At 59.4% G+C, this 114207-nt stretch carries 107 protein-coding genes (2 of these 107 cut by a window edge); 60 read left to right on the top strand and 47 right to left on the bottom strand.

Annotated features, from left to right (window positions below; all coding sequences use genetic code 11):
• Nucleotides 1–785, top strand: partial view of an ABC transporter permease gene (locus AC2FD8_RS09745; protein WP_496855709.1) — the 3' portion only. It extends 679 nt beyond the left edge of the window; only the last 785 of its 1464 coding nucleotides appear in the window; its start codon lies beyond the left edge, outside the window; the stop codon is at nucleotides 783–785.
• Nucleotides 786–876: 91 nt separating this feature from the next.
• Nucleotides 877–2964, top strand: a complete 2088-nt coding sequence (locus AC2FD8_RS09740; RefSeq protein WP_496855708.1) for a dipeptide ABC transporter ATP-binding protein — start codon at nucleotides 877–879, stop codon at nucleotides 2962–2964.
• A gap of 82 nt (nucleotides 2965–3046) precedes the next feature.
• Here AC2FD8_RS09740 and AC2FD8_RS09735 read toward each other — a convergent pair whose 3' ends face one another.
• Nucleotides 3047–3625, bottom strand: coding sequence for a lytic transglycosylase domain-containing protein (locus tag AC2FD8_RS09735; RefSeq protein ID WP_496855707.1), 579 nt, complete (start codon nucleotides 3623–3625; stop codon nucleotides 3047–3049).
• Between the two features lie 204 nt (nucleotides 3626–3829).
• Between AC2FD8_RS09735 and ssb the strand changes: the two genes are divergently transcribed.
• Nucleotides 3830–4336: a single-stranded DNA-binding protein gene (gene ssb / locus AC2FD8_RS09730; RefSeq protein ID WP_496855706.1), complete on the top strand. Its 507-nt coding sequence runs from the start codon at nucleotides 3830–3832 to the stop codon at nucleotides 4334–4336.
• An 18-nt stretch (nucleotides 4337–4354) separates the two neighbouring features.
• On the top strand, nucleotides 4355–5425 hold the full coding sequence (locus tag AC2FD8_RS09725; protein WP_496855705.1) for a site-2 protease family protein: 1071 nt from the start codon (nucleotides 4355–4357) through the stop codon (nucleotides 5423–5425).
• A gap of 9 nt (nucleotides 5426–5434) precedes the next feature.
• Here the strand turns inward: AC2FD8_RS09725 and aroB are convergent, their stop codons facing one another.
• The gene (gene aroB / locus AC2FD8_RS09720) at nucleotides 5435–6547 is read right to left on the bottom strand and encodes a 3-dehydroquinate synthase (protein ID WP_496855704.1); all 1113 of its coding nucleotides are present in this window, start codon (nucleotides 6545–6547) and stop codon (nucleotides 5435–5437) included.
• A complete protein-coding gene (locus AC2FD8_RS09715) occupies nucleotides 6548–7135 on the bottom strand; it encodes a shikimate kinase (protein ID WP_496855703.1) in 588 nt (195 codons plus the stop codon).
• Nucleotides 7136–7214: 79 nt separating this feature from the next.
• Here AC2FD8_RS09715 and AC2FD8_RS09710 point away from each other — a divergent pair, with 79 nt between their 5' ends.
• The 9 genes from AC2FD8_RS09710 (at nucleotide 7215) to AC2FD8_RS09670 (ending at nucleotide 18735) form a co-directional block, all read left to right on the top strand.
• Entirely contained in the window at nucleotides 7215–7364 is a 150-nt protein-coding gene (locus AC2FD8_RS09710; RefSeq protein ID WP_496855702.1) for a hypothetical protein, read from the top strand.
• The gene (locus AC2FD8_RS09705; RefSeq protein WP_496855701.1) at nucleotides 7354–8877 is read left to right on the top strand and encodes a hypothetical protein; all 1524 of its coding nucleotides are present in this window, start codon (nucleotides 7354–7356) and stop codon (nucleotides 8875–8877) included. Before AC2FD8_RS09710 ends, AC2FD8_RS09705 begins: the two co-directional genes overlap by 11 nt.
• Nucleotides 8877–9830, top strand: a complete 954-nt coding sequence (locus tag AC2FD8_RS09700) for a site-specific tyrosine recombinase XerD (RefSeq protein ID WP_496855700.1) — start codon at nucleotides 8877–8879, stop codon at nucleotides 9828–9830. The genes AC2FD8_RS09705 and AC2FD8_RS09700 overlap by 1 nt, the downstream gene beginning before the upstream one ends.
• A 63-nt stretch (nucleotides 9831–9893) precedes the next feature.
• Nucleotides 9894–11201, top strand: a complete 1308-nt coding sequence (locus AC2FD8_RS09695; RefSeq protein WP_496855699.1) for an HlyC/CorC family transporter — start codon at nucleotides 9894–9896, stop codon at nucleotides 11199–11201.
• A 92-nt stretch (nucleotides 11202–11293) separates the two neighbouring features.
• Nucleotides 11294–13711: a GcvT family protein gene (locus AC2FD8_RS09690; RefSeq protein WP_496855698.1), complete on the top strand. Its 2418-nt coding sequence runs from the start codon at nucleotides 11294–11296 to the stop codon at nucleotides 13709–13711.
• Between the two features lie 31 nt (nucleotides 13712–13742).
• Nucleotides 13743–14342: a nucleotidyltransferase family protein gene (locus AC2FD8_RS09685; protein WP_496855697.1), complete on the top strand. Its 600-nt coding sequence runs from the start codon at nucleotides 13743–13745 to the stop codon at nucleotides 14340–14342.
• 738 nt (nucleotides 14343–15080) lie between these two features.
• Nucleotides 15081–16517, top strand: a complete 1437-nt coding sequence (locus tag AC2FD8_RS09680; protein ID WP_496855696.1) for a DegQ family serine endoprotease — start codon at nucleotides 15081–15083, stop codon at nucleotides 16515–16517.
• A 180-nt stretch (nucleotides 16518–16697) separates the two neighbouring features.
• Nucleotides 16698–17378, top strand: coding sequence for a response regulator transcription factor (locus tag AC2FD8_RS09675; RefSeq protein WP_170376721.1), 681 nt, complete (start codon nucleotides 16698–16700; stop codon nucleotides 17376–17378).
• Nucleotides 17379–17427: 49 nt separating this feature from the next.
• Nucleotides 17428–18735, top strand: a complete 1308-nt coding sequence (locus AC2FD8_RS09670; RefSeq protein ID WP_496855695.1) for a sensor histidine kinase — start codon at nucleotides 17428–17430, stop codon at nucleotides 18733–18735.
• Here the strand turns inward: AC2FD8_RS09670 and AC2FD8_RS09665 are convergent.
• The 3 genes from AC2FD8_RS09665 to AC2FD8_RS09655 are packed head-to-tail and all read right to left on the bottom strand — an operon-like array spanning nucleotide 18732 to nucleotide 21466.
• Complete coding sequence (locus tag AC2FD8_RS09665; protein WP_496855694.1) at nucleotides 18732–19199, bottom strand: CYTH domain-containing protein; 468 nt, start codon at nucleotides 19197–19199, stop codon at nucleotides 18732–18734. The two genes, AC2FD8_RS09670 and AC2FD8_RS09665, sit on opposite strands and share 4 nt — an antisense overlap.
• Nucleotides 19196–19951 (bottom strand): ParA family protein, encoded by a 756-nt coding sequence (locus AC2FD8_RS09660; protein WP_496855693.1) that lies wholly within the window; start codon nucleotides 19949–19951, stop codon nucleotides 19196–19198. Before AC2FD8_RS09660 ends, AC2FD8_RS09665 begins: the two co-directional genes overlap by 4 nt.
• Before the next feature lie 3 nt (nucleotides 19952–19954).
• Nucleotides 19955–21466, bottom strand: a complete 1512-nt coding sequence (locus tag AC2FD8_RS09655; RefSeq protein ID WP_496855692.1) for a CHAD domain-containing protein — start codon at nucleotides 21464–21466, stop codon at nucleotides 19955–19957.
• Between the two features lie 131 nt (nucleotides 21467–21597).
• Here AC2FD8_RS09655 and AC2FD8_RS09650 point away from each other — a divergent pair, with 131 nt between their 5' ends.
• A complete protein-coding gene (locus AC2FD8_RS09650; protein WP_496855691.1) occupies nucleotides 21598–21945 on the top strand; it encodes a TfoX/Sxy family protein in 348 nt (115 codons plus the stop codon).
• 56 nt (nucleotides 21946–22001) lie between these two features.
• Here the strand turns inward: AC2FD8_RS09650 and ndk are convergent, their stop codons facing one another.
• Together ndk and AC2FD8_RS09640 are read right to left on the bottom strand one after the other, a co-directional pair.
• The gene (ndk, locus tag AC2FD8_RS09645) at nucleotides 22002–22424 is read right to left on the bottom strand and encodes a nucleoside-diphosphate kinase (protein WP_298386414.1); all 423 of its coding nucleotides are present in this window, start codon (nucleotides 22422–22424) and stop codon (nucleotides 22002–22004) included.
• A gap of 103 nt (nucleotides 22425–22527) precedes the next feature.
• Nucleotides 22528–23730 (bottom strand): multidrug effflux MFS transporter, encoded by a 1203-nt coding sequence (locus AC2FD8_RS09640; protein ID WP_496855690.1) that lies wholly within the window; start codon nucleotides 23728–23730, stop codon nucleotides 22528–22530.
• A gap of 109 nt (nucleotides 23731–23839) precedes the next feature.
• On the opposite strand from AC2FD8_RS09640, the gene AC2FD8_RS09635 reads away from it, so the two are divergent.
• The 6 genes from AC2FD8_RS09635 to AC2FD8_RS09610 all read left to right on the top strand — a co-directional run bounded on the left by AC2FD8_RS09635 (nucleotide 23840) and on the right by AC2FD8_RS09610 (nucleotide 29549).
• Nucleotides 23840–25693, top strand: coding sequence for an ABC-F family ATP-binding cassette domain-containing protein (locus AC2FD8_RS09635; protein WP_496855689.1), 1854 nt, complete (start codon nucleotides 23840–23842; stop codon nucleotides 25691–25693).
• Nucleotides 25690–26310, top strand: coding sequence for a MarC family protein (locus AC2FD8_RS09630; protein ID WP_496855688.1), 621 nt, complete (start codon nucleotides 25690–25692; stop codon nucleotides 26308–26310). The genes AC2FD8_RS09635 and AC2FD8_RS09630 overlap by 4 nt, the downstream gene beginning before the upstream one ends.
• A 39-nt stretch (nucleotides 26311–26349) precedes the next feature.
• Nucleotides 26350–26931, top strand: a complete 582-nt coding sequence (locus AC2FD8_RS09625) for a retropepsin-like aspartic protease family protein (protein ID WP_496855687.1) — start codon at nucleotides 26350–26352, stop codon at nucleotides 26929–26931.
• A 48-nt stretch (nucleotides 26932–26979) separates the two neighbouring features.
• Nucleotides 26980–27591, top strand: a complete 612-nt coding sequence (locus tag AC2FD8_RS09620; protein WP_496855686.1) for an ImuA family protein — start codon at nucleotides 26980–26982, stop codon at nucleotides 27589–27591.
• 60 nt (nucleotides 27592–27651) lie between these two features.
• Nucleotides 27652–28245 (top strand): YceI family protein, encoded by a 594-nt coding sequence (locus AC2FD8_RS09615; protein ID WP_496855685.1) that lies wholly within the window; start codon nucleotides 27652–27654, stop codon nucleotides 28243–28245.
• 83 nt (nucleotides 28246–28328) lie between these two features.
• A complete protein-coding gene (locus AC2FD8_RS09610) occupies nucleotides 28329–29549 on the top strand; it encodes an MFS transporter (RefSeq protein ID WP_496855684.1) in 1221 nt (406 codons plus the stop codon).
• A 25-nt stretch (nucleotides 29550–29574) separates the two neighbouring features.
• On the opposite strand, the gene AC2FD8_RS09605 is transcribed toward AC2FD8_RS09610, so the two are convergent.
• Nucleotides 29575–30309 (bottom strand): OB-fold-containig protein, encoded by a 735-nt coding sequence (locus AC2FD8_RS09605; RefSeq protein ID WP_496855683.1) that lies wholly within the window; start codon nucleotides 30307–30309, stop codon nucleotides 29575–29577.
• Between the two features lie 254 nt (nucleotides 30310–30563).
• Between AC2FD8_RS09605 and metG the strand changes: the two genes are divergently transcribed.
• From metG to AC2FD8_RS09590, 3 genes are all read left to right on the top strand, one after another.
• Entirely contained in the window at nucleotides 30564–32282 is a 1719-nt protein-coding gene (gene metG, locus AC2FD8_RS09600; protein WP_496855682.1) for a methionine--tRNA ligase, read from the top strand.
• Nucleotides 32283–32527: 245 nt separating this feature from the next.
• Entirely contained in the window at nucleotides 32528–33706 is a 1179-nt protein-coding gene (locus AC2FD8_RS09595; RefSeq protein WP_496855681.1) for an efflux RND transporter periplasmic adaptor subunit, read from the top strand.
• Nucleotides 33707–33709: 3 nt separating this feature from the next.
• Entirely contained in the window at nucleotides 33710–36847 is a 3138-nt protein-coding gene (locus AC2FD8_RS09590; protein ID WP_496855680.1) for an efflux RND transporter permease subunit, read from the top strand.
• Nucleotides 36848–36883: 36 nt separating this feature from the next.
• On the opposite strand, the gene glpD is transcribed toward AC2FD8_RS09590, so the two are convergent.
• Complete coding sequence (glpD, locus tag AC2FD8_RS09585; RefSeq protein ID WP_496855679.1) at nucleotides 36884–38473, bottom strand: glycerol-3-phosphate dehydrogenase; 1590 nt, start codon at nucleotides 38471–38473, stop codon at nucleotides 36884–36886.
• 179 nt (nucleotides 38474–38652) lie between these two features.
• On the opposite strand from glpD, the gene AC2FD8_RS09580 reads away from it, so the two are divergent.
• The 4 genes from AC2FD8_RS09580 (at nucleotide 38653) to AC2FD8_RS09565 (ending at nucleotide 42623) form a co-directional block, all read left to right on the top strand.
• Nucleotides 38653–39417, top strand: a complete 765-nt coding sequence (locus tag AC2FD8_RS09580; RefSeq protein WP_496855678.1) for a DeoR/GlpR family DNA-binding transcription regulator — start codon at nucleotides 38653–38655, stop codon at nucleotides 39415–39417.
• A gap of 75 nt (nucleotides 39418–39492) precedes the next feature.
• Complete coding sequence (locus tag AC2FD8_RS09575; protein ID WP_496855677.1) at nucleotides 39493–39882, top strand: DUF3302 domain-containing protein; 390 nt, start codon at nucleotides 39493–39495, stop codon at nucleotides 39880–39882.
• Nucleotides 39883–39903: 21 nt separating this feature from the next.
• The gene (locus AC2FD8_RS09570) at nucleotides 39904–41049 is read left to right on the top strand and encodes an HlyD family secretion protein (protein WP_496855676.1); all 1146 of its coding nucleotides are present in this window, start codon (nucleotides 39904–39906) and stop codon (nucleotides 41047–41049) included.
• Nucleotides 41050–41060: 11 nt separating this feature from the next.
• Nucleotides 41061–42623 carry an efflux transporter outer membrane subunit gene (locus tag AC2FD8_RS09565; protein WP_496855675.1) on the top strand — a complete coding sequence of 521 codons (1563 nt, stop codon included), beginning with the start codon at nucleotides 41061–41063 and terminating at the stop codon, nucleotides 42621–42623.
• A 104-nt stretch (nucleotides 42624–42727) separates the two neighbouring features.
• Here the strand turns inward: AC2FD8_RS09565 and mprF are convergent, their stop codons facing one another.
• Both mprF and AC2FD8_RS09555 read right to left on the bottom strand, forming a co-directional pair.
• The gene (gene mprF, locus AC2FD8_RS09560) at nucleotides 42728–45331 is read right to left on the bottom strand and encodes a bifunctional lysylphosphatidylglycerol flippase/synthetase MprF (RefSeq protein WP_496855674.1); all 2604 of its coding nucleotides are present in this window, start codon (nucleotides 45329–45331) and stop codon (nucleotides 42728–42730) included.
• An 87-nt stretch (nucleotides 45332–45418) separates the two neighbouring features.
• A complete protein-coding gene (locus AC2FD8_RS09555; RefSeq protein WP_496855673.1) occupies nucleotides 45419–45847 on the bottom strand; it encodes an Lrp/AsnC family transcriptional regulator in 429 nt (142 codons plus the stop codon).
• An 87-nt stretch (nucleotides 45848–45934) separates the two neighbouring features.
• Here AC2FD8_RS09555 and rocF point away from each other — a divergent pair, with 87 nt between their 5' ends.
• The gene (gene rocF / locus AC2FD8_RS09550; RefSeq protein WP_496855672.1) at nucleotides 45935–46855 is read left to right on the top strand and encodes an arginase; all 921 of its coding nucleotides are present in this window, start codon (nucleotides 45935–45937) and stop codon (nucleotides 46853–46855) included.
• Complete coding sequence (gene ocd, locus AC2FD8_RS09545) at nucleotides 46855–47898, top strand: ornithine cyclodeaminase (protein WP_496855671.1); 1044 nt, start codon at nucleotides 46855–46857, stop codon at nucleotides 47896–47898. Before rocF ends, ocd begins: the two co-directional genes overlap by 1 nt.
• Before the next feature lie 261 nt (nucleotides 47899–48159).
• On the opposite strand, the gene AC2FD8_RS09540 is transcribed toward ocd, so the two are convergent.
• The 3 genes from AC2FD8_RS09540 to dctP are packed head-to-tail and all read right to left on the bottom strand — an operon-like array spanning nucleotide 48160 to nucleotide 51271.
• A complete protein-coding gene (locus tag AC2FD8_RS09540; RefSeq protein ID WP_496855670.1) occupies nucleotides 48160–49563 on the bottom strand; it encodes a TRAP transporter large permease in 1404 nt (467 codons plus the stop codon).
• A gap of 3 nt (nucleotides 49564–49566) precedes the next feature.
• Entirely contained in the window at nucleotides 49567–50196 is a 630-nt protein-coding gene (locus tag AC2FD8_RS09535) for a TRAP transporter small permease subunit (protein WP_496855669.1), read from the bottom strand.
• Between the two features lie 58 nt (nucleotides 50197–50254).
• Entirely contained in the window at nucleotides 50255–51271 is a 1017-nt protein-coding gene (gene dctP / locus AC2FD8_RS09530; protein WP_496855668.1) for a TRAP transporter substrate-binding protein DctP, read from the bottom strand.
• A gap of 415 nt (nucleotides 51272–51686) precedes the next feature.
• Here dctP and acs point away from each other — a divergent pair, with 415 nt between their 5' ends.
• The 8 genes from acs to AC2FD8_RS09490 all read left to right on the top strand — a co-directional run bounded on the left by acs (nucleotide 51687) and on the right by AC2FD8_RS09490 (nucleotide 61140).
• Nucleotides 51687–53651 (top strand): acetate--CoA ligase, encoded by a 1965-nt coding sequence (gene acs / locus AC2FD8_RS09525; RefSeq protein ID WP_496855667.1) that lies wholly within the window; start codon nucleotides 51687–51689, stop codon nucleotides 53649–53651.
• Between the two features lie 7 nt (nucleotides 53652–53658).
• Nucleotides 53659–54342, top strand: a complete 684-nt coding sequence (locus AC2FD8_RS09520) for an adenylate kinase (RefSeq protein WP_496855666.1) — start codon at nucleotides 53659–53661, stop codon at nucleotides 54340–54342.
• A gap of 182 nt (nucleotides 54343–54524) precedes the next feature.
• Complete coding sequence (locus tag AC2FD8_RS09515; protein WP_496855665.1) at nucleotides 54525–54806, top strand: DUF4212 domain-containing protein; 282 nt, start codon at nucleotides 54525–54527, stop codon at nucleotides 54804–54806.
• 15 nt (nucleotides 54807–54821) lie between these two features.
• Nucleotides 54822–56606 carry a sodium:solute symporter family protein gene (locus AC2FD8_RS09510; protein WP_496855664.1) on the top strand — a complete coding sequence of 595 codons (1785 nt, stop codon included), beginning with the start codon at nucleotides 54822–54824 and terminating at the stop codon, nucleotides 56604–56606.
• A 102-nt stretch (nucleotides 56607–56708) separates the two neighbouring features.
• Complete coding sequence (locus AC2FD8_RS09505) at nucleotides 56709–58532, top strand: DUF294 nucleotidyltransferase-like domain-containing protein (protein ID WP_496855663.1); 1824 nt, start codon at nucleotides 56709–56711, stop codon at nucleotides 58530–58532.
• An 84-nt stretch (nucleotides 58533–58616) separates the two neighbouring features.
• Nucleotides 58617–59135 (top strand): hypothetical protein, encoded by a 519-nt coding sequence (locus AC2FD8_RS09500; protein WP_496855662.1) that lies wholly within the window; start codon nucleotides 58617–58619, stop codon nucleotides 59133–59135.
• A gap of 2 nt (nucleotides 59136–59137) precedes the next feature.
• Nucleotides 59138–60550, top strand: a complete 1413-nt coding sequence (locus tag AC2FD8_RS09495; protein ID WP_496855661.1) for a 3'-5' exonuclease — start codon at nucleotides 59138–59140, stop codon at nucleotides 60548–60550.
• Nucleotides 60551–60639: 89 nt separating this feature from the next.
• Nucleotides 60640–61140, top strand: a complete 501-nt coding sequence (locus AC2FD8_RS09490) for a flavin reductase family protein (RefSeq protein WP_496855660.1) — start codon at nucleotides 60640–60642, stop codon at nucleotides 61138–61140.
• A 6-nt stretch (nucleotides 61141–61146) separates the two neighbouring features.
• Here the strand turns inward: AC2FD8_RS09490 and AC2FD8_RS09485 are convergent, their stop codons facing one another.
• From AC2FD8_RS09485 to AC2FD8_RS09475, 3 genes are read right to left on the bottom strand one after another with little or no spacing between them, the layout of a single operon-like run.
• On the bottom strand, nucleotides 61147–61626 hold the full coding sequence (locus AC2FD8_RS09485; protein ID WP_496855659.1) for a DUF6505 family protein: 480 nt from the start codon (nucleotides 61624–61626) through the stop codon (nucleotides 61147–61149).
• Entirely contained in the window at nucleotides 61626–62321 is a 696-nt protein-coding gene (locus AC2FD8_RS09480) for a biotin/lipoate--protein ligase family protein (protein WP_496855658.1), read from the bottom strand. Before AC2FD8_RS09480 ends, AC2FD8_RS09485 begins: the two co-directional genes overlap by 1 nt.
• Nucleotides 62318–63379 (bottom strand): Mrp/NBP35 family ATP-binding protein, encoded by a 1062-nt coding sequence (locus AC2FD8_RS09475; protein WP_496855657.1) that lies wholly within the window; start codon nucleotides 63377–63379, stop codon nucleotides 62318–62320. The genes AC2FD8_RS09480 and AC2FD8_RS09475 overlap by 4 nt, the downstream gene beginning before the upstream one ends.
• Before the next feature lie 108 nt (nucleotides 63380–63487).
• On the opposite strand from AC2FD8_RS09475, the gene AC2FD8_RS09470 reads away from it, so the two are divergent.
• A complete protein-coding gene (locus AC2FD8_RS09470) occupies nucleotides 63488–64216 on the top strand; it encodes a c-type cytochrome (protein ID WP_496855656.1) in 729 nt (242 codons plus the stop codon).
• Here AC2FD8_RS09470 and AC2FD8_RS09465 read toward each other — a convergent pair.
• Nucleotides 64210–66165: a 4Fe-4S binding protein gene (locus AC2FD8_RS09465; protein WP_496855655.1), complete on the bottom strand. Its 1956-nt coding sequence runs from the start codon at nucleotides 66163–66165 to the stop codon at nucleotides 64210–64212. The genes AC2FD8_RS09470 and AC2FD8_RS09465 overlap by 7 nt on opposite strands.
• 261 nt (nucleotides 66166–66426) lie before the next feature.
• Here AC2FD8_RS09465 and AC2FD8_RS09460 point away from each other — a divergent pair, with 261 nt between their 5' ends.
• From AC2FD8_RS09460 to AC2FD8_RS09415, 10 genes are all read left to right on the top strand, one after another.
• On the top strand, nucleotides 66427–66981 hold the full coding sequence (locus AC2FD8_RS09460; protein WP_496855654.1) for a DUF3305 domain-containing protein: 555 nt from the start codon (nucleotides 66427–66429) through the stop codon (nucleotides 66979–66981).
• On the top strand, nucleotides 66978–67550 hold the full coding sequence (locus AC2FD8_RS09455) for a DUF3306 domain-containing protein (RefSeq protein WP_496855653.1): 573 nt from the start codon (nucleotides 66978–66980) through the stop codon (nucleotides 67548–67550). Before AC2FD8_RS09460 ends, AC2FD8_RS09455 begins: the two co-directional genes overlap by 4 nt.
• Before the next feature lie 3 nt (nucleotides 67551–67553).
• The gene (locus AC2FD8_RS09450; protein ID WP_170376589.1) at nucleotides 67554–68165 is read left to right on the top strand and encodes a TorD/DmsD family molecular chaperone; all 612 of its coding nucleotides are present in this window, start codon (nucleotides 67554–67556) and stop codon (nucleotides 68163–68165) included.
• A 58-nt stretch (nucleotides 68166–68223) separates the two neighbouring features.
• Nucleotides 68224–68412 carry a ubiquinol-cytochrome c reductase iron-sulfur subunit N-terminal domain-containing protein gene (locus AC2FD8_RS09445; protein ID WP_170376587.1) on the top strand — a complete coding sequence of 63 codons (189 nt, stop codon included), beginning with the start codon at nucleotides 68224–68226 and terminating at the stop codon, nucleotides 68410–68412.
• A gap of 155 nt (nucleotides 68413–68567) precedes the next feature.
• Nucleotides 68568–71462 carry a formate dehydrogenase subunit alpha gene (locus AC2FD8_RS09440; protein ID WP_496855652.1) on the top strand — a complete coding sequence of 965 codons (2895 nt, stop codon included), beginning with the start codon at nucleotides 68568–68570 and terminating at the stop codon, nucleotides 71460–71462.
• A gap of 12 nt (nucleotides 71463–71474) precedes the next feature.
• Complete coding sequence (gene fdh3B, locus AC2FD8_RS09435) at nucleotides 71475–72068, top strand: formate dehydrogenase FDH3 subunit beta (RefSeq protein WP_037307340.1); 594 nt, start codon at nucleotides 71475–71477, stop codon at nucleotides 72066–72068.
• Nucleotides 72069–72138: 70 nt separating this feature from the next.
• On the top strand, nucleotides 72139–73344 hold the full coding sequence (locus AC2FD8_RS09430) for a formate dehydrogenase subunit gamma (RefSeq protein ID WP_496855651.1): 1206 nt from the start codon (nucleotides 72139–72141) through the stop codon (nucleotides 73342–73344).
• Nucleotides 73345–74607, top strand: a complete 1263-nt coding sequence (locus AC2FD8_RS09425; protein WP_496855650.1) for a c-type cytochrome — start codon at nucleotides 73345–73347, stop codon at nucleotides 74605–74607. It abuts the gene before it with no gap.
• A 13-nt stretch (nucleotides 74608–74620) separates the two neighbouring features.
• The gene (locus AC2FD8_RS09420) at nucleotides 74621–74746 is read left to right on the top strand and encodes a hypothetical protein (protein ID WP_496855649.1); all 126 of its coding nucleotides are present in this window, start codon (nucleotides 74621–74623) and stop codon (nucleotides 74744–74746) included.
• On the top strand, nucleotides 74747–75619 hold the full coding sequence (locus AC2FD8_RS09415) for a substrate-binding domain-containing protein (RefSeq protein ID WP_496855648.1): 873 nt from the start codon (nucleotides 74747–74749) through the stop codon (nucleotides 75617–75619).
• 52 nt (nucleotides 75620–75671) lie between these two features.
• Here the strand turns inward: AC2FD8_RS09415 and AC2FD8_RS09410 are convergent, their stop codons facing one another.
• The 10 genes from AC2FD8_RS09410 to AC2FD8_RS09365 form a co-directional block, all read right to left on the bottom strand.
• Entirely contained in the window at nucleotides 75672–76487 is an 816-nt protein-coding gene (locus AC2FD8_RS09410; protein ID WP_496855647.1) for an ABC transporter substrate-binding protein, read from the bottom strand.
• Between the two features lie 20 nt (nucleotides 76488–76507).
• Nucleotides 76508–77242, bottom strand: a complete 735-nt coding sequence (locus AC2FD8_RS09405) for an ATP-binding cassette domain-containing protein (RefSeq protein ID WP_496855646.1) — start codon at nucleotides 77240–77242, stop codon at nucleotides 76508–76510.
• On the bottom strand, nucleotides 77235–77948 hold the full coding sequence (locus AC2FD8_RS09400; protein ID WP_496855645.1) for an ABC transporter permease: 714 nt from the start codon (nucleotides 77946–77948) through the stop codon (nucleotides 77235–77237). Before AC2FD8_RS09400 ends, AC2FD8_RS09405 begins: the two co-directional genes overlap by 8 nt.
• 157 nt (nucleotides 77949–78105) lie before the next feature.
• A complete protein-coding gene (locus tag AC2FD8_RS09395; RefSeq protein ID WP_496855644.1) occupies nucleotides 78106–79095 on the bottom strand; it encodes an ABC transporter substrate-binding protein in 990 nt (329 codons plus the stop codon).
• A gap of 56 nt (nucleotides 79096–79151) precedes the next feature.
• Nucleotides 79152–79997 (bottom strand): ABC transporter permease, encoded by an 846-nt coding sequence (locus AC2FD8_RS09390; protein WP_496855643.1) that lies wholly within the window; start codon nucleotides 79995–79997, stop codon nucleotides 79152–79154.
• Complete coding sequence (locus AC2FD8_RS09385; protein ID WP_496855642.1) at nucleotides 79994–80926, bottom strand: ABC transporter permease; 933 nt, start codon at nucleotides 80924–80926, stop codon at nucleotides 79994–79996. Before AC2FD8_RS09385 ends, AC2FD8_RS09390 begins: the two co-directional genes overlap by 4 nt.
• Complete coding sequence (locus tag AC2FD8_RS09380) at nucleotides 80923–81366, bottom strand: GNAT family N-acetyltransferase (protein ID WP_496855641.1); 444 nt, start codon at nucleotides 81364–81366, stop codon at nucleotides 80923–80925. The genes AC2FD8_RS09385 and AC2FD8_RS09380 overlap by 4 nt, the downstream gene beginning before the upstream one ends.
• Nucleotides 81356–82153, bottom strand: coding sequence for an ABC transporter ATP-binding protein (locus tag AC2FD8_RS09375; RefSeq protein WP_496855640.1), 798 nt, complete (start codon nucleotides 82151–82153; stop codon nucleotides 81356–81358). The genes AC2FD8_RS09380 and AC2FD8_RS09375 overlap by 11 nt, the downstream gene beginning before the upstream one ends.
• 54 nt (nucleotides 82154–82207) lie before the next feature.
• Nucleotides 82208–83662 carry a dihydropyrimidinase gene (gene hydA / locus AC2FD8_RS09370; protein WP_496855639.1) on the bottom strand — a complete coding sequence of 485 codons (1455 nt, stop codon included), beginning with the start codon at nucleotides 83660–83662 and terminating at the stop codon, nucleotides 82208–82210.
• A 93-nt stretch (nucleotides 83663–83755) separates the two neighbouring features.
• A complete protein-coding gene (locus AC2FD8_RS09365; RefSeq protein WP_496855638.1) occupies nucleotides 83756–85006 on the bottom strand; it encodes a Zn-dependent hydrolase in 1251 nt (416 codons plus the stop codon).
• Nucleotides 85007–85178: 172 nt separating this feature from the next.
• On the opposite strand from AC2FD8_RS09365, the gene AC2FD8_RS09360 reads away from it, so the two are divergent.
• Nucleotides 85179–85793, top strand: coding sequence for a TetR family transcriptional regulator C-terminal domain-containing protein (locus tag AC2FD8_RS09360; RefSeq protein ID WP_496855637.1), 615 nt, complete (start codon nucleotides 85179–85181; stop codon nucleotides 85791–85793).
• A gap of 3 nt (nucleotides 85794–85796) precedes the next feature.
• Here AC2FD8_RS09360 and AC2FD8_RS09355 read toward each other — a convergent pair whose 3' ends face one another.
• The 5 genes from AC2FD8_RS09355 to AC2FD8_RS09335 form a co-directional block, all read right to left on the bottom strand.
• A complete protein-coding gene (locus AC2FD8_RS09355) occupies nucleotides 85797–86276 on the bottom strand; it encodes a hypothetical protein (RefSeq protein ID WP_496855636.1) in 480 nt (159 codons plus the stop codon).
• A 73-nt stretch (nucleotides 86277–86349) separates the two neighbouring features.
• Nucleotides 86350–87654 (bottom strand): NAD-dependent dihydropyrimidine dehydrogenase subunit PreA, encoded by a 1305-nt coding sequence (gene preA, locus AC2FD8_RS09350; RefSeq protein WP_496855635.1) that lies wholly within the window; start codon nucleotides 87652–87654, stop codon nucleotides 86350–86352.
• Nucleotides 87655–87672: 18 nt separating this feature from the next.
• On the bottom strand, nucleotides 87673–88509 hold the full coding sequence (locus AC2FD8_RS09345) for a class I SAM-dependent methyltransferase (protein WP_496855634.1): 837 nt from the start codon (nucleotides 88507–88509) through the stop codon (nucleotides 87673–87675).
• Between the two features lie 46 nt (nucleotides 88510–88555).
• Nucleotides 88556–89890, bottom strand: a complete 1335-nt coding sequence (locus AC2FD8_RS09340; RefSeq protein ID WP_496855633.1) for an NAD(P)-dependent oxidoreductase — start codon at nucleotides 89888–89890, stop codon at nucleotides 88556–88558.
• A gap of 157 nt (nucleotides 89891–90047) precedes the next feature.
• Nucleotides 90048–90680 carry a cupin domain-containing protein gene (locus AC2FD8_RS09335; protein ID WP_496855632.1) on the bottom strand — a complete coding sequence of 211 codons (633 nt, stop codon included), beginning with the start codon at nucleotides 90678–90680 and terminating at the stop codon, nucleotides 90048–90050.
• Nucleotides 90681–90807: 127 nt separating this feature from the next.
• On the opposite strand from AC2FD8_RS09335, the gene AC2FD8_RS09330 reads away from it, so the two are divergent.
• The 3 genes from AC2FD8_RS09330 (at nucleotide 90808) to AC2FD8_RS09320 (ending at nucleotide 93901) form a co-directional block, all read left to right on the top strand.
• Nucleotides 90808–91797: a GT-B fold glycosyltransferase domain-containing protein gene (locus AC2FD8_RS09330; protein WP_496855631.1), complete on the top strand. Its 990-nt coding sequence runs from the start codon at nucleotides 90808–90810 to the stop codon at nucleotides 91795–91797.
• Between the two features lie 96 nt (nucleotides 91798–91893).
• A complete protein-coding gene (locus AC2FD8_RS09325; RefSeq protein ID WP_496855630.1) occupies nucleotides 91894–93186 on the top strand; it encodes an O-acetylhomoserine aminocarboxypropyltransferase/cysteine synthase family protein in 1293 nt (430 codons plus the stop codon).
• A 4-nt stretch (nucleotides 93187–93190) separates the two neighbouring features.
• A complete protein-coding gene (locus tag AC2FD8_RS09320) occupies nucleotides 93191–93901 on the top strand; it encodes a GNAT family N-acetyltransferase (RefSeq protein ID WP_496855629.1) in 711 nt (236 codons plus the stop codon).
• A gap of 2 nt (nucleotides 93902–93903) precedes the next feature.
• Here AC2FD8_RS09320 and AC2FD8_RS09315 read toward each other — a convergent pair whose 3' ends face one another.
• A complete protein-coding gene (locus AC2FD8_RS09315) occupies nucleotides 93904–94599 on the bottom strand; it encodes an SIMPL domain-containing protein (RefSeq protein WP_496855628.1) in 696 nt (231 codons plus the stop codon).
• Between the two features lie 164 nt (nucleotides 94600–94763).
• Between AC2FD8_RS09315 and AC2FD8_RS09310 the strand changes: the two genes are divergently transcribed.
• Nucleotides 94764–96629 (top strand): hypothetical protein, encoded by a 1866-nt coding sequence (locus AC2FD8_RS09310; RefSeq protein WP_496855627.1) that lies wholly within the window; start codon nucleotides 94764–94766, stop codon nucleotides 96627–96629.
• On the top strand, nucleotides 96622–97245 hold the full coding sequence (locus AC2FD8_RS09305; protein WP_496855626.1) for a class I SAM-dependent methyltransferase: 624 nt from the start codon (nucleotides 96622–96624) through the stop codon (nucleotides 97243–97245). Before AC2FD8_RS09310 ends, AC2FD8_RS09305 begins: the two co-directional genes overlap by 8 nt.
• Here AC2FD8_RS09305 and hppD read toward each other — a convergent pair.
• Complete coding sequence (gene hppD, locus AC2FD8_RS09300) at nucleotides 97242–98339, bottom strand: 4-hydroxyphenylpyruvate dioxygenase (protein WP_496855625.1); 1098 nt, start codon at nucleotides 98337–98339, stop codon at nucleotides 97242–97244. The two genes, AC2FD8_RS09305 and hppD, sit on opposite strands and share 4 nt — an antisense overlap.
• A 147-nt stretch (nucleotides 98340–98486) precedes the next feature.
• On the opposite strand from hppD, the gene AC2FD8_RS09295 reads away from it, so the two are divergent.
• Nucleotides 98487–98942, top strand: a complete 456-nt coding sequence (locus AC2FD8_RS09295; RefSeq protein WP_496855623.1) for an Lrp/AsnC family transcriptional regulator — start codon at nucleotides 98487–98489, stop codon at nucleotides 98940–98942.
• A gap of 19 nt (nucleotides 98943–98961) precedes the next feature.
• On the top strand, nucleotides 98962–100842 hold the full coding sequence (locus tag AC2FD8_RS09290; protein ID WP_496855621.1) for a monovalent cation:proton antiporter-2 (CPA2) family protein: 1881 nt from the start codon (nucleotides 98962–98964) through the stop codon (nucleotides 100840–100842).
• 30 nt (nucleotides 100843–100872) lie between these two features.
• Here the strand turns inward: AC2FD8_RS09290 and cobT are convergent, their stop codons facing one another.
• On the bottom strand, nucleotides 100873–101883 hold the full coding sequence (gene cobT / locus AC2FD8_RS09285; protein WP_496855619.1) for a nicotinate-nucleotide--dimethylbenzimidazole phosphoribosyltransferase: 1011 nt from the start codon (nucleotides 101881–101883) through the stop codon (nucleotides 100873–100875).
• A gap of 78 nt (nucleotides 101884–101961) precedes the next feature.
• Here cobT and cobS point away from each other — a divergent pair, with 78 nt between their 5' ends.
• Nucleotides 101962–102726, top strand: a complete 765-nt coding sequence (gene cobS / locus AC2FD8_RS09280; protein WP_496855617.1) for an adenosylcobinamide-GDP ribazoletransferase — start codon at nucleotides 101962–101964, stop codon at nucleotides 102724–102726.
• Here the strand turns inward: cobS and AC2FD8_RS09275 are convergent.
• From AC2FD8_RS09275 to AC2FD8_RS09250, 6 genes are all read right to left on the bottom strand, one after another.
• Nucleotides 102723–103484: a potassium channel family protein gene (locus AC2FD8_RS09275; protein ID WP_496855615.1), complete on the bottom strand. Its 762-nt coding sequence runs from the start codon at nucleotides 103482–103484 to the stop codon at nucleotides 102723–102725. The genes cobS and AC2FD8_RS09275 overlap by 4 nt on opposite strands.
• Nucleotides 103485–103602: 118 nt before the next feature.
• Complete coding sequence (locus tag AC2FD8_RS09270; protein WP_170376497.1) at nucleotides 103603–104118, bottom strand: CarD family transcriptional regulator; 516 nt, start codon at nucleotides 104116–104118, stop codon at nucleotides 103603–103605.
• A 285-nt stretch (nucleotides 104119–104403) separates the two neighbouring features.
• Entirely contained in the window at nucleotides 104404–104742 is a 339-nt protein-coding gene (gene fdxA / locus AC2FD8_RS09265; RefSeq protein ID WP_496855612.1) for a ferredoxin FdxA, read from the bottom strand.
• A gap of 53 nt (nucleotides 104743–104795) precedes the next feature.
• Nucleotides 104796–105170 carry an RNA-binding S4 domain-containing protein gene (locus AC2FD8_RS09260; protein ID WP_496855610.1) on the bottom strand — a complete coding sequence of 125 codons (375 nt, stop codon included), beginning with the start codon at nucleotides 105168–105170 and terminating at the stop codon, nucleotides 104796–104798.
• Nucleotides 105171–105176: 6 nt separating this feature from the next.
• Nucleotides 105177–107987, bottom strand: coding sequence for a helicase-related protein (locus AC2FD8_RS09255; protein ID WP_496855608.1), 2811 nt, complete (start codon nucleotides 107985–107987; stop codon nucleotides 105177–105179).
• 23 nt (nucleotides 107988–108010) lie between these two features.
• Entirely contained in the window at nucleotides 108011–108619 is a 609-nt protein-coding gene (locus AC2FD8_RS09250) for a tetratricopeptide repeat protein (protein WP_496855606.1), read from the bottom strand.
• 30 nt (nucleotides 108620–108649) lie between these two features.
• Between AC2FD8_RS09250 and AC2FD8_RS09245 the strand changes: the two genes are divergently transcribed.
• The 3 genes from AC2FD8_RS09245 to AC2FD8_RS09235 all read left to right on the top strand — a co-directional run bounded on the left by AC2FD8_RS09245 (nucleotide 108650) and on the right by AC2FD8_RS09235 (nucleotide 111800).
• Nucleotides 108650–108940, top strand: a complete 291-nt coding sequence (locus AC2FD8_RS09245; protein WP_170457946.1) for an SCP2 sterol-binding domain-containing protein — start codon at nucleotides 108650–108652, stop codon at nucleotides 108938–108940.
• Complete coding sequence (locus tag AC2FD8_RS09240) at nucleotides 108940–109887, top strand: alpha/beta hydrolase (RefSeq protein ID WP_496855604.1); 948 nt, start codon at nucleotides 108940–108942, stop codon at nucleotides 109885–109887. Before AC2FD8_RS09245 ends, AC2FD8_RS09240 begins: the two co-directional genes overlap by 1 nt.
• Before the next feature lie 92 nt (nucleotides 109888–109979).
• Nucleotides 109980–111800 carry a M3 family oligoendopeptidase gene (locus AC2FD8_RS09235; protein WP_496855602.1) on the top strand — a complete coding sequence of 607 codons (1821 nt, stop codon included), beginning with the start codon at nucleotides 109980–109982 and terminating at the stop codon, nucleotides 111798–111800.
• 46 nt (nucleotides 111801–111846) lie between these two features.
• Here the strand turns inward: AC2FD8_RS09235 and AC2FD8_RS09230 are convergent, their stop codons facing one another.
• The 4 genes from AC2FD8_RS09230 to rpoH all read right to left on the bottom strand — a co-directional run.
• On the bottom strand, nucleotides 111847–112476 hold the full coding sequence (locus AC2FD8_RS09230) for a peptidoglycan-binding domain-containing protein (RefSeq protein ID WP_496855600.1): 630 nt from the start codon (nucleotides 112474–112476) through the stop codon (nucleotides 111847–111849).
• 104 nt (nucleotides 112477–112580) lie between these two features.
• Nucleotides 112581–112850: a DksA/TraR family C4-type zinc finger protein gene (locus AC2FD8_RS09225; protein WP_170469981.1), complete on the bottom strand. Its 270-nt coding sequence runs from the start codon at nucleotides 112848–112850 to the stop codon at nucleotides 112581–112583.
• A gap of 59 nt (nucleotides 112851–112909) precedes the next feature.
• Nucleotides 112910–113884: a Gfo/Idh/MocA family protein gene (locus AC2FD8_RS09220; protein WP_496855598.1), complete on the bottom strand. Its 975-nt coding sequence runs from the start codon at nucleotides 113882–113884 to the stop codon at nucleotides 112910–112912.
• A 167-nt stretch (nucleotides 113885–114051) separates the two neighbouring features.
• Nucleotides 114052–114207 carry the 3' end of an RNA polymerase sigma factor RpoH gene (gene rpoH, locus AC2FD8_RS09215; RefSeq protein WP_496855597.1) on the bottom strand. 741 nt of this gene lie beyond the right edge of the window, so 156 of the gene's 897 nt are visible here — the last part of the coding sequence; its start codon lies beyond the right edge, outside the window; it ends in the stop codon at nucleotides 114052–114054.

Here is a 114207-nt window from a genome sequence, read left to right as displayed (position 1 = left end):
TGGGCCTACCCGCCGGGTACTACGGTGGTCGCCTGGATACGTTGCTTTCGTTTCTTGCGAACCTGATCCTCGCCTTCCCTGTGATCTTGCTGTTCTATCTGTTGGTGACGCCCGAGATCGTGGCAACCGGCGTGCCGAACTATATGGCAGCTATCCTGTTTGTGTTCCCGATCATCTTCCTCGGGGTGCTGCTGAACTCACGCTACTATACGCGTCCAAATTTCCGAACTCCTCTGCTGATCGGGGTTCTGGGCGTGGCGATGTGGCTCTACCTGTCACTGATTTCGACCGGAGGCTATATCATCGACACCGACAGCTATCGCATCTGGGGTCTGCCAACCTATCTGGACCTGTTCGACATTCCAGGCGGTATTCTGGTGGTGTTCGTCTCGGTGGTCTTCGTGAACTCTCCCACGGTGTTCCGCATCGTGCGCGGGCTGGCGCTTGATATCAAAACCCGCGACTACGTAGCTGCGGCCCAGACCCGTGGTGAGGGTCCGTGGTACATCATGCTGTGGGAAATCCTGCCTAACGCGCGTGGTCCGCTGATCGTCGATTTCTGTCTGCGGATTGGCTATACAACCATCCTTCTGGGGACCTTGGGTTTCTTCGGGCTGGGCCTACCGCCTGAAAGCCCGGATTGGGGTTCTACGATCAACGAGGGGCGCAAGCTGCTGTCGATCTATCTCCACCCTGCCCTTCCGCCTGCGCTTGCGTTGTTGTCGCTGGTTCTGGGTTTGAACCTGCTGGCCGATGGTCTGCGCGAAGAAAGTCTGAAGGACTGATGTGATCAAGGCCGGGGGCCCTGCCCCCGGACCCCCGAGGTATTTTTAGCCAGATGAAGGGGATCCCCGGACTCTCGCGAGGAGTAACAAGATGAACAAACTGGCGGACTATGAAGGGCCTATTCTAGAGATCGACAAGCTGTCGATTTCGTTTTTTACCCGACTGAGGGAAATTCCCGCAGTTATGGATTTCTCGGTCACCGTGCAACCCGGCGAAGCTGTCGGGCTGGTGGGTGAATCCGGGTGCGGCAAGTCTACCGTGGCGCTGGGTGTCATGCAGGATCTGGGCAAGAACGGGCGCATTGTTGGCGGCTCGATCAAGTTCAAGGGGCGTGATCTGGGCGAGATGACCACGGAAGAACTGCGCGATATTCGTGGCAATGAGATCGCGATGATCTATCAGGAGCCGATGGCCTCGCTGAACCCGGCGATGAAGATCGGCAGACAGCTGATGGAAGTGCCGATGATCCATGAGGGCGTGGGTCAGGAAGAGGCCTATAAGCGCGCGCTTGAAGTGGTGACCGATGTGCGCCTGCCCGATCCTGAGCGCATGCTGAATTCCTTTCCACACCAATTGTCCGGTGGTCAGCAGCAGCGGATCGTCATCGCGATGGCGCTGATGTCGAAACCTGCCCTGTTGATCCTGGATGAGCCGACAACTGCTCTGGACGTGACCGTCGAGGCCGCCGTGGTCGAGTTGGTGAAGGACCTTGGCAAAAAATACGGCACTTCGATGCTGTTCATCTCGCACAATCTTGGTCTGGTTCTGGAAACCTGCGATCGGTTGTGTGTGATGTACTCGGGCGAAGCAGTCGAACGCGGCTCGATCAAAGATGTGTTCGACGAGATGCAGCATCCCTATACGCAGGCGCTGTTCCGGTCGATCCCTCTGCCCGGTGCCGACAAGAACGCGCGCCCGCTGGTGGCCATTCCGGGGAACTTCCCTTTGCCACATGAACGCCCGCCGGGCTGTAACTTTGGCCCGCGTTGCGATTATTTCGAAGAAGGTCGATGCGACGCGCAAAACATCCTGATGGAGGCTGTTCCCGGCAATGACCGCCACCACACGCGCTGTCTGAAGTTCCAGGAGATCGACTGGAATGCGCCGATCACAGTGGGTGAGCAGAAGGAAAAGGGCGAGATCGGGCGCGTTGTCCTGAAGATGGACAACCTCAAGAAGTATTATGAGGTTGCGGCAAACGCTCTGTTTGGCGGCGGTACGACGAAAGTGGTCAAGGCCAACGAGACCCTGAGTTTCGAGGCGCATGAATCTGAGACACTGGCCATCGTGGGCGAATCCGGTTGCGGTAAATCCACCTTCGCCAAGGTTCTGATGGGGCTTGAAACGGCAACTGACGGGCAAATCCTGTTGGACAACCGCAATATCGAGGCCGTGCCCATCGAGGAACGCGACGCCAAGACCGTGGGTGAAGTTCAGATGGTGTTCCAGAACCCGTTTGACACCCTGAACCCCTCCATGACTGTGGGGCGTCAGATCATCCGGGCGCTTGAGATCTTTGGGGTCGGCAATTCCGAGGCTGAGCGCAAGAAGCGCATGCTGGAGCTGCTGGATCTGGTGAAACTGCCCCGCGCCTTTGCGGACCGGATGCCGCGACAGCTCTCGGGGGGTCAGAAACAGCGTGTCGGTATCGCCCGCGCCTTTGCCGGTGATGCACGGATCGTTGTGGCGGACGAGCCCGTCTCGGCGCTGGACGTGTCGGTACAGGCGGCGGTGACAGATCTGCTGATGGAAATCCAACGCGAACACAAAACGACGCTGCTGTTCATCAGCCATGACCTGTCGATCGTGCGTTACCTCAGCGACCGGGTGATGGTGATGTATCTGGGCCATGTGGTCGAGCTGGGCACAACCGATCAGGTCTTTGCGCCGCCCTATCACCCTTACACCGAAGCATTGCTGAGCGCGGTTCCGATTGCCGATACCTCAGTCGAGAAACAGCATATCGTGCTTGAAGGCGACATCCCGTCGGCGATGAGTCCGCCGCCCGGCTGTCCATTCCAGACGCGCTGCCGCTGGAAATCCGAGGTGCCGGACGGGCGTTGTGAATCAGATGTTCCGCCTGTGAAAACTTTGGCCGATGGCCATCAGGTCAAATGCCATCTGGCCGACGATGTTCTGGCCAGAATGGAACCCGTGATCAAAATCGCCGCCGAGTAAGCGATTGAGAAAACAGGAAAGGCCGGTCTCTGACCGGCCTTTTTTGTTGAATTCTGCTGAGTTGCCAGTGCTATTCGGTGCCTTAACTGCCCCAGATCACCTTCACGTAATTCTGGGTTTCCTTGTAGGGCGGAATACCACCGTGTTTCTCGACCGCCTTGGGACCTGCATTGTAAGCTGCAAGCGCCAGGGGCCACGACTTGAACTTGCGGTATTGCCAGGACAGATACCGCGCGCCCCCTTCCAGATTTTGCCTGGGATCATGCGGGTTTACGCCCAACAACTTGGCCGTTTGCGGCATGAGCTGCGCCAGACCCAAAGCCCCTTTGTGAGATTTCGCCGTGGGGTTCCAGCCACTTTCCTGCTGCACCAGACGCAAAAACAGCTCTTCGGGGATATTGTGCTGGCGGGCCGCTTGCCGTGCAAGGGCCAGATATTCACCACGGTATTTACCGGTATAGCGTTTGTCGAACCGCCCCTGCGCCACTTTCGGCTTGAGCCGCTCGGACCCGCGATATTGCGTTGCCGCGCGCGAGTCCAACACTTTGGATTGCTTAAGGAATATGTCTTTTCTATTCTTAGTAGACAGTGTCTGGGCCTGCACCGGGGCCGCGGTCAGCAGCAGACACACACCAACAAAACCTAAAACCAAAGATCGCATGAACGCCTATCCTGCCCGATCCGAAAACAGCCAAAGTATATGTTCCCGCAGCCAGAATGAAAAGCGTACAGAACAGAGTCGACCGATTCTTGTCGAATACTGTGTCATCAACTGTGTTTTAACCAAGATGCAGGCCGTATAGGGTCTCTGGCATATTCAGCGCCAGATTCGGCGTATTCAAGTGAGAACAAAGCGGGGAACTACATGGCGGGTTCAGTCAACAAGGTCATTCTGGTCGGAAATCTCGGCCGCGATCCCGAGGTTCGGACTTTCCAGAACGGCGGCAAAGTGTGCAACCTGCGGATTGCAACGTCAGAGAACTGGAAAGACCGCAACACGGGCGAGCGCCGGGAGCGGACCGAGTGGCATTCGGTTGCAATATTTAATGAAGGTCTGGTGCGCGTCGCGGAACAATACCTGCGAAAGGGTTCGAAGGTCTATCTTGAGGGGCAACTGCAAACCCGCAAGTGGCAGGACCAATCCGGCCAGGACCGGTATTCGACAGAGGTCGTTCTTCAAGGCTTTGGCTCTACCCTCGTCATGCTGGATGGTCGCGGCGAAGGTGGCGGCGGCGGCGGATATGGCGGTGGCCAATCAGGCGGCTACAGCGGCGGACAGGCTGGCGGTGGCTACGGTGACCCATATGGCGCGCCGTCCAGCTCACCTGCCCCGGCATCCGGCGGAATCGACGACGACGAGATTCCGTTCTAAACGAAACGGAGACACAACATGGCATGGTCTTTCGCTCTCGGCCGACTGCTCGGGTCCGAACTGAGGGTCCATGTCACCTTCTTCCTCTTGCTGGCCTGGGTCGGATTCGCGGCCTATTCCAGCGGAGGTTGGCCTGCCGCGATCGAGAACCTGATCTTCGTGTTGGCCCTGTTTGCCTGCGTCGTGGCGCATGAGTTCGGCCACGCCCTGATGGCGCGCCGCTTTGGCATCAAAACCCCTGACATCACCTTGCTACCGATTGGCGGTCTGGCCCGACTAGAGAGGATGCCCGAGAAACCGATGCAAGAGGTTTGGGTCGCCCTCGCTGGTCCGGCCGTGAATGTCGTTATCTGGTTGGCACTGGTGGGGTTCGGCGCCGGGATGCCTTATGAAACGATCAGCCAGATCGATTCCGCGAATATCGGGATGTTGGACCGTCTCGCCTATGTCAATCTTCTGCTCGCCGCATTCAATATGATCCCTGCCTTCCCAATGGACGGAGGTCGCGTTTTCCGCGCCCTCCTCTGCCTTCGTCTGGACCGTGTCACAGCCACGCGAATCGCGGCGCTAAGCGGTCAGATGCTTGCTGTTGGCCTTGGGTTTTACGGCCTCAGCTCGGGCAATCCGATCCTTGTTCTGGTTGCGGTTTTCGTGTTCTTCGCCGCCAATACGGAAAGTCAGGATGTGGCGCTGCGCTCGGCCACGCGGCATGTTTTGGCGCGCGATGCAATGATCACAGAGTTCCATGCGCTATCGCCCAGGGACACGTTGAACACCGCCGCGCAGGCGGTGATCCACACAACGCAACATGAGTTCCCGGTTCTGGATGACAAGGGCCACCTTCAAGGTTTCGTAACCCGAGATCACCTGTTCAAAGCGCTGGCGGGCGATCACGCACGCTCGGACGCCGCCGTTTCGATCATGGAGCGTAACATTCCGCAGGTCGGCCTGACCGCCAAATTGGCAAGAGTTCTGGACGGGTTGCACAAAGGCGCGCCAGCAGTGGCCGTGGTCAATCGCACCGGGCGCATGATCGGCTATATCACCCGTGAAAATATCGGTGAGCTGATGGTGATCCGAGGGCGCTGATCGCCCTCGTCAGGCTGTCGCCAACGCGTCTTGCAACACCGACAATACGGTCTCACGCGGGACATCCGAGGTGACAAAGGCCTGACCGATCCCCCGCGCCAGAATAAAGCGCAACTGACCGTCGATTACCTTTTTGTCCTGCGCCATCAGGTCCACCAAGGCCTCGGCCCCGGGAAGATCACCGGGAATATCGGCCAGGTCTGTTTTCATTCCCATCGCCTTCAAATGCGCCCGAACACGGCTTGGGTCTTCCTGCGAACACAGGCCAAGCCGTGCCGACAATTCAAAGGCCAGCGCACAGCCGATGGCGACACCTTCGCCATGCAGCAGCCGGTCGGAATAACCCGTCGCGGCCTCCAGCGCGTGGCAGAACGTGTGCCCGAGGTTCAAAAGCGCGCGATCCCCCTGCTCAGTCTCGTCTCGTGCGACAATGTCGGCCTTCATCTGGACGGACCGTGTGACGGCACGCACCCGCGCGGCCATATCACCCGAGGAGACATCAGTGCCGTTTCCTTCGAGCCATTCGAAGAAATCAGCGTCGCCCAGCAGGCCGTATTTGACCACTTCTCCATAGCCTGACAGGAAATCGCGCCGGGTCATCGTGCCCAGAACCGAGGTATCGGCCAACACAAGGGACGGCTGGTGAAACGCTCCGATCAGGTTCTTGCCTTGCGGCGCGTTAATCCCGGTTTTACCACCAACCGAACTGTCGACCTGCGCCAGCAACGAGGTGGGGATCTGAACGAAGCGCACGCCACGGCGCAGCACAGCGGCTGCAAAACCCGCGAGGTCCCCGATTACGCCGCCACCAAGGGCAATGACGATGTCCCGACGTTCGACCTTTTCGGCCAGAAGCCATTCGACCGCGCGTTCAAAATGCGGCCAGCTTTTGGTCGCTTCACCCGCGGGCAAAGCCAGAGAGGACATCTCGATCCCTGCGGCAGCAAGCCCGTCACGCAGGGCCTCAAGATGCAGGTCAGCGACGTTCTCGTCAGTCAGAACCGCAACTTTCGGACGGTGCAGCAAAGGCGCGATCCGCGCGCCGGATTGCGCCAGCAGGTCCGGGCCAATCTCGACATCATACGAGCGTTCGCCCAATTCCACATGTACGGTCTGATGCATCTAATTTCGTTCCAAAACATCGGGTCGCGCCAGCAAGGCGTCGACCACGCGGTCCACCATATTTTCGATCGAGATCTCGCCATCCGAGGTCACCGTCAGATCGGCCTCGGCATAGACCGGCACGCGCGCCTCGAACAGCGCCTTCAACGTCGCATAGGGATCTTCGGTTCTCAGCAGCGGGCGCGTGTCCTTATGGCGCACACGGTTCCACAACACATCAAGATCTGCCCGCAACCAGACCGAGGCCCCCCGTTCGGTGATCATGGTGCGGTTTTCGTTAGACAGAAACGCGCCGCCACCCGTCGACAGGATACCTTGCTGCTCATCCAGCAAGCGACCGATAACCTGAGTTTCCTTGGCGCGGAAAAACGGTTCACCGTCGCGCTGGAAAATCTCGGGGATGGTCATATTGGCGGCTGATTCGATCTCGGCATCGCTATCAAGGAAGGGAACACCCAGCCGCGCCGCCAATGCGCGGCCCACAGCGGTCTTTCCGGCCCCCATCATGCCCACAAGAACAACGGTTTTGTGCAGATCATACCCGCCCTGTGTGCCCGCCGCACGTGTGTTTTGCTTAATTTCGCTCATTTCACCGTGAATGACGTGATCTTAAGAAAAATGCCAGTTATAACTTGGTCAAAACCAAAAATTGAGGCAGCGTGGCGCCATGGGCCGTCTGATCAAGTTCCTGATATATATTGTTTGCCTGGCGTTCATCGGGCTGGTGGCCTACGCCTATGTGGGTCCTTTTTTCGGTGCCGATTTCTCGGCTCCGCAAAGCGAAATCCGTGAACCGGTCACGTTGGATGTCAATTAGGCATGTGTTGGTTGCGCTGTCTCTGGCCGGAGCAGCGCAGGCGCAGCAACCGCTGACTGCGATCGATTGGCTGAACGACCCGCCCGAGAACCTGCCGGGAACGGTGCTGCTTGAGCCTCCGGTCGCACAGAACGGAGGCCAGCCGACAGTTGAGGTCACGCCTCTGGACGCGCTGTCGCAGCCGATTGGTCTGGTGTCGTCGAGTGTCACCGGGCTGCCCGTCGACCTCTGGCATGGTAGCGACCCCGAGCGGATTTCTGAGCTGATTGCCCGTATCCCGGTCAAGCATAACTCCGCCATGCAGCGGCTGCTTTTCACATTGCTGTTGTCCGAGGCCCGCGCGCCCGGCGGCGCGTCTGGAGAAGAAACACTGTTACTGGCGCGTCTGGACCGGCTGATGCAGTTGGGCGCGGCGGACCCGGCGCAGTCACTGGTGCAACTGGCCGGTCCAACGGACACGCAGGCGCGGTTCGAGCGATGGTTTGACGCGACGCTTTTAACCGGTGACGAGGATCGCAGCTGCACAGCGCTGATTGCCCAGCCAAACCTGTCCAAAGACTATGCGGCCCAGATCTTCTGCAAGGCCCGCCGGGGGGATTGGCCCTCTGCCGCTTTGACGCTTGAGGCCGCCCACGCGCTGGAGCTGTTGCCACCCGAGGAACTAGACCTGCTCGACCGTTTCCTCAACCCCGACATTTTTGAGGACGCGCCTTACCTGCCGCAGCCCGAAAACCCTGACCCGCTGAGCTTCCGGCTGTTCGAGGCCATTGGGGAACGTTTGCCTTCGGCCCCCCTACCGCGGGCCTTCGCCAATGCTGATCTGCGCGATGTGGCGGGCTGGAAGGCGCAGATCGAAGCTGCTGAACGCCTGACCCGCATTGGCGCGCTGACCCCGAACCAGTTGCTTGGTCTTTACACCGAACGTTCTCCGGCGGCTTCGGGTGCCGTTTGGGATCGGGTGGCCGCTGTTCAGCGGTTCGAAACCGCCCTTGAAACCGGCAATGTCGAGGCGATCAGCAAGACCCTCCCCCTCGTCTGGAAGCAGATGCGCAGCGTCGGGCTTGAAATACCCTTTGCCGATCTCTTTGCAGAACGCCTCTATGGCGTAAAACTGCCAGATGCCAACACAGAGGCCCTGCGCTGGCGTATCCTGATGCTCTCGGATTTCTACGAACGCGCCGCGATGCAAGCGCCGGACACAGCGGTTGAGACACAGTTCCTGGCAGCCTTGGCGCAGGGTGATCCGGGCCGCGCTGTCTCGCCGTCGCCTTTGGCAGATGCGGTCGCGCAAGGGTTCGCCTGGGCCGCGCCAGTACCGTCGGATATCGAGGCCCTGCTGGACAATGGTCAACTCGGCGAGGCGATTCTGGAGGCGATGCAACTGTTTGCCCATGGCGCACGCGGCAACCTGGTGGACATGACCGCCGCTATCGCAGCCTTCCGTCGTGTCGGGCTGGAGGAGACCGCCCGCCGCGCCGCGTTGAACCTGCTGATCCTGAACGGGCGCGGATGATGAGCGGCCCGGCATCAGATGAGCTGTGGATTTCGACCTTCCTGCAGGCGCAGGCTGCGGAATTGGGCGCGGCCACCAATACTCTGCTGGCTTATGGTCGCGACCTCAAGGATGTCGCCGCGTGGCTGGGGCATCGCAAAACCAGTTTCGAGCAAGCGGGCCGTGATCAGATCGAGGCCTATCTGATCGACTGCGATGCGCAGGGCCTGTCCCGCGCAACCCGCGCCCGGAGATTGTCGGCGATCAAGCAGTTGTACAGGTTCGCGTTCGAAGAAGGCTGGCGCGAGGCGAACCCGGCCATTCAGATCAAGGGCCCGGGCCGCAAGAAACAACTGCCCAAAACGCTGGACGTCCCCGAGGTTGACCGCTTGCTCGAGGCCGCCCGCCAGACCGGACGCAGCCCGGCCGACCGTATCCGCAACACCTGCCTGATGGAGCTTCTCTACGCGACCGGTATGCGGGTGACGGAACTGGTTTCTCTGCCTGTCTCGTCGGCGCGCGGCGATCCCCGCATGTTGCTGGTGCTGGGCAAGGGCAGCAAGGAACGGATGGTTCCCTTGTCTCCTCCCGCCCGCGATGCGCTGGCCGTTTGGCTTGAAGAATGGGACAAGGCCGAGGATGCAAGTGTTGAAAAAGGCGGCACCCGATCGAAGTTCCTGTTCCCGTCGCGGGGCAAATCCGGGCATCTGACCCGGCACAGGTTCTTTCTGCTTGTTAAGGAACTGGCGGTTCAGGGCGGTGTCTCGCCCGAAAAGGTCACGCCGCATACGTTGCGCCATGCCTTCGCCACCCATCTGCTGGCAAACGGAGCTGACCTGCGCTCGATCCAGACCTTATTGGGCCACGCAGACATCGCAACGACCGAGATCTACACCCATGTGCTGGATGAACGGCTGTCTGAACTGGTGCTGGAACATCACCCGCTGGCGAAAGACCAAGGAAGCAAGGGCTAACCTCTTGATTGCAAGGGTCCGCATCCCCATAACGGGTGCAGAAACACGAACAACCAAGGACCGATGGAACCCACATCCTCTCTGATCGACGGCGCATTCTGGTTTACCACTGGCGCCATCCTGCTTTTGCTTGTCCTTTCTGGCTTTTTCTCGGGCTCAGAAACAGCATTGACCGCATCGTCCCGAGGGAAGCTGAGGGCACAGGCCGACAAGGGCTCTCGCGGGGCGCAAAAGGCGCTCGATATCACCGATGACAATGAGAGGTTGATCGGCTCGGTCCTACTGGGCAACAACCTGGTCAACATCCTTGCGGCCTCGTTGGCGACGGCCCTGTTCACCCGTCTGTTCGGGGAAAGCGGCGTCGCGCTGGCAACGTTGGTCATGACCTTGCTGGTTCTGATCTTTGCCGAGGTCCTGCCCAAAACCTACGCCATCACCAATTCGGAAAAAGCTGCGGCTGCCGTTGCTCCGATCATCAGCGTTGTCGTCACCGTTTTCTCACCCATCGTAGCCGCGGTGCGCCTGTTGGTGCGCGGCGTCTTGCGCATTTTCGGCGTCCAGATCGACCCCGACAGCAACATCCTTGCCGTGCGCGAGGAAATCGCCGGTGCGTTGCAGCTGGGCCATTCCGAAGGTGTGGTCGAGAAAGAAGATCGCGACCGTATTCTGGGCGCGCTTGATCTGGGCGACCGGGCGGTTGAGGAAATCATGCTGCACCGTTCCAACATCGAGATGATCGACGCCGATGCCGAACCGGATGCCATTCTTGCGCAATGCCTGCAAAGCCGACACACCCGCCTGCCCGTTTTCCGTGACGAACCCGAGAACATTATCGGTGTGGTCCATGCCAAGGATCTGTTCCGTTCGATGTACGCGCAGGTCGGCGGGTCCGATGGAAACTCGGACCGTTTGGCCGGGTTCGACATCACCAAAGTGGCAAATGATCCCTATTTCGTGCCGGAAACCACCACTCTGGACGACCAGATGCGAGAGTTCCTGCGCATTCGCAGCCACTTTGCCCTTGTAGTAGACGAATACGGATCGCTTCGCGGCCTGATCACGCTTGAGGATATTCTCGAAGAGATCGTCGGTGAAATCGCCGACGAATTCGATATCGAGGAAGAGGTTCCCGTCACGCGTACCGAGGACGGCCAGTTTCTGGTCGAAGGGGCCATGACCATCCGCGACGTCAACCGCGCCCTCGACTGGTCCCTGCCGGATGAAGAGGCGAACACCGTCGCTGGCCTTGTCATACACGAGGCGCAGATGATCCCTGTGGTCGGTCAGGTGTTTTCCTTCCACGGGTTCCGGTTCGAGGTCACCGCGCGCGAGGGCAACAGGGTGACCGGGCTGAAGATCAGACCTCTCTAAGCGCGGGACGGCGCGCGCGACATTATTTGTCGTTTTTTTACTTGCGCGCCCGGAGCCTCTGGTCAGACTTCCAGAAAATCTGGGAGTCTTCCATGAAACTGCAAACCCGCGTGGCGGTCATTGGGGGCGGCGTTGTCGGCTGCTCGGTTCTGTATCACCTGACCAAACTGGGGTGGTCCGACGTCATGCTGTTGGAGCGGTCCGAGCTGACCTCGGGCTCGACCTGGCACGCGGCGGGCGGGTTTCACACTCTGAACGGCGACACCAACATGGCGGCGCTGCAGGGCTATACGATCCGTTTGTACAAAGAGCTGGAAGAGATCACCGGCATGTCCTGCGGCTTGCACCACGTGGGCGGGGTGACACTGGCCGACAATCAGGATCGGTTCGACATGCTGCTGGCCGAGCGCGCCAAGCACCGCTTCATGGGGCTGGAAACCGAAATCGTCGGCCCGGATGAGATCAAGAAAATAGCGCCGATCACCAATACTGACGGCATCATCGGCGCGCTCTATGATCCGCTGGACGGGCACCTTGATCCTTCGGGCACCACCCATGCTTACGCCAAGGCGGCCCGAATGGGCGGCGCCACGATCGAGACCCATTGCATGGTGCGTGAAACCAATCAACGCGCGGACGGCACGTGGGATGTGGTCACCGACAAGGGCACCATCCACGCAGAACATATCGTCAATGCAGGTGGTCTTTGGGCGCGCGAAGTGGGGGCGATGGCAGGCATCTATTTCCCGCTCCACCCGATGGAACACCAATACCTTGTCACGGATTCGATCCCGCAGATCGAGGCGATCATCGACGCAGGCGGCGAGCACCCACATGTGATGGACCCCGCTGGCGAGAGCTATCTGCGGCAGGAAGGACGCGGGTTGTGCATCGGGTTCTACGAACAACCCTGCAAGCCTTGGGCCGTGGACGGAACGCCGTGGGGGTTCGGACATGAACTGCTGCCCGACGACTATGACAAGATCACCGACAGTATCGAGTTCGCCTATAACCGCTTCCCGGTTCTGGCCGAGGCCGGGGTGAAATCGGTAATCCACGGCCCGTTCACATTTGCGCCGGACGGCAACCCTCTGGTCGGGCCGGTGCCGGGGATGCGCAACTATTGGTCCGCTTGCGGTGTCATGGCCGGGTTTAGCCAAGGCGGCGGCGTTGGCCTGACACTGGCGCAATGGATGATCGAAGGTGAGCCGGAACGCGATGTCTTCGCCATGGATGTAGCGCGCTTCGGCGACTGGATCAGCCCCGGCTACACCCGCCCGAAGGTCATCGAAAACTACCAGAAACGATTCAGCGTCGCCTACCCGAACGAGGAACTGCCCGCCGCGCGCCCCAACCGCACCACGCCGATGTATGACATCTTCAGCGATCTGGGCGCGGTCTGGGGCCAGCAATATGGGCTGGAGGTGCCGAACTACTTCGCGCGAGGCGATGAGCCGGGTTATGAAACCCCCTCGTTCCGACGCTCGGATGCGTTTGATGCCACGGGGCGTGAAGTCCGCGCTGTTCGCGAAGGCGTGGGGATCAACGAGGTCCACAATTTCGGTAAGTATCGCATCGCGGGCCCGAATGCCCGGGCGTGGCTGGATCGGCTCATGGCCGGACGTATCCCCCAACCGGGCCGCGTCTCACTGACCCCGATGCTGTCGCCCAAGGGCAAACTGATCGGCGATTTCACTGTGTCTTGCCTGAGTGAGACTGAATTCCGCCTAACCGCCTCATATGGCAGCCAAGCCTATCACATGCGATGGTTCCAGCAGAACGAAGCCGAGGGGGTCTTAGTCAGCAATATCAGCGACCAGCTGAATGGCTTCCAAATCGCCGGCCCCAAAGCGACCGAGGTACTGGCTGCCTGCACGCGAGAGGATGTCTCGACTCTCAGGTTTCTCGACGTGCGTCCGATGACGATCGGCATGACCGATTGCCTCGTTCAACGGGTCAGCTACACCGGCGATCTGGGCTATGAGATCTATTGCGATCCCATGGCGCAACGGCAGCTTTGGTGGACTTTGTGGGAGGCCGGACAACCCCATGGGATGGTGCCGTTCGGAATGCGCGCCATGATGTCCCTGCGTCTGGACAAGTTCTTTGGCTCGTGGATGCGTGAATTCTCACCAGATTACACAGCCGCCCAAACGGGGCTGGATCGGTTCATCTCTTTCACCAAGAACACCGATTTCATCGGTCGCGCCACAGCCGAGGCTGAGCGGAACAGCGGTACTGTTCGCAAACTGGTCGCTTTTGAAGTGGACGCAGAAGATGCGGATGTGAACGCGTACGAACCGATCTGGCTGGACCGAGAGGTCGTGGGGTTTTGCACCTCTGGCGGCTATTCCCACTATGCCCAAACCTCGGTTGCGATGGGGTTCCTTCCGACGGACCGCATTAAAGACGGGTTGGAGGTTCAGATCGAAATCCTCGGCCAGATGCGTGCCGCGCGGGTGATATCGACCCCGCTGTTTGATCCTGAGGGGAACCGAATGAGGGGCTGACATCGCAGCAACCGGACGGCATGTTGTCCCTATGACGGACATACCCATCATACTGCTTGCAGCAGGACAATCGCGGCGCATGCGTGGTGCAGATAAGCTACTGCAGGTGGTTGATGGCGCGACCCTATTGCGGCGATCTGCCATGACAGCCCTGCGCGTGGGGCCGGTGATCGTTGCCCTGCCCCCACGCCCTCATGCGCGCTATGATGCGCTGGACGGTCTGGATGTGCAAAAAGCGCCGATCGCGGACGCCGCAGAAGGCATGAACGCCAGCCTGCGCGGTGCGTTGGCCCGGGTGGATGATGCTGCCCCGGCTGTCATGGTGCTTCTGGCGGATCTACCCGAGTTGACGGCAAGGGACCTACAAGCGGTAAAGAACGCCCGACACACCAATCCCGACTATCTGATCTGGCGCGGGGCCACATCATCGGGCAAACCCGGCCATCCCGTGATCTTTGGTCGCCAGCTTTTTCCAGAGCTTCGGAAACTGACCGGAGATCAAGGCGCCCAATCCGTCATTCGCGCGCGCAAGGACGAGGTTCACCTGACACGTCTTCCCGGCGACAATGCCTTGTTTGATCTCGACACACCCGAGGCATGGGCAGAATGGTTCGAAAAACGAAGGTCGTAAAAGAACACGACCCGGTCGAAAAAGACCGGGTCGTGTGCCCAAAACAGGACTACCACTTTCAGCAATCAATAAAGCTAGACCAAATCACCTATATCGGTGGTCAGGCATACAGCAGCTAAAACCTAAACAAGACCCCCTCGTTAACATGCCACTAGCGCTTTAAGACCGAGCAAGCCGTGGGCACCCCCTAGTGCCTTTGGCTCCCCCTCACTTGGGCAATGCTATATTTGCTGATCCAATCCTTCGAAACAATGTAAAATTGGAAGAAACGGTTAATTTGAGAAGTCTCAGTTTGGTTTTTTAGCAACAACCCGACGGGTCGAGCTCAACCTTAAGAGGTTTGTTTTTGAGCGTGACGTTGAAAAAAACCCCGTTAGGTGCAGTCTAGTTAGACAATAGGCATGCAATTACAGAAAAATTTTCTACATCACTCTGATACTGGTCAATGGACTTCTACCCTAGGTAGAATTCTAAAAAGCAGCGTCAAACGACCCGCCTTTTGTCCATCATCCTTATTCAATTCAACCTAATTCAAAGTTTGACAGCCAGATCAGCAACAATCCTCCGATTCGCAGTACGTCCTCGAAAGCGAATCTTGGAATCTCGACGACACAAAACATGTGCTTTGCGGCAAAATTAAGTTTTCTTAACTCCTCAATCAGGAAAGACACAGATTGAGAGGTCATCTGCTGTTTCAACGCGCGCCTCAATTCGTGCGACGTGAACAGGAGACAAGAAATGAGCATCCGTAAATCCTCACTATTATTGCCACGCAAATCCAGTTGGGTTGGCGCCAGTGCGCTCGGCGCAGCCCTGCTGGCCACGACCGCCCTGCCCTCGATGGCCGATGAAGCACTGGCCGATCTGGTCGAGACGGTTTCACCTTCGGTCGTGACCATCATTGCCGAACAGGACGCGGTCGCGAGGCCTGCTCGGGGTCAGGACTTCGACTTGGAAACCCATCCCTTTGGTGAGTTCTTCAAAAGGTTCGGAGCGCCCGAAGGCTTCGACATGCCGCAGCGTGGTCCGGCCCAGGGTCTGGGATCCGGTTTTGTACTGGATGCCGAGGGCTACATCGTCACCAACCATCACGTGGTTGACAATGCCTCGACCATCACCGTCCGTCTGAGCGACGACCGCTCCTATGACGCCGAAGTCGTCGGCACCGATCCGTTGACCGATATCGCCGTCCTGAAGATCGAGCCAGAGGCCGAGCTGCAAGCCGTGACTCTGGGTGACAGCGACGTGATCCGCGTCGGCGAAGACGTCGTGGCCATCGGCAACCCCTTCGGTCTGAGTTCCACCGTCACCACCGGTATCGTGTCCGCAAAAGGGCGCAATATTTCGCAAGGGCCCTATGCCGAATTCATCCAGACCGATGCTGCCATCAACAAGGGCAATTCCGGTGGCCCGCTGTTCAACATGGAAGGCGAGGTCATCGGCGTGAACTCAGCCATTTACTCGCCTAGCGGCGGTTCGGTCGGATTGGGTTTCGCGGTTACCTCTAACATCGTGGATCACATCACAGCCGATCTGCGCGATGACGGAGAGATCAGCCGTGGTTGGCTGGGTGTTTCGATCCAGAATGTTAGCCCCGAGCTGGCGGCTGCATTGGGCATCGACGCTTCAACCGGCGCGCTGGTGTCGGATGTCGTGACCGACAGCCCGGCAGATGGTGTGTTGCAGCAGGGCGATGTGATCCTGAGCTTCAACAATGAACCGGTGGACAACAGCAGCGACCTTCCGATCCTTGTGGGCACCACCAAGGTGGGCACCGACAGCGTTCTGACCGTCCTGCGGGATGGCACCGAACAGCAGCTGGAGCTGACCATCGGCCAACACCAGACTGCATCCGCCCAGACCGACGCGCCCGTCGAGGCCGAGGTCTCGGGCACATCGCTGGGCGTTACCGTTGCCCCTCTGACCGAGGCCGCACGTGCTGAAATGGGTGTTGGCGAAGGGATCGACGGGGTTGTCGTGACCGATCTGAAGCCCGACAGCCCTGCTGCCAAAGCCGGTCTGCAGCGGGGCGATGTGATCGTCAAGCTGGGCAGCCAGGAAACCGCATCACCGGATGCCCTCAAGGCGGCGCTGGACAGCGAGAAGACGGACCCTGCCCTCGTGCTGATCAACCGCGGTGGTAACCAGATTTTCGTAGCGGTTGAAATCGTCTGACCTTAAGCCCGCGCGCGCCACATGATGGGGAGATCTGGTGCGCGCCTCCCGGCGGATTGGTTTGTCCGCAATTCGCCGGGCGTGCCGGGTGCGCAAACACGCACCCGGCTCGTGTTTTCCTCGGGCCATGTGCTTTGGCAAAAAATTGTGTTTAAATTCGAATAGAAAGGAGCCTCCCTCATGAGCAGACGCCTGCTGATCGTCGAAGATGACGCAGATACACGGGACTTCATCGCGAAAGGATTCAGCGAAGAAGGCTATGTGGTTGAGGTTGCCGCAGATGGCCGCGAAGGGCTGTATCACGCCACTGACGGAGGTTTTGACGCTATTGTTCTGGACCGGATGCTGCCCGGGTTGGATGGCCTGTCCCTGATCAAGTCCATGCGTGCAGCGGGACTGAAGACGCCGGTTCTGATGCTAACCGCCATGAGCGCCGTTGATGAACGCGTCAAAGGGCTTCGTTCGGGCGCGGATGATTATCTGGTCAAGCCGTTCTCGTTCCAGGAACTTCATGCGCGGATCGAGGCGCTGCTGCGCCGCCCACAGGATGCCGAAGAAACACCGACCCTGACCTGCAAGGACCTTGAGATGGACTTGCTGACCCGCAAGGTTACGCGTGACGGGCACGAGATCTCACTGACCCCGCGCGAGTTCCAGATCCTAGAGTTCTTCCTGCGTCGCAAGAACCGTGTGGTGTCACGGACCATGCTGCTCGAGGGCGTCTGGGACTATCACTTCGACCCGAACACAAACGTCGTGGACGTCCATATCTCGAAGCTGCGGCGTCAGTTGGACGAAGGCGGAGATGTGCCGCTGATTGAAACCGTCCGGGGCGCGGGTTACATGATGTCTGATGGATAACCTTCGGCTTTCGATAAATAATTCCAGAACAAGACTTGTCGTCGCCAGCATGGTTCTCAGCACCATTCTGACGGCGACGGTGCTGGCTTTGGTCTATGTGACGGCCAATCGCAGCATCGAATCCGAGACACGCTCGGTCGTCTCGGCAGAGCTTACCGGGCTTGCCGATGAATATGAGCGGCGCGGTCTCATTGGCCTTATCACCGCCATCGAACGCCGCCTGCCCAGTGCCTCGGAACGCGACGCGCTTTACCTTTTGACCGACCGGTTCGGCAACAAACTGGCGGGCAACCTCAAGCAATGGCCCGAGGCCATCACGGCAGGCAGTGGTTGGGTCGATCTTGAGGTCCGCCGCGCCGACAATGATGAGCTGGTGCCCGTCTCAGCCGCCTCAATCCGCCTGCCCGGCGGCGAGCGCCTTATTGTCGGCCGTGATGCCGTTGCCCGTCAGCAGTTCGATCGCGTCTTGCTGCGCTCGGTCGCGCTGGCGCTTGGGATAGCCCTGCTCCTCAGCCTGTTGACCGGATGGCTGTTCACGCGGCTGGTGTTTTCGCGCCTGTCCGACATCGCCAGCACGGCAGAGAATATCGTTTCGGGTGATCTGTCCCGCCGGATGCCCGTGCGCGGCACCGGAGATGAGTTCGATCAGGTCGCCGGGACCTTGAACACCATGCTCGACCGGATTGAAGAGCTGATCAGCAACCTGCGCACGACCTCGAACTCGATCGCGCATGACCTGCGATCGCCCCTTTCCCGGTTGAAACAAAGGGTTGAGGCGCTGTCCGACCCGGACAAAAGCGATCTGGACCGCGAGGTCGACATCGCTCGGGCCACCACCGAGGTGGATCATGTCTTGCGTGTGCTGGGGCAGTTGACCGAAATCTCACGCGCCGAGGCCGGGCTGGGGCGCGAACAGTTTGAGGATGTCGATCTGCACCAACTGGTTGCGGATGTCGTGGACCTGTATGAACCGGTTGCGGCGGATCAGAATGTTCGGCTTGAGGTTTCAGGTCAGGCCAGCCCCATTCAAGGCCACCGCCCCCTGCTGTCGCAAGCTTTGTCCAACCTTCTGGACAACGCGTTGCGTTATGCGCCAGGGGACTCGACCATCACCGTATCCCTTGCAGAGGACACCGCCAGCACCCGCATCAGCGTGCGGGATGAAGGGCCCGGCGTTCCGGAACAGGATCTGCCTCGCCTGCAAAAGCCCTTCGTCACGCTCGACCCTGCCCGGACTGAGCGCAATGCCGGGCTGGGCCTAGCCTTGGTGGCTGCAATCTCACGGATGCATGGCGGCGCGTTTGAGGCGTACAACTGCGATCCCGGCCTCGAAACCACGCTTAAATTGGCGCGCTAGACCGGGCGGCCGTTGATCGCCATGGTCTTGTTTTTATAGCGCTTGTCTTCGGTCACATCCGCACCGAACCACGCAGGCGGCGTGTAGCCTTTCGCGTCTTGCTCCGAGGTGAATTCGACCTCAACCAGACAAAGCGGCGCCAGATCGCCTTCGAACACGTCCAATTCAAACACATGCCCATCCGGCAGCGTGCCTGTGTATCGCACCTTCTCAACCCGCCGCCCTTCAGTCTCGGGCCAGAAGGTTTCGAACTGATCGGCTGAAATCTCGGCCTCCCGCTCGACCCGGACCAGACCGCCCGCGCCTTTGAGGGTCAGGAAATAGTCGTCATTCTTCTGCCGCAGTCGCATCTCCACCGAGTCCTCACTGGCCGTCAGATAACCCTGCCGCACCACGGCCTTTTTGGTTGCACCCAGATCGGGCAGTTCAGCGACCAGAAATTTGCGTTCGATTTCAATGCTCATTTGGATGCAACCACCCCGTTCTCCAATTCATCATAGAGCGCCTGATAGGCAGCGCTGGCGGCACTGCGCGCAGCATAGGTGCCGACTGGCGCGCGGTGCTGGCCCATTTTCTCGATATCCGCAGTGAAGGGAATCGAGGTCCGCAGAAACCGTTTTCGGTATAGCCCCCGCATCTTCTCCATCGTGTCCTGATGCAAAATCTTGCGCTTCTGCACCATCGAGAAAAACGCCCTCAGCTTCTTTTTCCGTAACTTGTGTTCGTCGAAAAAGCCGACCAGCTGATCGAAGGTACGTTCAGACAGCGTCGTCGGGATCACCGGCACGACGATCTCATCAGCGGCGCGGAAAATGTTCTCGGACAAGGTCGAAAAGTTCGGTGGGCAATCCAGAATGATCACGTCATAGTCGCTGCCTGCCGCGACCAGAGCCTTCTTCAAACGCGAGCGCTTGTTGCGCATCCTGGACAGGAACACGTCGAAATCACGAAATGTCAGGTTCGCGGGCAAAACATCCAGCCCTTCGAAGTCGCTGGCCCGGATAGCCTTGGTAAACCGTTCAACATCCTCAAAAAAACGCGCGTCTGTCAGTTTTTTCGACGGCTTGACCCGGAAATAGAACCCCGAAGCCCCCTGTGGATCCAGATCGCACAACAGCACCTGGTGACCCGCCTGCGCGTAGGCATAGGCAAGGTTCACCGAAGTCGCGGTCTTCCCGACCCCGCCCTTGTTGCTGTAGCAGGCTATGATTTTCATCCCTCACTCCTTTGCGTGGTGAAACAGGCTGCGGAACAGATGCCGGATCTCCGGGCTGTCGAAATGCTGAAAGTTGAAGATCACACGCGCGCGCTCGGCCTTTTGGCGTTGATCCAGCACCGCGATCAGCCCGCCGGCTGCCAAACCAAGCTGCGCGTCCACGCGGCCCTGGGCGGTGCTTTGGTCTGAGACAAACATCAGTAACGCCTCTTGCTGGACCGAGTAGTCGTTGAACAAGCCCAGATTATCCTGCAGCCTTTTCAGAGGCTTGAGGATCGTTTTGAAATCCTTTGCGTCGAACAGCGGCCCGAAGAACTCCATCAGATAGCGCAGTTTCTTGCAGTCGATCCGCAGGTCATGAACGATTTGATCCGGCGTTTCTTCCGTGATGCTGCGGGCGAGTTTGCAGGTCTTGCGATAGCGTTTCCAGATCAATGCGCAGGCATAGCTATAGGCACCGCGTTCCGCGCTTGGCCCCGGCAACAGGGTTTCGGGGCTTGAAAACTTCTTCGCCAGATCGCTCATTGCAGTTTCATAGGTCGCGCTGCGTAAATGGCGGGACAGACGGGACAGTTCTCTGGCGCGCTCTTGTTCGAACTGGTCGAACATGGCCCGCACACCAACATGAAGATTTTCTGGTACAAGACTGAGATACATATCTTTTTCAAGAAGATAGACATCCAGATCCCGCAAGCGCCCGGTTGGGGCCATCAGGTCCGAAAAGACCCGTTTCAACTCTGCCGTCTGCTGGTCCGGGAACACCCCTTTGAACAGGCTTATGACCGAGCGGATGCGCCGTAAGGACACCCGGTAATCATGCAGAAATTCGGTATCAATATCCGCCACTATGCCTGCTTCGTTCTGACGCGCGACGTTCAGATAGGTCCGGATCAGATCGGTCGCGACCTCCAATGAGGGTTCTTGCGTGCCAAGCGCGATTTTAGGCTTGGCGCGGTAGCGCAAGCTGTCCGGGAACAACGCGTCGAACAGAGCGTCAATATCGCACGAGGCCATCCCCCCTAGCATCTCACTAACAGCGTCAAAAGCGCGATCATAGCCGCGCAGTTTTTGCAGCCAGACAAGCGCCGCCTGCCCGCGATCCGTTTGCAGCGACAGGACATGCCCCCGAACCTGCGTCTTTTGCAGATCATCAAGTACCGCGAGCATGCCTTCCTCAACTTCGCCCGCGCCAATCTGCATCAGGGCGCGTAGTGTGGGAAAGCCGCTTAGCGCTGCCTTCACTGGGCCGTCAGGCAGGTTCTGTACGAATTGCCCCTTGCCTTTGGTTCGCTGCTCGGACACCTGCCCCTGCATCGAGACAAGCCGTAATTCCCCCCTGCCTTCGAGCAGCACCCGGCCAGAGCTGCGCAGCGACTGATCGTGGCAATCAAGCAAAACGACTGGCGCGGTGGTGCCCATCTGGATATCGACCGTGTGATTGGGCAAAGCGCGCTCTAGCGTGGCCTGATCAAGCCCGCGGGGAAGGATGAAGAACCCGTTTGTTCCCTGCAACACGTCTTTCCCCCGCCCGTTCCGTCTACACAGGGTCATGAGACTGTGAATCGCGCCCTACATCAAGAACAAGATCAACCAAACCGGGCATTTGTGCGGGTGACAGGCCAAAACCGTCCGGCTAAAACCAAGGCATGTCTGATCCGGTCTCCTCCATTCGCAACCTCGGCCCCGCCTTCGAACAGGCCTGCACTCGTGCGGGCATCCATTCGGCGCAGGAGCTGCGCGAGCTGGGTGCCGACGCCGCCTATGCCAAGCTGTTGGAAGCAGGCACAAGACCGCATTTCATCGGCTACTATGTGCTGGTGATGGGGCTGCAGGGCCGCCCTTGGAACGACTGCAAGGGCGAGGAGAAAAAGGCGTTAAGACAACGGTTTGACACGATCAAATCCGGCACCAAGGCGGCCCCCGAAAGCCAAATAGTCTCGGATCTGGATGCCATCGGGGTACGGGTTGCAGCCCACGACCTAAAGCAGATCTGAAACAAAAAAGGCCGCCCCCAGCAGGAGCGGCCCAATCTGTTCACCAAAGTGGCGGCTTAGCCGACCAGTTCGATGCCCGAGAAGAAGTAGGCGATTTCAACCGCTGCGGTTTCCGGAGCGTCCGAACCGTGGACCGAGTTTTCGCCAACCGATTCAGCGAATTCAGCGCGGATGGTGCCGGCTGCTGCGTCTGCAGGGTTGGTTGCGCCCATGACTTCGCGGTTCTTTGCAATGGCGCCTTCGCCTTCCAGAACCTGAACAACAACCGGAGCCGACGACATGAATTCGCACAGTTCGTCATAGAACGGGCGCTCGGCATGCACTTCGTAGAATTTGCCAGCTTGCTCTTTTGTCATGTGGATGCGCTTCTGCGCAACGACGCGCAGGCCCGCGTCTTCGAACTTGGCGTTGATTTTGCCAGTCAGGTTGCGGCGGGTTGCATCGGGTTTGATGATCGAGAATGTGCGTTCCAGTGCCATGTCGGCCTCTCCTTACAATGTGGCGCTGGATGTGCGCCGAAATCCATCGCGCGCCGGGTAGCACGGTCTTGCGAATAAGAAAAGCGTTATGATGGTTTATGCCTCAGATCGCCTTGGGAAGCGGGTCGATCCGATCCAGCCTGCGGACGTAAAGCACTGCGAGAAGGCCGATAAAACTGCTGCCACTCATCATGCTCAGAACCAGATAGGGGCCGTTCTCGGGGCTGACAAAAGCGCCGGTCATCGAGGTCAAGATCGCGCCCAAAGCCACGACGATCGCGCCGGACAGCCCCGCTGCGCTGCCAGCCAGCTTAGGTCGCACCGACATCACCCCCGCTGAGGCATTGGCATTGGTCAAACCATTCCCGAACCCCACACAAACAGCCGAGCCGAAAAACACCCAGACCGATCCCAAATCTGCCGAAAACAATGACAATCCAACAAGCGGTCCAACTGAGGCCACGATCCGGCCCGCCAGAATCATTGTCGTCAACTGTGTGTGCCTGGCGATACGCCCAGTGATGAAATTCCCGACCATAAAGCCACCGGTGATGATCCCGATGCCCAGGCCCAGCATTGCCGGGCTCAGGTCAAACCACGCCGCTGCGACAAGGGGCGCGCCGGTGATGAAACTGAAGAACCCTCCGATCGAGAAGGCAGCGCACAGCGCATACCCCCAAAACCGGCGGGCGCGAAAAAGGTGAGGGTATTCGCGCAACTGTGCTGCGAAGGTTGCAGATCGGTTGGTGTTGGTCTCTCCCATATCCAACCAGAGCAGCGCGAACATGCCTACCGCGAACACGGTGTACAGGACGAAACCCGCCCGCCAGCCGAACAGCATGTCCAAAGCACCGCCCAACATTGGGCCCAACATAGGGGCCAGCGCCATTGCCATCGCCACATAGCCCAGTTTGCTGGCAGCCTCGTTCGGGGCGTACCGATCGCGGATCGAGGCGCTGGACAAGACAGGTCCCGCCACCACTGCAGCTTGCAGCATGCGAAACCCGAGAAAGACCCAGATCGTCTCGGCCAGGACACATCCCAACGACGCGACCGCGAAAATTCCCATTCCGATCAGCAAGATCGGCCGACGGCCAAACCGATCCGACAGCGGGCCCAGGATCAGTTGCAAACAGGCAGAGACCGCGAGGTACCCGGCGACAGAAAAGTTCACCAGCCCGTAATCGACCTGAAAATCCTCGGCCATCCGGGCCAGCGATGGCAGGAACATGTTTAACGACAGCACCGACAGGGCCGTCGCAAAGATCAATGTCACAAGGGATGGGGGCGTCTGAGCCGCGCGCATGGGTCAATGAACCGTCTGGAATCCAACCCGATCAGCGCTAACACATCGCCTCGCGGTTGAACATGCTTAGCCGCTGGCGGCGGCATCACGGCTCTGCTAAGAGCGCGTCATGCTACGGATCGAAGACATCACTTACGCTGTTGAGGGCCGCCCTCTGTTCGACGGGGCCAGCGCAACCATCCCAGATGGCCACAAGGTTGGCCTTGTGGGTCGCAATGGCACCGGCAAAACCACCCTGTTCCGCCTGATCCGAGGCGAGCTGGCGCTGGAATCGGGCAATCTCTCGATCCCGAAACGCGCCCGGATTGGTGGCGTGGCGCAAGAGGTGCCCTCATCCGATGTGTCGCTGATCAATACCGTTCTGGCTGCCGATATCGAGCGCAGCGCACTGATGGCCGAGGCTGAAATCGCGGAAGACCCCGCCCGCATTGCCGATATCCAGACCCGACTGGCCGATATCGACGCCTGGTCGGCCGAGGCACGCGCGGCCTCGATCCTCAAAGGTCTGGGCTTTGATGACGACGACCAGCTGCGCCCCTGCTCGGATTTCTCGGGCGGTTGGCGGATGCGTGTGGCGCTGGCAGCGGTGCTGTTTTCGCAGCCCGATCTGCTGCTGCTGGACGAACCGACCAACTATCTTGACCTCGAAGGTGCGCTGTGGCTGGAGAGCTATCTAGCGAAGTATCCGCATACGGTCATCATCATCAGCCACGACCGCGGGCTTTTGAACCGGGCCGTGGGGTCGATCCTGCATCTGGAGGATCGCAAGCTCACCTATTACGCAGTGCCCTACGACAAATTCGCCGAGCGCCGTGCCGAACGTCTGGCGCAAGCGGAATCCGAGAATGCCAAGGCCAAAGCCCGTATCGCGCATCTGCAAAGCTTTGTAGATCGCTTCCGCGCCAAGGCGTCCAAGGCCGTGCAAGCCCAGTCGCGCCTGAAGATGATTGAACGCATCCAGCTCGTCTCAACCCCGCAAGAGGCCGCTTTGCGCGCGTTTTCCTTCCCCGAGCCCGAGGAACTGTCCCCTCCGATCATCCATCTTGAGGGCGGTGTGACCGGCTATGGCGAGACCGAGGTTCTGCGCCGTCTGAACCTGCGCATTGATCAGGACGACCGGATCGCGCTGCTGGGCAAGAACGGTCAGGGTAAATCGACCCTGTCCAAACTGCTGTCCGATCGCCTTCCCCTGATGGCGGGGAAGATGACCCGTAGCAACAAGTTGCGGATCGGGTATTTCGCGCAGCATCAGGTGGATGAGCTGTATGTGGATGAAACCCCTCTGGACCACTTGCGCCGCCTGCGCCCGGATGAGGCACCAGGCAAATGGCGCTCGCGTCTTGCCGGGTTTGGCCTGAACGCCGATCAGGCCGAGACAGAGGTTGGGCGCTTGTCTGGTGGGCAAAAAGCCCGTCTATCGCTATTGCTGGCCACCATCGACGCGCCTCATATGCTGATCCTCGACGAACCAACCAACCACCTCGACATCGAAAGCCGCGAGGCACTGGTTGAGGCGCTGACCGCCTATTCCGGAGCCGTGGTTCTGGTCAGCCACGATATGCACCTGCTGTCGATGGTGGCCGACCGGTTGTGGCTGGTCTCGGACGGGACGGTCAAGCCGTTCGACGACGACCTCGAGGCCTATCGCGCAATGCTGCTTGCCCGGGACAAACCGGTGAAAGCAAAGCCGCAGGTTGCGAAGCCTAAGCGCCCCTCACGCGAGGCGATGCTGGCCCTGCGCGCCGATCTGCGCAAATGCGAGGACCGGATCGAAAAGCTTACAGATATGCATGAGAAACTCTCGGCCAAGCTGGCGGATCCGGCGCTGTACGAGGATGACAGGATCAACGATCTGGAAACCTGGAACCGCAAATTCGCCGAGGTCTCGGAAGCCATGCAAAAAGCCGAGACCCTATGGGTGGCCGCAGCGGAACGCCTAGAACAAGCCGAGAATGCCGCATGATGGATCTTGCCTTTTTCATTACCGCTTTCACCACCTTGTTCGTGGTGATCGACCCGTTTGGCACCACGCCGATATTCGTGGCGCTGACACAGGACATGGATGCGAAGACTCGGCGCAAAACAGCCATTCGTAGCTGTCTGACCGCCGTCTTCATCCTGATCGCCTTTGCCGCTTTTGGCGAGGCTGTGCTTGGCTTTGTGGGAATATCAATGCCGGCCTTCCGCGTGGCGGGCGGGGCCCTGCTGTTCCTGACCGCGCTGGACATGCTGTTCGACCGCCGCACCAAACGCCGCGAAGACCGGGCCGAGGAAGAGGAACATCCCGACCCGTCCGTGTTCCCTCTGGCCATTCCGCTGATCGCGGGTCCGGGATCGATCGCGACGATCATCCTGCTGGCCGGTCAGCATCCCGGCGTGCTGGGCATTGTCGAGGCTTGCATCGTCATGTTGGCGGTGATGTCTGTTGTCCTGATCTTCTTTCTGGCTGGCGGCTTGATTGCGCGCATTCTGGGCAAGACCGGGCTGAACGTCCTGACCCGGCTGTTGGGTATGTTGCTGGCGGCTTTGTCGGTTCAGTTCATTCTGGATGGCCTCAAGGCCTTTGGATTTGCGTCCTGACCCCCCATATATTGCTGTGTAGCGAGTAAGGATTTCGGCATGGACACCGACAATGTAATGCGTTTGGTCTATCTCAGCGTGCTGGGCACAGCCGTTGTGTTCTGGTTTCTGGCACAGAACCGCCAATCGCTGAACAAAACCCTGCAGCAGGTCATGGCCTGGGTGTTCATTTTCGTGGGCGTCCTGGCCGTGGTTGGCCTGTGGGAAGATATTCGCACAACTGTTGGCCCTGCTCCGCAGATGACGGTGACGGGTGAGTCGATCGAGGTGCCCCGCTCAGCCGACGGGCATTACTATTTGCCGGTTCAGGTGAACGGAGAGCCGATCACCTTTCTGGTCGATACCGGAGCCAGCCAGATTGTTCTCAGCGACAAGGACGCCAGACGCGCGGGGATTGACCCGAACCAGCTGAACTATTTTGGCCGCGCCCTGACCGCCAATGGCGAGGTCCGGACCGCTCCGGTGCGGCTGGACACGCTGACGGTGGGGCCCATCACGGACCAGAACGTCTCGGCCTGGATCAACGAGGGGGAGTTGCACCAGTCGCTTCTGGGCATGGACTACCTGCACCGTTTTTCGAACATCCAGTTCACTGACGGGCGTATGATCCTGTCGCGCTAGGCCCGTGTGATGCTTGAGAACAAAATGCGAACATGATATGAATTACTCATGTCTGTTCAGCTTCTTGGTCAAAAGCCCGCGCGCGCCGCGCCGGGGGTTACGCTACAGGATGGGATCACCCTGCAACTGGGTCGCGTGCATGAAGGCTGCGGCCCCGCGCGGCGCAGCTTTGCCATGTGGTTGGCCGGTCAGATGCAGGGGCCGGTCCTGTGGATTTCCCCTGCGTGGGAGCCCGGCCAGCTGAACCCAGACGGGATGATGCCCTTTGCCGATCCCGCCCGGTTCATCTTTGTCCGTCCCACCCGCGCCGAGGACCTGCTGTGGTGCATGGAGGAAGCGCTGCGCAGCGGGGCCATCCCGCTGATCGTCGGGGATCTGCCCGGCGCGCCGGGGTTGACGCCCGTGCGCCGGATGCATCTGGCCGCCGAACAGGGCGGCACCATGGGACGGGCGCCGCTGGGCCTGCTGCTGACGCCCGGAGACGGGGGCGCGCAAGGGATCGAGACCCGCTGGCACATGGCCGCAGCGCATCAGGGCGAGGCCCGCCGCTGGACCCTGACCCGTCGCCGCGCCCGCGCGCTGCCTCCGGTCAGTTGGACCGCCACGCAGATCAAACCGCGCGCCGGGTTGCAGCTTGAACAGATCGCCGCTTTGGACTGAACCCGCACGATCACGCAATCTTTTGTTGGTCCAAGAGGCCACGCGCCCTAGCGTCCGGTCATGAGATATTTGACCCGACGCGCCGCTCTTGCGGGGCTGATGACCCTACCCTTCGGCCAAACGCTGCACGCAGCGCTCAGCCCCTATGCTCTGTCGCAAAGTGGCACCAAGGTTGGCTTCAGCTTCAATCTGTCCGGCGTTGCGCAAAGTGGTACCATGCCGATCCGGACAGCGGATGTTCAGGTTGATACAACCCGCCTACAGAACAGCCGGGTTCAGGTGGCATTGGACGTGAGCAAAGCCAAAACCCGCCTGCCCTTCGCACGCGCGCCGATGCTCAGCCCCAGTGTTCTGGACGCCGAAAGCCATCCGACCATCACCTTTGTCTCGACCGGGATCGAGCTTGGGCAGGATGGGCGCATCTCGGACGGGGCCCGTATCACCGGGGACCTGACTGTTCGGGGAGTAACGCGTCCGATCACATTGCAAGCCAGCCTCTACCGGCCGCCGGGCACAGCGGCGAATGATCTGGATCGATTGTCGATTGGTCTGAAGGGGGCGTTGAATCGGCACGACTTTGGTGCCTCGGGCTATCCCGATCTGGTGAATGAGACCGTCACACTGGACATTCACGCCGAAATCAGCCGCCTCTGACCAAAGGCGAAAGTTCAAAAACGACTCATTGACGTCGAATAGCTGCGCGCATTGTCTGAAAGCCACGCCAAGGTGGACCCATCATGCGCACGATCATTTCCTTTGCCGCCCTATTCCTTTCGGTCATTCTGCTGCAACTTTCGACCGGCGGCGTTGGGCCGCTCGATGCCATTTCCGGCATCACGCTGAATTTCACGACCGAGCAAATCGGTTTGCTGGGCTCGGCGCATTTCATCGGTTTCTTTGTCGGCTGCTGGTGGGCACCGCGCCTGATGGGCAGCGTCGGGCATTCCCGCGCCTTTGCCGTCTGCACCGCATTGGGCGCGATGGGCCTGATTGGCCATACCCTGACCGAAAACCCCTATATCTGGGCGTTCCTCAGGATCGCATCCGGCACCTGTGTTGCCGGGTGCTACACGGTGATCGAGGCCTGGCTCAACGCAAAGGTCACGAATGAGACCCGCGGGCGCGCCATGGGCACCTATCGCATCGCCGATATGGGTGCATCGCTGTGTGCGCAGTTGATCATCGCGGTGCTGCCGCCTGCCTCTTACGTCTCGTACAATCTGCTGGCGATCCTGTGCTGCGCCTCCTTGCTGCCGCTGACCCTGACACGCGCCAGCCAACCCGCAACCCCAGACGCGCCGCGACTGCGCCCCAAACTGGCCTGGCGCAGCTCTCCTCTGGCGGTTGCCGGAGTGATCGTTGCGGCGCTTAGCTCTGCCTCATTCCGCATGGTCGGCCCCGTCTACGGGCAAGAGGTCGGGCTGGGCATAGATCAGATCGCCTTCTTCCTCGCCTCATTTGTTCTGGGCGGCGCGATGGCGCAGTACCCGATGGGATGGCTTGCGGACAAATACGACCGACGCTGGGTATTGATCTGGCTGTCTGCCGCCGCAGTGTTGAGTTGTGGGATAACCATGATGGCCAGCGACACAGGGACTCTGGGCGTGATGCTGGCGGCATGGGTGTTCGGGTTCACCACCTTCCCGATCTTCTCGGTTTCTTCCGCCCATGCCAACGACTTTGCCACAACCGAACAGCGGGTCGAGCTGTCTGCAGCCCTGATGTTCTGGTACGCGCTGGGCGCGATTGCCTCGCCCTACGTCTCTTCCACGCTGATCGAGAAATTTGGCCCGGGCGCGCTGTTTGCTTTTGTCGCTGTTGGTCATTTGGGTCTGATTGTCTTTGGTCTGGCCCGGATGCGGTCGCGCCCAACGCCAGCGGCGCGGACGAACTATGTCTATGCCCCCAGAACATCCTTCACGATTGGGCGTTTGCTGAAACGCTCGCGGGAAGATTAGAGCCTCGGCACGGATCGCTCTGGCGCTATGGTCCCACCGATTGGAAGTCAGACCTGTCGGACAGTCCGACCAGAACCAAGCGGTCCTGAAGCCTGTCACGCAGAACAAGGACGTCTGTGCCCTGCTCAAGCGTGTCGCTGTCTTGCAACGGCTCTGCCTGTACGTAATGTGCATTGCCGAATCGATCCATGACACGCACCTCGGCCGGTCGTCCGCGCGATGCGGCCCCTTGGGTCACCACCCCGCTGCGCCGCGCCAGCTCGCGCTTGGACAGCTCGTCTGATCCGGCTTTCGGCAACAGCCGCGCAACGGCCGGGCCAAATCTGCGCGCAAACCTAAGGCCGAAAGCACCCGCCGGGATGGTCGCCAACCCAACAGGCAAATCAGAGCCCAACAGATCGCCCAGGATCACCTGCACGCCAATTCCCGACACAGCAAAACCGGCCAGCAAAGTAACCAGCCAGATCATGACCGGCACGTCGCCAATCCCAAGCCGCGCGAGTGTTCCTGCGGCAGAGGCCTCGGGCGCCTCGGCCTCGATCTCGGCCAGTTCCAACGCGCCCAGGTCAATGCCAGCGTCGAGTTCGAGACCAAATTCCGCAATATTTGGAGAAGGTGCATTCAGGTCGGCGACACCGTCGCTGGCAAGAAGACTTCCACCGAAAAGCGCGGTGACAAACTCAGCCACCAACAGGCCGAACAAAAGCGCCAGCGCCATCGTGAAGGGCGTGAACGCGCTTTGAAGAAGAAAATAGAACATAACAACACACCATGAAATCGAAGTTCATTTGCATCAGATAGGCGCAGAACGTCGTGCTTAAAAATCAAAAGGCCGCAATTAATTCGGCATTCGAATGGTAGCGCCCGCCCCCGCCCGGATACAATCCGAAAACCCCACGAGGCGCTTTTTTTCACCGCAATCATGGTTTTCGTGTCATCCATGCCAAACCCGGCCTTTTGCTGACGGGTCACATAAGGTAGACGGGCGCGCAGACAGTTACGTGGAAACGCAAAATGGCCCGGATTCTCATCACCTCGGCGATCCCCTATATCAACGGGATCAAACACCTCGGCAACCTGATCGGCTCGCAATTGCCTGCTGACCTGTACGCCCGTTATCAGCGCGGCCGGGGGAATGAGGTGATGTTCCTGTGCGCGACCGATGAACACGGCACCCCGGCGGAACTGGCCGCAGCCAAGGCGGGTAAACCCGTCGCAGAGTATTGCGCCGACATGTATGCGGTGCAGGCCGATATCGCCAAACGCTTTGGCCTGAGTTTCGATCACTTTGGGCGGTCCTCCAGCGAGCAGAACCGCCACCTGACGCAGCATTTCGCTGGCAAGCTGGAAGAGGCCGGGCTGATCCGTGAGGTCAGCGAAAAACAGGTTTATTCCAATGCCGACGGGCGGTTCCTGCCCGACCGCTATATCGAAGGCACCTGCCCGAATTGCGGCTACGACCGTGCGCGTGGTGATCAGTGCGAGAACTGCACCAAGCAGCTGGACCCGACCGATCTGATCGAGCCGCGCAGCGCGATCAGTGGCTCGACTGATCTTGAGGTACGCGAGACCAAACACCTGTACCTGCGCCAGTCGGCGATGAAAGATCAGTTGGATGCGTGGATTGACAGCAAGACAGACTGGCCGATCCTGACCACATCCATTGCCAAGAAGTGGCTGCATGACGGTGACGGCCTGCAGGATCGTGGCATCACCCGCGATCTGGACTGGGGTGTTCCGGTCAAGAAAGGCGATCAGGACTGGCCGGGGATGGAGGGCAAAGTCTTCTATGTCTGGTTCGACGCGCCGATCGAATACATCGCCTGCGCCAAGGAATGGGCCGATGCCAATGGCAAGACGGATGCGGATTGGGAGCGCTGGTGGCGCACCGACAAAGGTGCGGACGATGTGCGCTACGTGCAGTTCATGGGCAAGGACAATGTCCCCTTCCACACGCTGTCTTTCCCGGCCACCATTCTGGGCTCGGGCGAGCCGTGGAAGATGGTCGATCACCTGAAGTCCTTCAACTATCTGAACTATGACGGCGGCCAGTTCTCGACCTCGCAGGGCCGAGGCGTGTTCATGGATCAGGCGCTGGCCCTTCTGCCCGCCGACTACTGGCGCTGGTGGCTGCTGAGCCACGCGCCGGAAAGCAGCGACAGCGAGTTCACTTGGGAAAACTTCCAGCAATCGGTAAACAAGGACCTTGCCGACGTGCTGGGCAACTTCGTCAGCCGGATCACCAAGTTCTGCCGCTCGAAGTTCGGCGAAGCCGTGCCCGAAGGCGGTGCATTCGGTGCGCGCGAACAAGAGCTGATCGCCGACATCACCCGCCGCGTCCGCGCCTACGAAGGTCACATGCAGGCCATGGAAGTCCGAAAATCCGCGCAAGAGCTGCGGGCGATCTGGGTGGCCGGCAACGAATATCTGCAATCGGCAGCCCCCTGGTCAACCTTCAAGGAAGACCCCGAGCAGGCAGCAGCACAAGTGCGGCTTGGCCTCAACCTGATCCGCCTTTATGCGGTTCTGAGCGCGCCGTTCATCCCTGACGCCTCGGCCAAAATGCTGAGCGCGATGAACACGCTGGATACAAGCTGGCCCGAAGATGTCGAGGCCGCGTTGAACGCCCTGCCCGCAGGTCACGCATTTTCGGTCCCTGATGTCCTTTTCGCCAAGATCGCTGATGAAGACCGCGAAGAGTGGCAGGCAAAATTTGCGGGTACGCGCGACTGACACACACCGCGTGGAAGCTTGAAACGGGGGCCTCTGCGGCCCCCTTTTTTTTGCACCCATCGACCCGCATATGTCTTGTAAACTGCCCTGTCTGCACGGGATTTTCACAACTGGTCGATCATCCCAAACCCTCAATAACCTTGAGATATCTTTTCAAAACGGCCATCCTGCCCATAAGTTCTGCCGACTCGTCGTTTTTCACGCGTCGTATTGGCTCAGTTTTTGAAATAAATGAGGCTTTTGACATGTCCGTCGCCCTGAAGCAGCCCCGCAACCGATCTCGTGGTGCTGTCACCGCTTTGTGCCGCCCTCTGATCGTTTTGTCATGCATCGGTTTTGGCCATCCGGCACTGGCGCAGGATGAAAATGAGGCTCCGGCGGCGAAAGTGTCGATCGCTGCAGCCTACACCGAAGAAATCACGGACGAGGCAACCTTCATCGGTCGTGCAGAGGCTATCGACAAGGTGGACATCGTCGCGCGCGTCAACGGGTTTCTTGAAAGTCAGGAAGTCGAAGATGGCGCACTGGTGACCGAAGGCGATCTGCTGTTCAAGATCGAACCGGACCTATATCAGGCGACGCTTGAGGCCCGCAACGCCGATCTTGACCGTGCCGAGGCCAATCTGGAGCTGGCCAAGGTCGATCTGGCGCGAAAAGAAGAGCTCTTTAAACGCGATGCGACGCCGGAATCGGAACGCGACATCGCGCGCGCAACCGAACTGGTCGCCGAGGCCGAAGTCAAAGCCGCAAACGCCGCCATTCAGCAGGCAGAACTGGACCTGAGCTATACCGAAATACACGCGCCCTTCAGCGGGCGTCTCGGTCGTATTGCCACCAGTGTCGGTGATGTGGTCGGCCCCACCAACGCGGCATTGGTCAATCTGGTCAGCGAAGCACCGATCTACGTGAATTTTTCCTTGAACGAGAAACAGTTCACCTCGGTTCTTCAAGAGATCGGCGAAAGTGCGGCGTCTCTGGCGGAAAGCGACAAAAGCCCCAATGTCCATGTCACGCTTCCGAATGGCACCAAGCTGGACGAAACCGGAGAGATCATTTTTGTCGACAATCGCATCGACCCTTTGACCGGGGCCATTACAGTGCGGGCCCAGTTCGACAATGCAGATCGCCTGATCATCGACGGTGCATTCCTGAATGTGCAGATCGAGGCGCTGGAGCCGACCCTGCAGGTCCTGGTCCCTCAGGCTGCGCTGCAGCGTGACCAGCGCGGCGAGTTCGTGCTGGTCGTCAACGACCAGCAAATGGTCGAACAGCGCTATATCACGACAGGCGATTCCGTCGGCACGGCCATCATCGTCTCGGACGGTCTGCGCGAAGGTGAAAGCGTGATTGTCGAGGGCTTGCAAAGGGTGCGACCCGGCGTGGCGGTCGACGCGGTTGTCGCGTCCGAGCAGCCGGGAGAATAAGGCATGTTCTCAGCCCTGTTCATCAGCCGGCCCAAGCTGGCCCTTGTCATTTCTCTCGTCCTGACGATCATGGGCGGCATCGGCTATATGGTTCTGCCCGTCGCCCAGTTCCCGGACATCACCCCTCCGGTCGTCAGCGTCTCGACCACCTATACCGGAGCGAATGCCGAGACCGTGGAAAACACCGTTGCCGCGCCCATTGAGGCGCAGGTAAACGGTGTAGACGACATGATCTACATGACGTCGACCTCATCCGATAACGGCTCGTATTCGTTGAACATTACGTTTGAGGTCGGCACTGACCCGGATATCGCCTCGGTCAACGTTCAGAACCGCGTGGCGCAGGCCATGTCGTCGCTGCCATCCGAGGTGACCTCATCCGGCGTGGTGACGCAGAAGGCGTCGACAAACATGCTGTTGCTGGTCACGCTGACCTCGCCCAATGGCACATATGACAGTGTGTTTTTGTCCAACTATGCCTCGATCAACCTGAAAGACGCCTTGGCGCGAGTTCAGGGTGTGGGAAAGGCGGATGTTCTGACAAATCTGGAATACGCCATGCGGATCTGGATGGATCCCGACAAGATGGCTGCGCTGTCGATCACGCCCGGCGATGTGATCAATGCCATACGCGAACAGAATATCGAGGTCTCTGCAGGCTCCATCGGCGCGCCTCCGGTGCCAGAGGGGCAGACCTTTCAATACACAATCAAAACCAAAGGTCGCCTGACCTCGGCGGAAGAGTTCAGCGACATCGTCATTCGCACGGGTGACGCGGGCTCCATCGTGCGCGTCCGCGACATCGCGCGCGTCGAGCTGGGTGCGCAGTTCTATGCGGCATCCGGCTTTTTTCAGGCCGTTCCTGCTACGGTGATCGGCATCTATCAGGCCCCCGGCGCCAACGCGCTGGCTGTGTCCGAGCGGGTGCAGGCCGAGCTTGACCGCCTGTCCCGATCCTTCCCAACAGACGTAGAGTTCGAAGTCCCCTTCAACACCACCGACTTCGTCGAGGCCTCGCTGAACGACGTGGTCTCAACCCTGATCCTGACCTTCATTCTGGTGATCTCGGTCGTGTTTGTATTCCTGGGCAGTTGGCGGGCGACGATCATTCCGGCGGTGGCGATCCCGGTCTCATTGATCGGGACATTCGCCTTTCTGCTGGCCTTTGGAATGTCGCTCAACACGATCTCTCTGTTCGCCTTGGTTCTGGCCATCGGGATCGTGGTGGATGACGCCATCGTCGTCGTCGAAAACGTCGAGCGGATCATCGCGGATGAGGGGCTCCCCCCCGCCGAGGCGACCCGCAAGGCGATGGGCCAGATCACCGGTCCCGTCATCGCAACAACACTGGTTCTGTTGGCCGTGTTCGTGCCGGTGACCTTCATGCCCGGCATCTCGGGCAGGCTTTATTCGCAGTTTGCTGTGACCATTTCGACGGCGGTTGTGATCTCATCCATCAACGCTCTGACCCTGTCGCCTGCCCTGTGTGGTCTGGTTCTGCGCGCACGCTCTGGCCCGCCCAAAGGGCTGCTGGCGCTGTTCGAAGGTCTAATCGGAACCGTCCGAAACGGCTATGTCGCCATCGTGCGCAAATTGCTGATCCTGCCGATTGTCGCGCTGGGTGTGATTGTCGCTTTGGGAATGGGAACCGGGACGATCATGTCCAACACCTCCAGCGGGTTTATCCCGCTTGAGGACAACGGCTATCTGTTCGTGGATATCCAGCTGCCCGATGCGGCAACGTTGGAGCGGACCGAGACGATCTCGGCCCGTGTGGACGACCAGATCCGCGAAATACCGGGCGTTGCCAGCACCGTTCTGATCAACGGATTCTCGCTGTTGAACGGCACCACGACCAACGGCGCGGCGATCTTCGTCAACCTCGACAACTGGGCCGACCGGCAAGAGGACGACCTGAGCGCCAACGCTATCCTCGCCAAGGTGCTTGCGATTGCGAACGGGGAATCCGCGGCCTCGATCGTGGCCTTCAACCCGCCGCCCATTCAGGGCCTTGGCATGTCGGCCGGTGTCGAGATGGAGGTGCAGCAGACCGGAGGTGGCACTCCTCAGGATCTGGCTTCGGCTGTCGGCTCGTTCGTTTACGCAGCAAACCAGCGGCCCGAGATCGGCCAGTCCTATACGACCTTCCGCGCCAACGTTCCGCAGTTGTTCGTTGATCTGGATCGGGAGAAGGCCAAGACCCTGCAAGTCTCGGTCGCCGAGATTTTCCAGACAATGCAGGCGCAGTTGGGGTCTTACTACGTGAACGACTTCAACCTGTTCGGTCGCGTTTACCGCGTGATGATTCAGGCAGATGGCACGTATCGCGACAATGTCGAGGATATCTCGAACCTCTATGTCCGTTCGCAACAGGGTGAGATGGTTCCTCTGGGCACGTTGATTGACGTCGAAAACGTGTTGGGACCGGTCTTGCTGAAGCGGCACAATCTGTTCCGGTCGGCAACAGTGACGGCGGTGCCCGCTCCGGGCCTGTCCACGGGTGACGCGATCAATGTGATGACCGAGGAATCGGCAACCGCCCTGCCCCCCGGCTATGCATTCGAATGGACCGGGACGGCGCAGCAGCAGTTGGCTTCGGGCGGTCTGGTCATCGTAATCCTTGGGCTGGCGATCCTGTTTGGCTATCTGTTCCTTGTTGGCCAATATGAAAGCTGGACCTTGCCGGTGTCGATCCTGCTGTCCGTGGTTGTGGCCCTCTTCGGAGCGGTGGCGGCGGTCGCGATCGTGGGCAGTGACATCAACCTCTATACGCAGATCGGGATGATCATGCTGGTGGGGCTTGCCTCAAAGAACGGCATTCTGATCGTCGAGTTCGCCATGGAGCAGCGCGCCAAAGGCCTGTCAGTCAAGGACGCCGCAGCCGAGGCCGCCTATCAGCGTTTCCGGGCCGTGATGATGACGGCGCTGTCCTTCTTGCTGGGGGTTGTTCCGCTGCTGGCCGCCAATGGCGCGGGTGCGGCAAGCCAGAAGGCCATCGGTGTTGCCGTGTTCGGCGGCATGCTAGCCGCCACGCTGGTCGGTGTAGTCCTTGTGCCAGTCCTCTACGCCGTGATGCAGGGGCTGCGGGAACGGATCAAGGGCAGCAAAAATGATCCCGGCCCGTCCGAGGAAACCGCCTAAGAAAAAGCCCCGCCAAATCGGCGGGGCTTTTTGTTTTCACGCTGTGTCGTCCGTTTTCAACCGCTCTGACATCCACTGATCAATGCGCGCGACCTGGTCAGCACTCAAACGCAGCCCAAGTTTGTTGCGACGCCAGACCACGTCCTCGGCACTGCGGGCATATTCCTTGTCCATCAGCCATTTGAGTTCTCGCGCGGTGAGGGTCGCGCCGAAGTCTTCACCCAAATCAGCGACGTCTTTTGCGTCTCCCAACATCGTACGCGCCTCGGTCCCGTATGCGCGGATCAGACGAGCGGCCCAATTCTCAGTGAGGAACGGATAGTCCTGGATCAACGTCTGCCTAAGGTCCTGCACGCCATCGACAGGAAAGTCTCCACCGGGCAAAGCCACGCCTGCTGTCCAGGGTCCGGGCAGGTTCGGGAAATGCTCGGCGACCTTCTCAAGCGCGCTTTCCGCCAGACGACGGTAGGTCGTGATCTTGCCTCCGAACACGTTCAAAACAGGCGCCCCGCCCTGCGCGTCGACCTTCAAGGTATAATCCCGCGTCGCCGCCGTCGCATTGCTGGCCCCATCATCATAGAGCGGTCGCACGCCGGAATAGGTCCAGACGATATCGTCTTGCGTCACCGGTTTCTTGAAATACTTGGTTGCGAACTGGCACAGGTAGGTCTGCTCGGCCTCGGTGCAGACCGGAGGGTCGGAGGGGTCAGAATGGTCCTGATCCGTGGTCCCGATCAGGGTAAAATCCTGCTCATAGGGAATGGCAAAGATGATGCGGCCATCTTCGCCTTGGAAGAAATAGCACTTGTCGTGATCGAACAGCTTCTTTGTCACGATATGACTGCCACGCACCAGACGAACCCCCTCGCGCGAGTTCACCCTGATCTTGGTTTGGATGATGTCCCCTACCCAAGGGCCGCCTGCATTGATCAGCATTCTTGCACGGACCAGTTGGCTTTCCCCGGTCGCCCGGTCGCGGATAGTGACATGCCACAGATCATCGACACGCTCGGCCGAGACAACTTCGGTCCGCACCATGATCCGCGCACCACGGGATTCGGCATCGCGCGCATTCAGAACCACCAGCCGCGCATCTTCGATCCAGCAGTCCGAGTATTCATAGGCGGTCTCGAACTTGCCCTGCAAAGGACCACCTTCCGGAGCGCTGCGCAGGTCCAGCGATTGCGTTCCCGGCAGGATTTTGCGCCCCCCAAGGTTGTCATACATGAACAGGCCCAGACGGATCAGCCACGCGGGGCGACGCCCGCGCATCCACGGCATGACGGTGCTGAGCAGCTTTGATGTCGGCGTCTCGGAATCAAAGCGCATGTCCTTGTGATAGGGCAGCACAAAGCGCATCGGCCAACTGATATGTGGCATGGCGCGCAGCAGCGTCTCACGCTCGATCAACGCCTCGCGCACCAGCCGGATCTCAAAATACTCCAGATAGCGCAGCCCGCCGTGGAACAGTTTGGTCGAGGCTGACGATGTTGCCGATGCAAGATCATTCATCTCGGCCAGGGTGACAGACAGGCCCCGGCCCGCCGCATCCCGCGCGATGCCGCATCCGTTGATCCCACCGCCGATGATGAACAGGTCGCTGATCTGATCGTCCGTCGCTTGCATGGCTTGTGATTCCCTATCCAATCTGGTTGCGCGCATTAATCAGCACTGCATTCGTACAATCAATGTTTATGTTCGTTTATTTTCGCTTTGCAACACAACTATGAAAATTCTGCATGGCCGCTTGCTTATTTTGACCAAAGGAAGAAAAACGAAAGCAGCTCACTTGAATGGGACCCAACATGTCGCTCTCTTTTCGCCAATCCGACATTCTTGAGATCGCCAGCACCGAGGGCCGTGTTACTGTTGACGGTCTGGCCGAGCGGTTTGGCGTGACGGTCCAGACAATCCGCCGGGACCTGTCCGAGCTGGCAGATGCCGGCAAGCTGGACCGCGTCCATGGCGGGGCTGTCCTGCGTTCCGGCGTCTCCAACATCGGGTATGAGGATCGCCGCACCCTGAATGCAGACGCCAAGGTCAGAATGGCGAAAGCCTGCGCCAATGACATTCCGGACGGCGCGTCGGTCTTCATGAATATCGGCACCTCAACCGAGGCCGTGGCCCGGCAGATGCTGAACCACAAGGACCTGATGGTGGTAACGAACAACATGAACGTCGCCAATATTCTGGTCGAAAACCCCGATTGCGAGATTGTCGTGGCAGGCGGTGTCCTGCGCCGCTCGGACGGAGGGTTGGTGGGCAATCTGACCGTCTCGACCATCCGTCAGTTCAAGTTTGACTATGCGGTGATCGGCTGTTCCGCGCTGGACCCCGATGGTGATCTGCTGGATTTCGACTTTCAGGAAATCCATGTCAGCCAGACGATCATCGCGCAGGCCCGACGCACGCTGCTGGTGGCCGATCACTCAAAATTCCAGCGCCTTGCCCCTGCGCGCATCACCTCGCTGGCCGAGATTGATGGCTTCTACACCGATCAGCCGCTTACGCCCGACCTCTCGGCAAAATGTAATGAATGGGGCACGGGTCTGATCGTCTGTCCTGACTGATCCGCACTGCCTCGGGTTCGAAAAAGCTAGGTCCCAACACAAAGTCATTGACGAGACAGGGGCCGACGTCTGAGGATGAGACAACCTTCCCAACAAGAGGCATCGAGCATGGGACTTTTGGGGCAGCCGCTGGGCTACTACGACTATCTGACATTCGTGGCACTGATCCTGCTTCTGGCTGCCGTGATGGGACTGTTTCTATTCATCATGGGCCTACCCGGACGGATCGCGATCAAGCGCAATCATCCGCATGCCGAGGCCGTCAAGATCATGGGATGGATGGGTTTTCTGGCCGTCGTCCCGTGGGTTCATGCCTTTATGTGGGCCTTCCACGACGGCGTGACCGTCGATATCCGCCGCGGCCCGGATGAGGAAAAAGACGCCATCCGCAAAGACATTGAACGCTTGGGCGGCACTGTCAAAGAAGAATATGCGGCTACACCTGACGAGACGCAGAAAAGCTAAGGCCAAAGGAAACACTCAGACATGTTCGTCGCCCTCGGCATATCGCTGTTCTACATCATTTTCGTCTGGTTCATCTTCTTCAAGATGGAATGGCTCAAGTTCAACATCGCCTGGGGGATTGTCTCGTTCTGGGTTGGCGCGCATTTGCTGCTGATCTTCCTTGTCGCGCTGCGCTTTTTTCAGCCCTTCTCGGTCGACAGCCATGTGGTGCGGTCCACCATTCAGATCGTGCCGAAGCTGACGCAGCCGACGATTCTGACCGAAGTTCTGGTCGAGCCGAACACACAAATCACCAAGGGCGATCCGCTCTATCGCTTTGACGATACCGTCTTTTCTCTGGCCGTCGACAATGCCAAGGCACAGCTGGTTGCCGCCGAGCAGAATGCCAAAATTCTGGAACAGGACGTCATTGCCAAAACCGAAGCCGTCGAGCGCGCCAATGCACAACTGGCCTACGCGCTGACCGAACAGGCGCGGTACGAAAACCTCGTCCCCGCAGGCGGCGCCCGTCAGGATGAGCTGGATCGCTGGAATGAACAGGTGACCGAGGATACCGCCTCGGTCAAACAGGCCGAAGCCAATCTTGAGAAAGCAAAACTGGCGCAGGCCTCGCAGATTGACGGCGTGAACACCGGCATCCTGCAAGCGCAGGCGCAACTGTCCGAAGCCGAGTACTTTCTGGAAAACACCACGATCTACGCGCCCGAGAATGGCATGATCGTCTCGCAACAGGCACGTCCGGGTTTGGTGGTGGGTGACATTCGTCTGGGTGCGATTGCCAGTTTCGTCACCGAAGACAGCCCCTATCTTCTGGCCACTTTCCGCCAGCAGAACCTGAAATTTGTCGAGGTCGGCCAAGAGGTTGAGGTCGCCTTGGACCTCTATCCCGGTGAAATCCTGCCCGGCAAGGTCGAGGCGATCTGGTGGGCCACCCGTCAGGGGCAGTATTTGCCCTCAGGCCGCCTGCCCGGTTTTGAGCTGCCCAAGCTCCCCGGTCGGATCGCGGTTCAGATCACCGTCGATCTGCCGGAAGAGCACATCCTGCCCGCAGGCGGTCATGCCGCTGTGGCGATCTACACCGGTCAGGGCAAAAGCTTTGAGTTTCTGCGGCGCATCAATATCCGCCTGTATTCCTTCGCCAATTTCATCCGACCGCTGGACATTTGAGGACGCGCATCATGACACGGGCCACCCCCTTTCGACACTTGATGGGAACAGCCCTGTGTGCCGCGTTTCTGACGGCCTGCGCGCCGGTTGGCCCTGATTTCGTGCGCCCGAACTCTCCGGTCGTGAAACAGTGGATCGAGGTGAACAGCCCCAGCACCGGGCAAAGCGGCCTGACCTCACGCAGCGCGCCGGTTGTGAAATGGTGGGAGACGTTCAATGACCCCACTCTCAACAAGCTGATCGCCGAGGCCTATGCCCAGAACCTGTCTTTGCAGGTCGCTGGCGCGCGGGTTCTGCAAGCGCGGGCACAACTGGGCATCGCCTTTGGCGAGTTGTATCCGCAATCGCAGGTCCTCGGGGCCTCGACCGAACGGCGACAAATCAGCGACAACCTTGGGCCCATTGCCGATATCAACCGGATCATTCCTCTCGATACCGAATTCTCGACCTCTCAGGCCGGGTTTGATGCGCAGTGGGAATTGGACGTCTGGGGTGCGCAGCGGCGCGGTGTTCAGGCGGCGCGGTCGAACTTGGCGTTGCAGGTGGCGAACTATGACGACGCGCTGGTGACGCTGACGGGTGATGTCGCAGCGCTCTACGTTAACATCCGCGCCTTGCAGGAGTCTCTGGGCGTTGCGCGTGAAAACATCAAACTACAGCAGGAATCGGCAGACCTGACCCAATTGAGGTTCAACAACGGTATCACGACCGAGTTGGACGTGCAGGAATCGACGGCTCTGCTGAACAACACCAAGGCCCTCGTGCCCGAGCTTGAGAGCGATCTGCAGCAAACCAAGAACGCTCTGGCCGTATTGCTGGGGACCACCCCGTCGCGCATGTCCAGCCTTCTGGGCAATTCCGGTCGCATCCCCTCGGCCCGGTCCAATGTGGCCGTCGGTGTCCCGGCTGAGCTGCTGCGCCGTCGTCCGGACGTGAGAGCCGCCGAGCTGGCCGCAGCCACGCAATCGGCCGAGGTCGGCATTGCCATGGCGGATCTCTATCCGCAGTTCATTCTGTCTGGCTCGGTCGGGTTGCAGGCCTCGGGCGGGCGGAACCTGTTCAGCTCGAACAGCACCACGGGCCTTGCCAGCGCGGGGGTCGTATGGAACGTGCTGAACTATGGCCGCATCAAAAACAATGTGCGGGCACAGGATGCCGCCTATCAGGCGCTGATCGCCAACTATCAGAACACCGTTCTGACCGCTTATTCCGAGGTCGAAAGCGCCATGGTCGCCTATGCGCAGGCGCGCAAGCAGGTCGGGTTCTACCAGCAAAGCGTCGATGCCTCGCGCAAAGCGGCGGACATCGCCGTCAATCAATACACCGACGGGATCGCCGACTATTCCCGCATTTTGAACACACAGACCGCGCTGCTACGGTCTCAGGCCAATCTGATCGAAGCGCGGCAGCAGGTCTCCAGCAATCTCGTCGCCGTTTACAAAGGCCTCGGAGGCGGTTGGCAAATTCGCGAGAACAGAGAGTTTCTGCCCGAAACCGTTCTGGCCGAGATGGCCTATCGTACCGATTGGGGCGACCTGCTGCAGGAAACACCAACCCGCGCCAGCTTGAACTAGAGCGTTTCGGGTTTCACTTAAATCAATGGGCGACGCCAATGTCCCGAGAACGCCGGAGGCATGGCAGGGTATTGGCGTCTCTAACTAAACCCGAAATGCTCGCGCTATTTGGTCAGGCCCCGCAGGCCGCCCGAGATCAGGATGTTTACCTCATAGAGGATACGCGGTGCGGCAAGCCCTCCGGGACTTGCCAAATAGTTCGGGCTCCATTCCGGATCGAACTTTTGTTTGAACGCGCGCAGCCCCTCGAAGTGATAGAATTGCTCACCATGTTCATAGACGAACCCACCGATCCGGTTCCAAAGGGACGCAAGCTGACGGTTCTCGATCCCTGAGAACGGCGCTGCGCCAAGTGAGAACCAATGGAACCCCTGCTCAGCCCCCCAGGACATCATCTCGGCGAACAAGGCATCCATCACGAAGCTGGGGCTGTCCGGTTCGTACCGCATCAGATCCAGAGAAAGCTCGGACTTATTGCCACCTTGAAACAGGTTGGCAAAGGCCATGATCTGACCGGTTTCTCCGTTCCGCAACACGGCGTGATCGAAGTAGGACAGGTAGTCATCATCAAATCCACCCAAGGCGAAGCCTTTCTCGGCCCCTGCTTTTTGCTCAAGCCAGTGATCGGAAATCGCCCTCAGCTCCGGCAGAACGGGCGCAAGGTCTTCCTTTGGAATGATCTCGAACACATAGCCTTCCCGCTCGGCCCGGTTCTTGGCCTGACGGAAGCGCTTGCGGGATTTGCCGTCTAGCGAGAAGTCTTTCAGCGGCACGCGCGCGACCTCTCCGATCTTCAGGATCGACAGGCCGAGGTCCAGAAAGGTCGGCAGGTACTTGGTCGAGACGCTGTAAAAGGCGCAAAGCTTACCCTCTCGATCCGCCATTTCGCGCAGTTGCCAGACCAGTTGCTTGCCCGCCGCTTCATCGCCCACAGGCTCACCTTTTGAAATGATGGCATTGCCCGTGTCGGCATAAGCGATGAACGCGGATTCGTCCGGTGCGATCAGGAATTGCTTGTCACCGGTCAGAGAAATCTGAGCTTCGGTATCTTCGTTCTCCATCACCAGCTTTTCGACGCATTCGGGGATTTCGGTCCGCACAGGCACCGGGATTTCACGTCCGAACAAGGACGTAACGGCCACAATCTCGAGGATGACCGCCACCACGAGGCTGGAGCGCAGGAAGCGGGAGGCATCGCCGTTCCAAGCAAACTCCCACCACAAGGCATTCTGGTATTGCACGTGGGAATAGGCGAACAGGCCGATCCAGAAAATGACAGCGAGCAGCGCCATAACGCTGACCAGCCAAGGGATATTCAACCGGAAGATCGACGCGCCGCTGACGCGGTAGAACGCTCCGCGAAACAGCGCCAAAACGGCGATCGTGGCCAACATGCCGAACGCCTCATGCGTATCCAAACCCTTGGCCAGAGACGCGGCGAAGCCCGCGACCATCAGCAACATCGCGACCACCCACGCGCGGTAGAGCTTGCGGAAAAGCCCGCGCGACACCAAAAGCAGCAGAACGCCCACGGCGCTGCCGACCAGATGCGAGGCCTCGACAAAAGACAGGGGCAAAACCTCGCGCAACGCGCCGAGGCTTTTGCTGTCGGTCGGCAACGCGCCCGAGACCAGCAGTATGATGCCAGCCACTGCAGTCACCCCCGCAGCAACCATCGGCACAATGGGACGGATGGCGCGGTACACCCATGTCCCCGCCCCGACAATCCGATGGCGCTGCGTCAGCGCCGAGGCAACGGCGATGGACAGGCTGGCAATAACGAACGGCAGAAACGTGTATACGACACGGTAAAGCAGCAGCGCCGCAATGACATCCGATCGACCCGAGGCCCCCAGCCCCGCAATCAACGTCGCCTCAAACACGCCGATACCACCCGGCGCGTGGCTGACAATCCCAACGGCAATCGCGGCGATGAAGATGGTGAAGAAATATGGGTACCCAACCCCCAGATCGTCCGGCATCAGCACGTAAAGGACCATGGAAGCCCCTGCCAAATCGCCAATCGCCGCCAGCGTCAGACATGAGGCCAGCTTCCCGCCGGGCAGTTGGAAACCAATCCCCAGAACCTCCAGCCGACGCCCACTGGTGGAGAGCCAGACAAAAACCGCTACCAGCGCGCTAAGCAGCCCTAGCCCGATGACTGTCTCAACCGTTGCGCTGATCGGCAGCGCATTTGAGATACCGTCGGGATGAAAGGTCAAAAGCAGACCCAGGATCAGAACCAACCCCATCCAGAACGCAACCCAGGACGTGGCGATGACCCCGGCGACACGGCTCAGATCAAGGCCCAGAGAGGCATAGATGCGGTACCGGATGGCCGTTCCGGTGATATAGGAAAAGCCCAGACAGTTGGACACCGCATAGCCGCTGGCTCCGGCCATCCCGGCGACCGGCAGAGGGACCTCGCCGTCTGCCACGCTTTGAACTGCGAAGACATCGTATAGAGACAGCGAAAAGAAACTGACCGCCGTCCAACACAGAGCAAAAAACAACACACGCCAGGACGTATCCGAGATGTCCGACTGCACATCTGCCCATTTCACATGAGAAGACAGCTCATGCAGAACCGTCAGAGCAATCAGGGTGACAAAGATCGGGATGGCGATGCGGACCCATGGCTTCTCAAGGAATGCGGTGATCTTTTCGGCCAATTGCACGGCCCGTGGTTCGTGCTGCTGAGTGGTCATCTTCGATCAATCCTGCCTGTATCCCCGCCGACTGTGGCACAGTTTCCTTGGCACACAAAGCGTGACGGCCCGTTTCACGCAGCGTTTTCAGAACCTTCCCTTGCGCGTGGACAGCAGAAGGTTTGTCTCGGACCGGGTGATCCCTTCCATACGGCGGATCTGGAACAAGACCTCATCGAGTTCGGCCAACGTGTCTGTACCGATCTCGGCGATCAGGTCCCAGCTTCCATTTGTAGAATGCACCGCGCGCACCTGCCGTAGCGCTCCGATCCGGGCCATTGTGCGTTCGGTCCCTCGCCCTTCAATCTCAAGCATCATCAGGCCGCGGACCGGGCTTTGCGCTACATCGCGCTTGGTCTGAACGGTAAAGCCCACGATCTCGCCCGATTGTTTGAGGCGCTGCAGCCGACTGCGCACAGTCGTGCGCGTGACGCCAAGCATCTCGGCCAACTCAGACAGCGACGCCCTTGCATCCCGGTGCAACGCGCTGAGCAACCTGTTATCCAAATCGTCCATCAACAACTTCCTTTTCGGATATTCATCTTTCTTATTGAGCAATTTGCCCTCTTCACGCAAGACAGATCGTCACGTTACATGAAGCATATGGATACAAAGAACATAGTTTTGGTTGGTGCCCCCATGGACGCTGGTAAGCGTCGGCAGGGGTGCAGAATGGGGCCGGATGCCTACCGCGTGGCCGGGCTGGATCGCGCGCTTGCGGATCTTGGCCATACGGTGATCGACTACGGAGATGCCGCCCCGGATGCGGTAGAGACACCGGACCACCCCCATCTTTTCGCCCTGCCCGAGTGCATCGGTTGGACGCAGGCTCTGGCCCGGGTCGCTACCGAAGTCGCGCCCCAAGGTGTGCCAATCTTCATGGGCGGCGATCATGCTTTGTCGATGGGAACCGTGGCCGGAATGGCGGATCATGCACAGCGTATCGACCGACCTCTGTTCGTTCTGTGGCTAGACGCCCATAGCGATTTTCACACCCCCGGCAGTACCGACAGCGGCAACCTGCATGGAACACCCGTCGCCTACTTCACCGGTCAACCCGGGTTCGAAGACTTTCCACCCTTGCCTGCCGTAGTTCCAACCAATCGCGTTGGGATGATCGGGTTGCGTTCGGTCGACCCCGCTGAGCGCGCTTCGCTTGAGAAGAACCACGCGATGCTGGCTGACATGCGCAGCATTGACGAACATGGGATCAAAGCCCCGCTTATGGCCTTTCTGGACCGCGTGAGCGCCGAGAACGGCATCCTTCACGTCTCATTGGATGTCGACTTCCTCGACCCCGCGATCGCGCCCGCCGTTGGGACAACCGTACCCGGAGGGGCCACCGAACGCGAAGCCCATCTGGTCATGGAGCTTTTGCATGAAAGCGGGCTGGTCTGCTCCCTTGATCTGGTCGAGTTGAACCCCTTTCTGGATGAACGCGGACGCACCGCAAAACTCATGGTCGACCTGGCCGCGTCCCTGATGGGGCGCCGGATCTTTGACCGCCCCACTCGGAGTTTCTGATGACTGCACCTTCTGACAAGGCCCTGGTGCCCTTTGTTTCCGTCGATAACATGATGCGGCTGGTTCACCATGTCGGCGTCGAAAAGATGATCATAAGGATCGCCGAGCAGATCGAGGCCGATTTCAAACGCTGGGAAAGCTTCGACAAGACCCCTCGGATTCCCGCGCATTCCCCGCATGGCGTAATCGAACTGATGCCCACTTCGGATGGAGAGGCATATGGCTTCAAATACGTCAACGGACACCCCAAGAACACGTCCGAGGGGCTGCAGACAGTAACGGCCTTTGGGCTGCTCGCGGATGTCTATACGGGCTACCCGACCCTTCTGACCGAGATGACCATCCTGACCGCCCTACGGACGGCGGCGACATCGGCTTTGGTCGGTCGCTATCTCGCCCCTAAGGGTGCGACCACAATGGCCATGATCGGCAATGGCGCGCAGTCCGAGTTCCAATGCCTGGCCTTCAAGGCCATTTGCGGAATCAGCACGGTGCGGCTTTATGATACAGACCCGGACGCCACCGCCAAATGCGCTGCCAACCTGCAAGGCAAAGGCCTGAACGTAGTGCCCTGCAAAACCGCCGAAGAGGCGATAGAGGGCGCACAGATCATCACCACCTGCACCGCCGACAAGAAATACGCCACGATCCTGACCGACAACATGGTCGGCCCTGGCGTCCACATAAATGCCATCGGAGGCGACTGCCCCGGCAAGACCGAACTGCACCGCGACATCCTTCTGCGTTCGGAGATTTTCGTGGAATACCCCGAGCAGACCCGGATCGAAGGTGAAATTCAGGCTTTGGATGATGACCACCCCGTCACTGAATTGTGGCAGGTCATGACTGGTCAGGCACACGGTCGGACGGATGAAAAACAGATTACACTCTTCGACAGCGTAGGCTTCGCCATCGAGGACTTCTCTGCTCTGCGCGTCATCAAGAGTGCGGTTGCAGAGACTAACTTCTTCGAACCCCTGGATATGTTGGCCGACCCTGACGATCCCCGCGATCTGTTTGGGATGCTTATGCGGGCGGGTTAATCCTTTCTCAATCTTACGCCAGATCCATGTCGTAACGGGGGCTCTGCCCCCGCCGCCCGTTCCGGGCGACTCCCCCGGGATATTTTTGGCCAGATGAAGAAACGGATCGTTAACCCAGGTTTGGCATTCTGCTTTTGCGGTACAGGCGGGGACGCCGATGACCGTGCCAGGTGAAGCTCTCTGACTTTGACGTTGGAGAGCGGATCCCTGCTTCATCTGGCTTAAAATACCTCGGAGCGCGAGGCAGCGCCTCGCACAATCCTAGCCTGCCAAAGACGGTAAGTAGAGAACGATGCCGGGAAACGCCACAAGCAGCGCAATGGTGGCCGCGTCTGCCAGGAAGAACGGGGTGACCCCCTTGAACACATCCTGAACACTCAGGTCTGGCCGGACCCCTGCAACAACAAAGCAGTTCAGACCAATGGGCGGCGTGATTAAGCAGAACTCGGCCATTTTCACCACTAGAATCCCAAACCAGATCGCGCACATCGGGCCGGACATGCCAAAGGCGCTTTCTGCGGCGCTGACGGCTTCTCCTCCGTTCAGGGCCATCACGGCGGGGTAGACGACTGGCAAGGTCAACAGCAACATCCCGATGGCATCCATGAACATGCCCAATACGGCATAGGCCAGAAGGATGCAGATCAGAATCAGCATCGGCGCCATCTCAAGCGAGGTGATCCAATCCGAAAAGGCACCCGGTAGATCCGCGAACCCCAGAAACCGCACGTAGATCAGCACCCCCCAGATGATCGAAAAAATCATGGCCGTCAGCTTGGCTGTCTCTAACAGAGCCGATTTGAACTCGGGCCAGCGCATGCCGTGAAACAGGGCGAAACAGAATACGATGAATGCGCCAATGGCTCCGCCCTCTGTCGGGGTACCCCAAGCCTGTTCACCGAATGGGTTGTAGACGAAACAGATGATAATCAGGATGACGGCCACGATCGGGATCGCCCCGGGCAGCGCCTGAAACCGCTGTTTCCAAGTGAATCCGGTGACCGGAGGGCCAACGGTTTTGAACACAACCGCGATGCCGACGATAAGCAGGCCGTAAATCACGGCCGAAAACGCTCCGGGAATGAAGCCGGCCAACAGCAACATTCCAACATCCTGTTCGACAATGATAGCATAGATCACAAGGATGGCGGATGGCGGGATCAGTGAGGCCAGCGTTCCACCGGCGGCTACGACACCTGCGGCGAAACGCTTGTTGTATCCAACGCTCAGCATTTCGGGAATTGCGATACGTGCAAACACGGCCGAGGTAGCAACCGATGCGCCCGAGACGGCGGCAAAACCTGCTGTGGCGAAGATAGTGGAAACCGCAAGCCCTCCGGGCACCCAGGCAATCCAGCGTTTGGCCGCTTCGAACAGCGCGCGCGTCAAGCCCGCGTAATAGGCAAGATATCCGATCAGGATAAAGGTCGGGATCAGACTGAGTGTATGCGAGGCAACTTTAGAATGAGGCACCTGCCCTGCGGTTTTGACGGCAACGGTGACAGCCTTGCCGAACCGGTCGGGATCGTATCCGAACTTGGCCCAGAATATCCAAACCAGGCCAAACAGACCGGCCAGACCCGCTGCGAAGGCCACCCGCATGCCAGTAACGACAAGGACCAGTAGACCCGCGGTCACCCAAAGGCCGATGTCTATCGTGTCCATGTGTTAGTCCTGCCCTTCGAACTGCTCGGCTTCGGCTGCGGCCTGGGCGGCTGCGTCTTGAAGCAAGGGCACCGCCACCGGCGCCTCAAGCCCCAGAAGAAACGCGCGACCGTAGCCCCAGATCTGCAGCACCAGTCGCAGTGACAAAACCGAGAACGCCACAGGGGCCAGCAGTTTGGTAGGCCAAAGCGGGATGCCAATGTCGATTGAGCTGTCGCGGCTCCACATTGGTGCGCCGAAATCAAAGGATCGGTCGAAATGAGACCAACTGCCCCAAACCAAAGCCAGCATCAGGACAAGAATCAAAACAACCGAGATCAGTTCGAACAACCACAGCGCCCGACCGTGCAGCCGAGAGATAACGATATCCATCCGAATATGGCCGCCATCGCGTTGCACATACGAAATGCCGAGAAAAGCGATCAGTGGCATCGCCTGTTCGATCCAGTCCACGTATCCCGGCAGTGGCGCGTTGAACGCGTTGCGGCCGCTGACCGAGACGACGGCCAGAACCATCAGCCCAAAAACCGCAATCCCGCTGATCAAGGCGAGAGCCCGCTCTGCCCTCAGCAAGTGCTGATCGATCTGGCTGAGGCGACTGCCATCCTCCAGCACCGTGGCTTGTCCCGCCATTCCGGTGATCCCCTTTGTCAAGAAAGGCCGGGCGCAAGGACACGCCCGGCTAAATCGATCAGTTGCCGCCGCGCTGTTGCGTCAGCGTGGTCTGAACCAGATCATAGAGGTCCTGCGCTGGCAGGCCCTGCGCGCTCATATCCGTAATCCACTGTTCGCGGATCGGATCGGCGGCCTTGGTGCGGAACTCGTCGATGACCGCATCGTCGATCATCACCTTCTGCACACCTTTTTCTTCCAGAACGCTGTCCCATTGCTCTAGCAGGCCACCATAGTTGGCCAGGTAATGCGCAATGGCCTCGTCAATAGAGCTGTCGAGCGCTTCGCGGTGTTCGGGTGACAGCGCTTCATACGCGTCGATATTCGCAACCACCGGGCAATTCACGGTGCCGGGGTTGAGGTTTGCAGTCCACCAATCCGCCTCATTGATTGTTCCAAAGGACAGGTGGGCGTGCTGCGCGAAGGCGACTGTATCGACCACACCCGATTCCATCGCGTTGAACGCCTCGGTCGCGGGGACCGAGGTTGGAACACCGCCAACGGCCTCGAACGCTTTGCCCAGACCACCTGTTGCGCGGACACGCATGCCCTCGAACGCGGCCAGATTGTCGCGCGGATCGCCAGTACCGACCAGATTGTATTGCGGCATCGGCGAAGTCATCAGAATGCGCGCGTTCCATTGCGCCATCTCTTCCGCCACCGCAGGGTGATCGTAGACGGCATGGCTGACGGCAACCTCTTCTTCCAGATTGTTCACGCCCAGAAAGGGCAGCTCCAGCACCGTGATCGCGCGGTTCTTGTCGCGGTGATAACCGGCACAGAACTGCGCGATCTCGAATGCGCCGATCTCGATGCCATCCAAATTCTCGCGCGGTTTGGATAGGCCGCCATAGCTGACATTGATCGTAAACTCTCCGCCGGTTTTTTCCGAAACCAGCTCGGCCAGTTTCTCGACATGTTCGGTAAAGGCGCGACGTTTACCCCAGACCGAGGCGTTCCATTCGGTGGCTGCGGCCTCGGACACGAAGGCAACGCCAAGGGCGGCGACGGCGGCACCGCTCAGCATCTTTTTCATATTTTATCTCCCTTTAATGCGCCCCCTCCCGAGGCGCTTGGCAAGATGCTAGCGCCAACATGTATATGTGCCAACCCCTACGATCCGATAGGTGAATTACAGACTGATCTTTTGAGGCTTCCTGTTTCACCACATAGGCGCGAACAACCATGCTTTTGCGCTCAAAGGTCGCGTCCAGCTCGTTACAATCATATATTTGTTTTTACACACTTTTTATCCTGTTTTGAGATTTTATTGACTCTCAGACTTCCCTTGAAGAAATTTCTTTACAAACAAATCCAAAGAATACCGCAATTTATTTCATTATTTTCTGAACCCGGCCATACTTCGATCGGGGAGGAACGGGATCGACAATGCCCAAAAAACGGGCAAGAGACGTCCCATAGATATCCAGCCTAGAGGGAGGAGCCTCAACATGACCACCGCTGCCCAGGCAGATGCCAAGACCTATCCGCCATCCGCCGAAATCATTGCGCGGGCGCATGTCGATGCCGCAAAATATGACGAAATGTACGCCGCATCGGTCAGCGATCCGGACGCGTTCTGGGGTGAACACGGCAAGCGCGTCGACTGGATCAAACCCTTTACGCAGGTCAAGGATGTCAACTACGATTTCGGCTCGGTCAAGATCAACTGGTATGCCGACGGTACGCTGAACGTCTCGGCCAACTGCCTGGATCGCCACCTGGAAACCCGCGGCGATCAGACCGCAATCATCTGGGAACCGGATGATCCAAATGACGCGGCCCAGCACATCACCTATGCCGAGTTGCACCGCCGCACCTGCCGCATGGCCAATATTCTGGAATCCATGGGCGTGCGCAAAGGTGATCGCGTCGTCATCTACCTTCCGATGATCCCCGAGGCCGCCTATGCCATGCTGGCCTGTGCGCGCATCGGTGCGATTCACTCGATCGTTTTTGCAGGCTTCTCGCCTGACGCTCTGGCGGCCCGTGTCAACGGTTGCGACGCCAAGGTTGTCATCACAGCAGATGAAGCCCCACGTGGCGGCCGCAAAACGCCGCTGAAGTCAAACGCGGACGCGGCGCTGCTGCACTGCAAGGACAGCGTCAAATGCCTTGTGGTCAAACGCACCGGTGGACAGACCACATGGATCGACGGCCGCGACTTTGACTACAATGAAATGGCGCTGGAGGCTGACGACTATTGCGCCCCCGCAGAGATGAACGCTGAAGACCCGCTGTTCATTCTGTATACGTCCGGTTCCACCGGTCAGCCCAAAGGCGTGGTGCATACCACTGGCGGCTATCTGGTCTATGCGGCGATGACGCATGAGATCGTTTTCGATTATCACGAAGGCGATGTGTACTGGTGTACGGCGGATGTAGGCTGGGTCACCGGCCACAGCTATATTGTTTACGGCCCGCTGGCCAATGGTGCCACGACCCTGATGTTCGAGGGTGTGCCAACATATCCAGACGCCAGCCGGTTTTGGCAGGTGTGTGAAAAGCACAAAGTGAATCAGTTCTATACTGCTCCGACTGCGCTGCGGGCCCTGATGGGTCAGGGCAATGAATGGGTCGAAAAATGCGATCTGAGTGACCTCAGAGTTCTGGGCACCGTGGGCGAGCCGATCAATCCCGAAGCGTGGAACTGGTACAATGAGGTTGTAGGCAAGGGCAAATGCCCGATCGTCGACACCTGGTGGCAGACTGAAACCGGCGGTCACCTGATGACCCCCCTGCCCGGCGCGCATGCGATGAAGCCCGGCTCGGCGATGAAACCGTTCTTTGGCATCGAGCCAGTGGTTTTGGACCCGCAATCCGGCGTCGAGATCGAAGGGAACGGTGTAGAAGGTGTTCTGTGCATCAAGGACAGCTGGCCCGGCCAGATGCGCACGGTCTGGGGCGATCATGAGCGGTTCGAAAAGACCTATTTCTCGGACTACAAAGGCTACTACTTCACCGGTGACGGCTGCCGTCGCGACGAAGGTGGTGACTACTGGATCACTGGCCGCGTCGATGACGTGATCAACGTCTCGGGCCACCGTATGGGTACCGCCGAGGTCGAAAGCGCGCTGGTGGCACATGCCGCCGTGGCCGAGGCTGCCGTGGTGGGCTATCCCCATGAAATCAAAGGACAAGGCATCTATTGCTATGTCACTTTGATGAACGACCGTGAGCCTTCGGATGAGCTGCTCAAAGAGCTGCGCACCTGGGTTCGGACCGAGATTGGCCCGATCGCCTCGCCCGACGTTATTCAGTGGTCCCCAGGCCTGCCCAAAACACGCTCGGGCAAGATCATGCGCCGCATCCTGCGCAAGATCGCCGAAAACGATTTTGGCTCGCTGGGCGATACGTCCACTCTGGCCGATCCGTCGGTTGTCGACGACCTGATCGCAAATCGCGCGAATAAGTGAGGGCATGATGGACGCTGCGACCATGACAACGCCTGCTGTTCTCATCCTTCTCGGCCCTCCGGGCGCCGGGAAGGGCACTCAGGCGCGCATGCTGGAAGACAAGTTCGGGCTGGTGCAACTCAGCACCGGTGACCTTCTGCGTGCGGCTGTTGCCGCTGGCACCGACGCCGGAAAGGCCGCGAAAGCCGTGATGGAGGCCGGTGAGCTGGTCAGCGACCAGATCGTCATCGACATCCTGCGCGATCGCATGGCGGAACCCGACTGTGCCAAAGGGGTCATTCTCGATGGCTTCCCTCGCACCACCGTTCAGGCCGAGGCGCTGGATGGTCTGCTGGCTGAAAAAGACCAGAAGATCAGCGCCGCGATCAGCCTTGAGGTTGAGGATGCTGAAATGGTGATCCGGATCTCAGGCCGCTACACCTGCGCCGGTTGCGGTGAAGGCTACCATGACACGTTCAAGAAGCCGTCGGTCGACGGCACTTGCGACAATTGCGGCGGGACCGAGTTCAAGCGTCGGGCCGATGACAACGCGGAAACCGTTGCCTCACGCCTGAGCGCCTATCACGCACAAACGGCCCCGCTGATCACCTACTACGACGGTCAGAGCGTTCTGAAGCGGACGAACGCTATGGGAAAGATTGAAGACATCGCGCGCGAGCTGGAGGACATCGTCGCCAGCGCGGTGAACTAAGGGAGGGAGAAAGGGCCACAAGGCCTTGATCCTTAAACAGAATACTTCGATGCACCGCCCTGGCGGAACAGAGGAGTTTTGCCAGATTCCACGGGGTATCTGGCTCATTCGAGAAGCAGTCCGGCGCGTTGGAGGAACGAAGCAAAGGACTGCCCAACGAGGAAGCGAAGGAGGAACCCGCAATGGCGGATCAATCTACCAACTCCGCGCAGGCTGCCGAGTCCCAAAAGGGCTATTGGCAGGCCAACCTGCGCCTCATCTACATCAGCCTCGCAATCTGGGCGCTGGTGTCGTTTGGATTCGGCATTTTGCTGCGTCCGCTGCTGTCGGGTATCGCCGTTGGCGGCACCGATCTGGGCTTTTGGTTTGCTCAGCAAGGATCGATCCTGGTCTTTCTGGTGCTGATCTTCAACTACGCCTGGCGCATGAACAAGCTGGACGCCGAACACGGCGTGGAAGAATAAGGGAGCGCGGGGATAATGGATCAGTTTACCATCAACCTGCTGTTTGTTGGCGCGAGCTTTGCGCTATACATCGGCATCGCGATCTGGGCCCGTGCGGGTTCCACATCTGAATTTTACGCCGCTGGTCGCGGCGTTCACCCGGTCACCAACGGTATGGCGACAGCGGCGGACTGGATGTCTGCGGCCTCGTTCATCTCGATGGCTGGCCTCATTGCCTTTACCGGCTATGACAACTCGACCTTCCTGATGGGTTGGACCGGTGGTTACGTGCTACTGGCACTGCTGCTTGCACCTTACCTGCGCAAGTTCGGCAAATACACCGTCTCGGAGTTCATCGGCGACCGTTTCTACAGCCAGACAGCACGCGTTGTTGCCGTGATCTGTCTGATCGTTGCATCGGTGACCTATGTGATCGGTCAGATGACCGGTGTTGGCGTGGCCTTTGGCCGTTTCCTTGAGGTCTCGAACACATCCGGTCTGCTGATCGGTGCCTGCGTCGTGTTTGCCTATGCGGTGTTTGGCGGGATGAAGGGTGTGACCTACACCCAGGTTGCTCAGTACTGCGTGCTGATCACGGCCTACACAATCCCGGCGATCTTCATCTCGCTGCAGCTGACCGGTACACCCGTTCCGGCGCTGGGTCTGTTTGGTGACACCGCCAGCGGTGAACCCCTGCTGACCAAGCTGGACGCCATCGTGACCGAGCTGGGCTTCAACGAATACACGGCCCACCACTCGAACACGCTGAACATGGTGCTGTTCACCCTGTCGCTGATGATCGGTACCGCGGGTCTGCCGCACGTCATCATGCGCTTCTTCACCGTTCCCAAAGTGTCTGACGCACGTTGGTCGGCGGGTTGGACGCTGGTCTTCATCGCCCTGCTGTATCTGACCGCCCCTGCGGTTGGCGCAATGGCGCGTCTGAACATCACCGACATGATGTGGCCCAATGGTGGCATCGAAGGTGGCGCTGTTTCGGTCGAGGATATCGACAACGATCCACGTTATGACTGGATGGCCACATGGCAGAAAACCGGTCTTCTGGATTGGGAAGACAAGAACGGCGACGGCAAGATCCAGTACTACAACGACAAATCCGAAGCGATGACTGCAATCGCGGAAGAAAAAGGCTGGGTCGGAAACGAGCTGACTAAATTCAACCGTGACATCCTGGTTCTGGCCAATCCCGAGATTGCCAACCTGCCGGGTTGGGTGATCGGTCTGGTCGCGGCTGGTGGTCTTGCGGCTGCTCTGTCGACCGCTGCGGGTCTGTTGCTGGCGATCTCGTCCGCTGTATCCCACGACCTGATCAAGGGCGCGATCAACCCGAACATCTCGGAAAAAGGCGAGCTTCTGTCGGCGCGTATCGCGATGGCTGTCGCGATCGCGGTTGCAACCTGGCTGGGCCTCAATCCTCCGGGCTTTGCGGCGCAAACCGTTGCTCTGGCCTTTGGCTTGGCGGCTGCCTCGATCTTCCCGGCGCTGATGATGGGGATCTTCTCGACCCGCATCAACAACTCCGGCGCGGTTGCAGGTATGCTGGCTGGTCTGGTCGTCACACTGGTCTACATCTTCCTGCACAAGGGCTGGCTGTTCATTCCGGGCACCAACTCGTTCACCGATGCTGACCCGCTGCTGGGTCCGATCAAGTCGACTTCGTTCGGCGCGATTGGTGCCATGGTCAACTTCGCCGTCGCTTATGTGGTGGCTGGCATGACCAAGGAAACCCCGCAGGAGATCAAGGAACTGGTCGAAAGCGTACGCATTCCCCGTGGTGCGGGTGCAGCTCAGAACAAATGAGCTTGATGCGGCCTGAGGTTCTTGCCATTGGCCGCGTCTTTCGATCCACTACTCCCGTCCGGCACACCACCGGGCGGGATTTTTGTTCCACGGAGTATTTTGATGCCCCTGTCCCATGACCAGATCACCCGGTTTCTGGAATCCGTGCATCCCTATGACACTCTGCCGCGCGATGTACTGATCGACATCACATCGCAGGTCGAGGTGCGCAGCCTGCAGCAGGATGCAACCGTCTACGAATTCGGTGCCCCCCTGCCCGGCGTCTTCGTGATCTACGAGGGGCAGATTGAAATTACCGACGAAAACGGTGCGGTCGTTTCCCATCTGGGTCTGCGTAACTCGTTCGGAGAGCGCGGGCTTTTGAAAGACGGACTTGCCGCCACCAAGGCACAGGCGCGCAGCCCATCCGTCGTGATCATCCTGCCGCCGGAACTAGTACGCTCTCTTATTGGCAACCATGACGTTGTCGCGAGGTTCTTCGACCGATCCCGCCGAGACCGCAGCGGCCCCCAAAGTCTTGCGACCAGCGCGATCGCCGTATTGATGGCGCGAAATCCGGCCACCTGCCCTCCGGCCACGACCGTGCGCGACGCGGCCAAACTGATGCGGGACAAGGGCATCTCTTCCCTCTGCATCACGCAATCAAACGACCTGATGGGGATCGCGACACTGCGCGACATCTCAGGTAAATATGTGGCCGACGCGATGCCGATGGACACGCCGATCTCGGCAATCATGACACCCGATCCCATCACCCTGTCGCCGGGCGATATCGGCTCGGACGTGCTGCATGTGATGATGGAGCGTGGCATCGGCCACATCCCCGTTTGCGAAGGTGGCCGCCTGGTCGGAATCGTCACGCAAACCGACTTGACCCACTATCAGGCCGTGAACTCGGCCGAGCTGGTACGCCGGATCGCCCATGCAGAATCGGCCGATGACATGGCTCTGGTCACAGCGGAGATCCCGCAGTTGCTGGTGCAGCTTGTGGCAAGCGGCAACCGGCATGAAATCGTGACACGGTTGATCACGGATATCGCCGACACCGCCACGCGACGATTGCTGAGCCTTGCCGAAGCCAAACTGGGGCCGCCACCGGTGCCCTATCTGTGGTTGGCCTGCGGCTCACAAGGGCGGCAGGAACAGACGGGCGTATCCGATCAGGACAACTGCCTGATACTGGATGATGCAGTGTCCGACGACGACATGGCCTACTTCACGGAGCTGGCCAAATATGTCTCGGACGGGCTGGATACCTGCGGCTATTTCTACTGCCCGGGTGACATGATGGCGACCAATCCACGTTGGTGTCAGCCGCTGCATGTCTGGCGCGACTATTTCAAGGGGTGGATTGCCAAACCGAATCCCGAAGCGCAAATGTTGGCCTCGGTCATGTTTGACCTGCGTCCTATCGGCGGCTCGTTCGAGCTGTTTGCCGATCTTCAGGCCGATACGCTGAACGCCGCCAATGCGAATTCGATCTTTGTCGCGCATATGATCTCAAATTCGCTGAAACACACGCCGCCGTTGGGTCTGTTGCGGGGGTTTGCCACCATACGTTCGGGCGAGCATCGCAATACGCTGGATCTGAAACACAACGGCGTGGTGCCCGTGGTCGATCTGGCGCGGATCTATAGCCTGCAGGGCAAACTGCCCGAAGCCAACACACGCGCCCGCCTGAAGGCGGCTGAGGCCGCAGGTGTCCTAAGCCCGTCAGGTGCGCGCGATTTGCTGGATGCCTATGATCTGATTGCGGAAACCCGGCTGGAACATCAGGTCGCACTGGTCAAAACCGGGGAGAAACCCGACAATTACCTACCCCCAGTAGACCTGTCGGATTTTGAACGCAGCCACCTGAGGGACGCGTTTGTGGTGGTGAAAACCATGCAATCCGCCGTTGGTCATGGCAAGGGAATGCTGGGTTAGAAACGAGAGATCAGGATCGCCCTGGGCGACCGTATTTGAAACAATTAGAATGGGCGGGTCTCGCCCGAAGGGTGGAGAATACCAATGTTTTTGGAATTGATCGGTACGATATTTGCGGGCTTTGCCTTTGCCGGGGTCGTACTGGTGCTGAACAAGCTGACTGGTGGTCGTTTGCCACGCTGGGCCACGCCGGTTGCTGCGGGGCTGGGCATGATCGGGATGACGATCGCCAGCGAATACTCGTGGTACGACCGCACCCGCGAAACGCTGCCGGACAGTGTCAGCATCATCCAAGAGGTCGAAAGCCGCGCGATTTACCGCCCCTGGACCTATGCCGTGCCTTTCGTGGACAGGTTCGCGGCCATCGACACCGACTCGGTGCGCAAGAACGAACAGGTACCGGATGAACGGCTGGTCGAGCTTTATTTCTTTGGCCGCTGGGCACCGGTGTCAAAAGTGCCCGTGGTCGTAAACTGCGCCGAAAACCTGCGGGCCAATCTGGCCGACGGGGCCGAGTTTGGCGACGATGGCCGCGTTCTGAATGCCGACTGGATCAAGGCCGGAAACGGCGATCCGATCGTCGAGGCCACCTGCGGAGTCTGACCATGCTGACCAAGCTAAGCCTGCGTCTGAGAATCTTTCTGTTCTTCTGCCTGTTGGCCGTGGGTGGGCTGGCGGTCAGCGCTCTGGCACTTTGGTTCAGCTATGTCCGCGCGGGCGACCCGGCCCTGTTCGACGCGTTTCTATTTGCGGGGATCGTGATTGCCTTTGGGTTGCTGGCCCTGATCGCCGGGGTCTGGTTGCTGTTTGACGACAACGTGGCAAAACCGATTGAGCGTCTGTCTGCAGAATTGCGCGCGCGGGCCCATGCCGGGGTCAGCAGCGATATGGATATGCAGACGGCGAAATACTTGGGCGATCTTGCCCCTGCCGCCGCTGGGCTGGCGGATCAGCTGTCGCACAAAACGCTCAGCGTGGCCGAGGCTATCGCATCTGAGACTGCTCAGCTGGCTGCCGAAAAGAACAGGCTGACTGCCCTGTTGACCGAAATCCCGGTTGCCATGCTGCTTGCCAGCCCGAACCACAAGATCGTCCTCTATGATGCGCAAGCTGCCGAGGTTCTGGCCCAGATCGCACATCCCCGCCTGAATGCCGCGCTTGAGGACTATCTACAGCCAGACGCGCTGTATGCCGCCTATGCGCAGCTGGTCAAATCCGGTCAGGACGTCGCCTGCACGCTGACCAGCATCGACGGAGCGCAGAGCTATTCCGCGCGAATGAAACCGCTGGGGGACGCGCCCGGATACATGTTGATTTTCGACGACAGCGCGGCGCAGATCGCCCCGGACGCGGCGCGCCCGCTGGTCTATGATTTTGATCTGTTGAACGCGTCCGCCTCGGACAGTTTCGAGGCCCAAACAATTGAAGATCTATGCTTTGTAGTCTTCGATACCGAAACCACCGGCCTGTTGCCGCACAAGGACGAGATCGTTCAGATCGGTGCCGTCCGGGTCGTAAAAGGGCGCATCGTCGAGGGCGAGCAGATCGATATGCTGGTCAATCCCGGGATCCCGATTCCGGCAGCTTCGACCAAGGTACACAAGGTCAGCGACCATATGGTGCAAGGCGCACCCAAGATTGGCGAGGCTGGCCGCATCTTTCATCAATTCGCACGGGACGCAGTGATTGTTGCCCACAATGCGCCGTTCGATATGGCATTCCTGCGCCGTCACGCCAAGCGGATGGGTGTTGAATGGAACCACCCAATTCTGGACACTGTGCTTCTGTCCGCTGTCCTGTTCGGCGCCAGCGAAACGCATACGCTGGACGCGCTATGTGACCGTTTGGACATAGAAATTCCCGAAGCGCTCCGCCACACGGCGCTGGGGGATGCGGTGGCCACGGCTGAGGCGCTTGTGCGGATGCTGCCCATGCTGAAAGCGCGGGATATCACCACATTTGGCGCAATCGTCGCCGAGACCCGCAAACATGGTCGCTTGTTGGAGGATTTGAACTGACCTAGGTTTTCAACGTGATGCGCCAAACTTACCATGGACAATACGGAACGGTCATGTCACCTGACGAACGGGCAGAGAACAGATGTGCAATGACCGAGAAGACTTTTATTCCAACCCCTGATCAAAGCACCGCGTTTCGTGAAGCGCTGGGGTGTTTCGGGACAGGTGTCACGGTTGTCACAACGCAGACGGCGCTCGGGCCGCGCGCGATTACCGTGAATTCTTTCACTTCGGTCTCACTGGACCCTCCGCTGGTCCTGTGGTGTCTGGCCAAGGACTCCAACCGGTTCGGCGCGTTTTCGGACTGCAAGCACTACTCCATCCATGTCATGGCGCAAGAGCAGCAGGACCAAAGCCTGCGGTTTGCTCGGGACGGAGAAGACTTTTCTCATGCAGACTGGAGCGCGGATGATATGGGCCGGCCGCGACTGGCCAATTGCCTTGCGCGGTTTGACTGCCATCTGCATGCCTGCCACGAAGCGGGCGATCACCTGATCATGGTCAGCCATGTAGAACAGGTCATGTACCGAACGGGTCAGGGGTTGATCTTCAAACGCGGTCAGTTCGGCGGGTTTGTCGACCTGATCTGACGGCCCTCAGTCGTCAAGCGAACCATGAACCGCCAGCGCCTCAAGCTGGGTTTCCTGCGGGGTGATCACGCGAAACGCTTCGTGCACACCGCTTTCGGTCAATTCACGCGCAACGGTCAGCAGCGTGTTGGCCGCATGTTCTTCGCACAACTCAGACATGTGGTCGATTTCCGATTGCGCCACGCCCATTGCGGCCTCGACCGATGGTGCGCCATAGAGCTTCACGAAATGTCCGGCCAGGTTTTCGATGATCTGATTTTTCTCGGCCGGTTCGATCTGGGTGACGGCCACAAAGGTCACACGCCCGAAGGTCTCTAGCCCCAGCCAGCCATTGGCAAAGGCCTGACGGGCCTTGCCTTCCAGATCTCCCTGCCCCCAGTTCGAGAACTCGAACCCGCCCGAGATGCACCATTCCCCCGTGCGCGCGGGCGAGTGGAATACGTTCATGTCGCTTTCGTCGAAATGTATCGCGCGGGCCAGTTTCATCAGGTCGCCTCCAATAGGTCTGTGAGCGGGCGTAGCTGGGTCTCATCCCGGTCGCGGATCAGCATGCCGAACCGCTCATCCGTGCCAAGGAACACGCCCTGCCCTTCGATCGGTTCTCCGACGCCGCGCAGAAGGCCCAACCATTCACCGTGTAGCGGCGCGTTGCCGTCCTCGGACCAGCGGTTGAGCCAGGTCAGCATATGCCGCGACCAGCTTTCCACCAGTTGGGTTGCCGAAACGTCGGCGCAGCCCTCATCATAGAGCGCGGTGACGTCTGGCGTATGGCCGGGCGCATCACTGGTTTGCAGCAGCGCCAGTTCCCACCCGACGACCAGCCAATCGGGCATTTGATCAGGTTCGGTGGATGACGCGGCAACACGGAACTGCCCGCATTTCGCGCCGTTCACGCAGATCAAGCCATCCCAACCCAGATGCACCGCAACCTCTGGCGGAGCCAGAGCGCCCAGCGCGTTCTGAAACCCGACGGCGCAGAGCGGCAGCATGGCCATCGCGTCCCGCAAGGCAACCTCGGGCGCGAATACAATGGCCGCGCGCAGGCGATCAGCCTGAATATTGTACACGACCGAGCCTGAATCGCAGCCCAGCGCCGCCATGGCCTGGGCCTTTTCGAATGGATCCTCGCCACCCTTGGCGGGATGACCTGTCAGCAAGGGGGGAAAAACCGGTTCGCTCATGCGTTGCCTTTGGTGATCAGGTCGCGCGCGATCTTGCGGAACGCGTCGGCCTGCGGGCTTTCGGGCTTGCTGACCACGATGGGCGCACCCCCGTCCGCGGCCATCCGGATATCCAGATGCAACGGGATTTCACCCAAAAGCGGCACGCCCAGCGCCTCGGCCTCGGACGCCACGCCGCCATGACCAAATATATGCTCCTCATGCCCGCAGTTGGAACAGATATGGGTCGACATGTTCTCGATCATACCGAGGATCGGCGTCTTGAGCTGGTTGAACATGTCGATCCCCTTGCGGGCGTCAATAAGCGCCACGTCCTGCGGGGTTGAGACAACGATGGCCCCATCCACCTGGAACTTCTGGCTGAGCGTCAGTTGCACGTCGCCGGTTCCGGGCGGCAGGTCAACGATCAGCACGTCCAGCGCGCCCCATTGGACCTGGCTCATCATCTGTTGCAAGGCACCCATCAGCATCGGGCCACGCCAGACCACCGCCTGCCCTTCGTTGGTCATCAGACCCATCGACATCATGGTCACGCCGTGATTGCGCAGTGGCAGGATCGTCTTGCCATCCGGGCTGGCGGGACGACCCGACACGCCCAGCATTCGGGGCTGCGAAGGGCCATAGACATCCGCATCCAGAAGACCCACGCGCCGCCCCTCTGCCGCCAAAGCACAGGCGAGGTTCGCGGATACAGTAGACTTGCCGACCCCACCCTTGCCCGAGGCAACGGCGATAATCCGATCCACACCGGGCACCGCCTGCGGGCCGGTCTGAGAAGGCTTTGGTTTCGGCTTCAGATCCGGCGGCGCCTTGTCGGAATGCGCGGTCATCATGGCCGACACTTTCGCGACGCCTTCGACCATCTGCGCGGCCTGCTCAGCGGCGGCGCGCACAGGCTCCATCCGTTCGGCCTGTTTGGGGTCTACCTCAAGCACGAAGCGCACGGTATCGCCTTCGACATTCAGGGCGCGCACGACGCCCGCGCTGACGATATCCTGACCGGAAACCGGGTCAGTGATCTTTTTCAGGTTCGCAAGAACCGCGTCACGGACACTCATGCCATCATCCCCATAACCTGCCCCATCGCATGGTTGCTTTTCATTGCATGTGTCTCCGTCTCTTTTCGTTCATTTGACGCATTTGCCTTCCGGCGATTAGGCTTGGGCATGCGCTTTTTCCTTTTGTGCCTCAGCCTGACGCTCTCCGCCACCCCTTCCGGGGCGCAAGACGCGATTGGCCTGGCCAGCCCGACCGAAGTTTCGAACTCGGGTCTTTTGCAACATATTCTTCCGCGCTTTTCACTCAAGACCGGGATACGGGTAATCAGCGATGCTGAGGGGGTAATGTCGTTGAATACCGGTGCCGAGGGCGATCCGGTCTTTGCACGTGGCGAGATCGTCTATCACCTGCGCATTCAGGACGACCCGAAACAGGAGCGTTTTCGTGACTGGCTGCTGTCGGATATCGGCAAGCGCACGATCGAAAGCTATACCCCAGACCAAGGCCCGCCCTTCAGTGCCAGCTTCGAGGTTGCCAGCGCCGAGGCCTCCGAAGTCATCGACGGCAATACCGCATTGGGTGAGGCGCTTTCTATGACCCATTGTGGCCGCTGCCATGTAATCGGCCCGCAGAACCGCATGAATGGGCTGGGCTCGACCCCTTCTTTTGCTGTGTTGCGCACGCTGCCGGATTGGGATGAGAGGTTTCAGGCCTTCTTCGCGCTGAACCCTCATCCGGCCTTTACGCAGATCGAGGGGCTGACGCCCCCGTTCGATCCTTCGCGTCCGTCGCCGATACACCCTGTCGAGATGACGCTGGACGATCTGGATGCCATCCTGGCCTTTGTCTCGGTCATCAGCGCAGCGGATCTGGGCGCGCCGCTGCAGCATCAATGATCCTTTCGCTTTGAGAAATAGTCATCTGTCGTCACAACCTTGGGCCGCGGATTGGACTGGAACGGATTGTCCGACATGTTGAACTGCGCGCCCACCCGGCAATTGTCACACATCTGGATCATCCGCGCCTGCTCGGACGAGGCAAACATAGGGTGTATACCCGACAGCTTTTCCATGACCCGCTCAACCGTTGACTTCACGCCAAACGGGGCACCGCATTCGACACATTCAAAGGGCTCTTCCTCATTCAACACCTGCTGAGACAGCGCGGCATCGCTCAGGTCCAGTTGCGGGACCAGCGCAATGGCATCCTCGGGGCAGATGTTGCGGCACAGGCCGCATTGCAAACAGGCATCCTGCTGGAAGTTCAGCTGAGGTTTGTCCGGGTTGTCGATCAAGGCCCCCGATGGACACAGCGACACACAGCTGAGGCACAGCGTACACGCATCCGTATCCACCGCGACGGCCCCATAGGGTGCGCCTTGAAGCAAGGTCAGAGGCTCCTCGGCCTTAGGGTTCAGAGCCTGCGCCGCCAACCGGGCGATTTGCCTGCGATTGCCCAGAGGCAAAACCGGGTCGTTCAACACCGCCGGCACCTCTTGCGCATAGAGCAGATCGCTCATCGCGTCCGGGTCGACCTCATCAATCAAACCAAGCCCCGCGTCCGGCGCGATCGCCTGTGCAAGCGCCAGCTCTCGGTCCAGCGCGTCCCGCTCGGTCGTGGGGGCCAGAAGGATGTCGACCCTCGCAAAACCGTGGGCCAAAGCGGCCAGCATCTCGGCATGGCCAAAGCCGGAAATGACGCTCAACTCCATTGGAATGACATCCGAGGGAAGCCCACGTCCGAACCGCGCGGCAAGGCGGATCATCTCGGCCCCGTGGGCGTCATGCACCAGCAGACGCGGCGCAGAACCTCCGGCCCGGCGATAGGTTCGGGCAAGGATATGCATCCGCGACAGCACAGCCGACACCGGCGGGTCTTCATAAGTAATCGCGGTCGAAGGGCACAGCGCGGCGCAAGCTCCGCAACCTGCGCAGATCATGGGGTCAATGGCGACATGCTCGCCTGCCGGTGTGATGGCCCCGGTCGGGCAAATATCGAGGCAATTGGTACAGGCCACCTGCTCGGCCCGTGAATGGGCACACAGAGTCTCCTCAAGACGCACATAGAGGGGTTTTTCGAACGTCCCCACCAATTGCGCTGCATCAAACGCCAGTTTGGAGACAGCCAGCGGGTCGCGGGGATCAGCGCGCAGATAACCTTCGCGCTTGGCCGGCGCTTGGACCAGCGGCGTCTCACCCGTCACATCAATCAGGATGTCACAGGCCGATTGCGCCCCGTCGCGCGGATCGGTCCAGCCAAACGCCCCACGTCCACCGGGCGCGATCTGCTGCAACCTGTCGATCCGCAGGGCAAAACCACCCAAAGCGCCCGAGACGGAACGCACCTGCCCCCGCACCACGTCAAAGCTGCGGCTGATGGGCGACGTCTCATCGCCCGCCACAACAGTCACCGCCAGCGTGGTCGACAAACGCTCGGCCAGATCAAAGGCAATCTCGGCAGGGCCGACGATGCAACAGGTCCCCTCGCTGATCACATCAACACTGGGCGAGATGGGCATGGGCACCAACGCCTCGGCCGCCAAGGCCGCCATCTTTGGGGCTGCGTCACCGGACTGGTCAGACCAGCCCGCACGGTCCCTGAGATCAACAAAGGCGGGTGGTTCAACCTCAAGATCCTCGGCCAGATCGCGGAACACCTCCTGCTCCTGCCCGCAGGCGATCAGCAGTTGATCGTCGCCCTTCATGAAATCGGCAACAACGCCCAGCTCTCGCGTGCACAGGGCGGTGTGCGTTTTGCTGCACTCCAGCTGGGTGGCCGCACCGATACGGTCGGCATCCACCTGCTGCGAGCCTTCGCAGTTACATAGAATAAGTTTGGTGGCCATGTCCCTCCCCTCGGACAGCTTCCTGACTTGCTACCTTAAATGGTATCGCTCGGCTGACAATCCAGTCTTTGCCCAACACCACGGATCGCACGTAAAATTCATTGGGAGCGCTTGTTTTCCTGACATAAATCATCAGAATTTCACTTGTTAAATTTTATTTGAACAGGACTTATTCACGCGATTGAGACTTGGCAGAACAGCCCTATGTGTACCATAGTAGACACAAGGTAAGGCAGGGGAGCGCCTTACGGGGAGGAACCAGTGGCCAAGGCCGCAAGCCGTATTGAAATGCCTGTTGGCGTCATCGTGCGCAAGACACCCGGGGTAACTCGCTGGGCAAAATGGAACTGGCGCGCGGTTGCCGTGCTGCCCGGTGCCGCGCCCGCCGACTGGGTCGAGCTTCGGCGCGAAGGTGACGCGGTGGAATACCACGCCGCCACCCTGCCTCTGACACTTTGGACCGATGAGACCGAAGCTTACATGGTCAACCTCTCGGACGGGCAGCCTTCGATCTATTTGGTTCTACGAAATGATCTGGACGGCAACCGCCCTATGGATGCGGTACTGATCACCGCCTCGCCATTCGAAGGGCAGGATTACGCGGATACCGGCGAAGAGATTGTTGAGAAGATCCCGATGACCGAAGGGCTGATCGCCTGGGTTCGGGACTTCACTTTGGAACACCACCGGGATGAGGTTTTCGTCAAACGCCGTCGCGACAAGAAACGCACGGATCTTGTGGAGGACGGCAAGGGGGATGCGCGTATTCGGCAGACCTCGGACGTGTACCGCGCGCCAAGGAAGGTGCTGCAATGACCCAAGCCCGCGATTTCTGGTCCCGTCGAAAGGCAGCCGTTCAGGCCGAAACCGAGGCCGAGGTTATCGCGACAGAGGAACAGGTCCTTGCGGCGCAACATGCCGAGTTGGAAGAAAAGAGCGACGCCGAGATTCTGGCTGAGTTCAACCTGCCCGACCCCGACCAGTTGCAAGCGGGCGATGATGTGTCGGGCTTCATGGTCAAGGCAGTTCCAGACCGTTTGCGCCGCCGCGCCCTGCGTCGGCTGTGGCGACTGAATCCGGTGCTGGCCAATGTGGATGGGCTGGTCGACTACGGCGAAGACTACACCGATGCCGCCTGTGTCATCGAAAATCTCCAGACCGCGTATCAGGTCGGCAAAGGGATGTTGGCGCATGTTGAGGCGTTGGCAGCTAAAAAGGACGAGCCTGAGATCGACACCCCCGAGCCTGTCGAGGAAGAAGAACCGCCGACCCTCGCCGAACCTGAACCAGCGCCGGAACCGATGGTTTTGGCTGATGCGGAAGAGCCCGAGGAAGACCCATATACCCCGGCCCCGCGCCGCATGAGATTTGAATTCGAAGGATAACGAATGACCGCAAGCAACGCGCAACACATGGATATCTCGGCCGAAGATCGGCTGCGCGCGGATTTCTACAATTTTCTGGGCCTGCTGCTGGCTGGCCCTCCGGATCAATTGCTGTTGGATCAGATGGCCGGACTAAGCGGCGATGACACCGATCTGGGGCAGGCCATTCAAGCCATGGCACGGGTGGCCAAAGTGACCAAGCCCGCCGCCGCAGAACGCGAATTCAACGCGCTATTCATTGGGTTGGGCCGTGGTGAGCTGCTGCCCTATGCCAGCTTTTACCTAACCGGGTTCCTGAACGAAAAACCGCTGGCCCAGCTGCGCAATGACATGGCCGTGCGCGGCATCACCCGTGCGAAGAACGTGTTCGAGCCCGAAGATAACATCGCATCGCTGATGGAGATTATGGCGGGCATGATCGTGGGCCGGTTCGGAACCGCTGCCTCGCTCGACGATCAAAAAGCGTTCTGGAACAAACATATCGGCCCTTGGGCCGCACATTTCTATTCGGATTTGGAAGCTGCCGAAGCTTCGGTTCTCTATGCCTCGGTCGGGACGGCCGGTCGGGTGTTCATGGAGATCGAGCGTGAGGCCTTCCGAATGACGGCGGCTTAACCCGCCACTCACCAGCGCCCAAACAGGCGCTAGATCGCAAATGGGAGAGGAGACACCCATGAGCAAGACCAAGGAAGAAGGCGCAACCCGCCGCGACTTCCTCAAACTGGCCGGAACCGCAGCGCCCGCTGCTGTCGCCGCCGCCAGCCTGAGCGGTCAAGCCGAAGCAGCCGAGCTGCCGACGGATGAAACCCGCATGCAGGATACCGCGCATACCCGCGCGTATTTGGAAAGCGCGCGCTTTTAAGCCGCTTTAAAGCGCGCTTCCAGCGCGACGACGGCGCCCGGCCTGTCTGCCGGACGATGTCATCTACCCCGACGGACGGTTGCGATTGGCCCTGATGTCGGTTCGCGAAGTACCAAGCCAGCCGTGGCTGACACGGCGCGCAAGGGAGGAAAGTAATGCTTAGGAAAAAGACCAACGGGGTTGCGAGACGCCCCCAGCGGACAAGTATCCTGTCCCAGGTCGGCGAGAAAACCGTCGATCGCCGCGCATTCCTGCGTGGCTCGGGCCTGACGATCGGCGGCCTTGCCGCGATCAGCGCCACGGGTGGAACCGTGACGCCAGCCAGCGCCCAGACAGCGGCCAATCAGGCCGTCGAAAACATCAAATCCGTATGCACCCACTGCTCGGTCGGCTGTACCGTCGTCGCCGAAGTGCAGAACGGCGTCTGGGTCGGGCAGGAACCCGGCTGGGACAGCCCGTTCAATCTGGGTGCGCACTGCGCCAAGGGGGCCTCGGTCCGCGAGCATGCCCATGGCGAGCGCCGCCTGAAATATCCGATGAAAAAGGAAGGTGGCGAGTGGAAACGCATCAGCTGGGACCAGGCGATCGACGAGATCGGCGACGGCATGATGAACATCCGCGAAGAATCCGGACCGGACAGCGTGTACTGGCTGGGGTCCGCGAAACATAACAACGAACAGGCCTATCTGTTCCGCAAGTTCGCCGCCTATTGGGGTACGAACAACGTGGACCACCAGGCGCGTATCTGCCACTCGACCACTGTTGCGGGCGTTGCGAATACATGGGGCTACGGCGCCATGACCAACTCGTATAACGACATGCACAACAGCCGAGCCATCTTTATCATCGGTGGTAACCCGGCCGAGGCGCACCCCGTCTCGCTGTTGCATATCCTGCGTGCGAAAGAGCAGAACAATGCGCCTCTGATCGTCTGCGACCCGCGCTTTACGCGCACCGCGGCCCATGCGGATGAATATGTCCGTTTCCGCCCCGGCACGGACGTCGCGCTGGTCTGGGGTATCCTGTGGCACATCTTCGACAACGGCTGGGAGGACAAAGAGTTCATCCGCACCCGCGTCTGGGGCATGGATCAGATCCGTGAAGAGGTTGCCAAGTGGACCCCGGATGAGGTTGAGCGCGTCACCGGCACGCCCGGCTCGCAATTGCGCCGCGTTGCCCGGACCATGGTGAACAACCGCCCCGGCACTGTTGTCTGGTGCATGGGTGGCACGCAGCACACCAACGGCAACAACAACACCCGAGCCTATTGCGTGCTGCAGCTTGCGCTTGGCAACATGGGCACCTCGGGGGGTGGCACCAACATCTTCCGTGGCCATGACAACGTGCAGGGCGCGACGGACCTTGGTGTTTTGTCCCATACCCTGCCCGGCTATTACGGCCTGTCCAAGGGTGCATGGGGTCACTGGAGCCGCGTCTGGGGTGAAGATCCCGAATGGCTGGCAGGTCAGTTCGCCACGATCAAGGACAAGGAAGGCAAGGATAAACCGCTTCAGAATGAGCGCGGCATCCCGGTTTCCCGCTGGATCGACGGTGTTCTGGAAGACCCCGAGAACATGGATCAGGACAACAACGTCCGCGCCATGGTTCTGTGGGGCCACGCGCCCAACTCGCAGACCCGGATGACGGAAATGAAGACGGCGATGGAAAAGCTGGACATGCTGGTCGTGATCGACCCGTATCCCACCGTTTCCGCTGTTCTGCATGACCGCACCGATGGCGTCTACCTGTTGCCGGCCTGTACTCAGTTCGAAACCCGTGGCTCGGTCACGGCATCGAACCGCTCGCTGCAGTGGCGCGACAAGGTGGTTGATCCGCTGTTCGAAAGCCTGCCGGACGAGGTCATCATGGCCAAGTTCGCCAACAAGTTCGGCTGGGCGGATCGTCTCTTCCGTAATATCGAGATGGAAGACGCAGAAACCCCGAATGTTGAAAGCATCACGCGTGAATTCAACTCGGGCCTCTGGACCATCGGCTATACCGGTCAGTCGCCGGAACGTCTGAAAAGCCACATGGCCAACCAGCACACGTTCGACAGAACCACGCTGCAAGCCATTGGTGGGCCCAACGACGGCGAGTATTACGGTCTGCCATGGCCCTGCTGGGGCACGGCTGAGATGGGTCATACGGGGACACCGAACCTGTATGACATGTCCAAACCGGTGGCCGAAGGTGGCCTGACCTTCCGCGCCCGTTTCGGGGTGGAACGCGATGGCGACAACCTGCTGGCCGAAGGGGTCTATAGCGTTGGATCGGAAATTCAGGATGGATACCCTGAGTTCACGATGCAGATGCTGATGGACCTTGGCTGGGACGGTGATCTGACGGCTGAGGAACGCGCGGCGATTGATGCCGTTGCGGGGCCAGAGACCAACTGGAAAACCGACCTGTCGGGCGGTATCCAGCGGGTCGCGATTGCTCATGGCTGTGCGCCCTTCGGGAACGCCAAGGCCCGCGCGGTTGTCTGGACCTTCCCGGATCCTATCCCACTGCACCGCGAGCCGCTCTATACGCCGCGTCGCGATCTGGTGGCGGATTACCCAACCTACGAGGACCGTCAGGCCTATCGCCTGCCTACCCTTTATGCATCGATTCAAAAGAACGACTTTTCAAAGGATTACCCGATAATCCTCACGTCAGGTCGTCTGGTCGAATATGAAGGTGGCGGTGATGAAACCCGGTCGAACCCGTGGCTGGCCGAGCTGCAGCAGGACATGTTCGTCGAGATCAATCCGCGCGATGCCAACAACCTTGGTATCCGTGACGGATCACAGGTCTGGGTCGAAGGTCCTGAGGGCGGAAAGGTCAAGGTGATGGCGATGCTGACCAACAGGGTCGGCGCCGGTGTGGCCTTCATGCCCTTCCACTTTGGCGGCCATTTCCAGGGCGAGGACCTGCGGGACAAATACCCCAAAGGTGCCGATCCCTATGTGCTGGGCGAAAGTACGAACACCGCCCAGACCTATGGCTACGATTCAGTGACCCAGATGCAAGAGAGCAAGTGTACTCTCTGCAAAATCTGGTCAGCGTAAGGAGGACGATAAATGGCTAGAGCAAAGTTTCTCTGCGACGCTGAACGCTGCATCGAGTGCAACGCCTGTGTCACCGCGTGCAAGAACGAGCACGAGGTGCCATGGGGCATCAACCGCCGCAGGGTGGTGACGATCAATGACGGCAACCCGGGCGAACGCTCGATCTCGGTGGCCTGTATGCATTGTTCGGATGCGCCTTGCATGGCGGTGTGCCCGGTCGATTGCTTCTATCAGAACGAAGAAGGCGTCGTCCTGCACTCCAAGGACCTGTGCATTGGCTGCGGCTATTGCTTCTACGCGTGCCCGTTTGGCGCGCCGCAGTATCCGCAGGCGGGCAATTTCGGGTCACGCGGCAAGATGGACAAATGTACCTTCTGCGCTGGCGGCCCCGAGGAAACGCACTCGACCGCAGAGTTCGCCAAATATGGTCGCAATCGGATCGCCGAGGGCAAGCTGCCCATCTGCGCCGAGATGTGTTCCACCAAGGCCCTGCTTGCCGGAGACGGCGACGTGGTCTCGGCCATCTACCGCGAGCGCGTTGTTGCCCGCGGGTTTGGCTCGGGCGCGTGGGGTTGGGGCACTGCCTACGACCAGAAAGACGGCTGATCCGTCTGCATAAGACACAGGTGACCCGCCAAGGTGGGTCACCTGCATTGGAATTTTGACCGAGGTTCAGATGTTCCGTCTACTCTTCGCCCTTCTGTTCACCCTTGGGTTGACCCAATTCGCCCTTGCCCAAAACACCGAGACCGAGCCCCCCGCCGCAGACGCGCGCGCCACAACCGGTGGTGCCACGACGCTAGAAGACATTCTTGCGCGGCAGCGGGGCGAGACAGTGGACAACGCCTATCGTTCGGAAAACACCGGCCAGGGCAATGTCGAGGGGCTACTGGGCCAGTTCGGAACAAGCGGTGTCGCCTCGGACAGCGATGTGTATCGTGCGATCCGCTATGGCGCGGCTGATACGACCGTGTCGTCGCAGGGCCCCGCTGCTGGTGTTCTGATTCAGGATGGCGGCATGTGGTGGTGGAACTTCCGCACCGGCCCGCTGCGTGAATATGGTGGCTACATCATTGCCGGAATGGCGGCCGTCCTTCTGCTGTTCTTCCTGATCCGAGGCCGCATCCGCATCGACGGGGAAAAAACGGGCCGCACGGTTCTGCGGTTCAACAGTTTTGAACGGTTCGGGCACTGGTTGTTTGCTGGCTCGTTCCTGATCCTCGGCCTCACCGGCCTGCTGACACTTTATGGCCGCGACTTCCTGATCCCGGTCTTCGGCAAGGAAGGCTTTGCGACCATCGCACAAGGGTGCAAGTGGCTGCACAATAACCTCGCTTGGGCCTTCATGCTGGGCTTGATCATCGTCACCGTGAACTGGATCGCCCATAACATCCCCAACAAAACCGATCTGAAATGGTTGGCCGCCGGAGGGGGCTTGTTCACCAAGGGCAGCCATCCGCCCGCCAGAAAGTTCAACGCGGGCCAGAAAATCATCTTCTGGGCCTGCATCCTGCTGGGTCTCTCGATCAGCCTGTCCGGCCTGTCGCTGCTGTTCCCGTTCGAACTGCCGATGTTCGCCAAGACCTTCTCGATCGCCAATTCTACAGGCATTCCACAAGCGCTTGGCCTGAGCCTGCCCGTCCAGATGTCGCCGCAGGAAGAAATGCAATACGCACAGGTCTGGCACGTCATGATCGCCTATGTCTTCATCGCCATCATCATCGCCCATATCTACCTCGGCTCGGTCGGGATGGAAGGCGCGTTTGACGCCATGGGTACCGGCGAAGTGGAAGAGCAATGGGCGCGTGAGCATCATTCGCTGTGGTTGGAAGAGGTGCAGGAAAAAGAGGCAGGTAAAGCAGCGGCCTCTCCCGCTGAATAGATGCGCTGGCTCGCCGTCGCGCTGGCCCTGACCCCCCTGCCCGCATGGTCCGAGTTCTTTACGCTCAAGGGCCATGGCGGGCCGATCATGGGCATTGCAACAGCACCTGACGGACGCATCGCCACGGCCAGTTTCGACAATTCGGTTGGCCTGTGGTCGGATCAAATGCCGGAATGGTTGGAAGGTCATGAAGCCGCCGTCAACTCTGTCGTGTTCAACGGCACCGCCATCTACTCTGCCGGAGACGACTTCACCCTGCGCCGCTGGCCGGGCGGTGATGTCGTGGGCCGGCACAAAGGCAAAATCGTGGGCCTTGCAGCCTCAAAAACCCATGTCGCAACAGCCAGTTGGGACGGCACAATAGGGTTGTGGCCGGTGGACGGCTCGGCGCCACAGATGCTGGACCCGGCTGGCGGCGGTGTGAACGCGGTGGTGTTTTCACAGGATGGAACCCGGCTGTTCTCGGCGGGTGTGGATGGCAGCCTACGCGAATGGGACGTGGCCAGCGGACAGGAAACCCGGCGCGTGATCGAACATGGCTTTGGCATCAATGAGCTGGCCTTGAACGAACAAGACGGCTGGATCGCCTATGGCGCGGTGGATGGCGTCACCCGTATCCGCGACCTCACGACGGATAAAGAGAGGGATTTCACCCTGGACCGACGCCCCATTCTGGCGCTGGCCCTCAGCCCCGATCGTAACCTGCTGGCCGTCGGCGATGGTGAAGGCTACATCATGGTGATCGACACGGTGGACTGGAGCATCGCCCAAGATTTCCGCGCAACATTGCGGGGCCCGGTCTGGGCGCTGGCGTTCTCGGCTGACGGCCAGAACATCCACGCGGGAGGAATTGATCAGGCCATGTATAGCTGGCCGGTCACCGCGCTGAGAGATCAGGAGCAGATGGCCACTGCTGAACCCAGCTTTTTGAAAGACCCCGACCAGATGAGCAACGGCGAACGGCAATTCGCCCGCAAATGCTCGATCTGCCACAGCCTGACACTGGACGGGCAGCGCCGTGCAGGTCCGACACTCTACGAAGTGTTCGGACGGCAAGCCGGAACCCTGCCCGGATATTTCTACTCGGAAACGCTGCAAGACTCTGATATTATTTGGAATGACGAGACGATAAATGCCCTTTTCGATGAGGGGCCGGATCACTACATTCCAGGATCAAAGATGCCGATGCAGCGGATCACGCAAGAACAGGACCGGGACGACCTGATCACCTTTCTGCGCCGCGCAACGGTCGATCAGAACTGAACCGGAGGAAACGATGAAAGCCTTTCTTGCCGCCGCAACTGCAATGGTCGTCATCACAGTTGCCGCCCCCTATGCGCTGAACCAGATCGGTTTCAGCGCGGAACAGGCGACCTCTGGCCCTGCTGTGCGCCTCGACTGAATGTCCGAATACCTGACGACGAAAGAGCTGGCCGACCTGTTGCGCATCGGTGAGCGGAAAGCTTATGATCTCGCCTCCTCGGATGAGGTGCCCTGTGTCCGCGCCATGGGCAAGCTGCTGTTCCCCCGGTCCGAGGTGATCGCGTGGCTCAACGCCTCGCGTTCCGGTCCACAGGTGGCGGAACCACCCCTGCCCCCGATTGTCGCAGGCAGCCATGACCCGTTACTGGACTGGGCCCTGCGAGAGAGCGGGTCGGGTCTTGCGACTTACTACGATGGCTCGTTCGACGGGCTTAGTCGCCTTGGCAATCGCAGCGCGCAGGCCGCCGCGCTGCATATCCACGAGGATGATGGCTTCAACACCCAATCCTTGCGCGACGCATTGGGCGAGGCCCCCGTGATCCTGATCGAGATCGCACAGCGACAACGCGGGCTTCTTTTGTCCCCTGAAACCTCGGGTATTGCTGGTTTTGCCGACCTCAGAGGTCGCCGCGTCGTACTGCGCCAGAACAGCGCCGCCAGCCAACGCCTGTTTGATGCCGAACTCACAACCCATGGCCTGACCCGAGACGACCTGACCGCCCTGCCCACCTGCGCCCGCACCGAGGAAGAGCTGGCCATCACTCTACACGACAACAAGGCCGAAGCCGGTTTTGGACTGGGTGCATTGGCCAGCCTCTACAGCCTGCGCTTCGTGCCCACCCACTCGGAACGGCTGGATCTGGCGATCTGGCGGCGGGCCTATTTCGACGAGCCGATGCAGAAACTACTACGCTTCTTGCACTCGGATCAGTTCCGCACCCGCGCCTCTGAATTTGGTGGATATGACCTGGCCGGTTTGGGTCAGGTCCACCACAATGGTGCCAGCGGTTAACGCTTCATCTTTTCAAAAATACTCTCGCCGAAGGCATTGGCCGCAGGCCAACCTACTGCGCATTGGGGAAAAACACCTGCTGGTCGTCCAGCCGGAATGCCGCAATCGCAGCCTGCCCGTCCGGCCCGGTCAGCCAATCAATGAACCTTTGCCCCGCACCGGCCCGGACCTTTGGGTGTTTCTCGGGGTTCACCAAAATCACGCCATACTGGTTGAACAAACGCGGATCACCCTCGACCAGAATCTCCAGATCCCCTCTATTGCCAAAGGACAGCCATGTCGCCCGGTCTGTCAGCGTATAGGCCCCCATGCCGCTGGCGATGTTCAGCGTGGCCCCCATGCCAGATCCGGTCTCGCGATACCATTCACCCGACGCTTCGGTCGGATTCAAACCAGCGTCCGCCCAATGGCTCATCTCGGCCTTGTGCGTTCCGCTGTCATCCCCGCGCGAGGCAAATACGGCCTCTGCCTCCTCGATCGCAGAAAGCGCTGAGAGGATATCTGATCCCCCTTTAACGCCCGCTGGGTCCGATTTTGGCCCGACCAGAACAAAGTCATTATACATCAGATCAAAACGCTCAACGCCCCAGCCATCCGCAACGAATTGCTCTTCTGCAGGTTTGGAGTGGACCAGCAGCACGTCCCCATCGCCATTCACCGCATTGCGAATGGCCTGACCGGTGCCAACGGCCACGACGCGGACATCAATACCGCTTTCCGCCTCAAAGCCCGGCAACAGATAGTCCAGCAACCCCGAATTCTGGGTCGAGGTCGTGGATTGTACCACGATAAATGGCTCTTCCGCTGTGGCTATGCCGGCCATCATCCCAAGCCCAAGCGCCGCTGCGCGCAAAATTGCCCGTCTCATCACATGCTCCAATGTTTTTGTTATGTAACCAATGCACCCGAGAGATAGCGACGTGATGCGTCGCTTTCAGGGGCATCCAGAACCTGTTTGGCCGGTCCGTGTTCCACCACGCGCCCGCCCTGCATCATGACAATATCCGCAGCCAACCGCCGCGCCTGTCCGATATCATGTGTCACCATGACGATCCTTACTCCGCGCGCCGAGGCCCGAAGGATCATACGCTCAATCATCTGCGCAGCACTTGGGTCCAGCGCGCTGGTCGGCTCGTCCAGAAACAGGGTCTCAGGGGTCATCGCCAAAGCCCGCAGGATCGCCAGCCGTTGCGCCTCCCCACCCGACAAAGACCGCGCGGGCTGCCGGGCTTTACCCTCAAGACCACCTTCTGCCAACAGCTCGGCAATCCTAAGTTTGCGCACGCGACGCGCCAGTCCCTGCCGTTTCAGCACGAAATCCAGATTGGCAGACACCGATCGGCGCAGAAGAACGGGCTGCTGGAACACCATCGCCTGCCGCGCTGTATGAGAGGCGTTCAGCGGAGAACCATCTTGAACAACTTGCCCCTGATCCGGCGCGATCAACCCATGCAGACACCGCAAAAGCAGGCTTTTGCCCGCCCCGTTCGGACCCAGCAACAGTGTTGGCCCCGGTCCGTCCAGCGTCAGCTCGGCCACATCCAACAAGGCCTGGTCATTGCGCCGGATGATCAGATCGCGGACCTGCAGGGACTGTGCCATCTCAAAGGTCAGATCACGCATGGCGCAACCCCTCCCGTTCGGCGCGGAGGCTGGCGGCGCTGACCATGGCGTTCACGGCCACAGCGATCCCGATCAGGATCGCCCCCAGCGCCAGCGCCAAGGCCAGATTGCCCTTTGAGGTCTCAAGCGCGATTGTCGTGGTCATGACCCGCGTGACGTGATTGATGTTGCCGCCCACGATGATCACAGCGCCCACTTCGGCAATGGCCCGACCAAACCCGGCCAGAAGCGCCGTGATCAAAGCCAAGCGCGCATCCCACAACAACACCGGAACCGAAGCCAGACGCGACACGCCCAGCGAGCGGAGCTGTTCCGAATACTCCTCGGCCAGCATCTCGACCACTTGCCGGGTCAGTGCGGCGACGATGGGCGTGACCAAAACCACCTGCGCGATGATCATGGCGGTGGGCGTATAGAGCAGCTCCAACACTCCCAAAGGACCCGAGCGGGACAGCATCAAATAGACCAGCAACCCGACCACCACAGGCGGAAAGCCCATCAAAGCATTCATCAGCACGATCAACGCGCGGCGTCCGGGAAAGCGCGCCACGGCCAGCGCTGCCCCGACGGGCATCCCGATCAGCGCCGAGATTAGCACCGCAAACACGGATACTTTCAGAGACAGAAAGACAATCGCCCATAGATCCGCATCCCCATTGAGGATGAGAGAGAGGGCGTGATTGAATTCTTCTGCAAATCCTTGCATTTTATCCCTTTGAGCGCAATTGAAAGGATGATTTGCGCTAAATTACAGGGAAATACTACTATAACTTCGCCAAGAGTACACACACGAAACCGACAGTCAGAATAGAAAACGCGGCCCCGTTTGGGACCGCGTCTTTGCGTCAGAAAGTCTGACTGGTTTAGTTCAGCGCAGCGTCGGTCACCTGATGTGTCCATGCCCCTTCCGGCTTCGCGGTGATGACCGGATCGGACCCACCTGCAAGCAGTGTGCCCACCGTCCGCTCAAAATCAGCCGGGTCCAGCGCCCCGTTCGATCCTGCGGTCAGCTTGGCAATCTCGCCCATCATGCGTTTCTGATGCTCTTCGGTCTGCGCGCCGGTGGCGTCATTGTCGAGAACGATCAGAGCGGCCTCATCCGGGTTCTCTTCGGCATATTTCCAGCCTTTCATCGAGGCCCGCACAAAGCGCTGCATTTTCTCAACAAATGCCTCATCGCTCAGGTTCTCTTCCAGCACATACAGGCCATCTTCCAGCGTCGCGACACCCTGATCTTCGTACTTGAAGGTCACCAGCTCATCCGGATTCACGCCTGCATCAATGACCTGCCAGTATTCATTGTAGGTCATGGTGCTGATGCAATCGGCCTGACGTTGCAGCAAAGGATCAACGTTGAAACCCTGCTTCAGCACCTCAACACCGTTTTCAGCCTTGCCGCCTGTGTCGATGCCCAGCTGGCTCATCCAGCTCATGAATGGAAATTCGTTGCCAAAGAACCAAACGCCGAGGGTACGGTTCTTCAAATCCTCGGGCGAGGAAATCCCCGCATCCTTCCAGCAGGTCAGCATCATGCCTGAGCTTTTGAAAGGCTGCGCGATATTGACCAATGGCAAGCCTTTTTCGCGCGCGGCCAGTGCGGCCGGCATCCATTCGACGGTCACATCCGCACCGCCACCCGCGATCACCTGAGTGGGCGCGATATCGGGACCGCCCGGCAGGATGGTAACGTCCAGATCTTCTTCCTCGTAGAACCCCTTGTCCTTCGCGACGTAGTAGCCTGCAAACTGCGCCTGCGTGACCCATTTAAGCTGCAATGTCACCTCATCCGCGGCCAGTGATGCACTGGCGGCCAGGCTAAAGGCGGCAACCGCCCCGCTGAGTAGCTTTTTCATCTTCATCTTCTCCTTGTTACGAATTGTGCCCCGTTTTCGGGGTCTGGTTGGTCTTGTTATCTGCGTTGTGAAGGGTGCCAAAAGGTTACCATTTTTTCGAGCGCCGCCACCAAAGCATAGAACGCTGTCCCGGCCAGTGCAGCCACTGCGATTTCCGCCCAGACGAGATCGATCGACAGGCTGCCCACCCCGGTTGATATCCGAAAGCCCATGCCGCGTGTGGGTGAGCCGAAATATTCGGCCACAATCGCCCCGATCAGCGCAAGTGTGGTGGCAATCTTGAGGCCATTGAATATGAACGGCATCGCCGCAGGCAGGCGCAGCTTGATCAGCGTTTGCGTATAGCTGGCCGCATAGGTCCGCATCAGGTCTCGTTGCATCGCATCCGCCTCACGCAGGCCTTGCACCGTATTCACGAGGATCGGGAAGAACACCATCACGACAACCACGGCCGCTTTGGAGTGCCAGTCGAACCCGAACCAGCTGACCAGAATGGGCGCGATCCCTACAATGGGAAGCGCCGCGACGAAGTTGCCGATAGGCAGCAACCCTCGGGTCAGAAAGACGGACCGGTCGATCAGAACAGCCGTCAGAAAGGCAGCAGAGGCACCGATTGCGAACCCGGTGAAAGCGCCTTTGAACACGGTCTGTTTGAAGTCCTGCCACAGAATATCGGTCGAGTTCACAAAGGTCTGCGCCACCATCGACGGCGGCGGCAGGATTACGGGCGAGACGCCCAGCCCTTGCACCAGCCCCTCCCACAGGATCAGCAGCGTGACACCAAAAAGTACGGGAACAAAGACACGCACGCCTTTGGAATCACGGTAGATCGACCGTGCCAGCCATGCGTTCAGCCACCAGGCGCCGGCCCAGAAGGCGAGGGAAAAGATCAACCAGCTCATGCGCTCATCCCCATACGTTTCAGAGTCACTCGCTGCAGAATATCCAGCAAAGTCACCAGAATGCCCGCCAAAATAGCCGCTGCGAACAAGGCCGCCCAGATGGCCAGAGGCGTGCCGAACTGATCGCCGATCAGAATACGCGCGCCGAGGCCTGAGATCGCTCCGGTCGGCAGCTCACCCACAATGGTCCCGACCAGGGCCGCCGCGATGCCAACCTTCAGCGATGTAAACAGATAAGGCACCGAGGACGGCAGGCGCAGTTTCAGAAAGGCCTGAAATCCGGTCGCACTGTAGGTCTGAAGCAAATCCAGCTGCGAAACAGCTGGCGAGCGCAACCCTTTGACCATCCCGACCAGTACCGGGAAATAGCACAAGTAGGCCGAGATTATCGCCTTTGGCACCCCGCGCCCTTCGATCCCCAACTGAGAACTCAGGACAATGATCATCGGCGCCAGTGCCACAATCGGCACGGTTTGGCTAATGATGGCCCATGGCATCAAACTCATATCCACCACGCGGGAATAGACGATGGCCACGGCCCCCAGGATGCCAACGGCCGTGCCCAGCACAAACCCCCAGAGCGTGGATTGCAGCGTGATCCACCCGTGATAAATCAACGAGCGTTTCGACATCGCCCGGCCCCGCATCACCATTTCGCCGGTGGTTTTCCAAAGCTCCTGCCCGACTTGAACAGGCGTTGGCAGGCGCGGGCGATCCAGCTCGTAGCCACCTGCGATATGCGACGGGTTCTGCGCCATCAGAACCCAAACCGAGACCTGCTGACGTGCCCTCGACGTTTCGGGCGTCACGGTTTCCCCTGCCCGTTCCGCCTGATCGAGCGAAACACGAACATTCATTGGCGCGACGGCCAGATACCACAGGACCGCAATGGCTAGTAGAACAGTCAAAACAGATAAGAGCTGCTTCATGCGTGCCACTCCATCCGGTAAACCGGCACGGTGTCCGGGGGCACGGGCGGCTCTTCGCTTGTAACCTCGAACCCTTCGCGCCGATAGAACCGTTGCGATTCCGTGTTCGGCGTGTGTGTTGTCAGCCAAAGAAACGCGCGGCCCTCTTTGGCCTTGTCAACAAAGCGCTTGCCAATGCCTTGCCCGGTCCGTCTGCAATAGAGCGCACCGATCTTCTGCTCTGCCGGGTCCACGGACATGTAGCAATCGACTGGGTTACCCGTGACCCAAATCTCGCGTTGATCAAAGGCCTCTTCAATCAAGGCTGTCAGTTGTTCAACCGGCAGCTCCTCGGGCATCCACTCCGTTTCGCAAGCCCAATCGTGGATCACATGGGCGCAGGCAGGCACGTCCCGCAAAGTGGCGCGCCTGATCATATCCGAGGCCCCATCAGTCATCATAGGAATGCCCCGCCCGCAGACCGTCCCGCACCCGATGCGCAACCTCGATAAACTCCGGCGTGTCGCGGATATCTAAGGGCCGCTCCTTGGGCAGAGGGCTGTCGATCACATCCGTAATCCGCCCGGGCCGAGGGCTCATCACCACGATCTTGGTGCTGAGATATACGGCCTCAGGGATCGAATGCGTAACGAAGCCAATCGTCTTCTCCGTACGCGCCCAAAGCGCCAGAAGCTGTTCGTTGAGGTGATCGCGCACGATCTCGTCCAACGCACCGAACGGCTCATCCATGAGTAGGATATCCGCGTCAAAAGCCAAGGCCCGCGCGATACTGGCCCGCTGCTGCATACCGCCCGACAGCTGCCATGGAAATTTCCCACCAAACCCAGCAAGATCAACAAGTTCGAGAACTTTGTTCACGCGCTCTTCCTGCTCGGACGCGGAATAGCCCATGATCTCAAGCGGCAGCTTGATGTTCTTGGAGATGGTCCGCCACGGATACAGACCCGCCGCTTGAAACACATAGCCATAGGCGCGCTTGCGCCGCGCCTCATCCGGGGTCATGCCGTTGACGGTCAGAGTGCCGCCGGTCGGCGTCTCCAAAGCCGCGATGCAGCGCAGAAAGGTGGTCTTGCCGCAGCCCGAAGGACCGATAAAGCTGACAAAGTCGCCTTTGTCGATCGTCAGGTTCACATCTTTCAGCGCATGAACCGGGCCGTCATTCGTCTGGAAGGTGAGATCCAGCTGCCTTGCCTCGATCACAGGCTGGGTCGTAGAGTCAATGTTCATTCCATAGCCTTGAAAAATTTGATTGCGGGCCGCCCGACAAGCGACCCGAATGCGTCAGACACCCGTCGCCGGAATACCCGTCCGCTCCACCGGGCGCGGGGCGGTCAGTTCTTTCCAGGTGCTCAGCGCCTTGTTCACATGGGTGTTGGCCTCACGCGCCACGAACTTCCCGTGCCCTTCCTGCGTCTGGATCTCACCATCATGCACGGCAACCGAACCACGAGTCAGCGTGAATCGCGGCAACCCGCGCACTTCCTTGCCCTCGAACACGTTGTAGTCGATCGAAGATTGCTGCGTTTCGGCCGAAATCACCTTGGCCTTGTCCGGATCCCACACCACCAGATCAGCATCTGCGCCAACCAAAATCGCACCTTTTTTCGGGTAGCAATTCAATATCTTGGCGATGTTTGTTGAAGTGACCGCCACGAACTCGTTTGGCGTCAAACGCCCGGTATTCACCCCATGGGTCCACAGCATCGGCATCCGATCTTCCAGCCCTCCGGTCCCGTTCGGGATCTTGGTGAAATCCCCCACGCCATAGCGTTTCTGCTCGGTCGTAAAGGCGCAATGGTCGGTGGCGACCACGCTCAACGTGCCCGATTGCAGACCGTTCCACAGGCTATCCTGATGCTGTTTGTTCCGGAACGGAGGGCTCATGACCCGCCGCGCCGCATGTTCCCAATCGTGGTGGAAATACTCGCTCTCATCCAAGGTCAGGTGCTGGATCAGAGGTTCCCCCCACACCCGCTTGCCCTGCATCTTCGCGCGCCGAATGGCCTCATGCGCCTCTTCGCAAGAGGTATGCACCACGTACAAAGGCACGCCCGCCATGTCCGCAATCATGATCGCGCGGTTGGTCGCTTCGCCTTCGACCTGCGGCGGACGGGAATAGGCGTGTGCCTCGGGGCCGGTATTGCCCTCGGCCAGCAGCTTGGCGCTCAGCTCGGCCACCACATCACCGTTCTCGGCATGTACCATCGCGGTGCCGCCCAACTCGGCCAGACGTTTGAACGAGGCAAACAACTCATCATCATTCACCATCAACGCGCCTTTATAGGCCATAAAATGCTTGAACGTGTTGATGCCGCGCGTCTCGATGACAGTCTTGATGTCATCAAACACCCGCTCGCCCCACCAGGTCACCGCCATGTGGAACGAGTAGTCACAATTCGCCCGCGTCGATTTATTGTCCCACCGCTTGAGCGCGTCCAGCAAGCTTTCGCCCGGATTGGGCAGCGCGAAATCCACCACCATCGTAGTGCCACCTGCCAGGGCCGCGCGCGTTCCACTTTCGAAATCGTCGCTGGAATAGGTCCCCATGAACGGCATCTCAAGATGCGTGTGCGGGTCGATCCCACCGGGCATCACATAACACCCCGAGGCATCCAGCTCCTTGTCGCCGCGCAGGTCCGGCCCGATCTCGGTGATCACACCGCCCTCAACTTTCACATCCGCCTTATAGGTCAGATCAGCGGTTACGATGGTCCCGTTCTTGATGACAGTACTCATTTCAAACTCCCTGTTGCGGTCTGCGCCGCTTGCTTCATCTGGCTAAAAATATCCCGGGGGAGTCGCGGCCTGCCGCGACGGGGGCAGCGCCCCCTATTCCACGATCTCCGCCGTCTCAACGACCGCATGCAGCAAAACATCCGCCCCGGCAGCCGCCCAATCTTTGCTAATCTCTTCAGCCTCGTTGTGGCTCAGGCCATCTACGCAAGGGCACATCACCATCGCGGTCGGCGCGACCCGATTGATCCAGCAGGCATCATGCCCGGCCCCCGAGATGATATCCGTATGGGAATAGCCCAGCCGCTCTGCCGCGTCGCGCACGGCGGCCACGCATCCCTCATCGAATTTGACTGGATCGAAACCACCGACCTTTTCGAATTCAATCTGCAGGCCCATTTCGTTCACGATATCCTCAGCCGCCACACGCAGGCGGTTTTCCATATCAGTGATCACATCCAGCTCGGGCGAGCGGAAATCGACCGTGAACACCACCTTGCCCGGAATCACATTGCGAGAGTTCGGGTACACATCAATATGCCCCGCAGCGCCAACGGCATGCGGCGCATGCGACCACGCAATCTCATCCACTTTTTCAAGAATACGCGCCATCGCCAGACCTGCATTCTTGCGCATCGGCATCGGGGTCGAGCCGGTATGGGCATCCTTGCCGGTCACCGTGATCTGGGTCCAACTCAGCCCCTGACCGTGGGTGACGACACCGATATCCTTACCCTCAGCCTCCAGAATCGGCCCCTGTTCGATATGCAACTCAAAGAACGCATGCATCTTGCGCGCGCCGACCTCTTCCTCGCCGCGCCAGCCGATACGCTGCAATTCGTCGCCGAATGTCTTGCCCTCGGCATCTTCGCGAGCATACGCCCAATCCTGCGTGTGCATCCCTGCAAACACGCCCGAAGACAGCATCGCAGGGGCATAGCGTGTACCCTCTTCATTCGTCCAATTGGTCGCCACGATCGGATGTTTGGTTTTGATTCCCAAATCGTTCAACGTGCGGATGATCTCCAACCCTCCCAGAACGCCCAGAACCCCATCATACTTCCCGCCGGTCGGCTGTGTATCCAGATGCGAGCCGACATAGACCGGCAGCGCCTCCGGGTCCGAGCCCTCGCGCCGCGCGAACATGTTGCCCATCTGATCCAAACCCATGGAACAGCCCGCATCCTCGCACCAGCTTTGGAACAGCGCGCGCCCCTCGGCGTCTTCATCGGTCAGCGTCTGTCGGTTGTTGCCGCCTGCGACACCGGGGCCGATCTTGGCCATCTCCATCAGGCTGTCCCACAACCTGTCGCCGTTGATCCTGAGATTCTGCGCCGGAGCTGCCATAGTCTTCTTCCCTGTTGCTTGCGATTTGGCTCGCTTTTTGGTGTCTTGATTTGACCATCTGGTCAAACTCACGCTATCACGGGTTCGACATCAGTCAAGAAATTGCGCGCCATCGCTGGAGTTTTCAGCAAAATCCCCTATGAGATGACGCAAAAACAGACACGTTGGACACATGCCGAAAGACCGCGCACCCACCAGGATCCAAAAGAAAAATCGCGCCGCGATTCTGGAAGCCGCGCTCGAGGTCTTTTCGACCCATGGGTTTCGCGGGGCCACTGTCGATCAGATCGCATCCGCTGCCGGGCTGAGCAAACCCAACCTGCTATACTACTACCGCAGCAAAGACGCGATTTATGCCGCCCTTCTCGAGCGTCTTCTCGACACGTGGCTGGACCCGATGCGCGCCATCAACCCCGGTGGCGACCCCCTGACCGAGCTGTTGGGATACATCCACCGCAAACTGGAAATGAGCCGCGACTACCCGCGCGAAAGCCGCCTGTTTGCCAACGAGATCATTCGCGGCGCCCCGCATATCTATGAGGTACTGTCCACCGATCTGAAAGCACTGGTCGATGAAACCTCGGCCCTGATCCGACGCTGGATGGCCGAGGGGCATATCGCCGAGGTGAACCCCTATCACCTGATTTTCTCGATCTGGTCTTTGACCCAGCATTACGCGGATTTCGACGTCCAGATCCGCGCCGTTCTGGGCGCAGATGATGCCGATCCCTACCCTGACGCGAAGATCTACCTCGATCAGGTGTTCACGCGCCTGCTGACGCCGTAATCGCTATTTCGCGGGCTTCAGCGCCAGAATACGGCGCAAAAGTACAATCGCCATGGCAATAAGAATGGTCAGGTCACCCATGGTCTTGACCGTATTTATCTTGGGCACTTTGCCAGCATCCTTGACGATCGCGGTATACATTTTCGGCTGCTGTACCCCAGCCATGTGATCCTTGGCCGAGGCCTTCACGTAGGCGTCAAAATTCTGCAGTGCCTTGACCTTTTTGATCACCTGACCAAGGAATCGCTGGTCCAGCTGACGTTCTTCCTTCAACTTCGCCATCATCTCTTCGAGAGAGCGCTTCAGCTTCTCAAGACTGTCCAGATCGCGTTTGATCTGCTTCTGATGCTGAAGAAAATTCTTGGCGGCCATCGCGTCACGTTGCTTGGCCTTGGACAGGGCAACGTTCTTTTTGGACGTGTCACGGTCAAGCTTTGTGACCTTGTTGCCGCCCTTGTTCCGGCCCGGTGGTGCCGCTGGCATGACATTCTCCTTTGATCCTGTCTGTCAGCGGCAGTGTAGCACCGAACCGGCTTTTTGGGGATGAAGGTTTCCCTTACTCTGCTGCTTTTGCCATCGGGTTGTTCGGATGCGAGGTCCAGTTGGCATAGTCCGGCTGCACGGTTTTACCGGTTCGCGGATCGACCTCACCTACTGCCATCTGCTCCATCGTGATGCAGCCATCAATCGGGCAGACATCCACGCAGAGGTTACAAGCGACGCATTCGTCATCCATCACCTCGAACACACGATCATCAGACATTGAGATCGCCTGATGGCTGGTATCCTCACAAGCAGCATAGCACCGGCCGCATTTGATACACTGGTCCTGATCAATCTTGGCCTTGGCCACATAGTTCAGGTTCAGATACTGCCAGTCGGTGACATTCGGCACCGCACGACCAATGACCTGATCGACGCTGGTATAGCCCTTCTCATCCATCCACTCAGACAGACCCGCAGTCAGCTCATCAATGATCTTGAACCCGTAGGTCATCGCGGCGGTACAGACCTGCACATTGCCACAGCCAAGCGAGATAAACTCGGCCGCGTCCCGCCATGTGGTCACGCCGCCAATGCCGGAGATGGGCATACCATGAGTGGCCTCGGCTCGCGCGATTTCAGACACCATCGACAGGGCAATCGGTTTGACCGCCGGACCGCAATAGCCGCCATGACTGCCCTTGCCGTCAATCGAGGGCTCGGGGCTGAACGTATCCAGATTGACGCTGGTGATCGAGTTGATCGTGTTGATCAGCGACACCGCATCTGCGCCGCCATTCCGTGCTGCCGCCGCAGGTTTGCGGATATCGGTGATGTTGGGCGTCAGCTTCACGATGACCGGGCGGTCATAGTACTGCTTGCACCAACGGGTCACCATTTCGATATATTCGGGCACCTGCCCCACAGCAGACCCCATGCCGCGTTCGCTCATGCCATGCGGGCAGCCGAAGTTCAGCTCGATCCCGTCCGCGCCAGTCTCAGAAACGCGCGGCAGGATGGCTTTCCACGCCTCCTCCTCGCAGGGCACCATGATCGAGGCGATCAGCGCGCGATCCGGGTAATCCGCCTTGACCCGCGCCATTTCCTCAAGGTTCACCTCAAGCGGGCGGTCAGTGATCAGCTCGATGTTATTCAGACCCAGCAGCCGACGATCCGCGCCGTAGATCGCGCCATAGCGCGGCCCGTTCACGTTCACGACCGGAGGGCCCTCGGACCCCAGTGTTTTCCAGACAACGCCACCCCATCCGGCCTCGAACGCGCGGCGCACGTTGTATTCCTTGTCCGTCGGCGGCGCAGAGGCCAGCCAATAAGGGTTGGGGCTGGAAATGCCCAGAAAGTTTGTCGTCAGATCGGCCATGGCTTCTCCCTTCCCGGCTCAGCCGGTTTTTTTGAATATCATTTCAGTCGGGCAAATGCGCCCGGCCTTCAGGTTTTTTACGTAGTTTTGGAACTTCTCAGGGGCCGTCTCGCCCATCATCAGGTGGATACCCAACGCGGGCGGGCCGCTTTCAGCCATGCGCGCAAAGGCTTCCTCAAAGAAGGCAAGTGCGAACTCGGTACGATCCGTCTCAGTCACCAGTTCCAGACCCGCAGCACTTGCAGCATCGCGGTAGACATCGGGCGCGTGGACGAAGGATGTCTCGGCCACGGTGGACCATGGCAGAGGAAACGCCAACGGCTCAGCCGCCTCGCCGCCCATCACGTCGAACAAGGCAAAAGTACCGCCTATCGCCAAAGCCCGAGAGACCTCGGCGAACAATCCAGCCTTGTCTTCGATGTTCATGCCAACATGAAACATCACGGCCAGATCGAACCCGGCATCGGGAACCGGCAAATCGAGGGCGCTGCCCACAAGAAACTCCGACTTACCGGAATGGCCGACAAGATCGCTGAGCGTCTTGGCCGTTTCGACAAACTCAGGCGTCAGGTCGACCCCAGTGACCGTCGAGTCATACCGATCCACGATATAGCGTGATGTCCCGCCGATACCGCAGCCAACGTCCAGCACACGCGTCGCGTGGGTGGGCGAGAGCTGAGCGAACAGGTTGTCGGTTGCCTTCACACCACCCGTATGAAACTCGTCCCCGGCCTTGAGGTCGGCAACAGTGGCTGCATCCGGGTCAATACCACTGGCCTCAAGCGCCGCGCGGACGCGTTCGGTCAGGGCACCGGTTGTGTAATGTTGGGCAACAGCTTGTTCGATCTGGGACATGACGATACCTCAGCAGCAATAAAAATGGGGTGAATACCCCATCTTATCACGAAACGAGCGTTGCGTGGATGTCCATCGCAGCGTCCCGGCCCTCGGCCACGGCTGTCACGGTCAGATCCTCGCCACCTGAAGCACAGTCTCCGCCCGCCCAGACACCATCCAGAGAGGTCCGCCCGGCCCCGGTGACAGCGATCTTGTTGCCGTCCAGCGCCAGACCTTCGGGCGCGCCTTCAAGCGTTTGACCAATTGCCTTGAGGACTTGATCAGCCGGAAGCCGGATCATCTCACCCGTCCCTTCAAGCCTGCCGTCCCGAGTGGTGGTGTATTCCAGTTCGATATCGACCGCCGATCCATTGCCGTAGACGGCGACCGGCTGCACATTCGTCAGAATCCGCACCCCATGCGAGGCAGCGAGGTCCTGTTCGTACCGGCTGGCACCCATCGCATCGCGACCACGGCGATAGGCGATCGTGACATGCTCAGCGCCCAGCAGTTTTGACTTCACCGCCGCGTCTACTGCTGTCATGCCTCCGCCGATCACGACCACATTCCGCCCGACCGGCAAATGGGCCAGATCTTCGGCCTGACGCACATCCGAAATGAATTCCACCGCATCGCGCACACCGTCCTTTTCGGTGCCTTGCGCACGCAGCGCATTCACACCCGCCAGTCCGATCGACAGGAACACGGCATCATAGTTCTCAGCCAACCCGTCCAGCGAAATCGTATCGCCCAGAACCGAGCCGGTTTCGATCGCGATGCCACCAATTTTCAAGAGCCAATCCACTTCGGCCTGAGCGAAGTCATTGGTCGATTTGTAGGCCGCAATCCCGTATTCGTTCAGACCGCCGGGTTTCGGCTTGGACTCGTGAATCACCACGTCATGCCCCAGCATCGCCAGACGGTGCGCACAGGCAAGACCGGCAGGCCCTGCCCCAATCACGGCAACCGTCTTGCCCGTAGGCGCGGCGCGTTCGAAGGGGTGATCGCCCGCTTCCATCACGGTGTCAGTCGAATAGCGCTGCAAGCGCCCGATCTCGACCGGTTTGCCTTCGGCGGCCTCACGAACGCACGCTTCCTCGCACAAAGTCTCGGTCGGACATACGCGGGCGCACATGCCACCCAGAATGTTTTGCTCGAGGATCGTGCGACCGGCTGCTTGCGGCTGACCGGCCTGGATCTGGCGAATGAACAACGGAATATCGATATCCGTCGGACAGGCCGTCACACACGGCGCATCATAGCAGAAATAACAGCGATCTGCCGCCACGGCGGCCTCATGCGGGGCCAATGGCGGATGCAGATCGGTGAAATTCGAGGTCAGCTCATCGCTGGAAAGCCGCCCTGGGACGATCCCGGGTGCCATCTGGCCCTGTGCCATCACTCTACTCCCTGTAGATATGTTTGTTGTAAGGCTCAGCTTGGCACATTCTGATTTTTTATCAATTGGTAAATTTTATCAACCGGTCAAAAAATGAAAAATCCGGGCTTTTGACCCGGATTTCTGCGACTCTGCCCAAAATTGATGCGGGATCAGGTCAGATCATGCCCGCCAAATGCCCCGACTTCATCCAAACACGCGCGCCATCCGGCCCCGCAATGGCCTGCGACGGCGATCCGGGTGGCAGGCGCAGCCAGTCCCACGCAGCAAATGAGTCACCGCCCTCGTCAAAGCCGCCGGCGATGACAAACACCTCAAGCCCGCCTTCTGCACTCAGATCAATGACCTCACCTGCGGCCCATTGCGCGATGCGCACATCCTCATGCTCATCCTTGAACAAGCGCAGATCGCCCTGACCGTTGATCGAGCGTTTGACCTCGGTCCGGTCAGACGGGTCGAATTGATGCAGCTTGACCAGAATGGTCGCCCCATCCGCCGCCGAAGGGGTATGGGATGAGGTCGGAGGGTTGCGAACATAGCTGCCCACCGGAAAATCCCCGGTTTCGTCCTGAAAGACGCCATCCAACACCAGATACTCTTCCCCACCATCATGGGTGTGGGCCGCGAAGGCACTGCCGGGGGCAAAACGTACGATCGTGGTGGCGCGGGCGACTTCTTCTCCGATCCGGTCCAGCATCTTGCGCTCGACCCCTGCTGCTGGTGATTGCACCCATTCGGTCTGATCAAAATGCACCGCAGCGCGTTTGGTGAAATCCGCGTTGATCTTCATGGCGGCCTCCTGCTTTGAGTTTCCTGCATGAGATGGGATGGAGAACGCGAAAATCAATCCGACAGTTTTGACGCCCCCTGCGACTTGCTGTAGTCCCTAGGAAAACGGGCGACAGGAACAGGCACGCATGGCTTCGCGGAAATTCAACATTGTCGTCATCGGACAGAATAACCGCCTGCAGTATGAGGCCCTACTGTTCGCTGCCTCGCTGCGCCACTGCGCGCCCGGCTTTGACGGCAAGCTTTTTGTGGCAACCCCAAACCCCGGCCCTCGTTGGAAGCAGAACCCAAGCATCCAGAACGAGGATGTGCGCAAGGCGCTGTCTCAACTGGACGCCGAGATCCTGCCCTTCGACAATCATGTCTTCGGCGAAAGCTATCCGCATGGCAACAAGATCGAGGCCCTGCTGGCCCTGCCCGAGGGGGAGCCTTTTGTCTTCTTCGATACAGATACGCTGATCACCGGCGATCTGGCTTCGGTCCCGTTTGACTTCGAACGCCCCGGTGCCTCTCTCAAGGTGGACGGCACCTGGCCGAAACCCACCCTGTATGGGCCGGGGTTCGAAGGGATCTGGAGCGCGCTCTATCGTCGGTTCGGGCTGGATTTCGACAGCTCGATTGATGACAGCCAGCCAAAGGAGCATTGGAAGCGGTTTCTGTATTTCAACGCAGGCTATTTCTTCTACAAATGCCCGCGTCAATTCGGTGAACGGTTTCTGGATTATGCCAGAACCATTCGCGACGAGGAAATCCCCGAACTAACCGGCCAGAACCTTGATCCCTGGCTGGATCAGGCTGCTTTGCCGCTGGTGATCCACTCCTTCGGTGGCGGGCGTGATGCCTTGCCGGACGGGCTTCTCGATGGGTCGGTCAGTTGTCACTACCGCCTGTTTCCGCTGCTCTACGCCCGTGAGAGTGACCGCGTGATTGAAGTGCTCGAGACCGTCTCGGCCCCCAATAAGATCAAGAAGGTCCTCAAGGCTTATGACCCGATGAAGAGGTTGATTTTCCAAGGCAAAGGTCACAAAATCCGCGAGATGTTCGACCAGAACGCCCTGCCCGGGCGCGAACAGGCCATTCGCAAGGCAATCAAGGCCAGAGGTCTCTGGCTGCGCTGACAGGATCGCCCATAGGATCGTCCAGAGGATCGTTGTGCAAGCGCCTGCAATAGCCTACAGATTCGCCAACACACATTCCAACAGGAGATTTTCACGATGTCTGACGGCCCTACCTACGGTTTCGACACTCTGCAAATTCACGCGGGCGCACGCCCCGATCCCGCAACCGGCGCGCGCCAGACTCCGATCTATCAATCGACGGCTTATGTCTTTCGCGATGCAGACCACGCGGCAGCGCTGTTTAACCTGCAGGAAGTGGGCTTTATCTATTCGCGCCTGACCAACCCGACTGTTGCCGTTCTGCAGGAACGTGTCGCGACGCTTGAGGGCGGCGTTGGCGCGGTGTGCTGTTCCTCGGGTCACGCGGCGCAGATCATGGCGCTGTTCCCGCTGATGGGGCCGGGCTGCAACGTGGTGGCCTCGACCCGCCTGTATGGCGGCACGGTCACGCAGTTTAGCCAGACGATCAAGCGCTTCGGCTGGTCGGCCAAATTTGTCGACACCGACGATCTGGACTCCGTGAAAGCCGCCATCGACGAAAACACCCGCGCGGTCTTCTGCGAATCCATCGCCAACCCCGGCGGCTATGTCACCGATATCCGCGCGCTGGCTGATGTCGCGGACGGCGCAGGCATTCCGCTGATCGTCGACAACACCTCAGCCACGCCTTACCTGTGCCGCCCGATCGAAAACGGCGCGACTCTGGTGGTGCATTCGACCACCAAATATCTGACCGGCAATGGTACCGTCACCGGTGGCTGCATCGTGGATTCGGGCAAGTTCGACTGGTCGGCGAATGACAAGTTCCCCTCGCTCAGCCAGCCCGAGCAGGCCTATCACGGGCTGAAATTCCATGAGACCTTCGGCCCGCTGGCCTTCACCTTCCACGGCATCGCCATTGGCCTGCGCGATCTGGGCATGACCATGAACCCGCAAGCGGCACATTACACGCTGATGGGGATCGAGACGCTGTCGCTGCGGATGGAGCGCCACGTCGAGAACGCACAGAAGATCGCCGCCTGGCTCGAAGCAGATGACCGTGTTGACTACGTGACCTATGCGGGCCTGCCCTCGTCGCCCTACTCCGACCGGGTTAAGGCGCAGTATCCGCGCGGTGCCGGTGCGCTGTTCACCTTTGCGGTCAAGGGCGGCTATGACGCCTGCATCAAGCTGGTGAACGCTTTGGAAATCTTCAGCCATGTTGCCAATCTCGGCGATGCGCGCTCGTTGATCATCCACTCGGCCTCGACCACGCACCGTCAGTTGACGCCCGAACAGCAAGAGGCCGCAGGCGCGGGTCCCAATGTTGTGCGCGTGTCCATCGGGATCGAGGATGCCAACGACCTGATCGCCGATCTGGATCAGGCTTTGGCCAAAGCCAGCGCATAAAGCCATGAGCGGGCACGACACCAACGCACTGGGTCAACCCATCGGACGGCCGGTCACGGGCGAGTTCCCGCGCCCGACGCCGCCCTATACCCCGATGGAGGGCCAGTATTGCTCGGTCGTGCCGCTTGATGTGAACAGGCATGCGCCCGGATTGTTTCGGGCGTTTGCCAATGACGCCGATCACCGAAATTGGACCTACCTGCCCTACGGGCCGTTTGGTTCTGAGCAGGAGTTCGAAACTTGGGCGCGCGCGACCTGCATGGACGCCGACCCGATGTTTCACACGGTTCTGGATGCAAACGACGTACCCGTTGGCATGGCCTCATACCTCAGGATCGAACCCGCCACCGGCGTGATCGAAGTCGGGCATATCCACTTCTCGCCCCTGCTGCAGCGCAAGCCGCAATCGACCGAGGTCATGTATCTGATGATGCGCCGCGTGTTCGATGAATTGGGCTACCGTCGCTATGAATGGAAATGCGACGCGCTGAATGCCCCCTCTTGCAGTGCAGCCCAAAGGCTGGGTTTCACTTATGAGGGTACGTTCCGTCAAGCGACCCACTACAAGGGACGCAATCGCGACACGGCATGGTATTCGATCCTCGACAGCGAATGGCCGCGTATTCGAGAGGCTTTTGAGGACTGGTTGTCCCCGGATAATTTTGACGAAACGGGCCAGCAACGAAATCCGCTGATGGCCCGCACGAGTGCGTGAGCCTATTCTGAAATCTCGAACTCCATCGAGACACTGACAGAAACCGAGATCTCTCCGCCAGCCACAGGCACTCCGCCCGTGTCGGCCATGGCCATCGTTCGCATCTCGGCCATCGGGCGCACACCGCCCCCACGTTCCGAGATCGTCTGAACCGGCCCCAGCGTGACATTGGCGGCTTGGGCGAGCTGCTCGGCCTTTGCAGTTGCTTCACCCACGGCTTTTGCACGGGCCTGAACCTCAATCGGTTCAGGGTCTTGCAGACCAAAGCTCAGCCCGCCGAAATCATTGGCGCCGTCCTGAATGACCGCATCCATGACCTCACCCAATTGGGTCAGATCACGCACCCGCACAAACACCCGGTTCGAGGCGACAAATCCGGTGATCTCGGGTGGCTCCCCGTTCTGCTGTTTCCGATTCGACCAGACCGGCGACAAAGACAGGTCGCGGGTCTGCAGGTCCCGATCCTCGATACCCATGTCACCCAGCCGCGCAAGCACCTGCGCAACAGCATCCGAGGTGGCTTTCATGGCCTCTGAGGCCTCGGGGTTCTGATGTGTCACACCTAGGGTGATCGTCGCCATATCCGGGGCAACCTGAACGGTTCCGGTGGCATCCACGTTGATGCGACGTTCTTCCGCATGCGCCAGCCCGGCGGTGGTTGCGGCCATCATCGCGGCCAGAAAAGCAAATGTCTTCAAGGTGATCCCTCCAATTTACTCTGTCTCAACATGGGTCCGAGGGGCCTACAGGCACAAGGGGAAGTCACGGCTTTTTCTTTCCCTCGGCGGGTTCCTGCTTTAGTATCGCTCTGCGAATACAAAGGTATTTGCGTTGATATGGTTAATTGTGGTTCCTCCGGATTATGAAACCCGCTTTTGCGCTAACCTTTTCTGCGACCGGAATTTCCCTTCAACACCATTCGGATGGTGAATGGTACGACATTGGCAATGCGCCCCTTTCAGCCCCTGATCTGAGTGACCAGATCAAAGCCCTGCACGACAAGGCCTTTGCGCTGGAAAACGACCTGAGCTGCAAATTGATGCTGCCCGCAGATCAGGTGCGGTGTCTGGCTCTGCCCACCGAGGGCCAAAGCGATGATCAGATCAAGTCCGAGGTCCAAACCGCCCTGGCCGAGGCAACGCCGTATGACCTGAGCGACTTGTGCTATGACAGCGCAACCGAGGGGCCAACCACCTTTGTCGCTGTCGTCGCGCGCGAGACGCTGGACGAAGCGCAAGGCTTTGCCGCGCAACACGGATTCGTGCCGGTCGCCTATAGTGCCACAACAACCAACGCCGAGTTTCCGCGTGACCCCGTCTTTGACCTATGCAACACGCCGCCAGTCACTGCGCACGCGCCCGAACCCGAAAGCCCTCCAGTTCATGCCATAGCGGATGACGCGGCGCCTACAGCGTTCCGCTCTCCTGAGCCTGATACGGCTGCAATCGCGTTACCTCCCACATCGAACAAAGGGCAGCGTTGGGCGATTCCTGCGATTGCCGCGTTGATTTGCGTTGGGGTTGGTGTCTGGGCGTGGTCTCTGATCGGGGCGGACCCAGATAACGACACGTCTACCGAAAACGATACGGCCGAACTGTCTGCACCGCAGCCTCAGGACACTTTACTGCCTGAGACGGATCCAGAGCCTGAAACCGAAATCGCGGCGACACCGGCAGCGGAAGAAGAACCAGAACCTGAAGCCCAGCCAGAATTGTCCCCGACAGATGCCGCCATTCTCGAAGCGTTGAAAGTCGCGCCGATGCCTGTGGAACAGATTGCACAGGACCCCGAAGCGCAAAGCGACATCGAAGAGGTCGCAGGCACCCTGGTGGAAGCCCCTGAAGTGCCGACTACCCCGGCATTGGTGCCCGAGGATGACCTCTACCTCGCATCGATTCACTCCTCGGATCTGTCCAGCGACGCGATTGCCCTGCCCGACCAAGGCAGTTTCGATACGGATGCCGCCTTTGAACGCATCCCCGGCCCCGCAATCGCAGGCGCGCAATACGAACTGGACGAACGTGGCTTGGTCGTACCGACACCAGAAGGCGCGCTGTCGCCCGAAGGGATCGTGGTTTATCAGGGGCGTCCGTCCAAGGTCCCGCCTGATGTACCGGTGCGGTTCGAAGACGAACCCGTGGTGGATGAGGTCAACCAAAGGCTGGCCGAACTCCGCCCCCGGCCCCGCCCCGGCAATCTGGTCGAGAATTTCGAACGAACGCAATTGGGCGGGCGCAGTCTTGAAGAGCTTGCGGTCGTGCGACCCAAGTTGCGCCCCGAAAGCCTGCAGGTAAGGCCCGAGGTCGACGATACACCAACCGCTTTGGCCGTGGTCCGCGTGCCCCGCCCCAAATTGCGGCCTGCGCGGGCCGTGGCCTCGGCCAGTGCGAGCGGATCAAATCTGGGGTCAACCGCCGCAGTAGCCTCCGGCAATGACGACGCCGGGTCGTTCCAACCGAAATCCGTGGCTCCGAAAATCCCGACAACGGCCTCGGTCGCGCGGCAGGCCACAATCGACAATGCCCTGAACCTGCGCAAGCTGAACCTGATCGGCGTCTATGGCACCCCGGCCAATCGCCGTGCCCTCGTCCGGCTTCCGAGTGGGCGGTACAAAAAGCTCAAGATCGGCGACAGGATCGACGGAGGCAAGGTCATCGCCATCAGCGACAGCGAGTTGCGGTATCAGAAGAAGGGCCGCAACCTGACATTGAAAATGCCGCGTGGCTGAAGGCGATCCGTATTTTAAGACTGTCAAGGCTGGGTACGAACAAGCGGCTCCCCAGTTGATTCCGGCCTATGACGGTCTTTCTCCTACCGAAGTCCTGCACCCCGTTCTGGATCACTTGCCGGATACCGGAGCGAGCGTTCTGGATGTGGGCGCTGGCACTGGAACGGTGGCGCGTTGGCTGGCCAAACGAGGCTGCGACGTGACGGCGATCGAGCCAGTCGATGCCTTTAGAAACCACGCTATTTGCGGTGACGGCGCGCAATCGGTTCGATGGCTTGATGCTTGTCTGCCAAGACTAATCGCTCTGAAAGACGACGTCGCGTTCGACACCATTCTGGTCATCGGAGTCCTGCATCACCTGCCCCCGCGCGACCAACACATGGCGATCCGCGTCCTGTCTAAACGCCTGAGACCGCAAGGGCAGATGATTTTGTCGCTCAGACATGGCCCCTGCCCGCCGGACCGACCCGGTTTTGTGATTTCGGACGACGCCATCGTTGATCAATCGGTAGGTTCAGGCCTGCGGGTTCACCACAGGTCCCGAACCTCATCGATACAACCGGCGAACCGGCGCGCCGGTGTGACCTGGACGTGGCTGGTCTTTGGCGCAGCTTAGGCCGCCGAAATCTCACCACTTTCGATCTGTTCGCGTTCGATGGATTCGAACAAGGCCTGAAAATTACCCTCACCGAACCCATCATCGCCCTTGCGCTGGATGAACTCGAAAAAGATCGGGCCGATCACGGTTTTTGAGAAGATCTGCAGCAGAATCCGCGTCTCTCCCCCATCCACAACGCCTTCACCGTCGATCAGAATGCCGTGCTTCATCATCCGATCCAGCGGCTCATCATGGTCCGTCACCCGGTCTTTGGACATGTCATAATAGGACTGGTTCGGACCCGGCATGAACTTCAACCCGTTCTCGGCAATGGCATCGGTCGAGGCATAGATGTCCTCGCTGCCCACTGCGATGTGCTGAATACCCTCGCCCTTGTACTTTTTCAGATAAGAGACGATCTGACCGGTTTCACCCCGATCCTCGTTGATCGGGATACGGATGCGGCCACAGGGCGATGTCAGGGCGCGGCTAAAGAGACCGGTGAACTTGCCCTGAATGTCAAAAAACCGGATTTCGCGAAAGTTGAACAGGTCGCCATAGAACTTGAACCACTTGTCCATATTCCCCTTGTAGACATTATGGGTGAGGTGATCGAGATAAAAGAACCCTTCGCCGCGCGGTTTGGATTCCTTGATCCACGCGAATTCATTATTGTAGGGCGAGGTATCGTAATACTGGTCGATAAAGTAGATCAGCGATCCGCCAATCCCTTTTATGGCCGGGACATTCATCGTCTTGTCCGCGCTGTCATATGGCTCCGCCCCTTTTGCGACGGCATGGTCATAGGCTTTCTGCGCATCCACTACCCGCCAGCCCATCGACGGTGCGCAAGGCCCGTGTTCCGCGACGAACTTGTCGGCATAGCTTTCCGGGTCCGCGTTCAGGATGTAGGTGACATCGCCCTGCTGCCATAGCTCGACCAGAGGTTTGGTTTTATGGCGCGCGACCAGATCGAAACCCATTTTCGCGAACAGATCACGCAGTTCCTGCGGTTCGGGATGAGCGAACTCGACAAACTCAAACCCGTCGGTGCCTGCCGGGTTTTCCGGGCTGATGACAGATTTTGGGGCGTTGTGCGGGAAAGGACCCATGGCGCGTCTCCTTCGAAAACAGGAATTTCTTTGCTGATTCCAAAATACGCCTTAACCAGTGCTGTTTCCGCGCATTGTTTTCATGTAAACTCAAGAAGTGCGCGCAAACTGCGCATGAATGAGCTGAAACATGAGATATTGCCGCAAATGCTTGATGCAACCGATACACGCCTGCTTTCAGCGCTGCAAAAGGACGCGCATCTGACCGCTCATCAATTGGGTGAGCTGCTGAACCTGTCCCCCAGCCAGGCAGGCCGCCGTCGTCAGCGCCTTGAGGCCGAGGGTTATATCACCGGTTACGCAGCCCGGCTGGATCCGCTGAAACTGGGTCTGCAGGTTCAGGGGTTTGTTCAGGTTCACCTGGGCACCCATGGCCCCGATCAATCCGCCAGCTTTGCCCGAATGGTTAACACCCAGCCCGAGATTACCAGCGCCTGGACCATGACCGGCGAGGCAGATTATCTGCTTCACGTCTATTGCCACGATCTTTCTGCACTCAACAGCTTGCTTCACGAGGTGATCCTGCCGCATCCTGCAGTAGCAAGGGTACAAAGTCAGATCGTGATGGACCAACTCAAACGCGACGCACCCCTGCCAACCTGAGCGGGCAACGAGGGCATAGATGGACGATTTCCTATATCAGGCTTCAATTTACCTGGCTGCGGCCGTGATCGCCGTGCCCCTGTCGGCGCGGCTGGGCCTTGGATCGGTTCTTGGTTATCTGGCGGCGGGCCTGATCATCGGCCCCGTGCTTGGCCTTGTCGGCGCCGAAACCGAAAACCTGCAGCATGTTGCCGAGTTCGGTGTGGTGATGATGCTGTTCCTGATCGGGCTGGAACTGGAACCGCGCGCCCTTTGGGACATGCGAGACAAACTGTTGGGTCTTGGCGGGCTTCAGGTTCTGTTGTCCACAGCCGTTATTGCCGGTGTGGCCATATATGCAAACCATCCGTGGTCTGTCGCACTGGCGGTCGGTCTGACCTTGTGTTTGTCTTCTACCGCGATTGTGCTGCAAACCCTGTCTGAAAAGGGCCTGATGCAGACAAACGGGGGGCGCGCGACCTTTTCGGTTCTGTTGACGCAGGATATCGCCGTCATCCCGATCCTGGCCCTGCTGCCACTGCTGGCTCTGCCTGCGATACCCCATATCGAGGCAGACGGCTCTATCGACCGGGGCGCGGGGCAACTGCTTGACGCCGGGCATCACAGCCTGTCTCTGGTCGAAGGATTGCCGGGCTGGGCTGTCACTCTGGTCACAATCGGCGCGATTGCCTTTGTCATTCTGGCGGGCGTCTACCTGACCCGACCACTTTTCCGGTTCATCCACGCAACCCGCCTGCGCGAGATGTATACGGCGCTGGCGCTGATGATCGTGGTCGGGATTTCGTTCCTGATGACACTGGTCGGCCTGTCCCCCGCTCTGGGCGCGTTTCTGGCGGGTGTGGTTCTGGCCAGCTCGGAATTCCGCCATGAAATGGAAAGCGACCTTGAGCCGTTCAAAGGCCTGTTTCTGGGGCTGTTCTTCATCACGGTCGGCGCAGGGATCAACGTCGCCTATTTCTTCAACGACCCGTTTGACCTGATCGGTCTGGCCCTGCTGGTCATCCTCGTGAAGGGGATCATCCTCTATCTGGTTGGGAAGGCCTTCAAGCTGAAAGGCCGCGATCACTGGTTGTTCACCTTGGGACTGGCCCAGGCGGGTGAGTTCGGCTTTGTCCTTCTGGCGTTCTCGACGCAGCAGAATGTCATCCCGACGGACCTGTCACAAAAACTGCTGATGATCATTGCCCTGACCATGCTGATCACCCCGCTTCTGTTCATCATCTACGACCTTCTGTCCCGCAGGATGGCACACACAAACGCGGCTCAGGAACCTGACGAGATCGACGAAAAAGGCCCTGTGATCATTGCCGGAATCGGGCGGTTTGGTCAGATCGTCAACCGGCTGGTCCGCGCCAGCGGCTTCAAGACTGTTGTTCTGGACCACGATATCGAAACGATCCAACTGATGCGTAGATTTGGCGTCAAAGGCTTTCTGGGCGACCCGACCCGGCCAGAGCTGCTGCGCGCGGCAGGGCTTGAGAAAGCCTCGGTGCTTGTCGCCGCGATGGATGATCGAAAGACAGTGACGCGCTTGGTCGGCTACGCCCGCCGCCAGCGCCCCGATCTGCACATCATTGCGCGGGCGCATGACCGGACCCATGTGTACGAACTGTATCAGGCCGGGGCCAATGACATCGTGCGCGAAATGTTCGACAGTTCTCTGCGCGCGGGTCGCTATGTGCTGGAGAATATAGGGCTGAGCGAATACGAGGCGGCGCAGGCCGAACAGACCTTCTATCACCATGACCGGACGTCGGTGCGTGAGTTGGCCGAGCTTTGGGTTCCTGGCATGCCAACGGCCGAGAACTCAAAATACATCGAACGCGCGCAAAAGCTTGAGAAGGATCTCGAAACCGCGCTGCTGGAACTGGCCGAGCAGCATGCCAAGGATTCTGCCTGACCGAAGCGAATGCCCGGTCAGGCGTTGACGTTACCCGTCCGAGACACCGGCCTCGGCGAAGGTTGCCATGCCCGAATGGCAGGCAACCGCGCTTTTGAGAATGTTGATCGCAAGCGCGCCGCCAGACCCTTCGCCCAGACGCAGGCCAAGGCTCAGCAGCGGCTCCTTGCCCAGTTTTGACAGCATCGCCGCATGCGCGCCTTCAGCGCTCTGGTGTCCTGCCACAGCGTGATCCAGCGCCGAGGGCGAGATACGCGCCAGACAGGCCGCGGCTGAGGTGCAGATGAAACCGTCCAAAATGACCGGGATACGCAACACACGGGCCGCCGCAATCGCTCCGGCCATGGCCGCGATCTCGCGCCCGCCGAGGCAGCGCAGAACCTCCAACCCGTCGTCACTGCCATGCAGAGCAACACCTTCGGCCACCACGCGGGTCTTGTTGGCAAGCCCCGCATCGTCGACACCTGTCCCGCGACCGGTCCAATCGGCAGCCTCACCTCCGAACAGGGCGCAAGCGATTGCAGCGGCGGGCGTGGTATTGCCAATCCCCATCTCGCCAACCACCAGCAGATCGGACTGAGGGTCCACGGCCTGCCAGCCGGTCTGCAGCGCGCTCAGCAACTCGGCCTCACTCATGGCTGGGGCTTGGGTGAAATCCGCTGTCGGACGATCCAGATCCAGCGCGTGGACATCCATCTTGGCGCCCGCCGCCTTGGCCAATTGGTTGATCGCAGCACCGCCATGTTCAAAATTCATCACCATCTGCACGGTTACTTCGGGCGGAAACGCGGATACGCCCTGCGCCGTGACCCCGTGGTTGCCGGCAAAGACAATCACCTGAGGGGCCGCAACCAGCGGTCGCGCATCCCCGCGCCACGCCGCATACCAGATCGCCAGATCCTCAAGCCGCCCCAGCGCGCCCGGAGGTTTGGTCAACTGACCATTGCGTTCAGCCGCGCCATCCGCCGCCGCCATGTCCGGCCCTTGGGCGCTGGTCAACGCGTCGCGGAACGTGTTCAAATCATTCAGTTCAGGCAGCATCAAAGCCTCATTGCATCAGAGTGGTCCTGCGTGTTTAACCGAAGCACTGAATCCAACAAGACCCCGAAAGGCGCGGAAGTGCAAAAAAACGACACCAATCCGGTTTCCGCATGGGATATCCCGCTGGCGCTGGTCTTGTTGACGCGCCTGCCCCTGCCCCGCCTGCCCGAGAGGGTCTTTGCCCGCCAGGCGCAAGCGGCTTGGGCCTTTCCCGTCGTTGGTCTTGTGATTGGCGCATTGGTTTGCCTCATCGGCTGGCTTGCACTGGCATTCTCGGTTCCGCCTTTCATTTGCGCGGTGTTGCTGGTCGCGGCTCTGACCATGACGACGGGCGCAATGCATGAGGACGGGCTGGCCGATACATTTGACGGCCTATGGGGCGGGTTCACGCCCGAACGCCGGTTGGAGATCATGAAAGACAGCCATATCGGCACATATGGCGTTCTGTCCCTGATTGGCGCGCAGCTGATGCGGGTTGCAGCAATCGCCGCGCTTTTGTCGGCCGGCGCGTTTATGGCGATTATTGCCGCCTGCGTGGTATCCCGCGCGTTCATGCCGGTATTGATGGCTGTACTGCCCAATGCACGAAAGTCAGGTCTCAGCCATTCCGTCGGGGCTCCGTCGGTGTTCCCAGTCTTGGTTTCGCTCGCTCTGGCGGTTCTGACAGGAGTGTTCCTGATCGGTGCGCAGGTCATTTTGCCCGCCCTATGCGCCGCGCTCGTTGTGGGTGCGCTGGCCCTCGTGGCAAAGGCCAAGATAGGCGGCCAAACCGGAGACATCCTCGGCGCGTCTCAGCAATTGGCCGAGATCACCTTTTTGATCGCACTAACAGCGCAGCTTTAAGACACCCCGCCGGTTTCGATCCGCAGGGTGCAGCCGCAATGCTTGCAATGCACTGCGTCCGGATCATGCCGGAACAGCCCGCAGCTGGGGCACTTGTGGCGCACTTTCTGCGGCATGAAAATCGCCTGCGCGAGGCGCACAAACAGAGCAACCCCAACCACCATGATAAACACCGAGAACAGCTTGCCCCACGGCGTCGACAGGGTAATGTCACCAAACCCCGTCGTCGTCAGGGTCGCCATGGTGAAATACAGCGCGTCAATATAGGGGTTCTGAGCGTCCTCGGGGATGAAAAAGACAAGAACCGCTGTCGAAGTTGCAAACACGAAGACCAGCAGATTGATGGCCGCGATGACCGCATCTTCATGCGTGCGGAAAAAGGTGCTGTCGCGCCGCAAATCCCACAACAGATGGTACGAATGGATCAACCGAAGGGCGCGCAGGATACGAAGGAATGCGAGGTTGCCGGTCAGAAACGGGTCGAGGATCAGCGACGCGATCACCACAATATCCGCCAGCGTATAAATCTTGCGCAACAGCTTCCAACGGTCTTTGGCGATCCACATTCTGGCTGAAAAATCCAGAAGGATAATAAAGCCAACCACCCAACTGATAGCAGTCACCCATGGGCCATGCGGAAAATGCGCGGTGGCGACAAAGAAGATGATCGTGACCACATCAAACAGGATCAAACCATAGCGGAACCAGACCGAAATCGGGGCCTTTCCGATATATAGGAACTTGACCGTCTTCTTCATGCCGAACCGGTATCTGCTTGCATCTACAGAAAAACTAACCGGTTTTCACCAATCCACCAAGCAACGAAAAAAGCCGCCCCGATGCCGGAGCGGCCCTGCTGTTTCAATCGTCGTGGACTTAGGCGGCAGCGGCGCGCGAGGTCAGGACGTCATCAACCTGCTTGGCGGCAGAAATCTCTCCGTCTCCGGACACGGCGGCGACTTCGCGGGTCAGACGTTCCAGCGCTGCTTCGTACAACTGACGCTCGGAATAGCTTTGTTCGCGCTGGTCATCGGTGCGGTGCAGGTCGCGAACCACTTCTGCGATCGAGATCAGATCGCCTGAGTTGATCTTTTGTTCATATTCCTGCGCGCGACGCGACCACATGGCCCGTTTGACCTTGGCCTTGCCCTTCAGCGTCTTCATCGCCTGGCTGATCACATCCGGCGAGCTGAGCGAACGCAGACCGGATTCGGTCACCTTGTTTGTAGGCACCCGCAGGGTCATCTTGTCTTTCTCAAAAGAGATGACGAACAATTCGAGCGAAAATCCAGCGACGTCCTGCTCTTCGATCGAAATGATCTGACCCACACCATGGGCGGGGTAGACGACATAGTCGTTCGGGCGGAACTCAAGCTTTTTCGACTTCGACATTCAATTCATTCCTTGGTTTTGGACCGGGATGCGAACAACAAAAAAACCACGCTCGGGGCCTGTTGTGGCCCCGGCAGGCGGTCTGTTTGTCACTAATTCAAAACTCCAAAGCGAGCATACTTACGGAGCACATCCCAATCTCAGTCATCATGTAAGGACGGAGTATATCACAAAAATGCGACACTCGAAAGTTTACCTTGGGGAAATTTTAAGCAATCACCCTATAATCAACAGGCTAACCCGCGCTAGCCTATGCCACAGGCAAACATAAACGGCACGAATCGCTTATCCGCCTTCACCCGGAGCTTCGGAGAAGTACTTCTCCATCTTGCCTTCTTCGCCGTCGCGCTCTTCCGCCTCGGGCAATGGGTCTTTCTTGGTGACAATGACCGGCCACATTTCCGAGAATTTGCGGTTGAATTCAACCCAGCTTTCCATGCCCGGTTCAGTGTCGGGGCGGATAGCATCAGCCGGGCATTCGGGCTCACAGACGCCACAGTCGATGCATTCGTCAGGGTGGATGACCAGCGTATTCTCACCTTCGTAGAAACAGTCCACTGGGCACACTTCCACACAGTCGGTGTATTTGCAGCCGATGCAGTTTTCGGTAACGACGTAGGTCATGTTCAGAATCCCAATTAGATTTGGCGTCTAGCTAGTTCAGTCCGGGTTCGGCTTCAAGATGTGGGGCCGTTCGGGGTGCGAGAAAGATCAAGCGCGCGCCGATCTTTCTTGGTTGGACGACCTTTTCCTTCAAATGACGGGTTTCTAGGGGGTATGTCCTGTTTTTCCGTCATATCGAAGTACAATGTTTGCGCCTCGGGGGCCGGACCGCGGCGGTCGCCGAGCTTTTCAACGCGCACGACCCTGACGATTTTCCCCTGTGGAAAGGTCAGAACGTCCCCGGGCACTACTGTCTGGGCGGGTTTCAGCACCCGGTTTCCGTTCAGCCTGACATGGCCGCTGCTGACCTGTTTCGCCGACAGGCTGCGGGTCTTGAAGAACCGCGCCTGCCAGAGCCATTTGTCGATCCGCAGCTTGGCCTGATCCATGACGGATCAGTTGCCGCCCTTCAAACCCATCAGCGCTGCTGCAAACGGGTTGTCGGGGTCGATCGCCTTTTCCTTCTTCGGAGGCCGCGACGAGAAGGATTTTGCGCCCTGCGGCTTGCCGCCCTTCTTGCCTTGCGGCTTGCGGCCGTCCTGAGGTTTCCCACGCGGCTTGCCTTTGCCCTGCCCCTGCTCGCGGCGCGGGCCACGGTTCTGCTGGCGCTGGCGGCCCCATGTGAAAGTGAAGAACACCTCGACCTCGGGCTCGTCACTTGCGGGTTCTGCGACCGGGGCCTCGGCTGGCGCCTCGGTGCTTTCGGTGGCCTCGGCTGGCGCCTCGGCGGGTGCGGCGACCTCATCGGTCGATGCCTCAACGGCCGGGGTTTCATCGACGGCGGGTTGTTCTTCCGCTGGAGTTACAGGGGCCTCGGCAGGTGCGGCCTTGACCTTTTCACGCTCGCCGCGTTCGGCCTTGTAGCCCAGTCCCTGCATCAAGTCCGCGAACTGATCCAGCGTCATGCCGGTGATCGACAGCATGTCGGGCTTGGCTTCAAAGCCACCCCGGCTGTCCTCAGAGCGCAGCATATCGGCCAGACGTTCCAGCATGTCGATCCGGATCGAGCGATCGCCAGCATCGCGGTAACCGCACATCGTGTCATAGCCTTGCGGCGCATCCTTGGCGACCGGTACGGTGACCAGACCCGGAGGCGGCGCTTCGGGGAATTCCTGCAAACCGCTGGACAATGCCCACAGAACCAGACGCAGGCGCGTCGGCGCAGGCTTCAGCAATAGTGGCATGAAGATGGTGAATTGACCAAAACGGATGCCATGCTTGCGCAGCGCGCCACGAGCGTCCTGATCCAGATCTTTGACCTCTTGCGCGACCTGCGCACGGGGCAGCACGCCCAGCGCCTCGACCATGCGGAAGGCAAAACCTTTGGCCAGACCGGACAGTTCCTCGTCCCGCGACAGGTTCAGCAGCGGCTCGAACAGTGCGGCCACTTTGCGGTCGATGAAGTGCTGCAGACGGCGCTGCACCTTCTGTTCGACGTCCGGCCCTGCGGCCTCATCCACAAAAACCTCGACCATCGGCTTGAGAGGCTCTGCCCCGGCAACCAGTTTGCCGACAGCGTATTCGCCCCACATCAGGCCACCCTGATCGGTAAAATCAATTTCGGTATCGGGTGCATTGTAGAAGCGATCGGCACGCAGATGGAATTGCGGTGCCAGTGCTTGCAGCGAGGCCGACTTGAGCGCTTTCGCCTCAGCCCCTTGCGCGCTTTTGTCCGGTGTAAACCGGAACCCTTCCAAACGACCGACGAATTCGCCTTCGACGGTCACTTCACCCTTGTCATTTACTTCGGCCAAAAGGGCCTCCTTCTGTTTGAGCCGGCGCAACAAAACGGATGTGCGCCGGTCCACAAATCTTTGCGTCAGACGATCATGCAGAGCGTCCGACAACCTGTCTTCTACAGTGCGCGTTTCGCCGCGCCAATGCGATTCGTCACGGACCCAGCCGTTTCGTTGCGCAACATATGTCCAAGTGCGAATATAAGCCAACCTTTTGGACAACGCATCTATATCTCCGTCCGTCCGGTCGATCCGGCGGATTTGCCGCGCCATGAAGTCGTCCGGTATCGCGCCGCGCTCGTGCAAATGGCCGTAGATCACCTCGAGCAGGCTGGCATGTTCCGAATGGCTGATACCCCGAAAATCGGGAATTCGGCACACATCCCATAGCAAACGGATCGACGGGCCATCGCTGGCGCGGGCTGCGACCTCGGTCACTTGAGACAGCGATTTCAGCACGTTCAGGTCGTCTGCAGGGCGGGCCTTGGTCAGATGTTCATCATTCGGGCTGACCTCAAGCGATGTGATCAGCGCGTCGATCGAGCCGAACCGCAGGGCGGCATTCCGCCAGTTCAGCTTTTTCATCGGCGTAAAGCGGCTGTCCATGATCGCCTGCGCAACGCCCTCGTCCAGCGGCGGGGCCTCGCCGGTCACACCGAAAGTGCCATCCGACATGCCCCGGCCTGCCCTGCCTGCGATCTGGGCCAGCTCATTGGGGGCCAAGGGGCGCATTCGGCGACCGTCGAATTTCGTCAGCGAGGAAAACGCCACGTGGTTCACATCCAGGTTCAGGCCCATCCCGATGGCATCGGTCGCCACCAGATAGTCGACCTCACCATTCTGATAGAGGTCGACCTGCGCGTTCCGCGTGCGCGGGCTAAGCGCGCCCATCACAACGGCCGCCCCACCCTTTTGGCGGCGCAAAAGTTCGGCGATGGCATAGACGTTTTCGACCGAGAACCCGACAATTGCGCTGCGCGGGGGCATTCGGCTGATCTTTTTCGATCCCGAATACACCAGCTGAGACATCCTTTCGCGCCGGACAAATTGCGCCTCGGGCACCAGTGCCGCAATTGGGCCGCGCATGGTGTCGGACCCCAGAAACAGCGTCTCGCTCGTTCCGCGCGAGCGCAGCAGCCGGTCGGTAAATACGTGGCCGCGTTCGGGATCGACGCAAAGCTGGATTTCATCAATCGCGACGAAATCCGCGCCCATGCCTTCGGGCATCGCCTCGACCGTGCAGACCCAGTATTGCGTACGCGGTGGTACGATCCGTTCCTCACCCGTCACCAGCGCCACGACCGAGGGGCCGCGAATGGCGACGATCTTGTCATAAACCTCACGCGCGAGCAGACGCAGAGGCAGGCCGATGACACCTGTCCGGTATCCCAGCATGCGTTCTATCGCGTAGTGAGTTTTACCTGTGTTCGTTGGGCCAAGTACGGCCACTACTCGGGATGACCCGCTCACCTTTGCCCCCAGCGTCCTGAGACTTACAGCGCCTTGCCTTCAACCTGAGGCTTCAGCCGATTCAAGGCATTGGTTACTTCTTCATGATGGGGATGTATAGCCAACGCGCGGGAATAAGCCTCAAGCGCCTGATCGGGTTTGCCGACGACCTCGAAGATCAGGCCCAGACCGTAAATAGCCTGATAGTTGTTCGGGTTGAGGGTCAGCGCATGTTCCAGATCAGCCGCAGCCATTCCAAACCGGTCGATGCCGAAAAAGGCCGAGGCCCGCGCGTGCCAGCCTTCGGCAAACTCGGGCGCGTGGTCGGTCAACGCGGTGAGGTGTTCTATCGCAGTCTCGATATCGCCGTCGTCCAGTGCGTCGCGCCCCCGCTCAAGCAACAGATCGGCCGAGGGTGAACCGGATTGCGACCATAGCGCCTGCAACTGCCGATCGAGACCGACGGCTTGCTCCGGGGTTGCCGCTGTCAGCTGTCTCAACAGCGCCTCTTCGTCGCGGGAATCCGCTTGTTGCGCTCCACCACTGGTGGAAAACGTGACTAGCACGACAAGTGCCGCAACGGTACCTTTGAGATTGTTGATTGCAATACCCATAACAATGGTCAGTGTAGCGTTGCGACCGGGGATGTCCATTCACGGCGCATAAACAATATGAGGAAAAGCATGAGCGAGATTCTTGAAAAGGCTGCGGCCGCGCTGAATGAAAAGCTGGCTGGCGGTGGCTTTGATGCGTCCGCCAAGTTTGCAATCGCCGATCTGGGCGCGATTGTTCTGGACGGCGACGGTGCCCGCGTCAGTGATGACGATGCCGACGTGACACTCAGCGCGGATGCGGACACGTTCGAACAGATTCTCAGCGGCGATCTGAACCCGACCGGTGCGTTCATGTCCGGCAAGCTGAGCGTCGACGGTGACATGGGAATCGCCATGCAGCTTGCATCGGTACTGGCCTGATGGAGTACTCGCCGGCCCCCTTTTATGATGACGTGGCCGGCGACCCCGCCGGTGGTACAGCCCATTGGGTCCACACCGCCGACGGCAAACGCATCCGTGTCGGGCATTGGCTGCCCGAGGATGCAAAGAACGGCACGGTATTCCTGTTTCCGGGCCGCACCGAATATATCGAGAAATACGCCAGCACCGCGGGGGAATTCCTGAACCGCGGATTCGCCGCCCTCGCCGTCGACTGGCGCGGACAGGGCTTGGCCGACCGCATGCTGGACGAACCCCGCATCGGGCATGTCGAAGAGTTCACCGACTACCAACATGACGTCGCCGTGGTGCTAGAACTGGCGGAGACACTGGACCTGCCGCGCCCGTGGTACGTGATCGGACATTCGATGGGTGGCGCAATCGGCCTGCGCGCGGTCATCCAGCACGATTGCTTTGCCGCCTGCGCGTTCACCGGGCCGATGTGGGGCATTTTCTTCGTGCCGATCATGAAACCCCTCAGCCGTATGACCGCCTATTGGGGCACGGCGCTGGGGTTGGGGGAACGTACCCCCCCGACAACAACCTTAACCAGCTATGTTCTGGCGGAACCGTTCGAGGGCAACTCGCTGACGCGCGACCCGGACATGTTCAAAATGATGCAGGATCAACTGAAGGCGCACCCCGAGCTGGCGCTTGGTGCCCCGTCCAACCAATGGCTGCGCGAAGCCCTCAGCGAATGTGAATGGCTGATGGCGCAACCGGCGCCGGACACCGCCTGCCTGACCTATCTGGGCAGCCACGAACAGATTGTTGACCGCAAGGCGATCCGGGCCCGGATGGCCAACTGGCCCAACGGCCGTCTGGTCGAGATCCCCGATGGCGAGCATGAGGTGCTGATGGAAGCCCCCGAGGTTCGCAATCCGGTTCTGGACGAGCTGACCGCGCATTTCCTGGCAAATCGCCCCTAAGGCCTCCGCACGACACTGATCTTGACTGGCGGCTTGTGATCCGGGCGCGCCAGCCCTAGATGTTTGGCAACAAAGCTAATCAGAGGTGTTCCATGCGCGACCTGCCCTTTCCTGTCCGTGATGCAAATGCAGTCGGCGGTGCCGATAATCTTGGCAACCTGCCCGAATGGGACCTGACCGACCTCTATGCCTCGGAAGAAGCGGCCGAGCTGACGCGGGATCTGGACTGGCTTGAGGGCGAATGCGCCTCATTCGCGGCGGATTACGAGGGCAAACTGGCCGATCTGGACGCCGCAGGCCTGCTGACCTGCGTGTATCGCAACGAAAAGATCAACGCCATCGCCGGTCGGATCATGTCCTTCGCCGGTCTGCGCTATTACCAACTGACCACCGATGCCGACCGCGCCAAGTTCCTGTCGGACATGCAGGAAAAGATCACCGTCTTCACCACCCCTCTGGTGTTCTTCACGCTTGAGATCAACCGCATCGAAGACGACGTGCTGCAGGCGCATTTTGCGGCCAACACTGATCTTGCACGCTATGAGCCCGTCTTCCGCCGTATCCGCGCGATGAAACCCTACCAACTGTCTGACGAGCTTGAGAAATTCCTCCATGACCTCGGCGTGGTCGGCGACGCGTGGGAGCGTTTGTTCGATGAAACCATCGCGGGCCTGACCTTCACCGTCGACGGCGAAGAGCTGAACATCGAAGGCACCCTGAACCTTTTGACCGAACAGGACCGCAGCAAACGCGAGGCGGCCTCGCGCGAGTTGGCCGCCGTCTTTCAGGACAACATCAAAACCTTCGCCCGTGTCCACAACACGCAGGCCAAGGAAAAAGAAATCGTAGACCGCTGGCGCAACATGCCGAGCGCACAGACCGGTCGCCACCTGTCGAACGACGTCGAGCCCGAAGTGGTCGAAGCCCTGCGCGAAGCTGTCGTCGCCGCCTACCCCAAGCTGAGCCACCGCTACTATGAGCTCAAACGCAAATGGCTGGGTCTGGACGTGATGCAGGTCTGGGACCGCAACGCGCCACTGCCCATGGAAGACACCCGCATCGTCGGCTGGGACGAGGCCGAAAAGACGGTGATGGATGCCTACAACGCCTTTGATCCGCGTATGGGTGAGATTGCCTCGCCCTTCTTCTCGAAAGGTTGGATCGACGCGGCGGTGAAGCCGGGCAAGGCACCGGGCGCTTTCGCGCATCCGACCGTGACAGATGTCCACCCTTACGTGATGCTCAACTATCTGGGCAAACCGCGCGACGTGATGACATTGGCGCACGAACTTGGCCACGGTGTCCATCAGGTTCTGGCCGCCGATCAGGGCGAGATGCTGTCCTCGACACCGCTGACACTGGCCGAGACCGCCTCAGTCTTTGGTGAGATGCTGACCTTCCGCAAAATGTTGGACAAGGCCGAAACCAAGGAACAGCGCAAGGTCCTGCTGGCTGGCAAGGTCGAGGACATGATCAACACGGTCGTCCGTCAGATCGCCTTTTACGATTTCGAATGCAAACTGCACGCCGCCCGCCGCGAAGGCGAGTTGACCCCGGACGACATCAATGCCCTGTGGATGAGCGTTCAGGCCGAAAGCCTTGGGCCTGCGTTCGAATTCATGGAAGGGTATGAGACCTTCTGGGCCTACATCCCGCATTTCGTCCATTCCCCGTTCTACGTCTACGCCTATGCATTCGGAGACGGCCTCGTGAACGCGCTTTATTCGGTCTACGAAAGCGGCGCTGAAGGGTTCGAGGACAAGTATTTCGAAATGCTGCGCGCGGGTGGGTCAAAACACCACAAGGACCTGCTGGCCCCGTTCGGGCTGGACGCAAGCGACCCCAAGTTCTGGGACAAGGGCCTGTCGATGATCTCAGGCTTCATCGACGAACTGGAAGCGATGGAAGACTAAACGGAGCGCCCGGGCTGGCAACGGCCCGGGCCTTCTCAGATAGGCGTCAAACGTCTTTCAGGGCCTTCAGGCTCCGCTCTATGTCTTTGATCGCAACATCCAGATGCTTGCCACGCCAATCGCCGCCATTGTAGCCCAAATACAGCTTCTCCCACTGCTTGTTCAGGCTTTCAATCTGGGGGATCAGCTTTTTCGCTTTCGCAGGGTCCGTGGTCACAGTCTTGTCGAACAACTCAATCTGCGCGGCGAGTTTTTTGGCGACCTCCACTCTCTGGTTCGCAGCCTTCACATCAACCTCAAGCGCCTTTCGGGTCGCCGCGAATTTCTTGTTGGCGGAAACAACCATCGTTTCGAACTGCGAGATGGCCTGATTCACTTCTTTGGACAGGGTCGGCGTGTAGGCCCCGCTTCTGACGTCGGTCTTGACGTCCTGTTCGAACACAATCTCGGGCCGTTTCGGCAACGGGCCACCAAATTTCAAAGCTGCCAGAGTATTGGGGCCGATTTTGCCATCAGCCGACAGTTTGGCCTTTTTCTGAAACGCGCGGGTTTGCTTTTCGGTCAGAGGGCCAAAATCTCCGTCCTCTTCCAGTTTGGGCTTTGCGCCCGCTTTGTTCAAAAGTTTCTGCGCCTCGGCGACGTCCTTACCCTTGGAGCCCTTTTTCAAAACAGCCATCTGAATGCACCTTTTTAACCAAAACCAAAATACAAAATCTCAATGCGGTTTAAGGTGCCAACTATTGGCTGTCTTGACAAGTTTTAGGCAGCAAACGCGGGCAATCACTTCAACTGGCTATCTTTCGATCCGCGCCGGTTGATGCCTGACCTTTGCTGATATGTCCCATCCCGATCCTGTTGGCAGTCCAAACACAGCTTGACACCGGGCAGTGCTTGTCGGCGTTTTTCGGGAATGGGTTCTTCGCATTCCGCACAATGGGTCAAGCTTTCACCAACCGGCCGCTTTTGCGCCTGCATCCGCGCCAGTTCGTCGGAAATAGACGCCTCGATCTGTTCACTGACCGCACCATCTCGGGCCCAACCTCCGGCCATGGGACCTCTCCTTTTATGTGTGCAATACAGGATACGCGCGGCAGGCAACGTCTGGCAAGTCAGAGGGGAACGGCACCCGCGAACACGCGATCAATCATCTCTTGCGTCCCGCGCGAAAACTCCAGCGGGCACGGATAGGCCGCCCCCTCGCGGACCGAGCGGCAGAAGGCCTCAACCTGCAGTTTATAGTGATCGTCGCCGGGAAACCGGGTCACCTGAACCTCAAGCCCCGGGCGATGCAGTTCAACCCGCGCCTCGCCGAACACCCGTGCGTTGAACGGAGCGGTCAGGCGGATGACACCGCCTTCGCCGTGAAACACCATCTCTTGATGCGGGTGCATCCGGATCGAGACATAGGCCGAATAGGTAAAGCCCGGGAATTGTGCGCGAATTTCGGTGAACGTGTCGATGCCGTCCTGCCAGCGGATCGCGGACTGTACTTCAGACGGCTCCTGTCCTGTGGCGAACCGCGCGCCACCGATCACATAGACCCCGATGTCCCGCAGCCCGCCCCCGCCGGTTTCCGCCCGATTGCGAATATTGGTCGTATCCTGCCGATTGTCGAAACTGAACGCGCCGGTCACATGAACCAGATTGCCAATGGCACCATCGGCGATCAGTTTCCTGACGAACTGCCACTGAGGGTGATGCACGATCATATAGGCCTCGGCCGCCAGCAACCCTGTCTGATCACGCTTTTCGATCAGCGCATCAAACTCAGCCGCCTGCATCGTCATCGGCTTTTCACACAGCACATGCTTACCCGCGTCCAGCGCCCTCAGGCTCCATTCAACATGCATGTGATTTGGCAGAGGGATATAGACGGCCTCGATCTTGGGATCATCCAGAAGTGCGTCGTAGCTGTCATAGACATTCAGATCTGGGCAAAACGCCTGAAACGGTTCGGCCTTGACCGGGCCTGAGGTCGCAAGCCCCGCCAAACGCGCCCCATCGGCTGCGTGGATCGCCGGAGCCATAAATTGCCGCGCAAACTTAGCAGCCCCCAGAACGCCAAATTGAACCGGTTTCTGCATCGCTTTCTCCCTGATCTTTGCGCTCGGTCTGCGTTCCAACTCAAGACCTAGCCAGGGCAAGTGTCAACACTCAATCAAAAATGGACTAGATATGGGGTGTAAGCTTTTGTTTTACATCATTTTGTAAAACAGCCCGCAGTGATCTGCGGGCTGTATGATCTTCACGCCTAGCGCGTCGCAAGCATGCCTTTTTCACGGGCCAGATCGCGCATTTTCTTTTGCAGCTTCTCGAACGCGCGGACCTCGATCTGCCGAATACGTTCGCGGCTGACGCTGTATTGCGTGCTGAGTTCCTCCAAAGTGACCGGCTGATCCATCAGGCG

Source organism: Ruegeria sp. YTSC192 (assembly GCF_059609705.1).
This window is presented reverse-complemented; position numbering and strand designations above follow the sequence as displayed.

Coding starts and splice junctions, on each gene's coding strand:
- AC2FD8_RS09260 (WP_496855610.1), bottom strand. CDS start 105,170: ATGGATCAGGCCAAGCTGCGGATCGACAAATGGCTCTGGCAGGCGCGG.
- AC2FD8_RS09335 (WP_496855632.1), bottom strand. CDS start 90,680: ATGAAGATCAACGCGGATTTCACCAAACGCGCTGCGGTGCATTTTGAT.
- aroB (WP_496855704.1), bottom strand. CDS start 6,547: ATGCATCAGACCGTACATGTGGAATTGGGCGAACGCTCGTATGATGTC.
- AC2FD8_RS09480 (WP_496855658.1), bottom strand. CDS start 62,321: ATGAGCGAACCGGTTTTTCCCCCCTTGCTGACAGGTCATCCCGCCAAG.
- AC2FD8_RS09695 (WP_496855699.1), top strand. CDS start 9,894: ATGGAACCCACATCCTCTCTGATCGACGGCGCATTCTGGTTTACCACT.
- AC2FD8_RS09670 (WP_496855695.1), top strand. CDS start 17,428: ATGGTTCTCAGCACCATTCTGACGGCGACGGTGCTGGCTTTGGTCTAT.
- AC2FD8_RS09725 (WP_496855705.1), top strand. CDS start 4,355: ATGGCATGGTCTTTCGCTCTCGGCCGACTGCTCGGGTCCGAACTGAGG.
- AC2FD8_RS09270 (WP_170376497.1), bottom strand. CDS start 104,118: ATGTCGAAGTCGAAAAAGCTTGAGTTCCGCCCGAACGACTATGTCGTC.
- AC2FD8_RS09340 (WP_496855633.1), bottom strand. CDS start 89,890: ATGGCACAGGGCCAGATGGCACCCGGGATCGTCCCAGGGCGGCTTTCC.
- AC2FD8_RS09485 (WP_496855659.1), bottom strand. CDS start 61,626: ATGAAACTGGCCCGCGCGATACATTTCGACGAAAGCGACATGAACGTA.
- AC2FD8_RS09410 (WP_496855647.1), bottom strand. CDS start 76,487: ATGAGACGGGCAATTTTGCGCGCAGCGGCGCTTGGGCTTGGGATGATG.
- AC2FD8_RS09650 (WP_496855691.1), top strand. CDS start 21,598: ATGTCTGATCCGGTCTCCTCCATTCGCAACCTCGGCCCCGCCTTCGAA.
- AC2FD8_RS09310 (WP_496855627.1), top strand. CDS start 94,764: ATGAAACCCGCTTTTGCGCTAACCTTTTCTGCGACCGGAATTTCCCTT.
- AC2FD8_RS09540 (WP_496855670.1), bottom strand. CDS start 49,563: ATGGACACGATAGACATCGGCCTTTGGGTGACCGCGGGTCTACTGGTC.
- AC2FD8_RS09345 (WP_496855634.1), bottom strand. CDS start 88,509: ATGTCCCAGATCGAACAAGCTGTTGCCCAACATTACACAACCGGTGCC.
- AC2FD8_RS09445 (WP_170376587.1), top strand. CDS start 68,224: ATGAGCAAGACCAAGGAAGAAGGCGCAACCCGCCGCGACTTCCTCAAA.
- AC2FD8_RS09360 (WP_496855637.1), top strand. CDS start 85,179: ATGCCGAAAGACCGCGCACCCACCAGGATCCAAAAGAAAAATCGCGCC.
- AC2FD8_RS09665 (WP_496855694.1), bottom strand. CDS start 19,199: ATGAGCATTGAAATCGAACGCAAATTTCTGGTCGCTGAACTGCCCGAT.
- AC2FD8_RS09515 (WP_496855665.1), top strand. CDS start 54,525: ATGGCGGATCAATCTACCAACTCCGCGCAGGCTGCCGAGTCCCAAAAG.
- AC2FD8_RS09680 (WP_496855696.1), top strand. CDS start 15,081: ATGAGCATCCGTAAATCCTCACTATTATTGCCACGCAAATCCAGTTGG.
- AC2FD8_RS09395 (WP_496855644.1), bottom strand. CDS start 79,095: ATGAAAAAGCTACTCAGCGGGGCGGTTGCCGCCTTTAGCCTGGCCGCC.
- AC2FD8_RS09640 (WP_496855690.1), bottom strand. CDS start 23,730: ATGCGCGCGGCTCAGACGCCCCCATCCCTTGTGACATTGATCTTTGCG.
- acs (WP_496855667.1), top strand. CDS start 51,687: ATGACCACCGCTGCCCAGGCAGATGCCAAGACCTATCCGCCATCCGCC.
- ssb (WP_496855706.1), top strand. CDS start 3,830: ATGGCGGGTTCAGTCAACAAGGTCATTCTGGTCGGAAATCTCGGCCGC.
- AC2FD8_RS09490 (WP_496855660.1), top strand. CDS start 60,640: ATGACCGAGAAGACTTTTATTCCAACCCCTGATCAAAGCACCGCGTTT.
- AC2FD8_RS09495 (WP_496855661.1), top strand. CDS start 59,138: ATGCTGACCAAGCTAAGCCTGCGTCTGAGAATCTTTCTGTTCTTCTGC.
- AC2FD8_RS09245 (WP_170457946.1), top strand. CDS start 108,650: ATGAGCGAGATTCTTGAAAAGGCTGCGGCCGCGCTGAATGAAAAGCTG.
- AC2FD8_RS09430 (WP_496855651.1), top strand. CDS start 72,139: ATGTTCCGTCTACTCTTCGCCCTTCTGTTCACCCTTGGGTTGACCCAA.
- AC2FD8_RS09675 (WP_170376721.1), top strand. CDS start 16,698: ATGAGCAGACGCCTGCTGATCGTCGAAGATGACGCAGATACACGGGAC.
- AC2FD8_RS09715 (WP_496855703.1), bottom strand. CDS start 7,135: ATGAGCGAAATTAAGCAAAACACACGTGCGGCGGGCACACAGGGCGGG.
- AC2FD8_RS09455 (WP_496855653.1), top strand. CDS start 66,978: ATGACCCAAGCCCGCGATTTCTGGTCCCGTCGAAAGGCAGCCGTTCAG.
- hydA (WP_496855639.1), bottom strand. CDS start 83,662: ATGAGTACTGTCATCAAGAACGGGACCATCGTAACCGCTGATCTGACC.
- AC2FD8_RS09565 (WP_496855675.1), top strand. CDS start 41,061: ATGACACGGGCCACCCCCTTTCGACACTTGATGGGAACAGCCCTGTGT.
- AC2FD8_RS09555 (WP_496855673.1), bottom strand. CDS start 45,847: ATGGACGATTTGGATAACAGGTTGCTCAGCGCGTTGCACCGGGATGCA.
- AC2FD8_RS09390 (WP_496855643.1), bottom strand. CDS start 79,997: ATGAGCTGGTTGATCTTTTCCCTCGCCTTCTGGGCCGGCGCCTGGTGG.
- fdxA (WP_496855612.1), bottom strand. CDS start 104,742: ATGACCTACGTCGTTACCGAAAACTGCATCGGCTGCAAATACACCGAC.
- AC2FD8_RS09580 (WP_496855678.1), top strand. CDS start 38,653: ATGTCGCTCTCTTTTCGCCAATCCGACATTCTTGAGATCGCCAGCACC.
- AC2FD8_RS09660 (WP_496855693.1), bottom strand. CDS start 19,951: ATGAAAATCATAGCCTGCTACAGCAACAAGGGCGGGGTCGGGAAGACC.
- AC2FD8_RS09380 (WP_496855641.1), bottom strand. CDS start 81,366: ATGATGACTGATGGGGCCTCGGATATGATCAGGCGCGCCACTTTGCGG.
- AC2FD8_RS09240 (WP_496855604.1), top strand. CDS start 108,940: ATGGAGTACTCGCCGGCCCCCTTTTATGATGACGTGGCCGGCGACCCC.
- AC2FD8_RS09320 (WP_496855629.1), top strand. CDS start 93,191: ATGAGCGGGCACGACACCAACGCACTGGGTCAACCCATCGGACGGCCG.
- AC2FD8_RS09250 (WP_496855606.1), bottom strand. CDS start 108,619: ATGGACATCCCCGGTCGCAACGCTACACTGACCATTGTTATGGGTATT.
- AC2FD8_RS09705 (WP_496855701.1), top strand. CDS start 7,354: ATGTCAATTAGGCATGTGTTGGTTGCGCTGTCTCTGGCCGGAGCAGCG.
- AC2FD8_RS09235 (WP_496855602.1), top strand. CDS start 109,980: ATGCGCGACCTGCCCTTTCCTGTCCGTGATGCAAATGCAGTCGGCGGT.
- glpD (WP_496855679.1), bottom strand. CDS start 38,473: ATGCAAGCGACGGACGATCAGATCAGCGACCTGTTCATCATCGGCGGT.
- fdh3B (WP_037307340.1), top strand. CDS start 71,475: ATGGCTAGAGCAAAGTTTCTCTGCGACGCTGAACGCTGCATCGAGTGC.
- rocF (WP_496855672.1), top strand. CDS start 45,935: ATGGATACAAAGAACATAGTTTTGGTTGGTGCCCCCATGGACGCTGGT.
- AC2FD8_RS09415 (WP_496855648.1), top strand. CDS start 74,747: ATGTCCGAATACCTGACGACGAAAGAGCTGGCCGACCTGTTGCGCATC.
- AC2FD8_RS09220 (WP_496855598.1), bottom strand. CDS start 113,884: ATGCAGAAACCGGTTCAATTTGGCGTTCTGGGGGCTGCTAAGTTTGCG.
- AC2FD8_RS09230 (WP_496855600.1), bottom strand. CDS start 112,476: ATGGCTGTTTTGAAAAAGGGCTCCAAGGGTAAGGACGTCGCCGAGGCG.
- AC2FD8_RS09325 (WP_496855630.1), top strand. CDS start 91,894: ATGTCTGACGGCCCTACCTACGGTTTCGACACTCTGCAAATTCACGCG.
- ndk (WP_298386414.1), bottom strand. CDS start 22,424: ATGGCACTGGAACGCACATTCTCGATCATCAAACCCGATGCAACCCGC.
- AC2FD8_RS09295 (WP_496855623.1), top strand. CDS start 98,487: ATGCTTGATGCAACCGATACACGCCTGCTTTCAGCGCTGCAAAAGGAC.
- AC2FD8_RS09400 (WP_496855645.1), bottom strand. CDS start 77,948: ATGCAAGGATTTGCAGAAGAATTCAATCACGCCCTCTCTCTCATCCTC.
- metG (WP_496855682.1), top strand. CDS start 30,564: ATGGCCCGGATTCTCATCACCTCGGCGATCCCCTATATCAACGGGATC.
- AC2FD8_RS09595 (WP_496855681.1), top strand. CDS start 32,528: ATGTCCGTCGCCCTGAAGCAGCCCCGCAACCGATCTCGTGGTGCTGTC.
- AC2FD8_RS09605 (WP_496855683.1), bottom strand. CDS start 30,309: ATGTTCTATTTTCTTCTTCAAAGCGCGTTCACGCCCTTCACGATGGCG.
- AC2FD8_RS09275 (WP_496855615.1), bottom strand. CDS start 103,484: ATGAAGAAGACGGTCAAGTTCCTATATATCGGAAAGGCCCCGATTTCG.
- AC2FD8_RS09505 (WP_496855663.1), top strand. CDS start 56,709: ATGCCCCTGTCCCATGACCAGATCACCCGGTTTCTGGAATCCGTGCAT.
- AC2FD8_RS09450 (WP_170376589.1), top strand. CDS start 67,554: ATGACCGCAAGCAACGCGCAACACATGGATATCTCGGCCGAAGATCGG.
- AC2FD8_RS09510 (WP_496855664.1), top strand. CDS start 54,822: ATGGATCAGTTTACCATCAACCTGCTGTTTGTTGGCGCGAGCTTTGCG.
- cobT (WP_496855619.1), bottom strand. CDS start 101,883: ATGCTGCCTGAACTGAATGATTTGAACACGTTCCGCGACGCGTTGACC.
- AC2FD8_RS09425 (WP_496855650.1), top strand. CDS start 73,345: ATGCGCTGGCTCGCCGTCGCGCTGGCCCTGACCCCCCTGCCCGCATGG.
- AC2FD8_RS09575 (WP_496855677.1), top strand. CDS start 39,493: ATGAGACAACCTTCCCAACAAGAGGCATCGAGCATGGGACTTTTGGGG.
- AC2FD8_RS09420 (WP_496855649.1), top strand. CDS start 74,621: ATGAAAGCCTTTCTTGCCGCCGCAACTGCAATGGTCGTCATCACAGTT.
- AC2FD8_RS09520 (WP_496855666.1), top strand. CDS start 53,659: ATGGACGCTGCGACCATGACAACGCCTGCTGTTCTCATCCTTCTCGGC.
- ocd (WP_496855671.1), top strand. CDS start 46,855: ATGACTGCACCTTCTGACAAGGCCCTGGTGCCCTTTGTTTCCGTCGAT.
- AC2FD8_RS09225 (WP_170469981.1), bottom strand. CDS start 112,850: ATGGCCGGAGGTTGGGCCCGAGATGGTGCGGTCAGTGAACAGATCGAG.
- AC2FD8_RS09500 (WP_496855662.1), top strand. CDS start 58,617: ATGTTTTTGGAATTGATCGGTACGATATTTGCGGGCTTTGCCTTTGCC.
- AC2FD8_RS09375 (WP_496855640.1), bottom strand. CDS start 82,153: ATGAACATTGACTCTACGACCCAGCCTGTGATCGAGGCAAGGCAGCTG.
- AC2FD8_RS09740 (WP_496855708.1), top strand. CDS start 877: ATGAACAAACTGGCGGACTATGAAGGGCCTATTCTAGAGATCGACAAG.
- AC2FD8_RS09405 (WP_496855646.1), bottom strand. CDS start 77,242: ATGCGTGATCTGACCTTTGAGATGGCACAGTCCCTGCAGGTCCGCGAT.
- AC2FD8_RS09355 (WP_496855636.1), bottom strand. CDS start 86,276: ATGCCAGCGGCACCACCGGGCCGGAACAAGGGCGGCAACAAGGTCACA.
- AC2FD8_RS09610 (WP_496855684.1), top strand. CDS start 28,329: ATGCGCACGATCATTTCCTTTGCCGCCCTATTCCTTTCGGTCATTCTG.
- AC2FD8_RS09620 (WP_496855686.1), top strand. CDS start 26,980: ATGTCTGTTCAGCTTCTTGGTCAAAAGCCCGCGCGCGCCGCGCCGGGG.
- AC2FD8_RS09630 (WP_496855688.1), top strand. CDS start 25,690: ATGATGGATCTTGCCTTTTTCATTACCGCTTTCACCACCTTGTTCGTG.
- AC2FD8_RS09475 (WP_496855657.1), bottom strand. CDS start 63,379: ATGAGTGTCCGTGACGCGGTTCTTGCGAACCTGAAAAAGATCACTGAC.
- AC2FD8_RS09685 (WP_496855697.1), top strand. CDS start 13,743: ATGACGGACATACCCATCATACTGCTTGCAGCAGGACAATCGCGGCGC.
- AC2FD8_RS09470 (WP_496855656.1), top strand. CDS start 63,488: ATGCGCTTTTTCCTTTTGTGCCTCAGCCTGACGCTCTCCGCCACCCCT.
- AC2FD8_RS09700 (WP_496855700.1), top strand. CDS start 8,877: ATGAGCGGCCCGGCATCAGATGAGCTGTGGATTTCGACCTTCCTGCAG.
- AC2FD8_RS09385 (WP_496855642.1), bottom strand. CDS start 80,926: ATGAAGCAGCTCTTATCTGTTTTGACTGTTCTACTAGCCATTGCGGTC.
- AC2FD8_RS09290 (WP_496855621.1), top strand. CDS start 98,962: ATGGACGATTTCCTATATCAGGCTTCAATTTACCTGGCTGCGGCCGTG.
- AC2FD8_RS09625 (WP_496855687.1), top strand. CDS start 26,350: ATGGACACCGACAATGTAATGCGTTTGGTCTATCTCAGCGTGCTGGGC.
- AC2FD8_RS09590 (WP_496855680.1), top strand. CDS start 33,710: ATGTTCTCAGCCCTGTTCATCAGCCGGCCCAAGCTGGCCCTTGTCATT.
- AC2FD8_RS09635 (WP_496855689.1), top strand. CDS start 23,840: ATGCTACGGATCGAAGACATCACTTACGCTGTTGAGGGCCGCCCTCTG.
- AC2FD8_RS09690 (WP_496855698.1), top strand. CDS start 11,294: ATGAAACTGCAAACCCGCGTGGCGGTCATTGGGGGCGGCGTTGTCGGC.
- AC2FD8_RS09365 (WP_496855638.1), bottom strand. CDS start 85,006: ATGGCAGCTCCGGCGCAGAATCTCAGGATCAACGGCGACAGGTTGTGG.
- AC2FD8_RS09570 (WP_496855676.1), top strand. CDS start 39,904: ATGTTCGTCGCCCTCGGCATATCGCTGTTCTACATCATTTTCGTCTGG.
- AC2FD8_RS09440 (WP_496855652.1), top strand. CDS start 68,568: ATGCTTAGGAAAAAGACCAACGGGGTTGCGAGACGCCCCCAGCGGACA.
- AC2FD8_RS09465 (WP_496855655.1), bottom strand. CDS start 66,165: ATGGCCACCAAACTTATTCTATGTAACTGCGAAGGCTCGCAGCAGGTG.
- AC2FD8_RS09735 (WP_496855707.1), bottom strand. CDS start 3,625: ATGCGATCTTTGGTTTTAGGTTTTGTTGGTGTGTGTCTGCTGCTGACC.
- preA (WP_496855635.1), bottom strand. CDS start 87,654: ATGGCCGATCTGACGACAAACTTTCTGGGCATTTCCAGCCCCAACCCT.
- AC2FD8_RS09615 (WP_496855685.1), top strand. CDS start 27,652: ATGAGATATTTGACCCGACGCGCCGCTCTTGCGGGGCTGATGACCCTA.
- hppD (WP_496855625.1), bottom strand. CDS start 98,339: ATGGGTCCTTTCCCGCACAACGCCCCAAAATCTGTCATCAGCCCGGAA.
- AC2FD8_RS09535 (WP_496855669.1), bottom strand. CDS start 50,196: ATGGCGGGACAAGCCACGGTGCTGGAGGATGGCAGTCGCCTCAGCCAG.
- AC2FD8_RS09710 (WP_496855702.1), top strand. CDS start 7,215: ATGGGCCGTCTGATCAAGTTCCTGATATATATTGTTTGCCTGGCGTTC.
- AC2FD8_RS09330 (WP_496855631.1), top strand. CDS start 90,808: ATGGCTTCGCGGAAATTCAACATTGTCGTCATCGGACAGAATAACCGC.
- mprF (WP_496855674.1), bottom strand. CDS start 45,331: ATGACCACTCAGCAGCACGAACCACGGGCCGTGCAATTGGCCGAAAAG.
- dctP (WP_496855668.1), bottom strand. CDS start 51,271: ATGAAAAAGATGCTGAGCGGTGCCGCCGTCGCCGCCCTTGGCGTTGCC.